We start from the raw sequence: 82,765 nt of genomic DNA on the forward strand, positions 1-82,765 counted from the left end.
ACTTCTAGGCGGCCGCACGCCGCCCCGGGCACGANGGACCGCGTCGATCAGGGCACGTAGGTCTCGACCGCGGTGACCGCGACCGTGATCTCCTTGCCGTTCGGGGCGGTGTAGCTGGTCGTCGTGCCGACCTTGACCCCGTTGATGGCCTGGCCGAGCGGGCTCGTCTCGCTGTAGACCGAGAGGTCGCTGCCGGGCGCGATGATCTCGCGGTTGCCGAGCAGGAACGTGCTGGGGTCGCCGGCGATCGTCGCGGTCACGACGGTGCCGGGGCCGACGATGCCGTCGGCGGCGGTGGACTCGCCGACCGTCGCGTGCTTGAGCAGGTTGATGAGGGTGCGGATGCGCGCCTCGATCTTGCCCTGCTCGTCCTTCGCGGCGTGGTAACCGCCGTTCTCCTTGAGGTCGCCCTCCTCGCGGGCGGCCTCGATGCGGCCCACGATCTCGGCTCGGCCCTCGCCGCTCAGCGTCTCGAGCTCGGCCTGGAGGCGGTCGCGGGCGTCGGGCGTCAGCCAGGTGGTGGCGTCGTTGTCTTGGCTCATGGTGTCTCCGTCCGTGCGGCGGCCTGCTGGTGCGGCGGCCCTGTCCGCGGGAGCGGGAGCCGCGCGCCCGGTCGGGGCACGCCCACCGAAAAAAGGAGACCGGCCGAGTGGCCGGTCTCGTGGGTGTCCGCGCAGTCTACGGAAGCCAGCACTCGTAGATCAAGCCTGTCACGGCGCGTTCGCTGGTCGCGAGGGAGGTCGTGTAGGTGGTGGAGTACGTGCTCGAGGCCGGCAGGTGCACGACCTTCCAGCCCACGATGCTGAACTTCTGGTTCTGCGCCTGGACGGCGCAGCTGACCTCGGCGCCCGGCGGCGTGCTGATCGTGTACTGCACGTCGACCGCTCGGTCGTCGAGCACGGTGTAGCCCACGTCGGTGCTCTCGAGCTTCGCGCCGTCGCCGTCGAAGGCGGCGAAGACGACCCACGCGGCGAAGACCACGACGAAGGAGGCGGCGACCGCGACGGCGATCCAGCGCCCGCGACGACGCGTGCCGCTGCTGCGCCCGTAGCGGGCGTCGAGCCTGGCCTTCTCGCCGTCGGGCAGGCCGTCGGAGGCGCCGCCGACGGGCTGCTCGGGCGCAGCGGCCGGCGATGGTGCGGGGGGCATGGGCGCCACGGGGGCTCCGTCCGATTATCCTTGTCCCGAGGGTAGCAACGTCTGCCCTGCACGAATTGCGAGGAACCCGTGACCCTGCGCCTCTTGGCCGTCCACGCCCATCCCGACGACGAGTCCAGCAAGGGCTCGGCGACCTACGCCTACTACCGCAGCCTCGGCGCCGAGGTGCTCGTCGTCAGCTGCACCGGGGGCGAGCAGGGCTCGATCCTCAACGAGCAGCTCGAGGCGCGGGCGCACGCCGAGCGCGACATCGCGGGCCTCCGGGTGCACGAGATGCGAGCCGCCCAGGAGGCGATGGGCATCGACCACGTCTGGCTCGGCTACGCCGACTCCGGGCTGCCCGCCGAGGGCGAGCCCGTCGCGGTCAACTCGTTCGCGACCATCCCGCTCGAGATCAGCGCCGAGCCCCTCGTCGCGGTGATCCGCCGGTTCCGGCCCCAGGTGCTCGTGACGTACGACGAGATCGGCGGCTACCCGCACCCGGACCACATCCGCACCCACGAGATCTCGATGGAGGCGTTCCGGGCCGCCTCCGACGCCTCGCGCTACCCGGCCGCGGGCGAGCCCTGGCAGATCGACAAGGTCTACTACGACCGCATGTTCAGCGCCGGCCGCGTCGGTGCGATGATCACGCACCTGAAGGCGGAAGACCCGGAGTCGCCGTTGATCGAGCGCCTCACCGAGATGCTCGAGCGCTTCAGCGACCGGCCCGACCTCGCCACGACGCACGTGCCGGTGTCGGAGTTCTTCCCCGTCCGCGACGCGGCCCTCCGCGCGCACGCCAGCCAGGTGCCGCTCGACAGCGCCTTCTTCTTCTGGCCGCACGACCTCCAGGTCGCCGCCTGGCCCACCGAGGACTTCCAGCTGGTCGAGTCGCGCGTCGACTCGCCGGTGCCCGAGACCGACCTCTTCGCCGGCGTCGCCGACCCGGACACCGGCCTCGTGGGGGTGCAGGCCCGATGAGCGCCGCAAACGACCTCGTGCTGACGGCGGCTGTGCGCCTCCTCGCGCAGCCGTCGACCCCCGACGCGACGCTGCCGCCGTCGACGGTGCCCGACGTCGACGTCACGCCCGGCGTGTGGGGCTTCGTCGCCATCGCGTTCGTCGCGATCGCGACGGTGCTGATCATCGTCGACATGACCAGGCGCGTGCGCCGCACCCGGTACCGCGGCGAGGTCCGCGAGCAGATCGAGGCCGAGCGGGCCGAGGCGGACGCCGCGGCGGCGGGGCTCGACGACGAGCCGCGCCCGCAGCTCGGCGACGAGCCGCGTGGCGGTCTCGACGACGACGGCCGCGACGTCCCCGGGCGGAGCTAGGCGCCTGCGCCCGCGATGGCGCCGTCGGCAGCTGTCGCGGCGGCCTCGCGGGCCTCGAGCTCGTGACGGCGCTCGCGCAGCAGGTGGCCGGCCAGCGCGACGAGCAGCGTCAGCCCGCCCGCGACGCCCATGCCGACGCCGATGTGCACCTGCAGCAGCAGGGCCCCGACGCCGGCACCGGCCAGGATCAGCAGGACGGCGAGCACGCGGCGCGGGAAGTTCTTGCCCGTGCCGCCCGCGAGCTTCGACTCGGACGCCAGCCCGACGATCGTCGACGTGACGACCACGGTCGTGACGTCGGCCACGGCGATCTTGCGGGCGGCCGCGGCCTGGAGTCCCATGGCGGCGCCGAGCAGGCCGGTGATCGTGAACGCCCACGGGGTGTTCTCCTCGGGCACGACGGCGAAGGTCGAGATGCCGAGCCCGAGCAGCACGCCGCCCGTCACGCCGAACGAGACGGTGCTGCGGCCCGACCAGCCGGCCCGGCCGCCGCGCAGCACCCGGCCGCCGATCGCGGCACCGAGCAGGAAGGCGGCGAGGGCGACGATCGGCCCGACGATCGGCAGGCCGTCGGCCTGCGCGATCGCCATGCCGAGGATCACGACGTTGCCGGTCATGTTGGCCGTGAAGACGCGGTCGAGGCCCAGGTAGCCGACGGCGTCGATGATGCCCGTCGTGAACGTCAGGGTCAGCATCATCACGAGGTGCATGCGGGCCTGGTTGCGGCGGAATCGCTTCACGGGTGTCCTCCGGGGCGTCGCGCCGGGCGTGGCCGGGCGGGGCGGGGCGGGCGATCGCGGCGTCGTCGGCGCGGTGGTCTGCCGTCGATCGTATCGACGCGGCGGCGCCGGCGGGAACGACGCGGCGGCGCCCACGAGAACGACGCGCCGACGCCCCGGCGAAGACCGGGCGGCGCCTAGGGGAACGTCGGGGCGTTCAGCGCCAGGATCAAGATGCCCGTCCAGTGGCAGAGGTACGCGAGCACGGTGCAGGCGTGGAACAGCTCGTGGAACCCGAAGCGGCCGGGTGCCGGGTTCGGGCGCTTCAGCGCGTAGAAGACCGCGCCGACGATGTAGAGCAGCCCGCCGACGAGCACGAGGACCGTCATCGGCACGGAGGCGGCGAACAGGTCGGGCAGGAACCCCAGCGCGCCGACCCCCATGAGGATGTAGAGCGGCACGTAGAGCCAGCGCGGCGCGTGGATGAAGAACACCCGGAACGCGATGCCGAAGGCCGCCGCCGTCCAGACGAGCGTCAGCAGCAGGGCCGACTTGCCGGGCGGCAGGGCGATCGCCGCGATGGGCGTGTACGTGCCGGCGATCAGCAGGAAGATGTTCGAGTGGTCCAGCCGCTTGAGGAACATCTTCGCGCGCGGGCTCCACGGGAACCGGTGGTACGTCGCCGAGATGCCGAAGAGCAGCAGCGACGTCGTCATGAACACCGCGCAGGCCCAGGTCGCGGCGGCGCCGTCGGCGAGCACGACCAGCACGATGCCCGTCGCGATCGCCACCGGGAACGTCCCCGCGTGGATCCAGCCGCGCCAGGTCGGCTTGCGCTCGATCGACGAGTAGTCGAGGGCGTCGTCGAGCAGGGGGATGTTCGGCAGCTCCGCACCGCCGTCGTCGGCGACCGGAGAGGGCGAGGAGGTGCTCATGGGGCGAGCGTAGGGGAGGCGACCCGGCGACCGCTGGGACCGCGCGGGTGGGTTAACCTGGGCACGTGAAGAGTCCCGGACGGCCTCCCGTGGCCGGCGGCCTGCTGTACGGCCTGTACCAGCGCCGTCTGCGCCGCGAGCTCGACGGGGCCGAGCTGCCCCACCACGTCGCCATGATCGTCGACGGCAACCGCCGCTGGGCCAAGGCCCGCATGCTCGAGACCGCCGCCCACGGGCACCGCGCCGGCGCCGCGAAGATCAGCGAGTTCCTCACCTGGTGCGACGACCTCGGCATCCGCGTCGTCACCCTCTACCTGCTGTCGGCCGACAACCTCGGCAACCGTGCTTCCGACGAGCTGACTGAGCTGTTCGGCATCATCGGCGACGTCGCCGACGAGCTCTCGCACCAGCGCGACTGGAAGGTGCAGCACGTCGGCGCGACCGACGACCTGCCCGCCGGGCTCTGCGCCTCCCTCACCGCCGCCGAGGAGCGCACGCGCGACCACGCCGGCCTGCACGTCAACCTCGCCGTCGGGTACGGCGGCCGGCGCGAGATCGCGGACGCCATGCGCAGCATCGTCCGGGCCCACGACGCGGCGGGCGGCACCCTCGACGCGCTCGCCGAGGTCCTCACGCCCGAGCTGATCGCCGAGCACCTCTACACCGGCGGCCAGCCCGACCCCGACCTCGTCATCCGCACGTCGGGCGAGCAGCGGCTCAGCGACTTCATGCTGTGGCAGAGCGCCCACAGCGAGTTCTACTTCGTCGAGGCGCTCTACCCCGACCTCCGCGAGGTCGACTTCCTCCGTGCCGTCCGCGACTTCGCCCTGCGGCACCGCCGCTTCGGCAGCTGACCCCGGCGCCTGTCGCCTCGTCGCCCGGCGTCCGGCGTCCGGCGCCCCTCGGCCGCTCGGCCCCTCGACGCCCGGGGCCGGGTACGGTGGAGGACCCTGATCCGAGGAGCACCACCGTGACCACCATCGACGACTTCGCCGCCGGCTTCGCCGACGAGGCGGGCTGGTTCGACTTCGCCTCCTTCGGCCCGATGGGCACGGGCGTCGTGCAGGAGGCGCGGGCCCTGACCGAGCTCCAGTCGCGCTCCCGGCACGGCTCGGTCGTCGCCCTCGACGAGCAGGCAGGGCGCGCCCGGCGGGCCGTGGCCGCGCTCACCGGGTTCCCGACCGACCACGTCGTGTTCCAGCCGAGCACGAGCCAAGGCATGCTGCACACGCTGTTCGGGCTGACGGGCGCCCTCGCGCTGTCGCCGCGGGAGTACCCGACCACTCCGCTCACCGCGACCCGCGCCTCCTCGGCCCTGCGCGTGCTCGACACCGTCTGGCTCGACGTGCCGGACGACGCGGTGACGCCCGCGGTGCTCCGCGAGCACCTGACGCCGTCGGTGACCGCGGTCGCCGTCAGCGTCGTCGACTACCGCACGGGCTACCTCGCCGACCTCGAGGGCATCCGCCAGGTGATCGGCGACCGGCTGCTGATCGTCGACGGCATCCAGGGCTTCGGCGTCGTCGACGCGCCCTGGGCCGTCGCGGACGTGCTCGTCACCGGCGGGCAGAAGTGGCTGCGCGCGGGCTGGGGCACCGGCTTCATGGCGCTGAGCGACCGCGCGCTGACCGATGTCACGCCCGTGTTCAGCGGCGTGCACGGCTCGGAGATCACGCTCGGCGGCTCGTACGAGCGCGGCGCCGAGCCGGCCCCGGGTGCCGCCGCGTTCCAGCTCTCCCGCCCCGACCCCATCGCGGAGGCGCGGCTCGCGACCTCGCTGGAAGAGATCGCGGCCGTCGGCATCCGTCCCGTCGCCGGGGCCGTCGCCGAGCGGACGACCCGGCTCATCGACCTCGCCGACGAGTTCGCCGTGCCGGTGGCCTCGTCGCGCGTCGAGTCGGAGCGGGCCGGCATCGTCGTGCTCGAGCCGGAGCCGCAGCACCTGACGGCGCTGACCGCCTCGCTGCTGAACCACGGGGTCAGCGCGACGGTGCGGAGCACCAGCGTGCGCCTCAGCACCCACGTGTCGAACGGCGAGGACTCCTTCGGGCTGCTGCGTGAGGCGCTGATGTCGTACGGGAGCGCGATCTCGTACTGAGGGCCGGACTCGGCCTGGCCTGGCCTGGCCCACGACCCTCGACCAGCACCTGAGGGTCGTTCACCTGATCGTCACACGACACGGCGTGCCGTGCTGGACCCGTGTCGGAGGCACGACGTAGGTTCGGCTCATCGGGCAAGTAGCCCGGTCGAGACGGCCACGAAAGTTCGCCTCGCGACTGCTCCGCGGCCGTCCTGCCGAAGGTACCGAGTGCCTCGTCGCTCGGAGATGGAGTCGTCGTGACCGTCAACACCCGGGCCGACCAGCAGAGCACCTCAGCAGACCGTCGTGCGGGCACGCCCCGCACCGCGGTCGACCAGCGCACCTACGTCCTCGACACGTCCGTCCTGCTGAGCGATCCGCAGGCGATCTTCCGGTTCGCCGAGCACGACGTGGTGCTGCCCGTCGTCGTCGTCAGCGAGCTCGAGGGCAAGCGCCACGATCCTGAGCTGGGCTACTTCGCACGACAGGCGCTGCGCCTCCTCGACGGTCTGCGCGTGGCGCACGACCGTCTCGACTTCCCGGTCGAGGTCGGCTCGGGCGGCTCGTTCCGGGTCGAGCTCAACCACTCGAACATGTCGGTGCTGCCGTCGGGCCTCCAGCTCGGCGACAACGACTCGCGCATCCTCGCGGTGGCGTCGAACCTGGCGAACGACGGGCTGGCCGTGACGGTCGTGTCGAAAGACCTGCCGCTGCGCGTCAAGGCGGCCTCCATCGGGCTCGCGGCGGAGGAGTACCGCGCCGAGCAGGTCGTCGACAGTGGCTACACCGGGCTCAGCGAGCTCGACGTCTCGAGCGACCAGATGGCGTCGTTCTGGGAGAAGGAGACGATCAGCTCTCGTGCCCTCGCCGACGTCCCCGTGAACACCGGGCTCGTCGTGCACTCCGACCGCGGCTCGGCCCTCGGCCGGGTCACCGCGCGGGGCGAGGCGCGGCTGGTGCGGGGCGACCGCGACGTGTTCGGGGTGCACGGCCGCTCGGCGGAGCAGCGGCTCGCCATCGACCTGCTGCTCGACCCCGAGGTCGGCATCGTCTCGCTCGGCGGCAGCGCGGGCACGGGCAAGTCGGCGCTCGCCCTCTGTGCCGGGCTAGAGGCCGTGCTCGAGAAGCAGCAGCACAAGAAGATCATGGTGTTCCGGCCGCTGTACGCGGTCGGCGGGCAAGATCTGGGCTTCCTGCCCGGCGACGCCGCCGAGAAGATGAACCCCTGGGGGCAGGCGGTCTTCGACACGCTGGGCGCGATCGTGTCGCAGAACGTGCTCGACGAGGTGGTCGAGCGCGGTCTGCTCGAGGTCCTGCCGCTGACGCACATCCGCGGCCGGTCGCTGCACGACGCGTTCGTGATCGTCGACGAGGCGCAGTCCCTCGAGCGCAACGTGCTGCTCACGGTGCTCAGCCGCATCGGGCAGAACAGCCGCGTCGTCCTCACCCACGACGTGGCCCAGCGCGACAACCTGCGGGTCGGGCGCCACGACGGCGTCGCGTCGGTGATCGAGACGCTCAAGGGGCACCCGCTCTTCGGGCACGTGACCCTGACACGGTCGGAGCGCTCGGCCATCGCGGCGCTCGTGACCGAGCTGCTCGAGTCGAACGAGCTCGCCTAGGGCTCGGCGCGCCCGGCCGCGTCCGGGCTGGCCGCCCTCGGGCGTGTCCGGGCGCGGCACCCGTTGCGTGCCCGACGGACGAGTTGCCCCAGACGGTTGCCTCGGCGTCACTGACGCGACATCCCGGGGCAACTCGCCACCGGTCCGGCGCCTGCTCGGACGATGTGACGCTAGCGGGGCGTGCAACGACGTGGCACCCCTCGTGAGCGTCACAGCGATCGCGATCGCGATCGACGTGAGGTCCCTCCTGCACGGGCGCAGCTCGAGCGAGATTGCCCACAGAGGCGGGCCGTCCCGAGGAGGCGGTGCGGACTCGGGCGTCATGGTCGAAGCATGACGACGACGGAACACGAGCGCAGCCGAGCCGAGCGCAGCAGGGACGAGCCAGACCCGGACGAGCGCGGCGGGGACGGACTCGGCGCGGACGGACTCGGCGCGGATGAGCATCGCTGGGACGAACGTGGCCGAGACGGCGACGACCGAGCCCGGGACGGCGACGACCGAGCCCGGGACGGCGACGACCGAGCCCGGGACGGCGACGACCGCGCCTGGTACGGCGACCATCGCGGCCGGGACTGGGACGACCGCGCCCGGGACGGCGACGACCACGGGGGAGGACAGCCCGCGTCGTGCTCGTCCCGGAGCCGCAGGCCGGCACGGATCGACGTCGTCGTGGGGCTCGCGCTGACAGGCCTCGTGGCAGGGCTGGACCTGTCCTCGCCCGGAACGGTCGCGGCGTCGGCGCTCGCCGTCGTGACCGGTGCCCTCGTGCGGGTCGACATCGCGGAGCAGCGGCTCCCGAACGTGCTCGTCCTCGTGGCGCTGGTCGGCACGGCTGCGGGTGTGGTGCTGGCCGTGGGCACCGGCGACGGGGTCCCGGCGGCGTGGGCGTGCCTCCTCGGCCTGGTCGTGCTCGTCGCGTGCGTCCCGCTCGTGCACGGCGGGGGGCTCGGTGCCGGCGACGCCAAGCTCGCGAGCGTCGGAGTCGTGGCGGCAGCTCTGGCGTCGCCGTCGGCGCCGCTCGTCTGGCTCCTCGCGGTGGCGCTGCTCGGGGGAGTGCACGGGGTCACGGCTGTCGTCGTCCGACGACGGGGCACGTCACCGGCCGGGGTCACCATCCCGCTCGGACCGGTGCTGCTCGCCGGCTGGTGGCTCGCCGTCGTCGCAGCGTCGACGGTCCTCGACGCGTCGTAGACCCCACGACGCCGCGACGCCCCGTCCGCGGTGGATGCAGACGGGGCGTCGTCGGGATCGGCGGCGGCCGACGGTGCGGGAGGGGCGGCTCAGCCGGGGCGGGTCATGCTCAGCACGTCGAGCGCCGAGTCGAGCTGCTCCTCGGTGACCTCGCCGCGCTCGACGAAGCCGAGATCGACGACGGCCTCGCGCACGGTGATCTTCTGCGCCACGGCGTGCTTCGCGACCTTGGCCGCCGCCTCGTAGCCGATCACGCGGTTCAGCGGCGTGACGATGGACGGCGACGACTCGGCCATGGCGCGGGCGCGCTCGACGTCGGCCTCGAGGCCGTCGACGGTCTTGTCGGCGAGCACCCGGGTCGCGTTCGAGAGGAGGCGGATCGACTCGAGCAGCGCGGTGCCCATCACCGGGATGGCGACGTTGAGCTCGAACGAGCCGGAGGCTCCGGCCCAGGCGATCGTGGCGTCGTTGCCGATCACCCGTGCCGAGACCATCAGCACGGCCTCGGGCACGACGGGGTTGACCTTGCCGGGCATGATCGACGACCCGGGCTGCAGGTCGGGGACGTGCAGCTCCCCGAGGCCCGCGTTCGGGCCCGAGCCCATCCAGCGGATGTCGTTGTTGATCTTCGTCAGGCTGACCGCGAGCACGCGGAGCGCGCCCGACGCCTCGACGAGACCGTCGCGGGCGCCCTGCGCCTCGAAGTGGTCGAGCGCCTCGGTCACGGGCAGGCCGCTGTCGTCGGCGAGCACGGAGATGACCTCCTGCGGGAAACCGACGGGCGTGTTGATGCCCGTTCCCGTCGCGGTGCCTCCGAGCGGCACCTCGGCCACGCGGGGGAGGGTCGCCTGGACCCGCTCGACGCCGAGACGGATCTGGCGGGCGTAGCCGCCGAACTCCTGGCCGAGGGTCACCGGGGTCGCGTCCATGAGATGGGTGCGGCCCGCCTTGACGACGCCGGCCCACTCGGCGGCCTTGCGCTCGAGCGACTCGGCGAGGTGCTCGAGGGCCGGCACGAGGTCGTGGAGCAGGGCTCCGGTCACGGCGACGTGCACGGAGGTCGGGAACACGTCGTTCGACGACTGCGAGGCGTTGACGTGGTCATTGGGGTGCACGTCGACGCCGTCGACGGTGCCGGCGAGGGTCGCCAACACCTCGTTCATGTTCATGTTCGACGAGGTCCCGCTGCCGGTCTGGTAGACGTCGACGGGGAACTGGTCGTGGTGCTGGCCGCCGATGATCGTGTCGGCCGCGGCGACGATCGCGTCGGCCACGCCCGCGGGGACGATGCCCCGTCGGCCGTTCACGACGGCGGCCGCCCGCTTGATGCGCGCCAGGGCCACGATCTGGGCGGCCTCGAGCCCGGCTCCCGAGATGGGGAAGTTCTCGACGGCCCGCTGGGTCTGTGCCCGCCACAGGGCCGACGCGGGGACCCGCACCTCGCCCATCGTGTCGTGCTCGATGCGGTACTCGGTAGTGGTCACGACGTCATCGTCCTTCCTTCGGCCCTCGTGGGGCGGTGTCACGGGGGCCGGTCGCCCCCGCGGCGTCAGAGTCGACCGATGATGATCGACGGGTCGACGCGGCCGTCGGCGAGCGCGTAGTTCGCCCCGACCACGGTCAACCTACCCTCGGCCACGGCGGCCGAGATGAGCGCGCTCCGGCCCACCAGGGCCTCGACGGAGGCCTGGATGTGCAGCGCCCCGACCGCGCGCGGGTCGAGCACGGCGCCCGGCTCGAGGGCGATCGTCGCCCGTCGGACGCTGGGCACGATCATGTCGACGAGGTCGCCGAGGAACCGGGACCCGGGAGGCGCGTCGCTCGTGAGCGAGTCGATGGCGGTCGCGACGGCGCCGCAGCTGTCGTGGCCGAGCACGACGATGAGCGGCACGCCGAGCACGGAGACCGCGTACTCGAGCGAGGCGATGACGGTGTCGCCCACGACCTGGCCGGCGTTCCGGACGACGAAGAGGTCGCCGAGGCCGACGTCGAAGATGATCTCGGCGGCGAGACGGGAGTCGGCGCAGCCGAACAGGGCCGCCACGGGCTCCTGCCCGCCGGCCAGCAGGGCGCGCCGGTCGCTGTCCTGGTGGGGGTGCTGAGGCGCCCCGGTCACGAAGCGCTCGTTGCCGGCCTTCATGCGCTCCCACGCGCGCCCCGGGGTCAGCGGGTCGGCCGGAGGCGACGGCACCGCCAGGTCGGCGACGGGCACGGCGGTCGTGCCGGGGACGCCGCCCCCGGTCGAGGTGCCGGTGCCGCTGTCGATGCGAGGGTCGGTCACGACGGGTCTCCTGTCTGGTCGGCCAGCTGCTCGGCCAGCGCGGTCGCGAGCTGCTCGAACTGCACGTCGTCGGCCGTGCCGTGCAGCACGTACGAGCTGCGGTCGACCGTGGTCGTCATCGAGTAGGCGTAGTTGCCGGGGCTCTCGCCGTCGCGGCGGTCGTAGACCTGCCAGTCGAGGCCGGCGATCGTCGTCGCGCCCGTGGCCGGTCGCGCCTGCACCGCGTTGGCGACCCAGGTCGCGTTGGCGTCGACGCCCTGCTCGAGGGCGATGAACTGCTCGGTGGGCGTGATGAGCCCGACGTACCAGGTGGCGACGCCGTCGGCGGTGCCCGTCGAGATGTCGGCACGGTTCGACGTCCAGCCGTCGGACAGGACGGGGGCCGCGAGCGGCACGTCGACGTTGCTCTCGGCGCTCTGCGCCACCGCCCGGTAGTCGATCTCCTGGCGGTTGACCGTGCCGCCCGGGCGCACGACGACCAGCACCAGGAACAGCACGACGGCGAGCGACGCCACGATCGACAGCGTCAGGTTGACGGCCGTCTGGTTGGCGTAGTGCTTGCGGGTGTTCTCCGCCTTGCGGCGCGCGGTCTCGTCCGGCGTTTCGGGCCGGCCGAGCTCGGCGACGATGCGAGGCTGCTTCTCGCGGGGGCCGCGGCCGTTCTCGCGGGGGCCGGGGCCGGTCATTCGGCGGGCACCTGTCGACGGGCGGCCTCGAGGCGCTCACGCGCGCCGAGCAACCACTCTTCGCAGCGGCGGGCGAGGGCCTCGCCTCGCTCCCACAGGGCGAGCGACCGCTCGAGGGTCGACGCCCCCTGCTCGAGCTCGGACACGACCGTCACGAGCTCGTCGCGCGCCTCTTCGTAGCTGAGCGACGCCACGTCGGCCGGGGCGGACGCGGAGGGTGCGGGGGAGGAGGACTGTGCCACGGGTCGATCCTAACGAGAGGTGCTGGCAGGGGAAGCGGCGTCGCTCGACGACGAGGAGGGCGCGGAGGAGGCGGGACCTGGGGAGGAGGCGCCGGTGCTGACGGCCTGCAGCGCGCCTCCCTCGACGGTGAGGACGAGCGGCGTGGACTCGGGGGCGTCGGCCGGGTCGCGGAGCACCCCGCCGCCCGGCAGCTGCACGATCGAGTAGCCGCGCCGCAGGGTGCCCTGGGGCGAGAGCGCGCGCAGCTGGGCGGTCAGCTCGGAGACCCGGGTGTGCGCCCGCTCGACGGCTCGGGCCACGAGCTCTTCGCCGCGGGCGACGGCGCGCACGACCTCGTCGGCGCGCACGTCGACGAGCGTCTGCGGCGCGGCCAGCACGGGGCGGCTGCGCACCTGCTCGAGCCGGTCGATCTCGGTCGAGACGATCTGGTTCAGCCGCACCCCGATGCGCGACCGGGCCTGCTGCACGCGCGACAGCTCTTCGTTGACGTCGGGCACCACGCGCTTCGCAGCGTCGGTCGGTGTGGACGCCCGCAGGTCGGCGACGTCGTCGAGCAGGGGGCGGTCTGCCTCGTGGCCGATCGCGCTGACCACCGGCGTGGTGCAGGCGGCCACCGCACGCACGAGCGACTCGTCGCTGAAGCCGAGCAGGTTCTGGAAGTCGCCGCCGCCCCGGGCCACGATGATGACGTCGACCTCGGGGTCGGCGTCGAGCTGCTGCACGGCGGCGGTGACCTCGCCCACCGAGCGGTCGCCCTGCACGGCCGCGTGCACGACGCGGAACGTGACCGACGGCCACCGGAGCTGCGCGTTGCGCAGCACGTCTTTCTCGGCGTCGCTGTCGCGACCCGTCACGAGACCGATGCACTGCGGCAGGAACGGGAGGCGCTTCTTGCGGTCGGGGGAGAAGAGGCCCTCGGCGGCGAGCTGGGCCCGCAGGCGCTCGAGGCGCTCGAGCAGGTCGCCCAGTCCGACGTGCCGCATCTCGAAGACCTGCATGGTGAGCGAGCCGCCCTTGACCCAGTAGTTCGGCTTGACGGCCGCGATCACGCGGTCGCCCTGCTTCAGGTCGGCGGGGACCCTCGACCGGACGCTCGACCAGATCGAGAACGAGACCGTGACGTCCTGCTCGAGGTCGCGCAGCTTGCCGTAGACGTTGCCGCCCGAGACGTTCCACTGGGTGATCTGCCCCTCGACCCAGGCCGTGCCGAGCCGGTCGATCCAGTCGCGCACCTTGCCCGCGAGCAGGCCGACCGGCCAGGGCGCATCGGCGGTGGGCGGCGGGGTGACGATCGTCATGCAGGCGTGTCCTCTGGTCGGAGCGGACGGGGGAGCGGTCAGGGCAGGAGGCGTGGCAGGGGCGAGGGCGGGGCGCGGAGGACGGGCCCTCCCAGAACGCGACCAGTCGTCACGCCTATCATCGACGGGTGGCACACATCACGAACGGCGCCATCGCCGTCGACCTCCCGACCCCGCGCGTCCCTGCGCTGCGCAACAGGCTACGGGACACCCCCGTCAACGGGACGAAGCGGGTGCTGCTCGCTGCTCCCCGCGGCTACTGCGCCGGCGTCGACCGGGCGGTCATCGCCGTCGAGAAGGCCCTTGAGCACTACGGCTCGCCCGTCTACGTCCGCAAGCAGATCGTCCACAACGTCCACGTCGTGTCGACGCTCGAGCGACAGGGCGCGATCTTCGTCGACGAGGTCGAGGAGGTCCCCGAGGGCTCGCACGTCGTCTTCAGCGCCCACGGCGTCTCGCCTGCCGTCGTGCAGGGCGCCGCCGACCGCGGGCTCCAGGCGATCGACGCGACCTGCCCCCTCGTCACGAAGGTGCACCGCGAGGCCGTCCGCTTCGGGTCGCAGGGCCGGCACATCATCCTCATCGGCCACGCCGGCCACGAGGAGGTCGAGGGCACGATGGGCCACGCCGCCGACCGCACCACCCTCGTGCAGAACCCGGCCGAGGTCGACGACCTCGTCATCGACGACCCCGACAACCTCGTCTGGCTGTCGCAGACGACGCTGAGCGTCGACGAGACCATGGAGACGGTCCGCCGCCTCCGCGAGCGCTTCCCGACCATCCAGAACCCCCCGAGCGACGACATCTGCTACGCCACGCAGAACCGTCAGGTCGCCATCAAGAAGGTCGCCGTCGACTCCGACCTCGTCATCGTCGTGGGCTCGGCCAACAGCTCGAACAGCGTGCGCCTCGTCGAGGTCGCCCTCGAGCACGGCGCGAAGGCGGCCTACCGCGTCGACTACTCGAGCGAGATCAAGCAGGAGTGGCTCGACGGCGTCGAGACCGTGGGCGTCACGTCCGGCGCCTCGGTGCCCGAGGTCCTCGTGAAGGAGGTCCTCGACGACCTGGCCGACGCCGGCTACGGCGACGTGTCCGAGGTCGTCACGGCCGAGGAGGACCTGATGTTCTCCCTCCCCAAGGAGCTCCGCAAGGACGCCCAGGGCCAGACCGACACCCGCGCGCTCGGCGGACGCACCGCCCGATGAGCGACGACCGCGACCCGCACGACGGCCGCGACGGCGACGCGTCGGCAGGGCGCGATCCGCGCCCTCGTCCCCGGTACGGCGAGTACGCGCCCGAGGGCTGGGTCAGTCCCGTCCCGCCCGCCGAGCCCGCGCCTCCTGTGGGCCAGGACGAGACGGCGCCGACCGGGCAGCAGGCAGGGCAGCAGTCCGCGTCGTGGTCGCAGCACCCGCAGCAGGGCCAGGGCGCAGGAGGCGCGCAGCCGTACCCGGGACCGCCTGCCACGCCAGCCGCGCTGAGCACCGGCCGCCGTGTCGACCGTGTCGCCACGTTCGTCCTGCTCGGCCTCGCGGGCTACAACGTCATCTCGAACCTGCTGCTCGTCTCGGGCTTCTCGCGAACGCTGCTGTCGGCGTTCTCGGCGCAGGGCTACCCCGTCGACGACTTCTCCGGAGAGGCCGCGCTGCAGCAGGCCGGTGCGGCGATCGCCATCGTGTCGCTCGTCGTCTTCGTGCCCATGCTCGTGCTCACCCTCCGCCGCCTGCGCGCCGGCAAGCTGACCTTCTGGGTCCCGCTCGTCGCGGGCGCCGTCGTCACGATCGTGCAGATGGTGCTCGTGCTGTCGGTGTTCCTGGGCGATGCGGCGTTCGTGCAGTCGCTCCTCGACAGCGCACGCCCCGCCTCCTAGGCACGTCGTCGTCGTCGTGGCCGGCCCGGTCGTGACGAGAGGCCCCGCAGCTCGGTGCTGCGGGGCCTCTCTCGTCGGACCAGGAGGTGCGGACTAGCTGCCCGACTGTCCGAACGAGCCGAGCTGGCGGGTCGCCTCGACCACGCGGGCAGCCATCGCCGACTCGGCGACCTTGCCCCAGGCACGGGGGTCGTACTGCTTCTTGTTGCCGACCTCGCCGTCGGCCTTGATGAAGCCGTCGTAGTTCTTCAGCACCGTGTCGGCGATCGAGCGGCTGAAGGCGTACTGCGTGTCGGTGTCGAGGTTCATCTTGACGACGCCGTTCGAGACGGCCTCGCGGATCTCGGCGTCGGACGAGCCGGACCCGCCGTGGAACACGAGCTCGAGGGGCTTCTCGGCCGTGCCGAAGCGCTCCTGGATGCCCTGCTGGATCTCGCCGAGCAGCTCGGGGCGGAGCTTGACGTTGCCGGGCTTGTAGACGCCGTGGACGTTGCCGAAGGTGAGGGCGGCGATGTAGCGGCCGTTCTCGCCGAGGCCGAGCGTCTCGACGGCGCGGGTCACGTCGCCGACGGTCGTGTAGAGCGCCTCGTTGGAGCCCTCGTGCTGGACGCCGTCCTCCTCGCCGCCGACGACGCCGATCTCGACCTCGAGGATGGCGTTGATCGCGGCGGTGCGCTTGAGCATCTGCTGGGCGATCTCGAGGTTCTCGTCGAGGGGGATGGCCGAGCCGTCCCACATGTGCGACTGGAAGAGCGGGTTGCGACCGGCCTTGACCTCGTCCTCGCTGGCGGCGATGAGGGGCAGGACGAAGCCGTCGAGGGCGTCCTTGGGGCAGTGGTCGGTGTGCAGCGCGACCGTGACGGGGTAGTTCTTGGCGACCTCGGTCGCGAACTTCGCGAACGCGATGGCGCCCGCGGCACGGTTCTTGACCGTCTGGCCGGCGAAGTAGTCCGCGCCGCCCGTCGTGACCTGGATGATGCCGTCGCTGCCGGCCTCGGTGAGGCCCTGGAGCACGGCGTTGATCGTCTGTGACGACGACACGTTGACCGCGGGGTAGGCGAACCCCTTGTTCTTCGCCTTGTCCAGCATCTCGGCGTACTGCTCGGGGGTTGCGACGGGCATCGGATCTCCTTCGATGATGGCGTGTGGGGTGCTCCTCCACCCTAGTCAGGGGCCCCAGCAGCGGACCGGGCAGCGACGGGCGAGGAGGGGCGGGGGACGGGCGTGCACGTCTGTGCAACGGCCGTTGGGGAGGCGCCTCCCGGGTAGGCTCCGGAGCATGGCTGACTCCGGAACCCTCTACTCGCACCCCGACCGCAACCTGGGCATGGAGCTCGTGAGGGCGACCGAGGCCGCCGCGATCCGCAGCGCGCCGTTCATCGGCAAGGGCGACAAGAACGCCGCCGACGGCGCCGCGGTCGACGCGATGCGCAAGTTCCTCGGCACGGTCGCCTTCGACGGCGTCGTCGTGATCGGCGAGGGCGAGAAGGACGAGGCGCCGATGCTCTTCAACGGCGAGCACGTGGGCAACGGCTTCGGCCCGGCCTGCGACATCGCCGTCGACCCGATCGACGGCACGAGCCTCACCGCCGCGGGCCGCATGAACGCCCTCTCGGTCATCGCGGTCAGCGACCGCGGCAGCATGTTCGACCCCAGCGCCGTCTTCTACATGGACAAGATCGTCACCGGCCCCGAGGGCATCGGCGTGATTGACCTCGACCGCCCGGTCGGCGACAACATCCGCGCCCTGGCCGACGCCAAGGGCCTGGCCGTCGAGGACATCCAGGTCGCCGTGCTCGATCGTCCTCGCCACGCCGACCTGATCCAGCAGATCCACGCCGCCGGCGCGGGCACCCGCCTGCTGCTCGACGGCGACGTCGCCGGCGGCATCAACGCGGCCCGCCCCGACTCGCGCATCGACATGTGCGTCGGCATCGGCGGCACCCCCGAGGGCATCATCACGGCCTGCGCCGTCAAGGCACTCGGCGGCCTCATCCTCACGCGCCTCGCCCCGAAGGACGACGCGGAGCGCCAGAAGGCGATCGACGCCGGTCACGACCTCGACCGCGTGCTCGACCAGGACGACCTCGTCAAGGGCGACAACGCCTACTTCGTCGCCACCGGCGTCACCGACGGCGCGCTCGTCGCGGGCGTCAAGCGCAAGCAGGGCATGATCCGCACGTCGAGCATCGTGCTGCGCTCGCACTCGGGCACCATCCGCCGCGTCGAGGCCGACCACCTCGTCTCGAAGTGGTACGGCGAGACCGCCTAGCTCGTCCAGTTCGCCCTAGCTCGCCCGGTCGGCCCAGCCCGTCTGGCTCGCCGTACGCTCGTCGGCCGCCGCCCTCGACGCCTCGACCTCGCGGTCGGCGTCGAGGGCGGTCGTCAGTTCTGCCGCCGTGAGGTCTCGCGGCAGCTCTTCCACGACCGTCGGCGAGGTGAGCGTCTTCGTCTCGTCGAGCATGCTCAGGCGCCGTGCCGACGGCAGCACCGTGCGCTCGAGTGAGCCCACGAAGCGGTTGTAGTCGTTCACCGAGCCGCGCAGCGACCGGCCCAGCTTGTCGACGTGTCCGGCCATCGTCGCGAGCCTGCCGTAGAGCTCGCGGCTGAGGTCGAAGAGGACCTTGGCCTCGTTCGTGACCACGTCCTGCTGCCAGCTGAAGGCGACGGTCTTGAGCACCGACCAGAGCGTGACCGGGGAGGCGAGGGCGACGCGCTTCTGGAACGCGTAGTCCATCAGCGAGGGGTCGGCCTCGAGAGCGCTCGACACGAGCGACTCGCTGGGGATGAACGCGATGACGAGCTCGGGCGACGACTCGAGCCCCGCCCAGTAGGTCTTGGCCGAGAGGGCATCGACGTGGGCCCGCAGGGCCTTGACGTGCTGCCGGACGAGCACGTCGCGACGAGCCGCCTCTTCTCCCACGGCCGTCGCGGGTATGGCGCTCGCCTCGAGGAACGCCGCGAACGGCACCTTGGCGTCGACGGCGATGTTCTTGCCGCCGGGCAGGTGCACCACCATGTCGGGCCGGCCGGCGCCCGCGTCGCTCGAGATGCTGCTCTGCAGGTCGAAGTCGACCCGCTCGACGAGCCCGGCGGCCTGGACGACGTTGCGCAGCTGCGTCTCGCCCCAGACCCCGCGGGTGCTGTTCGACCGGAGGGCGGAGGCCAGCGACTCGGCCGTGCTGCGGAGCCGTTCTTCTGAGGCCACGGCGCTGCGCAGCTGCTCGCTGAGCGTGCCGTACTGGTGCGCGCGCTGTTCCTCCAGCTCGGCGACCTTGGCCTGGACCGCCGCGAGGCTCTGGGCCACCGGGCTGAGGGCCGTCATGACCTGGCCCTCGGAGCGGACTCGTTCGGCCTCGGCGATGCGGGAGTCGCGCAGCCGGTCCTGGAACTCGCGCAGCCGCTCCTCCTGGCCGGCGGCCTCGCGCCGGTGCTGCTCGTCGAGGTCGATCAGCCGCTCGCGGTAGCCCTCGACGGTCGCGCGGGCCGCGGCGGCGTCGGCGGAGAGCCGTGCGGTGGCCTCGGCGGCCCGGGACCGGGACAGCAGCACGCCGAGGGCCGTGCCGAACCCGAGCGCGACGACGACGAGGGCCACGAGGAGGAGCGATGAGGTCATGCAGGGAGTGTCGCAGCAGCCGCCGACACCGGCCGAGAGCGCGCGCCGCGCGCGCCGTGCCCGGCGGCGGCCGCTAGCGGAAGACGACGCGACGACGCGGGGCCGGGGCTCCCGCGTCGGCGGGCGGCGTGGCGGGCGTGAGCCGCTTCATGCCGACCCGGGTGGTCTCGGCGAGCTGCCGCAGGTCGTCGGCCCCGTGGAACTGCGCCGCGTGCACGACGATCGCCGCGCAGGCCTCGGCGTCGGCGAGGGCATCGTGGTGCGAGAAACCCGTGAACCCCGCGGCGGCGGCAGCGAGCGGCAGCCGGTACGAGTCGAGGGCGTAGGTCTTGCGGGCGACCTGGAGGCTGCAGAGGTAGGCCCACGACGGGGGAGTGACCCCGGTCGCCGCGCACGCGCCCTTGATGACGCCCATGTCGAAGCCGGCGTTGTGGGCGACGAAGACGTCGATGCCCGCGAAGTCGGCGATGAGGTCGAACTGCTCGTGCCACTCGAAGGCGTCGACGACGTCGTCGGCCCGGATGCCGTGGATGCGGGTGTTCCACTCGAGGAACGTGTCGTGCCCCGCCGGCGGCTTGATCAGCCAGCCGACCTTGTCGACGACGACGCCGTCGCGGACCTTGACGAGGCCGACGGAGCAGGCGGAGGCGCTGCTCGAGTTCGCGGTCTCGAAGTCGATCGCGGTGAAGTCGATGGGCATCGCACCATGGTGTCACGCGCCTCGGACACTGCAGGGTCGAGCCGCGCCTCCTGCGCTCGAGGGCCGACCGGAGGTCGCCCCCGTCGCGCGCCGGTACGATGGCTGACCGTGGCTCTCACTATCGCGATCGTCGGACTGCCCAACGTCGGCAAGTCCACCCTGTTCAACGCCCTGACCAAGAACCAGGTGCTGGCGGCGAACTACCCGTTCGCGACCATCGAGCCGAACGTCGGCATCGTCAACCTGCCCGACCCCCGGCTCGACGTGCTCGCCGGGCTGTTCGGCTCGGAGAAGACCCTGCCCGCGCCGGTGTCGTTCGTCGACATCGCCGGCATCGTCAAGGGCGCGAGCGAGGGCGAGGGCCTCGGCAACAAGTTCCTCGCCAACATCCGCGAGGCCGACGCCATCGCCGAGGTCGTCCGCGGCTTCGTCGACCCCGACGTGGTGCACGTCGACGGCAAGGTCGACCCCGAGGGCGACATGGGCACGATCAACACCGAGCTGATCCTCGCCGACCTCGAGACCGTCGAGAAGGCGCTCGTCCGCTACGAGAAAGAACTCCGCCTCAAGCGCGTCGAGCCGCTCACCCACGAGACGGCCGTGGCCGCCAAGGAGGCGCTGCAGCGCGGCGAGGCCCTCTCGGCCTCCGGCATCGACCTCGAGCCCATCCGCGAGCTCGGGCTGCTCACCGCCAAGCCCTTCATCTACGTCTTCAACGTCGACGAGTCGATCCTCACCGACGACGCGAAGAAGGCCGAGCTGGCCGCCCTCGTCGCCCCGGCCGAGGCCGTGTTCCTCGACGCGAAGATCGAGTCCGAGCTGATCGACCTCGACCCGGAGGACGCCGCCGAGCTGCTGTCGTCGACCGGCCAGGACGAGTCCGGCCTCGACCAGCTCGCCCGCATCGGCTTCGAGACCCTGGGCCTCCAGACCTACCTCACGGCAGGCCCGAAGGAGACCCGCGCCTGGACCATCGGCAAGGGCTGGAAGGCCCCCCAGGCCGCGGGCGTCATCCACACCGACTTCGAGAAGGGCTTCATCAAGGCCGAGGTCATCTCGTACGCCGACCTCGTCGAGACCGGCTCCATCGCGGAGGCGCGCTCGGCCGGCAAGGCCCGCATCGAGGGCAAGGAGTACGTCATGCAGGACGGCGACGTCGTGGAGTTCCGCTTCAACAACTAGGTGTTCTTCGCGGTGTGGACGAGCGCTCTCTGGGCACCTGTGAACTCTTTGTCCGCGGTGCTTCACTGGGTCATGGCCGTCTCACCGATGTTCCCGCTCGGATCAGTGCTGTTCCCATTCGTGCCCATCCAGCTGCGTATCTTCGAGCCTCGGTATCTCACGTTGGTCGGCCGCTTGCTCGACGAGGATGAACCCGAGTTCGGCGTCGTCCTCATCGAGCGGGGATCAGAAGCCGGGGGTGGCGACCAGCGCGCCTCGGTCGGGACGATGGCACGTCTCGTGAGCGCCGCCGCTGGCGCCGACGACCTGTTCATCGTCGGCCTGGGGACCCGGCGGTTCACGGTCGAACGTTGGGTCGACGAAGATCCGTTCCCGCGGGCCGAGCTCTCGATCCTGCCGGATCTCGAGTGGTCCGAGAAGCTCGCACCCCTGCGGGACCAGGCCGAAGCAGCTGTCCGCCGCTTGATCGCTCGCGCCGCGGGGCCCCAGTCGGATGACGACATCGAGCTGTCGGACGATCTGGTCGCAGCCGTCTGGCAACTGGCGGCGATCGCCCCGCTGGGTGATTACGACAAATACACCCTGTTGAGGTCGACCACCTTGGGGGGGCTCCTGCGTCAACTGATCGATCTGGTCCTCGAGGCCGAGGAGCTCTGGTCCGCCGAGTGAGGCTTCTCACCACCGTTCACCACCCCTGGGGTCGAGCGACGGCGTCCACGTGCGAGGGGGAGGAGAGCCGAGGGTGGGCACCGGCTGAGCGCCGTGCCTGCCCTCGGTCGTAGCGTGGGCCGGTTCCCACCACGCTCACCAGGAGGTCCCATGACCGACACCGCCCCCACCACCTCACCGGCCCCGGCCGGCCCCCGCACCGCCGTCGTCCTCGGCGGCGGCGGCATCACCGGCATCGCGTGGGAGCTCGGCGTGCTCGCCCGACTGCTCGAGGCAGGCATCCCGCTGGGCGACGCCGACCTCGTGGTCGGCACCTCCGCGGGCTCCGTCGTCGGCACCACCCTGCGGCTCGGCGCGAGCGGCATCGCCGGCGCGTACGCCGAGCAGCTCGAACCCGCCGCCGCGACCCCCGAGGCAGCCCTCGACGGCGAGGACTTCATGCAGCGCATCGGCCAGGCGGTCCAGGGCGCGACGAACGCCGAGGAGGCGCGGGCCCGCCTGGGCGCGCTCGCCCGGCAGGTGCCCGTCACCGGCGACGAGCCCGAGCTCGTCACGACCATGCGCGAGCGCTTCGGCGCCGGCGCCGCCTGGCCCGAGGGGCAGCTCGCGATCTGCACAATTGACGCGACCGACGGCGAGTTCCGGGTGCTGACCGCCGCCTCCGGCGTGCCCCTGCACGTGGCCGTCGCGGCCAGCTGCTCGGTCCCGCTCGTCTGGCCGACCGTCGAGGTCGACGGACGGCCGACCATGGACGGCGGCATCCGCTCGGGCACCAACGCCGACGTGGCCGACGCCGCCGAGCGCGTGCTGGTGCTCTCGTGCGGGCCGGAGCTCGCACAGTCGCCCCTCGGACCGACCCTGCCCGGCGTCGTCTCGACCCGGATGGGCGCCGACCGGCCCGTGTTCGTCATCGAGGCCGACGCCGAGAGTCTCTCCGCCTTCGGCGCGAACTCCCTCTCGAGCGCCAACCGCGGTCCCGCCGCCGAGGCCGGGCGCCGTCAGGCCGAGGGCGTCGTCGAGGCCGTGCGCGAGTTCTGGGCCGGCACCGCCGCCGGCGCCTGAGCGGCCTGCACCCGGCCGCCGCGCACCCCGCAGTGGACCATCAACCTCGTCGTTGCGGGGTGTTCGGTCCACTCCGGGGTGCTTCGCGCTGACTGGGAGACGCCTCCGAGCGGGCTGCTGCCCGGCTGGACCAGTGCCAGGCTGAGGTCGATCCCGCACCCGAACCGAGGAGGCCCCGTGGCCAGCACGAAGAAGCTCCAGAAGGCCGCGACTGCGGCACTCGACTCCGCCCTCGACGCCGTCGTCGACGCGCGCAAGGGCGTCAAGGCGCTGGCCAAGGCCGACGGCGCCAAGAAGACCAAGAAGGCGCGCGGCACGGCCGAGGATGCCCTCGACACCGCGGCGAAGAAGATCACGGACGCTGACAAGGCGACGAAGAAGGCCGTCAAGAGCGCGACGAAGAGCGCGTCGGGGGGCTCCTCGAAGGAGGCGCCCACCGCCTCCCCGGAGGCACCCGCCGCCCCTGCCCCGAAGCCCACGAAGTCGCACGAGCAGGTCGAGGCGGAGGTCGCGCAGAAGTCCGTCGTCCCCACGACGAGCGCGCCGAAGGGCCCGAGCGCTGCCTACACGCCGCCGCTGCCGCACGCCGACGAGACCACGGTCACGGCGCACGACGGCTCCGAGGCGCACGTCGACCTGCACGCCCAGACGCTCGTCTCGCTGCGTCAGCTCGCCACCGACAAGGGCGTCACCGGCGTCTCGCGCCTCACCAAGGCCCAGCTGATCGAGAAGCTCCAGGCCTAGCCGCCCAGCCTCCCGCCCGGCCGACGGGCGCTGAACCGGCGCGAACTGCTGACGGGCTCTGACCACAGGGCAGTTCGTGCCGGTTCGCCGTCGCAGGCGCGGCTCAGGCTGCGACGAACTCCTCGATGCCGGCGACGAGCCGGTCGACGTCGGCCTGGTCCGTGTACGGCGCGAGGCCGATGCGGAGCCCGGTCGTGGCGTCGTCGAGGCCCATGGCCTGCCACGCCTCGATCGCGTAGAAGTGCCCGGCCGGCGCGAGCACGTCGCGCGTCGCGAGGTGCGCGGCGAGCTCCCGCATGCTCCGCCCCTCGATCGTCACGTAGAGCGTCGGCGTCCGTCGGGCCGCCCGCGAGCGGACCGTGAGGCCGGGCACCTGCGCGAGCCGCTCCTCCAGGGCCGTGCGCAACGCGGTCTCGTGCTCGTGCACCGCCGCGAAGGAGGCGACCAGCGCCTCCCTGCGCGTCGTCGCGTCCCCGGGAGCGATCGCGGCGAGGAAGTCGACGGCGGCCGTCGCCCCCGCGAGCTGCTCGTAGGGGAGCGTGCCGAACTCGAAGCGCTCGGGCACCACGTCGGTCGACGGCAGCAGCTTCGCGGGGCGGATGCCCTCGAGCAGCTCGGGATCGGCGCCGAGGACGCCGCAGTGCGGCCCGGCGAACTTGTAGGGGGAGCAGACGACGAAGTCGGCGCCGAGCGCGGCGCGGTCGACGACCTCGTGGGCGGCGAAGTGCACGGCGTCGACCCAGACCAGCGCGCCGACGGCATGCGCGCGGTCGGCCAGGGCCGCCACGGGCGGCTGCGTGCCGAGCAGGTTGGAGGCGGCGGTCACGGCGACGAGGCGGGTGCGGCCGGTGATCGCCGCGGCGACCGACTCGAGGTCGAGCTCACCCGTCGCGGGGTCGAGCTCGATCCAGTTCACGGTCGCGCCGACGGCCTCGGCCGCCTGGACCCACGGCCGGATGTTGGCGTCGTGGTCGAGCCGGCTGACGACGACCTCGTCGCCGGGGCCCCACGTCGCGGAGAGGTGGCGCGCGAAGTCGTAGGTCAGCTGGGTGGCGCTGCGCCCGTGGACCACTCCCGCCGCGGGGACGCCGAGGAAGTCGGCGTAGGCGGCGCGGAAGGCCTGCACGGTCGCCTCGCTGTTGCGCTCGGAGGCGGTGCTCGTCCCGCGGATCGACGTGGGGCCCGTCATCGCGGCGAGGATCGCCTCGCCGACGACGCGCGGCGTCTGGGTGCCGCCCGGTCCGTCGAAGTGGGCGATGCCTGAGGAGAGGGACGGGTAGGCAGAGCGGAGGGCGGCGACGTCGAGGGGCATGCACCCTGCTTACCAGGTGCCGGTGCCCTCGACCTCGCCGCCCTCCTGTGCGGCGCCGCGGCCTAGCCTCGCGGGCGGCCCCGCCTCGACGAGCGGACGCGCAGCAGCGTGCCCAGCGCGCCGAGCAGCACCCCGCCGGCCACGGCGGCCAGCGCGTCGTCGTCGCCGGTCGTCGCGAGGGCTCGACGCGACGCGGTCGGCGCGGGTGCGAGCCCGGCACCAGCCGGGACGGCGGACGCAGGGCCGGTGACAGCCCCGGGGAGTCCGCCGGCGGCGGGCAGTCCGCCGAGGCCGGGCCGATCTGCGACCGGCTCCACGACGGGGTCGATGCGGACGGAGACGCTCACCGGCGCGATGGTGGTGCCGGCCCCGTCGAGCACCGCCACCAGGTGGTGCTCGCCGGCCTCCGCCTCCTCGGGGATGCGCCCCTCGAGACGGATCGTGCCGTCGGAGCCGACGACGCCGGCGGCGAGCACGCGGACCACCGAGTGCAGCTCGAGCGAGACCGCGGCACCGACCGGGAGGTGGTCGGCCGTGAACACGATCGGGTCGCCCGCCGAGACGGTGCGCCCCTCGAGGCTGGTGCCGTCGGGCCGCGAGATCGTCGGGGCGAAGACGAACGGCGTGGTGGTGACGACGGCGCTCCAGGCGCCGGCACCGGCCGCGTTGACGGCGCGGACGCGGACGTCGACGGGGGCGCCGTTCCGGAGGCCGTCCAGCACGGCGGCGAGGCGCGTCGAGCCGGTCGTCACGAGGGCGCCGTCCGGCGCCGCGGCCTCGACCTCGTACCGGGCGACGGCCGCGCCGCCGTCCCACGCCGGGGCGGACCAGGTCGCGTCGACCGTGCCGTCGCCGGGCGAGAGCGCGAGGCCGGTGGGGGCCTCCGGCACGGTCCGGGGCGTCGCCGCGACGACGGTCGACGCGGCTCCCGGGCCCGCCGCGTTCACGGCCCGCACGCGGAGCTCCTGCTCGGTGCCGTTGCGCAGCCCCGTGAGGGTCGTCGCCGTCGTGCCCGCGTCCGTGCCGCGGACGGTCGCCCAGCCGCCGTCGACGAGCTGCTCGACGAGGTAGCCCGTGACGGCGTCGCCGCCGTCGTCGAGCGGGGCGCTCCACGTCAGCGTGACGACCTCGTCGCCGGCGGTCGCCGCCGGGCTCGCCGGTGCGCCGGGCGTCGTCCGGGGAGTGGTCGACACGACGTCCGAGGCGCTGCCCGGTCCAGCCTCGGTGACCGCGGTGACCCTGAAGGAGGCGGCCGTGCCGTTGACGAGACCTGAGACCGTCCGCCTGGTGCCCGTCCCCGAGACCTCCGCCGGGGCCCATTCGCCGTCGCCCGTCGAGGTCTCGACGAGCCACGACGTGACGGGCGAGCCGCCGTCGTCGACCGGGGCGGCCCAGCTCAGCAGCGCACCGCGATCCTGCGGGAGCGCCGTCAGGGCCAGCGGGGCGGAGGGCGCGGACCGCGGGGTGGCCGCGACGGTCTCGCTGACCTCGGAGTCGCCGGCGGCGTTCACCGCGGTCACGCGGAAGGAGGTGCGTACTCCGTCGACGAGGTCGTGGACGACGGTGCCGGGCACCAGCGACGTGCCGACGGGGGCCCAGCTCAGGCCGGTGGACGCCTCGACCACCCATTCCTGGACGGGGGAGCCGCCGTCGGAGGGGACGGTCCACGTGAGCGCGACCGAGTGCGGTCCGGGCTTCGCCGTCAGGTCGGCGGGAGCCGACGGGACGGTGCGCGGCGTCGTCGTGACGGCGGCGGACGCGGCCGACCGGCCGCGCTCGTTCCGCGCGGTGACCGTCACGTCGTACGCCGTGCCGTTGGCCAGGCCCGTGATCGTCGTCCGGGTCGACGACGCCGGGAAGACCGAGCGGGTCCCGTCGGCGCCGGTCACGACGACCTCGTAGCCGAGGAGGGTCGAGCCGCCGTCGGCCGGTGCGCTCCAGCGGAGGGCGACGCTCCGGTCGAGGGGCAGGACGACCACCTCGTCGGGCGCCGCGGGCACGCCGAACGGCACGACGGCGACGGTCGCGCTCGTGGCCCCGTCGCCTGCAGCGTTGCGGGCCGTGACCCGCACGAGGACCTGCTCTCCGTTGACGAGTCCGGTGATGGCCGACGTCGTGACGGAGGCGCCGAGCTGCTGCTGCGTCCAGCTCGTGCCGCCGTCGGTGCTGTGCTCGAGCAGCCAGCCGGTCAGCGGCGAGCCGCCGTCGGAGTCCGGGGCCGTCCACGAGGCCGTCGCCGTGCGGTCCCCGGCCGTCGCGACGACCGATCGGGGCGCGTCCGGGGCGCGCCGAGGCGTCTCGGCGGCCGAGGACCGCGGGCCCTCGCCCGCGAGGTTCTCGGCGGAGACCGCGAGCCGGTACGGACTGCCGTTGCGCAGCCCGTCGAGCATGACGGAGGTGCCGGTCACGACGACCGTCCGCTCCTGTCCGCCGTCGGACCAGCCCACGAGGTAGCGGGTCACCGCCGAGCCGTTGTCCGCCGCCGGCGCCCAGGAGAGGGAGAGGGTCCCGTCCCCGGGGACGACCTCGGGTACCCCGGGGGCCGAGGGGAGCGTGTACGGGACCGCCGTGGCGGTGCCCGGCGCGCTCAGTCCGAGGGCGTTGCGCGCCCGGACCAGGAACGAGTATGAGGTGCCCGGCCGGAGCCCGGCGACGGTGCTCGTCGTCCCCTGGACGTCCTCCTGGTGCTGGACGACCGCGCCGGACGCGGTCTCGGACACCACGAGCTGCCACGAGACCACGGGCGAGCCGCCGTCTGAAGCAGGAGCCGCCCACTCCACGACGACGTCCGACGTGGGCCGAGGGGTCGCCGTCACCGTCGGGGCTCCCGGCACCGAGACGGGCCGCGCACTGGCGGTGCCGCTGGCCGGGCTCGTGCCGGCCGCGGAGGTCGCCGAGACTCGGAACGCGTACGTCGTGCCGTCGGTCAGCCCCGTGACTGCTGCCGTCGTGCCCGTGACGCCGGCGGGCGACGCGGGGCCCCAGGCGCCTCCCGCGGGCTGCTGCTCGACGAGGTAGCCGGTGACGGGGGTGCCGTTCGTGGTCGACGGCGCCCACGAGAGCGAGGCGGACGACGCGCCGGCCGAGGCCGTGAGGCCCGTCGGGGCAGCCGGAGGAGCGGCGGGCGTCGTCGGCGCGGACGAGGCCGACGGGCCGGTGCCGGCCGCACTGAGGGCAGCGACGGCGAAGACGTAGCTGCGGCCCGTGGTCAGGCCCGTCACGTCGAGTTCGGTGCCCGGTGCGGCGACGTCGGCGCTGCCGCCGTCCCAGGTGACCCGGTAGGAGGTGAGCGCCGGGCCGCCGAGGTCGGCCGGCGGCGACCACGTGACGCTGATGCTCCCGGCGCCCGTGGCCGTCGCGACGACGGACCGGGGGGCGCTCGCGGGGCGGGCGGCGAAGTCGAACGAGATGAGGTACTGGATGACCCCGCCGTAGGTCGGGTCCGCGGCGGTGGCGGAGAACTGCGCGTAGCCGACGTTCAGCGGGACGCCCGTGATGCGGCCCGTCGACGAGAGGCTCAGGCCCGCGGGCGGGGCGTCCACCGCCGCCCAGGTGGAGTTCGCGCTGGCGGCCGAGGCCGGGAGCTGGTGATCGTACGGCTGCCCCACCGTGCCTGGCGCGGCCGTCAGGTAGCCGTAGTTGGCGCCTCCGCCTCCGCCTCCGCCGCCACAGGCACAACTCGGGTCGGAGATGCCGAGGGCGACGCTCGGCACCACGAGACCGCTGAAGACCGTCAGGGCCACGACGGCGAGGGCCAGACGGTGCAGCCTGCCGCGTCGATGACCGCGGTGCGAGGTGCTCAGGGGGGCAGGCGTGGGCAGATCGTTCATCCGTCGGTCTCCGTCGTGAGGGTGCCCGCCGCTCAGGGAGGCGGCGGGCACCCTCACGATAGATCGCAGGATACCTGCGGGTATGCACCCCCTTCGGGGCTGCGCCTGCTAGCTCGCGACGGACTCCTGCTCGCGCTTCGGCAGGACCCAGCCCGGGCGCACGAAGTGGCAGGTGTAGCCGTTGGGGAGCTTCTCGAGGTAGTCCTGGTGCTCCTCCTCCGCCTCCCAGAAGTCGCCGACGGCCTCGACCTCGGTGACGACCTTGCCGGGCCACAGGCCGGAGGCGTCGACGTCGGAGATGGTGTCGAGCGCGGTCGCGCGCTGATCGTCGGACGTGTAGAAGATCGCCGAGCGGTAGCTGTCGCCGATGTCGTTGCCCTGGCGGTCCTTCGTCGACGGGTCGTGGATCTGGAAGAAGAACTCGAGCAGCTCGCGGTAGCTGATCACCGAGGGGTCGAAGACGATCTCGACGGCCTCGGCGTGGCCGGCGTGGTTGCGGTAGGTGGCGTTCGGGGTGTGGCCGCCCGAGTAGCCGACGCGGCTCGAGACGATGCCGGGTCGACGACGGAGCAGCTGCTGCGCGCCCCAGAAGCAGCCGCCGGCGAGGACCGCTCGCTCGGTGGTGCCGGTGGAGGGGGAGGCGTCGGGTGCGATGTCGTTCATGCGGGGGAATCTACGCCCGACGTCCGACAGTGCCGTGTGGCCGGGCCGAGTGCTGGCTGTGCACGGCGTGCAGTCTGTGCCCCGGAGCTTGCGTCGCTGCCTCGCCCCGGGGAGGATCGGGACATGGAGTCCTTCATCATCGCCCTGATCGTCCTCGGATCCGTGGTGGTGATCGTCGGCATCGTCATCGCCCTCGTCACGCCCGTGCTCTCGGGCCTCCTCGAGCGTCGCGCCGCGTCGAAGGGCCGCCTCGCGGCCGAGTCGCCGTACCGCACGCCCCGCGCACCCCGCCGCTGAGGGCAGCGCGGCCGCGCGGCTCCCCTGCGCCGCCGCCGTCGACCGGGTGGACGGGGGAGTGGTGCCTCGGGAGCGCAGCCCTGCCGTGAAGCTCATCGACGCTCCGCGAGGCACCTGACCGGGGGTTCACGACGTCCCGGCCTGGGATCACGGTACGACGGCCCCTGTGAGATCACCAATCGCAAAACCCCTGGTCAGAGCCTTGAAAATTCCTAGACACCCTAGCGATGCGCTGCGACCAGGCATTTCCCGTCGACACGCCCGGGTCGGGCTCTGTCCGTTTCGCGCAGTCCCGGACGATCCTGGTCGACGCGACGGGCGCCTCCTCGGCTCGTCGGCCCCGTCCCGCCCTGGGATGATCGTCGGATGAGCCTCATCCGACTGCACGACGTGTCCGTCCGCTTCGAGAACGCCCCCGTGCTGCGCGAGGCCTTCTTCCGTCTCGAGCAGGGCGACCGAGTAGGCCTGATCGGACGCAACGGCTCGGGCAAGTCGACCCTGCTCAAGCTCGTGCTCGAGCAGGTGCAGCCCGACACCGGCACCGTCACGGTCGAGCCGGGCACCCGCATCGGGTACTTCTCGCAGTTCAGCGAGCTCGACGGCACGTCGACGGTGACGGAGGTGCTGCAGGGCCTCTTCGAGGGCGTGCGTGCCATGGAGGCCGAGCTGGCCGAGATCGACTCCGCCATCGCGGTCGCGGCGGTCGACCCCGACCAGGGCGACGAGCTGACCCGGCTGATCGACCGCCAGGCCGAGCTCTTCGCCGAGATGGACCGCCAGGACGGCTGGGACTACCCGCGCCACATCGACACGGCCCTCACCACGCTCGGCTTCACCGAGGAGCACCGCTCGCTGCCCATCGACGACCTGTCCGGCGGCTGGCGCAACCGGGCGGCGCTCGCGAAGATCCTGCTCGAGCAGCCCGACGTCCTCCTGCTCGACGAGCCCACGAACTTCCTCGACGTGGCCGGCGTGGAGTGGCTCGAGCAGTGGTTCCGCGACTTCCGCGGCGCCGCCGTCGTCGTGTCGCACGACCGGCAGTTCCTCGACGCGGTCGTCACGCGCATCGTCGAGGTCGAGGCGTTCCACCTGCACGAGTACCCCGGCGACTTCGGCGAGTACGTCGTGCAGAAGCAGTTCCGGCTGAAGACGATCGAGCAGCAGTTCGCGCACGAGTCCGAGCTGCTCGCCTTCGAGTCCGAGGGGATCGCCGACCGGCGCGAGGCGGTCAAGGTCGCCAAGGCCGCGAAGGCAGGAGGCGCGGGCGGCCTCACGAAGGAGCTCGCGAAGATCAAGAAGCAGCGGGCCCCGCGCCCGGTCGACCAGATCATCACCGAGATCTACGGCGGGCTGCACGTCAAGGACGTGCTCTGCCGCGTCGAGGGGCTCGGCAAGTCGTACGGCGACCGCGTGCTCTTCGACGACGTCTCGTTCGAGCTCCGTCGCCGCGACCGGATGGTCGTCTCGGGCTCGAACGGCAGCGGCAAGAGCACGTTGCTCCGCGTGCTGGCCGGGGAGGAGCGGGCCGACCGGGGGCGCGTCGACTGGGCAGGCGGGGCGAGGGTCGTCTCGTACGACCAGGTGCTCGCCGACCTCGACGACCAGGACACGGTGACCCACGCGGTCAACGCCATGCCGGACAGCCTCGCCCTCACGGCGACGCGCAAGTCGGTCGGGCGGTTCCTCACGATGTTCCAGTTCTCGGAGGCCGACGTGAAGCAGCGGATCGGCGCGCTGAGCGGCGGCCAGCGGGCCCGGGTGGCGATGGCGCAGTGCCTGTTGTCGGGTGCCTCCGTCCTGCTGCTCGACGAGCCGACGAACCACCTCGACCTCGCGAGCACACAGGTCATGGAGCGGGCGCTCGTGCACTTCCCGGGCGCGGTCGTCGTCGTCAGCCACGACCGCTTCTTCAGCGAGAAGGTCGGCAACCGCCGGGTCGTCTTCGGGGCGGAGGGCGCCGCGGTCGGCGAGCTCGAGGTCGGCGCCGCCTGAGCCCGGCCTCCGGCTGTCCGCGCGCGCAGCGCCGGGGGTGTTGACTGGGGGTGCTGCGCCAGTCAGGTCTGTCGTGGAGACTCTCCTCCCGCGAGCACCGACACCCAGAAGCGAGGCCGTCATGGCCACCCCCGCACCGCACGCCGCCGACACCCTCCCGCCCCAGACCCCGGACGTGCAGGAGGGGCCGGTCGACTCCCAGCCCGCCCTGCGGAACGCGCAGGTGGTCGGCACCGGCATGCCGCTGCTCGAGGAGCGGGCGCCCACCGACGCCGCGAGCGAGATCCTGGCCCGGATGCGCCGCGTCCGCGACGCGGACATCGCGTTCGCGCTCCAGCTCCGTCAGCAGCTCGGCCTGAGCGGCAACGACCTGGCCGCGGTGACGCTCATCCAGCACTGCGAGGCGAAGGGCACGAACGCCCACGCGAAGGACATCGCCCACCAGCTGGGCGTCACGAGCGCGGCGGCCACGATCATCGTCGACCGGCTCGTCGCCCTCGGGCACGTCGCCCGCGCCGCCGACCCGGCCGACGGGCGTCAGCGCATCCTCAGCCTCACCCCGAGCACGTGCGCGCTGCTCGAGCGCGCCACCCAGGAGGCGGACCGGGCGCTCGCCGAGCTGGCCGCGACCCTCTCGACCAGGGAGCGGACGCGGCTGACGACGCTGCTCGACGCCGTCGCGGAGATCCTCGACGCCGGGCCGGCCGCCTCCTAGCGTCGGTCCGCGGGGGGTCGGTCGCGATCTATCCGCTTTGCGAAGTCCCTCGCACGATTAGCTTCGTGCATTAGGTAGAGCCCTCGCCGGGGCATAGCTTCGGGGTACCGGATCTTCCCCTCCGGCGCCCTCCGCCGATACGCCGCCAACATCCTGGTGGTCCTTCGCGGGGCGCTGTGCACCCGGTTGACGCGAGGCCAGCTACGCCTCAGATCACGGCCGTGTCCCATGACGACGATCGATCCTGTCCGAACTGCCGCCCGCCCGCTCCTCCACGTCCGTGAGGTGCCCGCGCCGGCCACCCGCCCCCCGCTCGCACCCCGTGGTGCGAGCAGCTACACCACCGCTCCCGGCGCCGTGCCCGTGCGCATCGGCTCCTACCGACGCGGCGCTCGTGCGTCACGCCCTGCAGCCCCGGTCGTCGCGGCCGAGCTGACCTACGGCGACTTCTTCGCCACGCCCGGCGCCTAGCGCCGCGGCGTCGCCCTCCCGCGACGCCTCCTCCTCCGGCACCGTCCGGCAGTCGGCACCCCGACGCACTCGCCCTGTCCCGCACCCCGGTGCAGGGCGACCTCCTCAGCTCCCTTCACCCGAGAGGCACCACCGTGACCCAGACCCCGTTCACTCCCGCCCCCGTCGTCGACCACCTGTCCGTCGCGACCGAGGCCATCGACGTCATCTCGCTGATCTCCGCCCAGGACGCCGCGTGACCGCCGCCGAGCTGGCCGCCCTGCCGCCCGAGGCGCTCGTCGACCTCGTCCGTCGCGTGCTGCGCGAGCCCGCCGCGCGCTAGGGCGCTGCCCCGCGGGCGGTCGCGTCACGTCGCGACCCCCGAGAACCGCCGAGACCCTCCTGCGCGCAGGAGGGTCTCGGCGGTTCCGCAGGGTGTCGACGCCGACGCCGACGCCGACGCAGGCGCCGACGTCAGTCGGCGAAGAGCGCGCCGACGGGCTCGCGCTTCTCGGCCTGGAACGCGTCCTCGACGCGGCCGAGCGCCCAGTAGGCGCTGAGCGACAGCGACGACCGCTCGAGGCCCCAGGTGTCGTGCAGGACGACCCGCGCCTCCTTCATGGCACCTCGCTCGCCGTGGGCGAAGACGCGGAGCGGCGACGTGGGCGGCTCGAGGCCGCGGAGCGCCGTCAGCAGTGCGCTGCCCGGACGCGCGCCGGCACGGTGCAGCCAGCGGAGCTCGACCCCGTCGGGTCGGGCGAGCACGAGCTCGTCGTCGGCCCCCTCGACCTCGATCAGCGCCAGCCCGCGGGCGTCGGGCGCCATCGACTCGAGCGCGGAGGCGATCGCCGGCACCGCCGAGTCGTCGCCGAGCAGCAGGTCGGGCACGGCGGGGTCGTCGGACGGCGACCACAGCCCACCCGGGCTCGACATCTGCAGCCGGTCGCCGGGCCGGGCCGCGAGCGCCCACGGCCCTGCGACGCCCTCGTCGCCGTGCACGACGAAGTCGACGGCGATCGTCCGCGCGGCGGGGTCCACCGAGCGGATCGTGTACGTCCGCCGCACAGGCAGCTCGTCCGGCTCGAGGCGGCCGCGCAGCTCGTCGAGGTCGAACGGCGGCTGCAGCCCCCGGTCGGGTCGCGGGGGGAGCAGCAGCTTGACGTAGCGGTCGGTGGCCGCCAGCTGCTCGGCCCCGGCCTCGACGAACCCGTCGAACGCCTCGCCGCCGAGGTGCACCCGCACGAGGTGCGGCGACAGGCGCTCGGTCCGCTCGACCACGAAGACGTGCTGGGCACGCACCGGCCGGGCGGACCGGACGGCAGGTGCGACGGGCGCGGTGGCAGCGACGGGCGCGGCGGCGGGGGCGGAGGAGGCGGCGGCGTCGGTCACGCGGGACTCCCCGGTCAGCTCTGGGTCGCCGTCTCGAGCAGCGGCACGAGCTGGTCGAGGGCGTACTGACGCGAGAGCGCACTGCTCAGGGAGTACGCGGCCGAGACGTCGCCGTCGATGACGAGGTCGTGACCGGCCTGCACGGCCGGCACGGCCTTCCACTGCGGGTCGTCGGTGATCTCGGTCGTGTCGATGTAGATCGGGAACGCGACGATCACGTCCGCGTCGATCACGTCGAGCTGCTCGGACGAGATCGTCACCGAGAACCCGCCCGAGTTCGGCGTGAGGGCCGCGATGGCGGGGTTCTGCTCGAAGCCGAGCTCCTCGAGCAGGTCGACGCGCTCGCTGCCCTCGACGTAGGCGCCCCAGCCCTCGCTGGTCTTCGTGGCGGCGGTCACGGTGAGGCCCTCCCACTCGGGGTGCGCCTGGGCGATGGCCTCGACGGCCGACTCGCTCTCGTCGACGAGGCGGTCGCCCTCGTCCTCGAGGCCGAGGGCGGTCGAGACGAGGTCGAGCTGGTCCTCGAAGTCGGTGAGGTAGTTGTCGCCGCCCTCGGGCACGCCCACGGTCGGGGCGATGCTCGAGAGGCGGTCGTACCGGTCCTGGTCGCCCGAGCCCTTGGTGTCGAGGATGAGGTCGGGCTCGAGGGCCGCGATCGCCTCGTAGGAGGGCTCGAGCGTGCCGATGATCTCGGGCGACTGGTCGTAGAGGCCCTGGGCCCAGGGGCCGACGCCGTCGGCCTCGTCGCCGAAGGCCAGCCAGTCGGAGGCGCCGACCGGCTGCACGCCGAGGGCGAGCGCGGTCTCGGCGTCGCCCCAGCCGAGGGCGACGACGCGCTTCGGCTGCTGGTCGATCGTGACCTCGCCGAACTTGGTGTCGACGCTCACGGGGAACGTGCCGGCCGCGACGCTCGGGCCGCTGGTGGCGGCGTCGTCGGAGGCGCCGGCGGAGCAGCCGACGAGGGCGAGGGAGGTGGCGGCCAGGACGGCGACCAGGGTGACGGGGGAGCGCATGGGGGTGTCCTCGGGACTCGGGGGCGGGGTGCTGGCTCGCGTCGGGGCGAGACCCAGGTGAGGTTAGCCTAAGCTCATCTGCATGGCGACCACCACCCCGCCCGGAGCCGTCCGGGCCCCGCGGGCCGCCGCCCGGACCCGCCGGAGGGTCACGGGCCTCGTCGTGGCGGTCGTCCTGCTCGCGGTCGCCCTCCTCCTCAGCCTCGCCGTCGGGGCCCGGCCCGTCGCGCTCGTCGACGTCGTCCAGGTCCTGCGCGGGCTGCTGCCCGGTGCCGCCGTCCCGGCAGGCGTCGAGCCCGCCGACGTCGCCGCCGTGCTCGACCTCCGGCTGCCGCGCACCGCCGCCGCGCTCGTGGCCGGGGCCGGCCTCGGGGTCGCGGGCGCCGTCGTGCAGGCCGTCACGCGCAACCCCCTCGCCGACCCCGGCATCCTCGGCGTCACGGCGGGCAGCGCGTTCGCGGTGTCGATCGCCGTCGGCTTCGCAGGGGTCACGGCCGCGAGCGGCTGGATCTGGTTCTCCTTCGTCGGCGCGGCCCTCGCCGCGGTCACGGTCTCGCTGGTCGGGGGAGCCGGCAGGTCCGGCGGCAGCCCCGCGCGGCTGACGCTCTCGGGCATCGCCCTGGGGGCCGTGCTGAGCGGGATCACCTCCTCCATCGTCCTCGCCGACCCGCGTCGCTTCGACGCCGTCCGCGCCTGGGAGGTCGGCTCGCTGGCCGACCGCGGCTGGGGGCCGGTCGCGACCGTCGCCCCCTTCGTCGTGGTCGGCGTCGTCCTCGCGCTGCTGGTCTCGCGTCCGCTCGACGCGGTGGCCCTCGGCGACGACCACGCCTCGTCCGTGGGCGTCTCGGTGCCCCTCGTGCGCGTGGCCGCCCTCGTCGTCGTGACCCTCCTGGCAGGAGGCGCGACGGCCGTGGTCGGGCCGATCGCGTTCCTGGGGCTGATGGTCGCGCACGCCGCCCGCGGCGTCGTCGGCGCCAGCCAGCCGTGGACGATCGGGCTCAGCGCCCTGCTGGGGCCCGTGCTGCTGCTGCTCGCCGACGTGCTGGGGCGGGTCGTCGCGCCTCCGGGCGAGCTCGCCGCCGGCCTCGTGACCGCGGCGATCGGCGCACCCGTGCTGATCGTCGTCGCCCGCCGCCTCACCGGCGGTGCGCGATGAGGGGCCTGGACCCGCGCGGCCCCGGTCTCGACCCGCGCGCGGACCCCGGCTCCGGAGCGCGTCGACCCGGCGTCGGGGCATCTCGACCTGCCCTCGGTCGCCTCCGGCCCCGCAGCCGTCGCGCGGTCGCCACCGCCTCCCTCGCGATCGTCGCGGTCGTCGTCGCCGTGGTCGCCCTCGGCCTCGGCGACTACCCGCTCAGCCCGCCGGAGGTGCTCCGCGCCCTGCTCGGCGGCGACGGCTTCGCGTCGACGATCGTGCTGCAGTGGCGGCTGCCCCGCGTGCTGGCCGCGCTCGTGTTCGGGGCCGCGCTGGGCGCCTCCGGGGCCGTGTTCCAGTCGCTGACCCGCAACCCCCTCGGGTCGCCCGACGTGATCGGCTTCTCGACCGGGGCGTACACGGGCGCGATCGTCGTCATCGTCTCGGGTGCCGCCTCCGCCGTGGGCACGGCTCTCGGCGCGCTCGTCGGCGGCCTCGCGACGGCACTCGTCGTGTACCTGCTCGCGTGGCGCAAGGGGGTCCACGGGCTGCGGCTGATCATCGTCGGCATCGCCGTCACCGCCCTGCTGCACTCCGTCAACAGCTGGCTGCTGCTGCGGGCCCAGGCCGAGGTGGCCCTGTCCGCGTCGTTCTGGGGCGCCGGGTCGCTGGCCCTGGTCGGCTGGTCCGAGCTGCTGCCGGCTGCCGTGCTGATCGCGGTGCTGGCGGTGCTCGTCGCGGGCCTGGCACGGCCCCTCCGCCAGTTGGAGCTCGGCGACGACGCGGCCCGCGCCCACGGCCTGCGCGCCGAGGGCACGCGTCTCGCCCTCGTGGTGGTCGCCGTCGCGCTGACCGCGGTCGTCACCGCCAGCACCGGGCCGATCATCTTCGTCGCGCTCGCCGCGCCCCAGCTCGCCCGTCGGGTGGTGCGCTCGGCCGGGGTCCCCCTGCTCGGCTCGGCCTTGGTCGGCGGGCTGCTGCTGCTCGTCGCCGACGTCGTCGCCCAGCACGTCACCACCACGCCCGTGCCCGTCGGCCTCGTCACGCTCGTGATCGGCGGCGCCTACCTGATCAGCCTGCTCGTCGCAGAATCCCGGAGGACCCGGTGACCGACCCCGTCACGCCCGACCCGCTCGTGCCCGGCCCCGTCCTGCGCGCCGGGGCCATGCCCGCCGGCGCCAGACCCGGCGGCGCCACGCCGCGCCTCGCAGCCCGCGGCGCGCACCTCGCGTACGACCGCCGCACCGTCTCGTCGTCGATCGACGCCGAGGTCCGCGACGGCTCCTTCACCGTGATCGTCGGGCCGAACGCCTGCGGCAAGTCGACCCTCCTGCGGGCGTTCTCGCGCCTCCTCGCCCCTCGCTCCGGAGCGGTGCTGCTCGACGGCCGCGACCTCGCGACGGTGCCCGCGAAGGAGGCGGCGCGCACGGTCGGCCTGCTGCCCCAGTCGTCGACCGCCCCCGAGGGCATCACCGTGGGCGAGCTCGTGTCCCGGGGCCGGTACCCGCACCAGGGCATGTTCCGGCAGTGGTCGGACGCCGACCGCGCCGCCGTCGCGACCGCGCTCGCCGAGACCGACCTCGTCGACCTGGCCGAGGTGCCGGTCGACGAGCTCTCGGGCGGGCAGCGGCAGCGCGTCTGGGTCGCGATGGCGCTCGCGCAGCAGACCTCGGTGCTGCTGCTCGACGAGCCCACCACGTACCTCGACATGGCCCACCAGTACGACCTGCTCGATCTCTTCGCGCGGCTGCACGAGCAGGGCACGACCGTCGTCGCCGTGCTGCACGACCTCGCGCAGGCCGCGCGCTACGCCACGGACCTGATCGTGATGAGCGACGGCGAGGTGGTCGCGACCGGCGCCCCGGCCGACGTGCTCACGGCCGAGCTCGTCGAGGACGTCTTCGACCTGCCGTGCCTCGTGGTGCCCGATCCCGTGACGGGGACGCCCCTCGTCGTGCCGCGCCGGCGGCGCTGAGGCGGGGCCGGCGGGGCTGGGGCGGCGCCGGGCGCGGGCGGGTGCTCGGGCGCCGCGCGTACGCTCCGGGCATGACCGATCTGCAGGGAGCCGTCGTGCTCGTCGCCGGGGCGTCGGGCGGCCTCGGCTCCCGGATCGCCGCGCAGCTGTCCGACCAGGGGGCCGTCGTCGTGCGGGCCGGACGCGCCGGGGGAGCCCTGACCGGGCCCGACGCCTACGTCGCCGACCTCCGCGAGCCGGGCGGCGGGGCGTCGCTCGTCGCCGCGGCGCTCCAGGCCCACGGGCGTCTCGACGGTGTCGTCGTGGCGGCCGGAGTCGTCGGGTTCGGACCTGCCGACGCCGTCAGCGACGAGGCTCTCGACGAGTTGGTCCAGACCAACCTGCTGGCTCCCGTCCGGCTGCTGCGCGACGCGTCGGAGGCGCTCGCCGCGTCCGCAGCCGCCGGGCGTGACCCGTTCGCCGTCACGATCAGCGGCGTCGTCGCGGAGTCGCCGACCGCGGGCATGGCCGCGTACTCCGCGGCCAAGGCGGGCCTGGCCGCGTGGGTGAGCGCCGCCTCCCGCGAGTTCAGGAGGCGCGGCGTCCGTCTCGTGGACGCGCGACCCGGGCACACGGAGACCGGACTCGCGACGCGGCCGATCACCGGCGAGGCGCCGAGCTTCCCGACCGGGCTCGACCCCGACGCGGTCGCGGCCCGCATCGTCCGGGCGATCGTCGACGGCGAGAAGGACCTGCCCAGCACCAGCTTCTGACCTGGCGCGTCCGGGCTGGTCCGTCGGGGATCAGGCGAAGCCGGTGCCCAGTTCGCGCAGCAGGTCGGCCAGCTGGTCGCGCTGCTGGCGGGTCAGCGACCCGAGCGGGGAGTGCTCGGCCTCGAGCAGGTCGAGCATGGCCCGGTCGACGAGATCGACGCCCTCCTCCGTGATGCGGATGAGCGCGGCGCGGCCGTCGCGCGGGTCGGCGCGGCGCTCGACGAGGCTGCGCTCGACGAGCCGGTCGAGCCGGTTCGTCATCGTGCCGCTCGTGACCATGGTGGCCGTGACGAGGTCCTTGGGGCTGAGCTCGAAGGGGTCGCCGGCCCGCCGCAGGGTCGACAGCACGTCGAACTCCCAGATCTCGAGGCCCGAGCGCCGGAACGCCTCGGCGCGCACCCGGTCGAGCCGTCGGGAGATGCGGCGCAGCCGCGAGAAGACGTCGAGCGCTGCGAAGTCGATGTCGGGCCGCACGCGCGCCCAGGCGTCGATGATCAGGTCGACCTCGTCGTTGGTGTTCACGCAGCAGTCCTCTCGGGCGGGGGGCACCCCCGATCATGCCCCTCGAAGGTGCGGGTCGCCTCGACGCCGCCCCGCGCGCGCCCCGGCGGCGTGCGCTGCCTGCCCCGTGAGCGTCGACTCGACCCGCGTCGCCCACCCTCGTCCGGGGCACGTTTTACACGTCCGTAACAAGTTGTATACAAGAGTGCGCCATCGGGACTGATTGCATTCAATCCACTCCCTCCCGCACCCGAGCATCGGACCACACATGCCTCTGACCTCGCTCTCCTCGCGATCCGCCGCTCGGCGTCGCGCGCTCACGCTGCCGGCCGCAGCCCTCGGCATCGCCCTCGTGGCGACCGGGTGCCAGCAGGTCCAGACCGCCGCCACGAGCAGCCGGGAGGACGTCTCGACCGCCCCGATCGGCGACGCGACGATCGTCGAGGGCGGCGACCTCGTCATGGCGCTCTCGGCCGAGCCCGACCGGCTCGACCCCACCACGTCCTCGTCCCTCTACACGCGCTACGTGATGGAGACGATGTGCCAGAAGCTGTACGACATCGACGCCGAGGGCGAAATCGTGCCGATGCTCGCCACCGAGCTGCCCGACGTCAGCGACGACGGCCTCACCGTCACGTTCCCCGTGCGCACCGACGCCGTCTTCGCCGACGGCACCCCGCTCGACGCGGAGGCGGTCGTCGGCACCCTGCAGCGCGGCCTCGACAAGGACGACTCGTCGCGCCGCAGCGAGCTCGGGCCGATCACCGGCATCTCGGCGGTCGACGACGCGACCGTCGAGGTCACCTACTCCGAGCCGTTCGCCCCGCTGACGGCGGCCCTCGCCGACCGTGCGGGCATGGTCATGTCGCCCACGGCGCTGGCCTCGGCCGGCGACGCGTTCGGCGACGCCCCCGTCTGCGTCGGCCCGTACAAGTTCGTCGAGCGCGTGCCGCAGACCTCGATCACCGTCGAGCGCGACCCGCTCTACTACGACGCCGAGTCGGCCCACTTCGACACGATCACGTACCGCATCATCACCGACGCGAGCATCCGTGCGGCGAACCTGCAGTCGGGCGACGTGCAGGTCGCCGACTCGATGTCGACGCAGGACGTCGGCACGCTGAAGGAGGACGACTCCCTCACCGTGCTCGAGGTCGGCTCCCTCGGCTACCAGGGCCTGACGGTCAACATCGGCAACCAGGACGGCATCGGCACCGACCCCGTGCAGCTCGACGGCCCGCTCGCGAGCAACGCGGTCGTGCGCCAGGCCCTGTCGATGTCGATCGACCGCGAGGCGCTCGTCAAGACCGTCTTCGGCGGCCTCTACGACCCTGCCTGCTCGCCGATCTCGCCGAGCAGCCCCTTCGCCACCGACGCGAGCGACGCCTGCCCCGACTACGACCCGGAGGCGGCGGTGCAGATGCTCGAGGACGAGGGCGTGGAGACCCCCCTCGCGATCGACATGCAGGTGAGCAACAACCCGGACACCGTGCGCTTCGCCCAGGCGCTGCAGGCCCAGGTCGCCGAGGGCGGCTTCGAGCTGACCATCACCCCCGTCGAGTACTCGACGCTGCTCGACGTGCAGACCGAGGGCGACTTCGAGGCGCTGCAGCTCGGCTGGTCGGGCCGCATCGACCCGAACGGCAACATGGTCAACTTCCTGTCGACCGGCGCCGGCAACAACTACAGCGGCTACAGCGACGACGAGGTGGACGAGCTGCTCAGCGACGCCGCCTCGACGACCGACGTCGACGAGCGGGCCGAGCTCTACGGCCAGGTCGTCGAGAAGGTGCAGGAGGACTCGCCGATCATCTACCTGTACCGCGTGCGCAGCCTCACCGCGCTGTCGAACGACATCGCCGGGGTGTCCACCTTCGCCGACGGCGTCGTGCGCCTCAGCACCGCCGCCTTCGTCGAGGCCGACTGAGCCATGGCGCGCTACCTCCTCACCCGCCTGTGGCAGTCGGCGGTGACGCTCGTGCTCGCCTCCGTCGTGGTCTTCGTCGGCGTCCGGCAGCTGCCGGGCGACCCTGCCCTCGCCCTGGCGGGTGAGGAGGCCAGCCCGCAGCAGGTCGCGGCCATCCGCGCCGACCTCGGGCTCGACGACCCGCTCGTCGTGCAGTACCTCCGCTTCGTCGGGGCGTTCCTCCGGGGCGACCTCGGCCAGTCCACCCGGACCGGCACCCCCGTGGCCGACCTGATCGGCGCGACGCTGCCGGTCACCCTGTGGCTCGCGCTGTACGCCATCGTCGTGGCCGTGCTCGTCGGCGTCGCCCTGGGCGTCGTCGCCGAGCGCTGGCGCGGACGCTGGCCCGAGTGGATGGCCAACGCCGCCGCCCTCGTCGGCCTGAGCGTGCCGAACTTCTGGCTCGGCATCCTGGCCATCCTCTGGCTGGCCGTCGGGCTGGGGATCTTCCCCGCCTCCGGGTACGTCCCCGTCACCGAGGACCCGTGGCAGGCCCTCGTGCACCTGACCCTGCCGGCGCTCATCCTCGGCACCTCCCTCGCCGCCGTGATCATGCGGCAGACGCGGGCCTCGATGATCGAGACGATGACGACGGACTACGTCCGCACGGCCCGCGCCAAGGGCCTCGGACGGGGCCGGGTGCTGCTCCGCTACGGGCTCCGCAACTCGATGATCGTCGTCGTGACGATCGTCGGACTGCAGCTCGGCGGGCTGATCTCGGGCGCCGTCGTGACCGAGCGCATCTTCGCCCTGCCGGGCTTCGGCAAGCTCACCCTCGACGCGGTCTTCACGCGCGACTACCCGGTCGTGCAGGCCGTCGTGCTCGTCATCACGCTCGGCTACATCCTGATCAACCTCGTCGTCGACGTGCTCTACAGCGTCCTCAACCCGCGCATCCGAGTCGGAGGAGCCTCCTGATGACCGTCCTCGTGCCCACCTCCCACGAGCTCGGCTCCGACCGGGGCCGCGTCTGGGGCCAGCTGCGCCGCAACAAGCTCGGCCTGACCGGCGGCGTGATGCTGCTCGTCGTCCTCGTCGCGGGGATCGCCGCCCCGCTCATCGCACCGTACGGCCCGGCCGAGGTGCACTTCGACGCCCCGTTCCAGCTGCCCGGCACGATCGGGTACCTGCTCGGCACCGACGACCTCGGCCGCGACATCCTCTCGCGCACGGTCTACGGCATCCGCGTCTCGCTCGTCGTCGGCGTGCTCAGCGTCGTGCTGGCCGTCGTCGTCGGCACCCCGCTCGGGCTGATCGCCGGCTACTGGCGCTGGCTCGACGCCATCGTGTCGCGCCTGACCGACGTGATGCTCGCGTTCCCGTTCCTCATCATCGCCGTGGCGCTCGCCGCCATCAGCGGGCCGAGCCTCGGCAACGCGGTGGTGGCCCTCGGCATCGCGCAGATCCCCACCATGATCCGCGTGGTGCGCGGCGAGACCATGCGGATCCGCTCTACCGACTTCGTGCTGAGCGCCCGGACGATGGACGCGACCGGCCTGCGGGTGATCTTCGCCCACGTGCTGCCGAACTGCGTCTCGGCGATCATCGTCCAGGCGACGGTCATCATGCCGGTCGCGGTGATCGGGGAGGCGCTGCTCTCGTTCCTGGGGCTCGGCATCCAGCCGCCGACGGCCAGTCTGGGCATCATGCTCTCCGACGCGCAGCAGTACCTGTCGAACGCCCCGTTCGCGGCCGTCGTCCCGGGCCTCGCCATCGCCGTCATCTGCCTCGGCTTCAACCTCGTCGGCGACGCGCTCCGCGACGCCCTCGACCCGACCTCCCGCGAACGGACCTGATCCTCGTGACCTACACCGCACCTCCTGCGTTCACCACCCGGCCCGACCTCCGCGGCACCTTCGGCATGACCGCCTCGACGCACTGGCTCGCGACGGCCTCGGCCCAGTCGGTGCTCGAGCGCGGCGGCAACGCCTTCGACGCGGCGGTCGCCGGCGCGTTCGTGCTGCACGTCGTCGAGCCGCACCTCAACGGGCCGGGCGGCGACATGACGGCGGTGTTCGCGACGGCCGACGAGCCGGGCCGGCCCGTCGTGCTGATGGGGCAGGGGCCGGCGCCCGCCGGCGCGACGGTCGAGCACTACCGCGCCGAGGGACTCGACCTCGTCCCGGGGTCGGGCGCCCTCGCCGCGGCCGTGCCCGGCGCGGTCGACGCGTGGCTGCTCCTGCTCCGCGACCACGGCACGTGGGAGCTCGCCGACGTGCTCGCCTACGCGATCGGCTACGCCCGCGACGGGCACCCGATCACCGCGCGGGTGACCGAGACGATCGGTGCCGTCGCCGGGCTGTTCGCCGATCACTGGCCCACGTCGGCCGACCGGTGGCTCGTCGACGGGGCGCCGCCGGCCCCTGGCGAGATGGTCGTGAACGAGGCCTACGCCCGGGTGCTCGACGGGCTGGTGGCCGCAGGAGGCGCGCTGCCGGCCGCCGACGCCGGTCCCGCACCGCGGACGCCCGGCACCGACGGCCCCGGCTCCTCGCGCGCCGAGGCGGCCCGCCGTGCCCGCGTCGACGCCGCGCGCACCGAGTGGGCCGAGGGCCTCGTCGCGACCTCGATCGACGCCTTCGTGCGGACGCCGCACCGGCACTCGACGGGAGGCGACCACGCGGGGGTGATGCGCGCCTCCGACCTGGCGGCCTTCCGCGCCTCGACCGAGGAGGCGACGACCGTCGAGTTCCGAGGCCACGTCGTCGCGAAGACCGGCGCCTGGGGGCAGGGCCCGGCCCTGCTGCAGGTGCTGGCGATGCTCGACCCGCTGCCCGACGAGCTGCTCGACCCCTCGACCGTCGAGGGCGCGCACACGATCGTCGAGGCGCTCAAGCTCGCGATGGCCGACCGCGAGGCCTGGTACGGCGACCGCGACGTGCCGCTCGACCGCCTGCTGTCGGCGGAGTACGCCGCCGAGCGTCGCGCCCTGATCGGCCGGACCGCGTCGCACGAGCTGCGTCCGGGCGACGCCGGGGGCGCAGGAGGCGCGGGCCGCCTCCCGACGCTCCGCACCGACGACGAGGTGGCCGGCCCCGGCGCCGGCGTGGGGGAGCCCACCGTCGGCTCGTTCTCCGCCGCCGCCCCCGGCGCCGTCCCGCCCGCGGTCCCGGCCGACGACGCCCGTCAGCCGGGTGCCGAGCCCGACGTCGCGCCGACCGGCGAGACCCGCGGCGACACCTGCCACATCGACGTGGTCGACCGCTGGGGCAACGTCGTCTCGGCGACGCCCTCGGGCGGCTGGCTGCAGTCGTCGCCGACGATCCCCGAGCTCGGCTTCTGCCTCGGCAGCCGCCTCCAGATGAGCTGGCTCGAGGAGGGCACCGCCTCGACGCTCGAGCCCGGCCGCCGGCCCCGCACCACCCTGACGCCGACGCTGGTGCTGCGCGACGGCCAGCCGCTGGTCGCCCTCGGCTCGCCCGGCGGGGACCAGCAGGACCAGTGGCAGCTCCTCTACCTGCTGCGCACGATCGTCGGCGGCTGGACCCCGCAGCAGGCGATCGACGCCCCGGCCCTGCACACGACGTCGTTCCCCGGCTCGTTCTGGCCGCGCACCTGGACGCCGGGCGGCGTCGTCGTCGAGGACCGCCTCGGCGACGAGCTGATCGCCGGCCTCGAGGCCCGCGGCCACGTCGTCACCCGCTCGGGAGACTGGTCGCTCGGCCGGCTGTCGAGCGTCACCCGAGACCCCGAGACCGGCGTGCTGGGCGCCGCCGCCAACCCCCGAGGAGCACAGGCCTATGCCGCAGGACGCTGAGACGCCGACCACGACCACAGACGTGACCACCAGCACCAGCTCGGGCACGGCCGCTGCGCCCCTGCTCGCCGTCCGCGGCCTGCGGGTCGCGTTCGGCGACCGCGACGTCGTGCACGGCGTCGACCTCGACGTCGCACGCGGCGAGCGGGTCGCCATCGTCGGCCAGTCCGGCTCGGGCAAGTCGACCGTCGTGGCGGCCGTGCTGCAGCTGCTCCCCGGTGCCGGGCACGTCACGGGCGGCACCGTGCACCTCGGTGGCGACGAGCTGACCGGGGCGGGCGAGGCGCGGATGCGGTCGGTCCGCGGCGCCCGCATCGGCCTCGTGCCGCAGGACCCGTCGACGAACCTCAACCCCTCGATGACCGTCGGGGCGCAGATCGCGGACGCCCTGCGCGCGGGCGGTGCCCGCGGCCGGGCCGCCGTCGGCCGACGCGTCGTCGAGCTGATGACCGAGGCCGGCATCCCCGAGGCCGAGCGGCGGGCGGGCCAGTACCCGCACGAGTTCTCCGGCGGCATGCGCCAGCGCGTGCTGATCGCCGTGGCCCTCGCCCGCGACCCCGAGCTGCTCATCGCCGACGAGCCGACGAGCGCGCTCGACGTGACGGTGCAGCGGCAGATCCTCGACCACCTGCAGACGCTGGTCGACGCGCACGGCACGTCGCTGCTCTTCATCACGCACGACCTCGGCGTCGCGGCCGACCGGACCGACCGCATCGTCGTCATGCTCGACGGCCGCGTCGTCGAGCAGGGCACGCCGCGGCAGATCCTGCTCGACCCGCAGCACGAGTACACGAAGCGCCTGGTGGCCGCGGCGCCGACGGTGGCCGCCGCCGCGGCGCTCCGGGCCGAGGAGCCCGTCGGCGACGGGCAGCAGGAGGCCGAGGAGGCGCGGGCCGACCCGATCCTGGTCGTGACGGACCTCGTCAAGGAGTACCGCCTCCGGGGTCGTCGGGGCGAGACCGTGCGGGCCGTCGACGGCATCTCGTTCGAGGTCCCGCGGGGCACGACCACCGCGGTCGTCGGCGAGTCGGGCTCAGGCAAGACGACGCTGTCGCGGATCGTGCTGGGGATCGAGCCGGCCACGTCGGGCTCCGCCCTCATCGACGGCGAGGGCATCACCGCCAGTCGGGGCGCCGCGCGACGGGCCCTGCGCCGTCGCGTGCAGCCCGTCTTCCAGGACCCGTACGGCTCGCTCGACCCCACCTACAGCGTCGAGCGGCTGGTCGACGAGCCGCTGCGCATCTTCGGGGTCGGCGACCGTGCCGGCCGCCGGGCGCGCGTGGCCGAGCTGCTCGACCAGGTGGCGCTGCCGCGCTCGGTCGGGCAGAGCCGGCCGAACGAGCTGTCGGGCGGCCAGCGACAGCGCGTCGCGATCGCCCGGGCCCTCGCGCTCGAGCCCGAGCTGCTGATCTGCGACGAGGCCGTCTCGGCCCTCGACGTGCTCGTGCAGGAGCAGATCCTCGAGCTGCTCGCCGAGCTGCAGGGCCGCCTCGGGCTCAGCTACCTGTTCATCACGCACGACCTCGCCGTGGTGCGCCAGATCGCCCATAGTGTGGTGGTGATGCGACGCGGTCGCATCGTCGAGCGGGGCAGCGTCGACGACGTGTTCCTCGCCCCGACGGACGAGTACACCCACCACCTCCTAGGAGCGATCCCCGGTGCCAGCCTCGCTGTCTGACCGACCCGGACGGGCGGGTCGCGCCCTGTCCCGTCCCGGCGTGCCCTGCGGAGCACGACCGTGCTGAGCGTCGTCGACGCCGTGCGGGCGGACATCGTGCAGGGGGTGCTGCAGCCGGGCACGCGGATCACGGAGGCGGCGCTCGCCGAGCGCTACGGCGTCTCCCGGGTGCCCGTGCGCGAGGCGCTCCGCGGGCTCGAGGCGGAGGGCTTCGTCGAGTCCCGGCCGAACGTCGGGTCGCGCGTGGCCGAGATCCCGTTCGACGAGGCCGACGACCTCTTCGCGGTCCGGGAGGCGCTCGAGATCTCGACCGCGCGCCGCGCCGCGGGCAGGGCGCGGGCGCGGTTCAGCGGCGGGGACGACGAGGCGGCCGGAGGTGGCAGCAGCGACGCGGACGACGACTGGCGGCGCGTGAGGCGGTCGCTGGAGCAGCTGCTCGACGAGGGCGACGCCGCCGTCGCCCGGGGCGACCTCGACCGCCTGGTCGACCTCAACGAGCGCTTCCACATCGGCATCGCCGAGCTCAGCCGCAGCAGCACCCTCGCGACGCTGCTGCGCCAGCTGTCCCGCAAGATCGAGTGGCTCTACGCCCTCGACGAGTTCTCCCGCGGCAAGCGGCTCTGGCCCGACCACCGGGTCATCCTCGCCGCCATCGACGCGGGCGACGCCGACCGGGCGGCGGAGCTGATGGGGCGGCACGTCCGCGAGTCCCGCGTCGGGTACCTCGGCCGGACGGCACCCGCCGAGGTCGTCGAGCAGCTGCGCGCGGCACCCGTCCCCGTCGCGGGCGGCGTCGCGTGACGCGCCCCGTGACCCGACACCGGCTCGATCCGACGCCCGCGACGACGAACGACGTCTACTCCCGCGACCACGCCCCCGTCCTCACCGTCGACCCCGGGGACGAGGTCGTCGTCGGGTCGCTCGACGCCTCCGGGCACCTCGAGCGTCAGCGGACGCCCGGCGAGGTGCGGCCGCGCCTGTTCCCGCAGGCGCGGGGCCACGCGCTCACCGGTCCCGTCGCCGTCCGCGGCGCGCGTCCCGGGCAGATGCTCGGCGTCACCTTCGTCGACCTGCGGCCGGGGGAGTGGGGCTGGACGGTCGCGGGCGGCCGCGAGACGCCGGTCACGACGCGGCTCGGCCTGGCCGACGTCCCGCCCGCCTGGCTGCTCTGGGAGATCGACGCCGACGCCGGCGTCGCCACCGAGAGCCGGGGGCTCAGCGTGCCGACCGCGCCGTTCCTCGGGGTGACGGGCGTGGCGCCCGCCGAGCCGGGCGAGCACTCGACGACGCCGCCGCGCACGACGGCGGGCGGCAACGTCGACTGCCGCGAGCTCGTGGCGGGGTCGACCCTGTGGCTGCCGGTTCAGGTCGACGACGCGCTCCTGTACCTCGGCGACGGCCACGCCGCCCAGGGCGACGGCGAGGTCGGCGGCACCGCCGTCGAGTGCCCGATGACGACGGAGGTGTGGATCGACCTGGTCGACCGCCGCCCGCTCCCGAGCGTGCACGCCGAGACCCCCGCGGGGCGGATCACCTTCGGCTTCGACGCCGACCTCGACGTCGCGACGGGCGACGCCCTCGACGCGATGGTGACGTGGCTGACGGCCCTGCTCGACGTCGACCGCGCGACCGCCCTCGCCTTCGCCAGCGCCGTCGTCGACCTGCGCGTGACGCAGGTGGCGAACCAGACGTGGGGCGTGCACGCCCTGCTGCCGACGGGCGCGCTGGGCCTCTGAGACCGACCGGCGCGCTCGGCCTCTGAGACCGGCCGCCGCCTCCTGCCGGGAGGGGCCGACCGCCTCCTACTGGTAGGTGACGAGGTCCGGCACCGGCGACACCTCGGTCATCGTCTGCTCGGGCGTGAGCATGGGCTCGTCCTCGTCGAAGAAGTTCTTCCAGCCCCACGCGACCTCGGGGGCGCCGTCGTGCAGCGCCCGCCAGGTGGCCTGCTTGTCGGGCTGGGAGCCCTGCCCGTCGACGTGCACGAGGGTCGTGAGCTCGGGGCGGCTCAGGTCGATCGCCGCCCGGTCGCGCAGCATGCTCGACCGGAACTGGTGCAGCACGAACAACTTGGGCGGCAGCGAGCGCGCGTCGACGAGGTCGGCCAGCCAGGCGGAGACCCCGTTCACCTCGGCGGCGTCCACGCCGCCGATCTGCCGGAGCGGCACCTGGTCCGGGGCGAGGCGCCACTCGGGGTCGAGCGCGAGGCCGACGTTGGGCTCGGTGAGCAGCGACTCGTACCGGCGGGCCTGGGTCAGGAAGTCGGTCCGTCCCGGCTGCAGGTCGAGCACGACGTACTGCCCGGCGGCGGCCGCGGCCTCGACGTACGGGCGCAGGCGCTCGGGGTCGAGCTCGTTCGAGTAGTCGCCGTCGGGGCCGGCGTCGCCCGCCGCCACGGTCGCGATCAGCTCGAGCATCGGCACGACGGGCCGGTCGGACGAGGCCTGGTAGCTCGCCGCCGTGTCGGCGGCGCGCTCCACGGTCGCCGCGACGTCCTGCTCGCCCAGCACGCCGAGAGCCGAGGTGCCCGGGGCGCCGTAGAGGGCGACGAACCGTCGGTCGGGGAAGAACCGCTGGCCGCCGCCCGGCAGCTCGGCACCCGAACGCGCCGCGGCGACCGACCACTCGAGGTGGGGCCGGTCGGCGAACGCGGAGCCGACGACGAGGGTGGAGTCCGCCCCGGAGGCGCCCATCGCGCCGACGACGGAGGCGTCCTGCTGCAGGTCGGTGACGCCCTCGGGCAGCGCGAGGAGCTCGGCTCCCGCGGCCCGGGCGGTCGCCGACGCCGCGGCGTCGTCCGGTCCCGACACGACGACGAGCGTCGAGGAGTCGGCGTCCCGGGCGGCGGGAGCCTCGACGTCGGCGGCCGGCACGGCGTCCACGTCGCCGAGCCCGAGGTCGTCCGTCGACGGGCTCTCGCCCACCGTCGCCACCGTCGCCGCACCCAGGCGATCGACCTCCGTCGCGACGTCGATGCCCTCCGCGGCGATCAGCACGGGCGCGCCGATCCGCTCGCCCTGCTCCGCCGCCTCGGCGACGGCGTCCGGGTCGTCGGCCGTGGCGAGCACGACGACCGGCGAGCTGCCCCACAGCGCGCGGCTGGTCTCGACGGCCCTCTCGGCGGCGGTGCCCGACGCGGCGGTGGTGACCGCCGCCTCCGGCGTGGCCACCGTGAACTCGACGGTCTCGGGCTCGGGGGCCGACGTCGTGCAGGCCGTGACGGTCAGCAGAGCGGCGGCGGCCAGCGCCTCGGCGGGGAGGAGGCGGTGTCGGGAAGTCACCGATCCACGGTAGACCGGTGTGGAGCCCTGCTCAGCTCAGGACGTCCTTCGTCGTGAAGCGTCCGAGCGCCAGAGCGCCGAAGACGGCGATGTATCCCGCCTGGAGCAGGGCGTTGTCCGCGAAGTTGCTCCACGAGATCGGATCGCGCAGCAGATCCGCGAAGCCGAGCCAGTAGTGGGTGAACAGCCACGGGTCGAGGAAGTCCAGCTGCGGCAGCGCGTCGACGATCTGCGCGACGGTCGAGAGGACGATCGTCGCCGCCATCGCGCCCACGGGCACGCTGGTGAGGGTCGAGGCGAAGAGGCCGATCGCGCTGAGCCCCAGCAGCGAGATGGTGACGTAGAGGGCCATCAGCAGCATGCGGCCCGCGTAGTCGCCCAGGCCGATCGTCTGTCCCGAGAGCAACGTGACCGGCCCGACGGGGAACAGGGCCGCGCCCGCGATCGCCCCCACGACGACCACGACGAGCGTGCCGACGAGGCAGAACAGGGCGGCGCCGGCGTACTTCACGAGCAGGAGGCGCACCCGGCCCACCGGGGTGACGAGCAGGTACCGCAGGGTGCCGAGGCTCGCCTCGCCCGCGATCGTGTCGCCCGCGACGACGCCCACCGTGAGGGGGAGGAAGAGCGGGATGGCCACCGTGAGCGCGGTGAGCGAGACGAAGAGTCCGTTCTGCGTGATGTCCCCGAGGAAGGCGGGGCCACGCCCGCCCGAGCCGTCGTCGTCGGTCGTCACCCGGACCGCGACGGCGAGCAGGATCGGGATGAGCGCGAGCGCCGCCAGCAGGGCGATCGTGCGGACGCGGCGGAACAGGACGACGACCTCGCTGCCGAACAGCGCGAGCCCGGAGCCTCGGCGGACCTCCGCCTCGGGCAGGACGGCGGGCGAGCCGGCCGCGGCCCCGTCGGCGGGCGAGGAGGCGGCGGTCCCGTCGGACGGGATCGGATCAGCCGGCGACATCGAAGCCCTCCCCGGTCAGGTCGACGAAGCGGTCCTCGAGGCTCGCGCCCGACACCTCGAAGCCGCGCACCCGCACGTCGGCGGCGACGAGTGCCGCGACGATCGCCTCGGGCGCCAGCCCCTCGACCGTCAGGTCGGCCTTGACGTGCGCTCCCTCGGACGGGGCAGGGCCGGCCGAGCCCGAGTCGTCCGGCGCGAGGCCCAGCCGCACGAGCACGTCGCGGGCGAGGTCGGGGTCGGGCGTGAACAGGCGCACGCGGTGCGTGCCGAGCGCGCGGAGGTCGCCGAGGGTGCCCTGCGTGAGCAGCCGTCCCGCGCTCATCACGCCGATGTGCGTGCACATCTGCTCGACCTCGGCCAGCAGGTGGCTCGACACCAGCACCGTCGTGCCGTCGTCGGCGAGGGAGCGGATCAGGCCGCGCACCTCCCGGGTGCCCTGCGGGTCGAGGCCGTTGCTCGGCTCGTCCAGCACGAGCAGGTCGCGCGGCATGAGGAGCGCGTTCGCGATGCCGAGGCGCTGCTTCATGCCCAGGGAGTAGGCGTGTGCCTTCTTGTCGGCGGCGTGGCCGAGGCCGACGCGGTCGAGGGCGGCCGCGACCCTGGCCTTGCGGGTGCCGCCCGGAGCCCGACGGTCGCCCGAGTCGAGGCGCATCAGGTTGGCTCGCCCCGACAGGAACGGGTAGAACGCGGGCCCCTCGACGAGCGCGCCGACACGGGGCAGCACGTCGCGGGCGCGGTCGGGCATCGCGCCGCCGAGCACCCGGATCGAGCCGCTCGTCGAGCTCGTGAGGCCCAGCAGCATGCGGATGGTGGTCGTCTTCCCCGAGCCGTTCGGGCCGAGGAAGCCGTAGACGCTGCCCCGCGGCACCGCGAGGTCGAGGTCGGCGACGGCCTGCTGGCGACCGAAGGTCTTGCCGAGGCCGACGGTCTGGACGGCGAGGTCGACGTCCGACCCCGGGTCAGCCCCGTCGCTCACGGCATCTGCTGTCGCTCACGGCGCCTGCCGCCCACGTCGCCGGTCGATCACTGCGCGGCGACGACTGCCTGGAGGGCGTCCGCGTCGACGGCGCCCGCCCACACGTGGCCGTCGTCGCCGACGAACACGGAGACGAGCGAGGTCTGGAGCACCTTGCCGCCGTCGACCGGGGTGAGCACCTGGTCGAGCAGCGCGGAGCTGTCGTCGGCGGCGTCACCGGTCGGCGCGGAGGCACCAGCGTCGGCAGCGGAGGGGGCGATGCCGACGATCGTGCTCCAGCCGGAGCCGAGAACGGTCTTCTCCGGCGCCTCACCGTCCGCGTCGTGCGCACGAGCGTCATCGCCCGTGGGCGCGGGGACCTCGGTCACGTCGGCCCCCGCGGGCGGCGTGAAGGCGAAGACGTCGGAGGAGGGGGCGCTGAAGTCGACGGAGGTGAAGCCGACCGAGACGGCCGGGTCGGCCTGGCCCTTCGCGGCGACGACGACCTTGAGGGGCACGCCCGTCTCGGAGTCGACGGTCAGCGTCGCGCTGCCGACGAGCGTCGCGGGGTCGTCGGGCGTGAGGACGACCTGGTAGGCGGTGCGGCCGGCGACCTTCACGTTGTCGGTCGCGGTGACGGTCGTGGTGGGCTCGACGGCGGAGAGCAGGGCCGAGGCGAGCTCGGCCGGCGTCTGGGGCACGGCGGTGCCGTCGGGCAGGGCGGTGGGCACCTCGGTGCCGCTCGTGTCGGGCAGCGTCAGGTGCGACGCCTCCTTCGACTCGGAGTCCCAGGTCCAGACGCTGTCGCCGTCGCGGACGACGTCGCGCTCGGCCAGGTCCTCCATGACCTGCACGCGCTGCTTGTCCGTGCCGTCGACGAAGACCTCGGCGGTGTGGCTGCCGGTCAGGAGCTCGAGGGCGTCGCTCGTCGCGTCGCCGGCTCCGCCCTGGCCCTGGAAGCTCGACACGTCGGGCAGGCCCAGGTCGCTCGTCTGCTCGACCGTGCCCGAGAACGAGGCACCCGCGCTCGACGCGGCGAGCTCGAGCACCTGCTGGGGAGTCTTGTCGGGCAGCACGACCTCGGCGTTCGCCGCCATCGACGGCACGACGATGCCGGCGGCCACGACCGCGGCCGGGACGACGACGGCGGGGATCCAGCGGGCGGACCTCGATCGTGCCGACGGGGTGCGTGCTGCGTTGTCCATGGTGTCCTGTGCCTCTCGTGGCGGCTCGGGGCGGGTCGCGACTGGTCGGCAGGCTACGCGCCGACCCTGGAGTCCCCTGGGGATCGCGAGCGACGTCGCTCGACGTCGAGCGACAGCCCTGCGGCTGCTCGGTGGCGTGGTGCGCCTGCGCGACCGGCCGCGGCATCGGGCCGCCTCACGTGACACCCCGACGTGGACGATGCACCCCGTCATGTCGGGGTGCATCGTCCACTCGAGGGTGCGGGGCGAGCGCCGCGGCTAGAGCTCGACGACCTCGAACTCGAGCAGGTCGGCTCCGGTGGCGACCGGACGGCGAGGTGCCTCGGCGCCCTCGCTGCCCTGGTCGGCCGGTGCGCCGTGGCCCGCCGGTGCGCCCTGGCCCGCGGGAGGACCGGCGTGCGCCGCGGCGGCGCCGTCCGCCTGCCAGGCCTGGAACGACTGCTCGTCCGCCCAGGTCGTCACGACGAAGTACCGGGTGTCGCCCGACACGGGGCGGAGCAGCTGGAAGCCCTCGAAGCCGGGAGCGCCGTCGACCGAGTGCTTGCGGGCGGCGAAGCGGGACTCGAGCTCGGAGCCCGAGCCCTCGGGCACGTGGATGGCGTTGATCTTGACGACGGACATGGTGCGACTCGCTCTCGTTCGGCCCGGCGGGATGCCCGGCGAGGGATGACGGAAGGGGTTCGGGGCTAGGCGGTCTTCATGACGTTCGCTGTGAAGCCCTGAACGCGCTCGGCAAGGCCCGACGCGCGGCGCTCGATCTGCTCGGGCGGGTTCAGGTGCGGAGGTGCGACCCGGATCAAGAGGGAGCACGCCAGGTCCTCGCAGATGTACGTGCCGATCGTGTCGCCGTTGGCGCCGGCGTCGCCGGCCTTGGGCGCGGTGAACAGGCGCACCTGCGTCGCGGGCTGAGGCGAGTGGCAGAGCGAGCACATGGCGGCGATGCCGGGTCGCAGCGACGAGCCCGACGACCGGACGACGAGCCCGACCGGCCGGTCGTCCATCCAGTGCACGATGTAGCCGCGCTGGTGGGCCTGCGGGTCGCGCCAGCCCAGGAACTCGCGCTCGCCCCACAGCATCTCGTGCAGGCCGGGGATGGGGAGCCGGTCGAGGTCGCCGGGGAGGGCGTTCACGAACGACTCACGGATGTCGGTCTCGGTCAGCGGCTTCATGATCGAGCCGAGCCTACGCGTCGCCGCCGACAGCGCGTCGGGACGGGCTCGTCGGTCTGATCGGCCCCTACGCTGGCCCCGTGGTCGACACGGCGGCGGGGCACGGGGCACAGGGGCTCGACGAGGAGGCGGTCGTCGCGCGGCTCAGGGCGGCCGGCTGCGTCTTCGCGGAGGACGAGGCGCGCCTCCTGCTCGAGGCGGCGGTCGGGTCCGAGCTCGAGGTCCTCGTCGCCCGGCGCGCATCGGGCGAGCCGCTCGAGCAGGTGCTCGGCTGGGCGGCCTTCGACGGGCTCCGCCTCGTCGTCGAGCCGGGCGTCTTCGTGCCGCGACGCCGCACCGAGCTGCTCGTGCGGCTGGCCGACGCGGCGCTCGCCGCAGTGCCGGGGCCGCGGTCGGCGCCGGGACGGGGACAGGTCCCGCTCGGCGGGACGACCGCCTCCGGCACGGCCCCCGTCGTCGTCGAGCTGTGCTGCGGCGTGGGCGCCGTCTCCGCGGCGCTGCTGCGCCGCCGCCCCCGGCTCGACGTGGTCGCCGCCGACCTCGATCCCGTCGCCGTGCGCTGCGCCCGCCGCAACCTCGGCGAGCGGGCGACGGTCGTCGGGGGCGACCTCTTCGCCGAGCTCCCCGCTCGGCTGCGCGGCCGGGTGGACGTGCTGATCGCGAACGCGCCGTACGTGCCGACGGCCGCCATCGCGACGATGCCCCCGGAGGCCCGCCTGCACGAGCCCGTCCTCGCCCTCGACGGCGGGGCGGACGGCCTCGACCTGCATCGGCGGATCGCGGCGGGCGCAGCGGCGTGGCTCTCGCCGACGGGCACCCTGGTGATCGAGACAAGCGAGGCGCAGGCCGAGGGCACGGCCGCCCTGTTCGCGGCGGCGGACCTCGTCACGGCCGTCGAGCGCGACGACGACCTCGACGCGACCGCCGTCAGCGCGACCCGCCTGCCGGCCTGACCGGCCGAGCAGTCCTAGACGTCGACCGGCGAGACGAGGTCGACCACGGGCGACTCGGGCGTCCCCGAGATCTGGCAGGTGAACGCCGCCTCGACCCGGCCGTCGGCGAGGTGCCCGAAGCGCACCTCGGCGACCGCGCCCGAGTCCGAGTCGCGGACGTCCGCCTCCTCGTAGGCCCAGACGTCGTCGAGCGGGGGCAGGTCCGGGTACTCGGCCCTGACCGCGGCGACGCAGGCGTCCCAGGCGGGCGGCGCCTCGTGCGCCTCGGCCGTCGACGGCGCCGGGGGAGTCGTGGTCGGCAGCGGCGTCGCGGTCGCGTCGGGCCCGGTCGTCGTGACGATCCCCGGCGTGGCCGCGGCGCCGGGCTCGGCGTCCGTCCCGGCGCAGCCCGCGAGCAGCAGCGTGACGGCGAGGGCGGCGGTGACCAGCGAGACGGTCTTGGTGGGCACGGCGCGCTCCAGGAGACGGGACGGGCGTCGGCGGGCGCCGACGGAGGTCGAGGAGGCTCAGACTAACCGCACGGAGGCGCCACGGAGGTCGAGGGTGCAAGCTGGCCGGATGACCGCTACAGAGAACCGCGAACCGACCGCCCTCGAGCAGGCCATCAGCAAGGGACAGGCAGGAGAGGGCGACATGAACGCCGTCCTCGCCGAGTTCGTCAACGCGCAGGTCGTCGTGGCCACCGCCGTCGACGCCCAGGACAGCCTGACCGACCTGCAGCCGGTGCTCTTCGACCGCGAGGGCACGCCCATGCTCGCCGCCTTCACGCACGCCGACATGATCGGCGAGCAGGTCAAGGGCGTCGCCGAGTACCAGGCCACGATCCCCGCCGCCGAGCTCGTGCAGGCGATCCCCGCGCAGACGGGTCTCGTCGTGAACCCCGGCAACCGCGAGGGCTTCGAGATGCTCCCCGAGGGCGTCGCGCAGCTGGCGAACGACGTCCGCGAGCTCGTCGCCGCGCACCAGGCCGCCGGCTCGCCCGAGCCCGGCCAGCCCGCACAGCCCGCCTCCTAGGTCCCGCCGTCTCGACCTGGCCTGAACGCCCCGACCCTCCCGGTCGGGGCGTTCGTCGTCCCTCCCGAAACACCGCTGTCACATGCCCGCTGTAGGGTGAGCGGCACAACAGAACACCGGGCCACGAACACGTCGCGGGAGAGCCCCGGAGCGCACGCCGATGCGCCGCCGGGCACCGAAGGAGCAAGCTCCCCGCCAATCTCTCAGGTACCGCGTACCGCGACGGACTGGCCACTCTGAAAAGCAGGGGGCACCTGCAGGAGGCGCGCGAGCGTCGCCGGCCCCGCCTCCTCGCCCACGGTGAAAGTCGGCCCTCGTGGCCGGCGAAGCTCTCAGGCCCATGACAGAGGGGGTGCACGACCGCGGCTCTGCCGTGCCGTGCGCGTCCCCGTCGTGCAGGTGCTGCACGACGCCGATCCCGGCCGAGTCACCTGGTGCCGGGCCGTTCCCCCAGGAGTCCGCAGATGTCCGACGCATCCTCGAACCTGCCCGCCGCGCCCGGCCCCGACGACGCCGACCTGCCCGACGACGCCGACCTGCGCGACGCTGTCGGCCCCGACACCACGACCGGCGACCTGCCCCTCGCCGCCGACGGCACCGAGGGCGTCGCGACCGCCGACGGCGCGCCCCTCGACCTGGTCGACGCGGTCGACGCCGAGGCCGTCGCCGACGAGCAGGAGGAGCGCCTCAGCCCCCTGCACGACGTCCACGTCGCCGCCGGTGCCAGCTTCACGGACTTCGCCGGCTGGCAGATGCCGGTCCGCTACAGCTCCGACCTGGCCGAGCACCACGCGGTGCGCACCGCCGCCGGGCTGTTCGACCTGTCGCACATGGCCGAGATCGCCGTCGTCGGGCCCGACGCCGGGGCGTTCCTCGACGCGGCGCTCGCGGGCACCCTCTCGACCATCGCGGTCGGCCGGGCCAAGTACTCGTTGCTGCTCAGCCCGGAGGGCGGGATCGTCGACGACCTCGTCGTCTACCGCCTCGACGAGCACGACTACCTCGTCGTCGCCAACGCCTCGAACCGCGACGCCGCCTTCGGCGCCCTCGCGAGCCGGGCGCACGGCTTCGACGTCACGGTCGACGACGAGAGCGACGACACCGCGCTCATCGCGATCCAGGGCCCCGAGGCCGAGGGCGTGCTCGACGAGCTGGTCACCGCCGACCGGCTGCAGCCCGACGCGCCCCTGTCGACCCTGCGCTACTACCGCGTGCTCCAGGGCACCTTCGACGACGCCCCCGTGCTGATCGCCCGCACCGGCTACACCGGCGAGGACGGCTTCGAGCTCTACCTCGCGCCCGAGCTCGCCCCCGAGCTCTGGGGTGCCCTCGCCGAGGCAGGCGGCCCGCGCGGCCTCGTCCCCGCCGGGCTCGCCAGCCGCGACACGCTCCGCCTCGAGGCGGGCATGCCGCTCTACGGCCACGAGCTGGGCCTCGACGTGCGCCCCGCGCAGGCCGGCCTCGGCCGCGTCGTCGACACCTCGAAGGAGTTCGTGGGCAAGGCGGGCGTCGAGCCTGCCCCCGCGGCCCGCGTGCTCGTCGGCCTGACGCTCGAGGGCCGCCGTGCCGCACGGGCCGGCTACGCGGTCGTCACCGACGACGGCACCGTCGTCGGCGAGGTCACGAGCGGCGCCCTCTCGCCCACGCTCGGCCACCCCGTCGCCATGGCGTTCGTCGACCCCGACGTCGTCGACCGCGGCCCCGCGCTGGCCGTCGACGTCCGCGGCACCGCGATCCCCGCTGCCGTCGTGTCGCTGCCGTTCTACAAGCGCGGCTGACCTGCTCCCGCACGCCCGCCTCCTCGACTCTCTCCCCAGACCCAGACCCAGACCCAGCCCCAGCCCCCGCCGCCTCGGCGCCCCTGCCTCCTCGAAAGGACCGGCCATGACCGATCTCACCGCCCTGCAGTACACCTCCGAGCACGAGTGGCTGCTCATCGACGGCGACACCGCCACCGTCGGCATCACCGACTACGCCGCCGAGAAGCTCGGCGACGTCGTCTACGTCGACCTGCCCGCCGAGGGCACCGAGGTCGAGACCGGCAAGGTCGTCGGCGAGATCGAGTCGACCAAGTCGGTCGGCGAGCTCTACGCCCCCGCCCTCGGCACCGTGCTCGAGGCCAACCAGGCCGTCGTCGACAGTCCCGACCTCGTCAACAGCGACCCGTTCGGCGAGGGCTGGCTGATCAAGATCACCCTGTCGAGCACCGACGGCCTGTCCCTCCTCTCGCGCGACGAGTACGTCGCCCTCACCGCCGAATGAGCGACGCGCAGGGGTCCGTCTTCGGCGACTGGTCCGACCGGGCCGCCACCGGCTTCGTCGACCGCCACGTCGGCACCACGGCCGCCGACCAGGCGGCCATGCTCGAGCTGCTCGGCCACGACAGCGTCGAGTCGCTCGTCCGTGCCGCCGTGCCGGACAGCATCCACGCCGAGCCCGTCGACGCCTCGGTGCTGCCGGCGCCGATCGGCGAGAAGGAGGCGCTGGCCGAGCTCCGCGCGCTCGCCGACCGCGGCCGCCCCTCGCGCAGCATGATCGGCCTCGGCTACTACGACACCGTCACGCCCGCCGTGATCCAGCGCAACGTGCTCGAGAACCCGAGCTGGTACACGGCCTACACGCCGTACCAGCCCGAGATCTCGCAGGGCCGGCTCGAGGCGCTCATCAACTTCCAGACGATGGTCTCCGAGCTGACGGGGCTCACGACCGCCAACGCGTCGATGCTCGACGAGGGCACCGCCGTCGTCGAGGGCATGCTCCTCGCCCGTCGTGCCTCGAAGGCGCGCACCGACGTCTTCGTCGTCGACTCCGACGCCCTGCCGCAGACGAAGGCCCTGCTCGCGGGGCGCGCCGAGGCCGTCGGCATCGAGCTCGTCGAGCTCGAGCTCTCGAGCGTCGACCCGGCCGAGATCCCCGACGCCTTCGGCGTCTTCGTGCAGTACCCCGGCGCCTCCGGCTGCGTCTGGGACCCGGAGGCGGTCGTCGCCGCCGTCCACGCCGCCGGCGGCCTCGCGGTCGTCGCCGCCGACCTGCTCGCGATGACCCTGCTCCGCCCGCCCGGCGAGTTCGGGGCCGACGTCGCCGTCGGCACGAGCCAGCGCTTCGGCGTCCCGATGGGCTTCGGCGGGCCGCACGCCGGCTACATGGCCGTCCGCACCGGGCTCGAGCGTCAGCTGCCCGGTCGTCTCGTCGGCGTCTCGCAGGACGTCGAGGGCCACCCGGCGTACCGGCTCAGCCTGCAGACCCGCGAGCAGCACATCCGCCGCGAGAAGGCGACGTCGAACATCTGCACCGCCCAGGTGCTGCTCGCCGTGATGGCCTCGATGTACGCCGTCTACCACGGCCCGTGGGGGCTCCTGCACATCGCGTCGCGCGTCCACGCGCACGCCGCCGACCTCGCGGCCGCCGTGCGCGCGAGCGACCTCGAGCTCGAGAGCGACGTGTTCTTCGACACCCTCCAGGTCTTCGTGCCCGGCCGGGCGGACGAGATCGTCGCCGCCGCGCACGCTCGCGGCTACCTGCTCTGGGCCGTCGACTCCGACTGCGTCCGTCTGTCGCTCGACGAGACGACGACGCGCGACGACCTCGAGGTCGTCGCCGACGTGCTCGGCGTCTCCCTGCCCGCGGCGTCGCCCGCAGGCGGCGGCGAGGCGCGTGACGAGCGCGACGAGGTGCTGCCGGAAGGCCTCCGCCGAACCTCCGACTTCCTGACGCACCCGGTCTTCCGCACGCACCGCAGCGAGACCAGCATGATGCGCTACCTCAAGCACCTCGCCGACAAGGACTACGCGCTCGATCGCGGCATGATCCCGCTCGGCAGCTGCACGATGAAGCTCAACGCGGCGACCGAGATGGCGGCCGTGACGTGGCCCGAGTTCGCGGCCGTGCACCCGTTCGCACCGGCCTCCGACGTCGAGGGCTACCTCGAGATGATCGGCCAGCTCGAGGGCTGGCTGGCCGAGGTCACCGGCTACGACACGGTCTCGCTGCAGCCGAACGCCGGCAGCCAGGGCGAGCTCGCCGGCCTGCTCGCGATCCGCGGCTTCCACCTCGCCGCCGGCGACACGGCCCGCACCGTGTGCCTCATCCCGCAGAGCGCGCACGGCACGAACGCGGCCAGCGCCGTGCTCGCGGGGCTCCGCGTGGTCGTCGTGGCCTGCAACGAGCAGGGCGACGTCGACCTCGGCGACCTGCGTGCCAAGGTCGAGCAGCACCGTGACGAGCTGGCGGCGCTGATGATCACGTACCCGTCGACGCACGGCGTCTACGAGCACGACATCCGCGAGGTCACCGACGCGGTGCACGCGGCCGGCGGCCAGGTGTACGTCGACGGCGCGAACCTCAACGCGCTGCTCGGCTTCGCCCGGTTCGGCGACTTCGGCGGCGACGTCTCGCACCTGAACCTGCACAAGACGTTCTGCATCCCGCACGGGGGCGGCGGTCCTGGTGTCGGGCCCGTGGCGGCCAAGGCCCACCTCGCCCCGTACCTGCCCGGCCACCCCCTGGCACAGCAGGCCGACCGTCGCACGGGCGCCGAGCCCGCTGCGGCCGGCGAGCGGCTCGTCCACGCGGGCGTCCCCGTGTCGAGCGCCCCCTACGGGTCGCCGAGCATCCTGCCGATCAGCTGGGCCTACGTCCGCATGATGGGCACCGAGGGGCTCGCCGCGGCGACCGGCGCCGCGGTGCTCTCGGCGAACTACGTGGCGGCGCGGCTGCGCGACCACTTCCCGGTGCTCTACGCCGGCGAGAACGGCCTGGTCGCACACGAGTGCATCCTCGACCTGCGACCGCTCCGCGACGCCACGGGCGTGACCGTCGACGACGTGGCCAAGCGCCTCATCGACTACGGGTTCCACTCGCCGACGATGTCGTTCCCGGTCGCCGGGACGCTGATGGTCGAGCCGACCGAGAGCGAGGACCTCGCCGAGATCGACCGCTTCGTCGACGCGATGATCGCCATCGCGGGCGAGGCCGCCGACGTGGCGTCGGGCCGCTTCACCGCCGAGTCGAGCCCCCTGCGGGGCGCGCCCCACACGGCCGAGTCCGTCATCTCCGGCGAGTGGACCCGCGAGTACAGCCGCGACGAGGCCGTGTACCCGGTCCGCACCCTGGTTCGCGGCAAGTACTGGCCGCCGGTGCGTCGCATCGACCAGGCCTGGGGCGACCGCAACCTGTTCTGCGCGTGCCCGCCGGTCGAGGCCTTCGCCTGAGCACGCCTGCTCCGCACGTCGTGCCGTGACGCAGGGAGCCGCCCGGTCGCTGATCCCGTCGGCGACGCGGGCGGCTCCCTCCTGGTCCCCGCGGGTGCCGGCCCCTGAGCGGCGCGGACGGCGCCGGCGTGACGGGGGCCGTCCCGGATGACACCCGGGGGGACGGTCGAGGAGGTGCGTGTGGAGTTGTCGAGTCCGTTCGACCCTCGAGACAATGACACGCTCCCCCCGAACGGGTGTCAAGGGGCGCCGAGAGGTGACGAGGCAAGTCGGCGCAGATCGGCGTCGGCGTGGCCGGGGGAGGCCACGCCCCTCGTCCGGCCCGCCGCCTCCTCGGGTCAGCTGGGCAGGCCGAAGGCCGCCGGGAACGTCGTCGCCGCCCACGGGTAGCCGACGAACACGGCCGCGTCCATCAGGAGGTGCGCGACGACCAGGGGCAGCACCCGGCCCGTCCGCGTGTAGAGCCAACCGAAGACGAGCCCCATCACGACGTTGCCGACGAAGGCCCCGAAGCCCTGGTACAGGTGGTAGCTGCCGCGCAGCAGCGCGGCGGCGACGATGATCGGCCAGGTGCGCCAGCCGAGGTCGCGGAGCCGGGCGAAGAGGTACGCGACGACGATGACTTCCTCGGTCACGCCTGCCCGCAGCGCCGAGAGCAGCAGCACGGGCACCGTCCACCACTCGGCCGCGAGGTCGGTCGGGACGACGGTCACGGTCAGGTCGAGGGCCTTGCCGACGAGGTAGAGCCCGATGCCCGGGATGCCGATGGCGAGGGCGAGCCCGGCGCCGCCGAGCACGTCGCGGCCGGCGCGCGAGAAGTCGACGCCCAGGCGGCCGAGGTGCGGGCGGGCCTCGTTCCAGAGCAGGTAGGCCACGAGCGCGACGGGCACGAGGTCGACGGCGATGCCGACCAGCTGGTAGATCAGGTCGAAGACGGGTCGGTCGCTGAGCGACGAGTTGAGCGTCGCCGTCTGCTGCGACAGCGCCTCGTCGCGGGTCAGCCGGTTGGCGATCGACAGCACCGAGTACACCGCCGAGGCGCCGAGCGACAGCCCGAGCACGATCGCGATCTCGACCCGGAGGCGCGCCCTGCCAGGTCGACCCGGCCCCGTCTCGAGGGGGCCGGCCATCCCGTCGCGCGGCCTCGGCCCCGGCGTTGCCGGTAGCGTGTCGTCTCTGTCGCTCACGCGCCGATCGTACGGGACGCTCCGGTCGGCAGCGGATGATACCCGGCAGCTGTCTGATTTCTCGCAGCGGATCCTTGCGCTCTTCGCAGCCGCGGCGCAACAGATCGCCCACGGACGCAAAGATCCGGCGAGTTGGTTTCCGTCGTGTAACCGTTCCCCCAGGGGTTTGGAGATGGCTGAGCCCGGTGCTTAGGGTGACTGCATCCAACGCGGCGAGGCTCATGGGGGTCCCGCTGCGTCCTTTCCCGCATCAGGAGGAACATTGAAGAAGACGCGCATGGGCCTCGGGGCCATCGCCGTCGTGGGGACGGCAGCACTCGTCCTCACGGGCTGCGCCAGCGGTGGGGACTCGGGCGACAGCGGCTCGGGCGACTCCAGCGCCATCATCACCACCAACGGCAACGAGCCTCAGAACCCGCTCGTCCCCTCGAACACCACCGAGGTCGGCGGCGGCAAGATCATCGACTCCGTGTTCGCGGGCCTCGTCTCGTACAACGCGAAGGGCGAGTCCGAGATGGACGCGGCCGAGTCGATCGAGTCGGACGACAACCAGCTCTGGACCATCACGCTCAAGGACGGCCAGACCTTCACCGACGGCACCCCGGTCACGTCCGAGTCGTTCACGAAGGCCTGGAACTGGGCCGCTCAGGTCTCCAACGCCCAGAGCGCCTCGTACTTCTTCGACAACATCGCCGGCTACGACGCCGAGGCCGACAGCGACCTCCAGCTCGAGGTCGTCAGCGACACCGAGTTCACGGTCGAGCTGTCCGCGCCCGCCGCCGACTGGCCCCTCCGCCTCGGCTACTCGGCCTTCTCGCCGCTGCCCGAGTCGTTCTACGACGACGTCGACGCGTTCGGCGAGAACCCCGTCGGCAACGGCCCGTACAAGCTCGAGAGCGAAGGCGCCTGGACCCACAACCAGGACATCAAGCTCGTCACGAACCCCGACTACGACGGCCCGCGCAAGCCCGTCAACGGCGGCCTGACGATCACGTTCTACACGACTCAGGACGCGGCCTACGCCGACGCGCTGTCGGGCAACCTCGACATCCTCGACCAGGTCCCGGACGCCCAGTTCGCCTCCTACCAGAGCGACTTCGCGGACCGCTACGTCAACCAGCCCGCAGCGATCTTCCAGTCGTTCACCATCCCGCAGTACCTCGAGCACTTCGACGGCACGACGGAGGAGGGCAAGCTGCGCCGCCAGGCCATCTCGCTCTCGATCAACCGCGACGACATCACCGACGTCATCTTCCAGGGCACCCGCACGCCGGCCAAGGACTTCACGTCCCCGGTCATCGACGGCTACTCGGACGACCTCGAGGGCTCTGACGTGCTCTCGTACGACGCCGACAAGGCAAAGGAGCTGTGGGCCGAGGCCGACGCCATCTCGCCCTACGGCGACACGACGTTCACCCTCGCCTACAACGCCGACGGCGGTCACCAGAACTGGGTCGACGCCGCGACGAACAGCATCTCCGACACGCTGGGCATCAAGGCCGAGGGCCAGTCCTACCCGACCTTCGCCGAGCTGCTCGACGACGAGGACAACGACGCCATGACCGGCGCCTTCCGTTCCGGATGGCAGGCCGACTACCCGTCGCTGTACAACTTCCTCTCGCCGCTGTACCAGACCGGTGCCGGATCGAACTACGGCCGCTACACCAGCACCGAGTTCGACGGCCTGCTCGCCGAGGGCGCCGCAGCGTCGTCGCCCGAGGACGCGACCGCCGACTTCCAGAAGGCACAGGAGGTCCTCTTCACGGACCTGCCCGTCGTCCCGCTGTGGTACTCGAACGTCACGGGCGTCTGGGCCGACACGGTCAGCAACGTGGAGTTCGGCTGGAACTCGGTGCCCCTCTTCTACGAGGTCACCAAGAACTAGTCGCACCGAGAGCGGCCCCGCCGCTCTCATCGTCCCCCGGGGGGTCCGGGCAGGTCATCCTGTCCCGGGCCCCCCGAAGGGCGTCCACTCCTCCCTCCACACGATTGCGACAACCATGCACGCGCAGAAATCCGAGGCGGCCTGATGCTCTGGTACACCGGCCGGCGCCTCCTCCAGCTGATCCCCGTCTTCTTCGGGGCGACGTTCCTCATCTACTTCATGGTCTTCGCCCTGCCGGGCGACCCCGTGGCGGCGCTCTTCGGCGAGAAGCAGCCGAGCCCGGCGGTCATCGAGGCCATCCGCGCCCAGTACAACCTCGACAAGCCCTTCATCGTGCAGTACCTGCTCTACGTCGGCGGGCTGTTCACGGGTGACCTCGGCACGACCTTCTCCGGTCGACCGGTCATCGACGAGCTCGTCCGGGCGTTCCCGATCACCTTCCGCCTGGCGATGCTGGCCCTCCTCTTCGAGGCCGTCGCCGGCATCCTGGTCGGCCTCGTCGCCGGCCTGCGCAAGGGCAAGATCTTCGACAACAGCGCCCTCGTCGTCTCGCTGCTGCTCATCTCGGTCCCGACCTTCGTCATCGGCTTCGTGCTGCAGTACGTCTTCGGCATCCAACTCGGCCTGTTCCGCACGACCGTCAGCTCGCAGGCCCCGTGGAACGAGCTCGTCCTGCCCGCGATCGTGCTGGCGTCCGTGTCGTTCGCCTACATCGTGAGGCTGACCCGCGCCTCCGTGTCCGAGAACATGAGCGCCGACTTCGTCCGCACGGCCACCGCCAAGGGCCTCACCCGTCGACGCGTCGTCGGGGTGCACATCCTGCGCAACTCGCTCGTCCCGGTCGTCACCTACCTGGGCGTCGACATCGGCTCGCTCATGGTGGGCGCGATCGTCACCGAGGGCATCTTCAACATCCAGGGCGTGGGAGGCACGGTCTACCGCGCCATCCAGCTCGGCGAGGGCCCGACCGTCGTGTCGTTCGTGGCCGTGATGGTCATCATCTTCATGCTGGCCAACCTCCTCGTCGACCTGCTCTACGCCGTTCTCGACCCGAGGATCCGCTATGCCAAGTAACTCGACCCCCGGCCTCTCGCCCGACCACTACGTCGCGCCGATCGAGGAGACCCCGCTCAAGGCGGTCGACGCCGTCGACGAGTCGGAGAAGCCCCGCTCGAGCTGGAACGACGCGTGGGACGCGATGAAGACCCGCCCGCTGTTCTGGATCTCCGCGGTCCTGATCCTGCTCGTCATCGTCGTCGCGGTCTTCCCGCAGCTCTTCACGTCGACGTCGCCGACCGCGGGGGCGAACCTCCGCTCCAGCAACGGCGGTCCCGAGGCGGGCCACCCGATGGGCTTCACGCTGCAGGGCCTCGACGTCTACGCGCGCGTCATCTACGGCACGCGCGCCTCCCTGACGGTGGGGCTGCTGGCCACGGTGATCGTCACGATCGTCGGCATCGTCATCGGCTCGTTGGCCGGCTACTACGGCGGCTGGCTCGACGCGGTCGTCTCGCGGATCGGCGACATCTTCTTCGCCATCCCGACGGTGCTCGGGGCGATCGTGCTCATGTCGGTGCTGCCGTCGCGCACGCCGTTGACCGTGGCCCTCGTGCTGTCGCTCTTCGCGTGGCCCCAGATCGCGCGCATCATGCGCGGCTCGGTGCTCGGCGCGAAGAGCAGCGACTACGTGATGGCCTCGACGGCGCTCGGCGTCTCGCGGTTCCGCATCCTCCTGCGCCACGTCGTGCCGAACGCCATCACCCCGGTGATCGTCGTCGCGACCGTGTCGCTCGGCACGTTCATCGTGGCCGAGGCCACGCTGTCGTTCCTCGGCATCGGCCTGCCCAGCGGCGTCATGTCCTGGGGCAACGACATCGACGCCGCCCGGTCGTCGCTGCGCGTCGCGCCCATGCCGCTGATCTGGCCGGCCGCCGCGCTGAGCCTGACCGTGCTGTCGTTCCTGATGATGGGCGACGTCGTGCGCGACGCCCTCGACCCGAAGGCGAGGGCCCGTCGATGAGCGACACCTCCACCCGACCCGCCCAGGCGACCACCGCCTCCGGCGCGACCCCCCTGCTCGAGATCAAGGGCCTGAAGATCGGGTTCCGCACCCAGTCGGGCTACGTCGACGCCGTCCGCGGCGTGGACTTCACCATGATGCCGGGCGAGCGCCTCGCCATCGTGGGCGAGTCCGGCTCGGGCAAGTCGACCACCGCGACCTCGATCATCGACCTGCTGCCCGGCACCGGAGAGGTCACGGGCGGTCAGATCCTCTTCGAGGGCAAGGACCTCACGAAGGCCTCCGCCGCCGAGATGCAGGCGATCCGCGGTCGCGACATCGGCTACGTCCCGCAGGACCCGATGTCGAACCTCAACCCCGTGTGGAGCATCGGCTTCCAGGTCGAGGAGGCGATCCGTGCGAACGGCGTCGCCACCGGCAAGCAGGCGGTGCGGCAGCGAGCGATCGAGGTGCTGCAGGAGGCAGGGCTCGGCGACGCCGACCAGCGCCTCAAGCAGTTCCCCCACCAGTTCTCGGGCGGCATGCGCCAGCGCGTGCTGATCGGGATCGGCCTCTCATCGCGGCCCAAGCTGCTCATCGCCGACGAGCCGACCTCGGCCCTCGACGTGACCGTGCAGCGGCGCATCCTCGACCACCTCGAGACGCTGACGCGCGACTACGGCACCTCGGTGCTCTTCATCACGCACGACCTCGGCCTCGCGGCCGAGCGCGCCGAGAAGCTCGTGGTCATGTACAAGGGCCGCGTGGTCGAGTCCGGTCCCTCGAAGGAGATCCTGGCCAACCCCCAGCACCCCTACACGAAGCGCCTCGTGGCGGCGGCGCCGAGCCTCGCCAGCCGTCGGATCCAGTCGACGATCGAGCCCACGCACAGCCACGCGGGCGAGGTCAGCGACGAGGGCGCCGACGACGCCGACCTGATCGCCCGTGCCCGTCAGCGCGAGGAGCTCGGCCGCACGAACGCCGAGTTCATCAAGGTCGAGAACCTCTCGAAGGTCTACGCGATCCGCCAGGGCGGCTTCAAGACCACCGAGCTGCGGGCCGTCGACGACGTCTCGTTCTCGATCCCGCGCGGCACGACGACGGCCCTCGTCGGCGAGTCGGGCTCGGGCAAGTCGACCGTGGCCAAGCTGGTGCTGCAGCTCGAGGGCATCACCTCGGGCACCGTGGCGATCGACGGCCAGAGCGTGGGGGCGCTGAAGGGCTCGGAGCTCTTCGGGTTCCGTCGCCGGGTGCAGCCGGTCTTCCAGGACCCGTACGGCTCGCTCGACCCGATGTACAGCGTCGGCAACACGATCGCCGAGCCGCTCGTCACTCACGGCATCGGCGACCACAAGAGCCGCCAGGCCCGCGTGCACGAGCTGCTGAACCAGGTCTCGCTGCCGGTGTCGATGGTCAACCGCTACCCGGGCGAGCTCTCGGGCGGTCAGCGTCAGCGCATCGCGGTGGCGCGGGCGCTCGCGCTCAAGCCCGACGTGATCGTGCTCGACGAGGCCGTCTCGGCCCTCGACGTGCTCGTGCAGGGGCAGGTGCTCGACCTGCTCACCGACCTGCAGACCGAGCTGGGCCTGACGTACCTCTTCATCACGCACGACCTCGCGGTCGTCCGGCTCATCGCCGACAACGTCTGCGTCATGCAGAAGGGCCGCATCGTCGAGTCGGGCACCACCGACGAGATCTTCGCGAACCCGTCGCAGCAGTACACCCGCGAGCTGCTCGAGGCCATCCCGGGCGCGCAGTTCGAGTTCGGCCGCTGAGCGGCTGACACCCGGGCAACCTGCCTGTGAAGGGGCCCTCCGACCGTGCCGAGAGCACGGGGGAGGGCCCCTTTACCACGTGCCGTAGACTGTTCCCGCCGGGCCCCGTCCCGACCACTTCCCCCTGACTCTTCTCGTAAGGAATACATCCATGGCGACTGCCATCCGCAGCGACCTGCGCAACGTGGCGATCGTGGCCCACGTCGACCACGGCAAGACGACCCTCGTCGACGCCATGCTCAAGCAGACGAACTCGTTCGACGCGCACTTCGACACCGAAGACCGCATGATGGACTCGAACGAGCTCGAGCGCGAGAAGGGCATCACGATCCTCGCGAAGAACACCGCGGTGCTCTACAACGGTGCCCACGCGACCGACGGCCCGATCACCATCAACGTGATCGACACCCCCGGCCACGCCGACTTCGGCGGCGAGGTCGAGCGCGGCCTGTCCATGGTCGACGGCGTCGTCCTGCTGGTCGACGCGTCCGAGGGCCCCCTGCCCCAGACGCGCTTCGTGCTCCGCAAGGCCCTCGCGGCCAAGCTCCCCGTCATCCTGCTGGTCAACAAGACCGACCGTCCCGACGCGCGCATCGACGAGGTCGTCGCCGAGAGCCAGGACCTGCTCCTCGGCCTCGCCAGCGACCTCAGCGAAGAGGTCGACGACCTCGACCTCGACGCCATCCTCAACGTGCCCGTCGTCTACGCGTCCGGCCGCAACGGCGCCGCGTCCGTCAACAAGCCCGCCGACGGCTCGCTGCCCGACAACGACGACCTCGAGCCGCTGTTCGACGCGATCCTCACGCACGTGCCCGCGCCGACCTACGACGACGAGCACCCGCTGCAGGCCCACGTCACCAACCTCGACGCCTCGCCGTTCCTCGGTCGCCTCGCGCTCCTCCGCGTGTTCCACGGCACCCTGAAGAAGGGCCAGACGGTCGCCTGGGTCAAGGCCGACGGCACCGTCGCGAACGCCCGCATCACCGAGCTGCTCATCACGAAGGCCCTCAGCCGCTACCCGGCCGAGAGCGCGGGCCCCGGCGACATCGTCGCCGTCGCCGGCTTCGACACCATCACCATCGGCGAGACCTTGTCCGACCCCGACGACGTGCGGCCGCTCCCGACCATCACGGTCGACGACCCCGCCATCTCGATGACGATCGGCACCAACACCTCGCCCATCATCGGCAAGGTCAAGGGGCACAAGCTGACCGCCCGCATGGTCAAGGACCGCCTCGACCGCGAGCTGATCGGAAACGTCTCGCTCAAGGTCGTCGACATCGGACGCCCCGACGCGTGGGAGGTCCAGGGCCGCGGCGAGCTCGCGCTGGCCATCCTGGTCGAGCAGATGCGTCGCGAGGGCTTCGAGCTCACCGTCGGCAAGCCCCAGGTCGTCACCCGTCGTGACGAGAACGGCAAGCTCCAGGAGCCGTTCGAGCACATGACGATCGACGTGCCCGACGAGTGGCTCGGCGCGATCACGCAGCTGATGGCCGCCCGCAAGGGCCGCATGGAGAACATGGCGAACCACGGCTCGGGCTGGGTCCGCATGGAGTTCATCGTCCCGTCGCGCGGCCTGATCGGCTTCCGCACGCAGTTCCTCACCGACACGCGCGGCACCGGCATCGCCAACGGCATCAGCCACGGCTACGGCCCCTGGGCCGGCGAGATCTCGACCCGCACCAACGGCTCGATCATCGCCGACCGCTCCGGTGTCGTCACGCCCTTCGCGATCATCAACCTGCAGGAGCGCATGACCTTCTTCGTGCAGCCGACCGAAGAGGTCTACGAGGGCATGGTCGTGGGCGAGAACTCGCGCGCCGACGACATGGACGTCAACATCACCAAGGAGAAGAAGCTGACCAACATGCGTCAGTCGACGGCCGACAACTTCGAGTCGATGACGCCCTCCAAGGTGCTCTCGCTCGAGGAGGCCCTCGAGTTCGCCGGTGACGACGAGTGCGTCGAGGTCACCCCCGACGCCATCCGCATCCGCAAGGTCGAGCTCGACGCCAGCGCGCGTCAGCGCAGCACGGCTCGCCTCAAGAAGCAGAACGCGTAACGAGCGACACCCGATCAGGCCGGCCCGGCCAGGTCACGGAGGAGGCGCCCCGCAGCAGTGCGGGGCGCCTCCTTCGTCGTGTGGCCAGCCGTCGTCCTCAGCACCCGTGTCCGGCCCCGATGCCGAGCCCGCTCCGGGTGGTGGTGCAGCGGCCGCACGTTCCACGGCTCCGCACAGCGGCGGGCGCTACGGTCGTCGCCGTGACCACGCTGACCCGCACTCCCCGCACCCGCCTCGTCCGCTCCGCCTCCGCCCTGCTGCTGGCCGGTGGGGTCGTCGTCGGCCTGACCGCCTGCGGCGACGGCTCGATGGTCGACAACATCGTGGGCAGCGCCGTCGACCAGGGCGTCGAGAGCGTGCGCGGCACCGTCGAGGACGCGGTGGGCGACGTGCTCGGCGGCGCGAGCGTGTCGACCGACGGCACCCTGCCCGAGTCGTTCCCGGCCGACGTGCCCCTGCTCGACGGCACGGTCCGCGGCGGGGGAGCGGGCCCCGAGGGCACCGGCTGGGTCGCCCAGCTCACCGTCGGCAGCCTCGACGACTTCGCCACGGCTCAGACCCAGCTCGAGGGCGCCGGCTACACGGCCAGCGGGGTGAACGTCGACGGCGACACCGCGCTCGGCACGTTCACCGGGGCCACGTACCGCGTGCTGCTCACGCTCACGACGCAGTCCTCGGACGGCGCCGTCGTCGCGACCTACGTCGTCACGCCCGTCTAGCCCGTCGCGCCCGTCCGGTCGAGGCGTCGACCAGGCCCTGCGAAGCGGCCCGCCGAGCCCTCCCGCAGGAGGCGCGCCTCAGCCCAGCAGGGTCTCGCCGACCCAGCCGCCCTGGCTCGCCCCCGGCGGCACGGCGAAGATGCCCGAGCCGACGTGCTTCAGGTACTCGTTCATCCGGTCGTCCCGCGCGAGCGCCGTCTGGATGGGCACGAACTGGCGTCGAGGGTCCCGCTGGAACGCGATGAAGAAGAGCCCGGCGTCGAGCCGGCCGAGCGAGTCGTTGCCGTCGACGAAGTTGTAGCCGCGGCGCAGCAGGGTCGCCCCGTCGTTCTGGTCGGGGTGGGCGAGCGCCACGTGCGAGTCCACGGCGATGGCCGGTCCCGAGCCGTCGGCGGACACGGCCGAGAAGTCGGGGGCCGTGAACTCCGAGCCGCCCGACAGGGGCGCGCCCTCGCCCTTGTCGCGCCCGACGACCGTCTGCTGCTCGGTGAGCGAGGCGTGGTCCCAGGTCTCGATGGTCATGCGGATCTTGCGCGCGACGAGGTAGGAGCCGCCGTCCATCCAGTCGGCGCCGTCGCTGCCGGCAGCCCAGACGCCCTGCTCGACGGCGGCGCCGTCCTCGGCGCGCACGTTCGCCGTGCCGTCCTTGAACCCGAACAGGTTGCGCGGCGTCGACTGGCCCCGCGTCGTCGACGAGGTGCGGCCGAAGCCGAGCTGGGACCAGCGCAGCGAGGCCCGGCCGAAGGCGATGCGCGACAGGTTGCGCACGGCGTGGACGGCGACCTGCGGGTCGTCGCTGCAGGCCTGGACGCACAGGTCCCCGCCGGTCAGTGCCTCCTCGAGCTGGTCGCCCGAGAAGTGCGGCAGGTCGACGAGCACGGCGGGCCGCTGTGAGGAGATGCCGTAGCGGTCGGCGCCGGTCGCGTCCGTGAAGAGCGTCGGGCCGAAGCCGATGGTGACCGTGAGCCCGGCGGCGGGCAGTCCCGTCGCCTCCCCGGTGTCGTCCGGCGGCGCGAGGGGCGAGCCTCCGGTCGCGCCCGTCTCGCTGACGTCGAGCCCCTGGGTCAGGCGGGCGGCGGCGGCGCTCCAGTCCTGCAGCAGCTCGACGAGGTCGCGCCGGGTGGTGCCGGCGGCCATGTCGAACGAGGCGAAGTGCAGCCGGTCCTGGGCCGCGGTCGTGATGCCCGACTGGTGGCGGCCGGCGAAGGGGTAGCGGGCCGCGGCGCCGGAGGTGCCCTGCGCGTGCGCCTGCAGGGCCCGGTCGCTGCCGACCCCGACCCCGACGCCCAGGGCGCCCGCCCCGACACCGGTGCCGATCAGGCCCAGCAGTCCGCGGCGGGAGAGCCCGCGCGACGCGCCGCCTGGACCCGTGGGCTCACCGGCCGCAGCCGTCTCGCTCGTCGCGCGCCGCGCCTCCTCGTCCGTCATCGTCCGCCCTCGCGCACCCGTCAGCCGACCAGGGTCGAGGTGAGCTCGCTGAGGGGCTCGCTCAGGGCGTTGACAGCGTCGCTGAGCTTCTTCTTGTCGGCGTCGGTCAGCTCCGTGTACGAGGGGTAGCCGGCCTCGAGGCTGCCGTACGACGAGAGCAGGTCCTCGAGGGCCGTGAGGCGCGAGTCGATGCGGTCCACGAGCTCCGGGTCCTTGTCGGCGACGATGTCGCGCCCGCCCTCGTAGGCGACGCGGGCGCCCTCGAGGTTGCCCTGGAAGTCCCAGAGGTCGGTGTGCGACCAGATCTCCTCCTCGCCGGTGATCTTGCCGGTGGCGACCTCGTCCATCAGGCCGACGGCGCCGTTGCTGATCGTGTCGATGCTGATCGAGAACCCGCTCGCCGTCACGGCCGACTGCAGCTCGGCCGTGTCCGCGGTGAGCAGGCCGGCGAAGCGGGTGCGCTCGTCAGCGGTCAGGGGCGTGTAGGCCTCGCCGCCGTTCTCGTCCGCGGTCGGCTGCCAGAGGTCCTTCTCGATCCGGTGCCAGCCGGTCCACTCGGTGCCGGGCTCGACGTCCGCCTCGCGGAAGTCGATCTTCGGATCGAGGTCGCCGAACGACTCGGCGACGGGCTCGATGCGTTCGTAGTACGCGCGGGCCGTCGGGTAGAGGCTGCGTGCCAGGTCGTCGTCGCCGGTCGTGTACGCGTCGAGGAACGCCTGGGTCGCGGGGACGAGCTGCCCGACCTGGTCCTTCACGTACCCGAGGTACGCGGCGGCCGCGGCGTCGACCTGCTCCTTCTCGGTCCCCACGGGGGTCACGTCGGCGCCCGAGTCGGTCACGGTGAACGGCGCGCGGACGCCCTCGCCGACGAGGCCGGGGATGCAGGCCGTGACGTAGTCGCCGGGCTGCACCGCGACGGTCATCGAGGCGCTGGTGCCCGGCCCGATGTTCTCCTTCTCGCTGATGATGCGCAGGCCGTCGGAGGCGAGCAGCTCGAACTCGGTGTTGTCGTCGCCCGTGTTCGTCACGGTGAACGTGACGGGGCCGCTCGGCGCCGTGGTGGCCGAGAGCGAGCACGCGTCGGCGTTCCCGTCGACCGTGACGACGGTGGCTCCGGCCGTGGCGGCACCGCCGGGGGAGTTCGCGACGCAGCCGGTCAGGGCGAGCGCGACGAGCGCGGCGCCGGAGACGAGGGCGAGGGGGCGAGGGGTCATCGGGGTGCTCCTGCGGTCGTGCGGGCGGTGGGGCGGTCGGTGGGGGAGGAGTCGGAGGAGGCGGTGGAGGCCTCCGCCGGGCGGGGCGCACGGCCACGGGTGGCGCGCGCGAAGAGCGGGACGACGACGGCGAGGTAGGCGAGCCAGGCGCCCGCCTGCAGCCAGGTCGGCGTCGGGGTGAAGTTGACGAGGCCCTGCAGCAGGGTGCCCCACCAGCTCGTCGGGGGCACGGCGGCGCTGACGTCGAAGGCGAGGGAGGTGCGGCCCGGCAGCACGCCCGCCTCCTGCAGGTCTCCCACCCCGTAGGCGAGCACCCCGGCCGCGACGAGCACGAGCAGGTACCCGGTGACCGTGAAGAAGCGGCGCAGGTCGAGGCGGACGACCCCGCGGTAGATCGCGACCTCGATCGCGACGGCCGTGAGGATGCCGAGCAGGGCGCCCACGACGGGCGCGTCGCCGCCTCCGGTCGACTGCACCGTCGCCCAGACGAACAGGGCGGTCTCGATGCCCTCGCGCCCGACCGACAGGAAGGCGAGCGCGACGACCGCCCAGGCCCCGCCGGCGATCGCGCGGTCGAGGCTCGACTCGAGCTCGCCGCGCATGCTGCGCGCCGTCCGGGCCATCCAGAAGACCATCCAGGTGACGAACCCGACGGCGACGACCGAGAGGCCGCCGCCGATGATCTCCTGGGCCTGGAACGTCAGGCCGTACGCGCCGAAGGTGAGCACGGCGCCGAGGCCGAGCGAGAGGACGACGGCGGCGGCGACGCCGAGCCAGAGACGGGGGAGGACGTCCCGGCGGCCGAGCTTGACGACGGCGGCGACGAGGATGCCCACGACGAGGGCGGCCTCGAGGCCCTCGCGGAGTCCGATGAGGTAGTTGGCGAGCACGGGCGACGGCTTTCGAGAGGAGGGCGTGCGGCGGTGGGGTGACCGCGACCGGTCCGGGTAGTTTGGTTAGGCTAACCTCACCAGCTTCCCGGGCCGGACCGACCATAGTGCGGGGCGGCATATCCTGTCCAGTGATGACGTACTTCGGCTCCGCCCCCGATGCCCGCCAGGGCGATGCCCGCCCCGGCCAGCCCTCCGCCCTGCGGGCCGAGCGGGTCCTCTTCGTGCACGCGCACCCGGACGACGAGACGATCGCGACGGGCGGCACGATCGCCGCCCTCGTCGACGCCGGCGCCGAGGTGACGATCGTCACCTGCACCCGCGGCGAGCTCGGCGAGGTCATGCCCGACGACCTGGCCCGGCTCCGCGGTGACGAAGCCGCCCTCGCCGCGCACCGCGAGGGCGAGATCGCGGAGGCGATGCGCGACCTCGGCGTCCGCGACCACCGGTTCCTCGGCGACCCCGAGGCGCGCACCCACGGGCTGCCGGCGCGGGTGTACCGCGACAGCGGCATGGTGTGGCGGTCGGACGGCGTGGCCGGCCCGACCCCCGACCTGCACGGCGCCGCCTTCTGCGCGGCCGAGTTCGGCGAGATCGTGTCCGACCTGCAGGCCGTGGTCGAGTCCGTCCGGCCGACGGCGATCGTCAGCTACGACGAGGACGGCGGCTACCACCACCCCGACCACGTCCGGGCCAACCGGGCCGCCGTGCGCGTCGCGCGCCTGGCCGAGGTGCCCTTCTTCGCCGTCGTCGCGGGTGCCGAACAGGCCACGGGCGCCGAGGCCGAGGCGCTCGCCGCCGACGACTCGGTCCGCACGGTCGACGTCCGTGCCTCGACCGCACGCCGCCTGGCCGCCCTGCGCCGCTACCGGACGCAGGTCGAGGTCGTCGACCTGCCCCGGGGCGCGGCGGGGATCCTCTTCCCCCACGGCGCGGTCCAGCCCGTGGGCACGAGCGAGTCGTTCCGCTTCGTGCCGGAGCCCGACTCCCGGGCGGCCGGCCCCGCCGGCGCCTCCGAGTTCGCCGACATGAGCACCGGCGGCCGGGTGGCGACCACGGTGCTCGCCCTCGCCGCGGGGGCCGTCTTCGGAGCCCTCGGCACGGTCGCCCACCAGGGCACCGTCACCGTCGCCGGCGCGCCGATCTGGTCCGGCCTCGTGCTGTCGCTGGTGATGGCCGCGGCGCTGCTGGCCGGCATGCGCCTCCTCTTCGGCTCCCGCGTCGTCGCGGTCGCGGTCGCGCTCGGCCTGCTCGGCGCCGCCGCGCTGCTGTCCCAGCCGGGTGCGGGCGGCTCGGCGCTCGTGCCGGCGAACGGCCCCGGCTACGCGTGGACCTTCGGACCCCTGCTGATCGCGATGGTCGTGATCGCTTGGCCGACCCTGCCGCCGCGGGGCGCCGGGCCCGACGACGGGTCGACCGCCTCTTCGTCGACCGCGTCCGACTCCGCGCCCACCGCCTCCTCCGCCGGCACCCAGCCGACGGCGCGCTAGGCTGGACCCTCTGCCCGAGGTGAAGGGAACCCCCCGAACGTGACGTATGTGATCGCACTGCCCTGTGTGGATGTCAAAGACCGTGCCTGCATCGACGAGTGCCCCGTCGACTGCATCTACGAGGGCGAACGCTCGCTCTACATCCACCCCGACGAATGCGTCGACTGCGGTGCCTGCGAGCCCGTGTGCCCCGTCGAGGCGATCTACTACGAGGACGACCTGCCGGACAAGTGGGCCGAGTACTACAAGGCCAACGTCGAGTTCTTCGACGAGATCGGCTCGCCCGGCGGCGCGGCGAAGGTCGGGGTCATCGCGGGCGACCACCCCGTGATCTCCGCCCTGCCCCCGCAGGGCGCGCAGGCCTAGGCCCCGGTCGATCGTGGCGCTGTCGCTGCCCGACTTCCCCTGGGACTCGCTCGCGGCGGCGGCCGCCGTCGCCCGCCGGCACGAGGGCGGCATCGTCGACCTCTCGGTCGGCTCGCCCGTCGACCCGACCCCCGAGGTCGTCGCCAGGGCCCTCTCGGCCGCGACCGACGCCCACGCCTACCCCCAGGTCGCCGGCACCCCCGCACTGCGGGCGGCCGTCGCCGAGTGGTACGAGCGCAGGAGGGGCGTGTCCGGCCTTCAGGACGCGAACGTCCTGCCCACCATCGGCTCCAAGGAGCTCATCGCGGGCATGGCGCTCTGGCTCGGCCTCGGCCCGGGCGACACCGTCGTGCACCCGGTCGCCGCCTACCCGACCTACGCGCTCGGCGCGGCGCTCGTGGGCGCCGACGTGCTGGCCAGCGACGACCCCGCCGAGTGGCCGGAGTCGACTCGGCTGATCTGGGTGAACAGCCCCGGCAACCCGGACGGCGCCGTCCTCGACCACGAGCACCTGCGGGCGGTCGTGGCGCGCGGCCGCGAGCTCGGCGCCGTCGTCGCCGGCGACGAGTGCTACGCCGAGCTCGGCTGGGAGGGCGAGTGGGCCGACAGGCCGACGCCCTGCATCCTCGACCGGAGGGTCGTCGGCGACGACCTGCGCGGCGTCGTCAGCGTCTACTCCCTCAGCAAGCAGTCGAACCTCGCGGGCTACCGGGCCGGCTTCGTGGCTGGCTGTGACCACGTGATCGGCCAGCTCCTGGCCGTACGCAAGCACGCCGGCCTCATGCCGCCCGCCCCGGTGCAGGAGGCCATGCGCGCAGCCCTCGGCGACGAGGCGCACGTGCGTGAGCAGAAGGAGCGCTACCGGGCCCGTCGCGCGGCCCTGGCCCCTGCCCTCGGGGCCGCGGGCTTCCGCATCGACCACAGCGAGGCCGGGCTCTACCTCTGGGCGACCCGCGACGAGGACTGCTGGACGAGCGTCGACTGGTTCGCCGAGCGCGGCGTGCTCGTCGCGCCCGGCAGCTTCTACGGCGTCGACGGCGGGCGCCACGTGCGGGTCGCCCTCACGACGACGGACGAGCGGATCGCCGCGGCCGTGGAGCGCCTCCAGGGCTGACCGCTAGGGTGACAGGGTGACTGATCCTGCCAACGACGCCCAGAAGGCCACGCTGCAGTTCCCGGGGGGGACGGCCGAGTTCCCGATCGTGCCGAGCACCCAGGGTGCCTCGTCGATCGACATCTCGAGCTTCACCAAGCAGACCGGCTACACGACCCTCGACACGGGGTTCGTGAACACGTCCGCGACCCGCTCGAAGATCACCTACATCGACGGTGACGAGGGGATCCTGCGCTACCGCGGCTACCCGATCGAGCAGGTGGCCGAGAACTCGACCTACCTCGAGACCGCGTGGCTGCTCATCTACGGCGAGCTGCCCACCGCCGACGAGCTGGCCGACTTCGACGCCCGCATCCGCCGCCACACCCTGCTGCACGAAGACCTCCGCCGCTTCTTCGACGCGCTGCCGCACAACGCGCACCCCATGTCCGTGCTCTCGAGCGCCGTGGGCGCGCTCGGCACCTTCTACGAGGGGTCGATGAGCGTCAGCGACCCTGCCCAGGTCGAGCTGCAGACCATCCGCCTGCTCGCGAAGCTGCCGGTCATCGCGGCGTACGCGCACAAGAAGAGCCTCGGCCAGGCGTTCCTCTACCCCGACAACTCGCTCAGCTTCGTCGACAACTTCCTCAAGCTGAACTTCGGCACGATGGCCGAGCCGTACGAGGTGAACCCGGTCCTGTCGAAGGCGCTGGAACGCCTCCTCATCCTGCACGAGGACCACGAGCAGAACGCCTCGACGTCGACCGTCCGCCTCGTCGGCTCGACGCAGGCGAACATGTTCTCGTCGATCTCGGCCGGCATCAGCGCGCTCTACGGCCCGCTGCACGGCGGCGCGAACGAGGCCGTGCTCACGATGCTCGCCGAGATCCGCGACAGCGGCCAGGGCGTCGAGCGCTTCGTCGAGCGCGTCAAGAACAAGGAAGACGGCGTCAAGCTCATGGGCTTCGGCCACCGGGTCTACAAGAACTTCGACCCCCGTGCCCGACTCGTGAAGGAGAGCGCGACCGAGGTGCTCGCCGCCCTCGGCGTCAAGGACGACCTGCTCGACATCGCGATGGAGCTCGAGGACATCGCCCTCGCCGACGACTACTTCGTCGAGCGCAAGCTCTACCCCAACGTCGACTTCTACACCGGCGTGATCTACAAGGCGATGGGCTTCCCGCCGCGCATGTTCACCGTGCTCTTCGCCATCGGTCGTCTGCCGGGCTGGATCGCCCACTGGCGCGAGATGAACCAGGACCCCGCGACCAAGATCGGCCGCCCGCAGCAGCTGTACCTGGGCGAGACCCAGCGCGACTGGCCGCAGCGCTAGCCGCGGCACCGGCAGCGCAGACGGGCGGGTCCGTCGTGACCGGGCGTCGACGACGACCCGGGGACGACGGACCCGCCCGTCCTGTCGTCGCGGCTACGCGTGCAGCTGCGAGTTGAGCGTGATGCCGTGGCCCTTGCGCGGCAGCACCTCGACGGCGCCGGTCACCGAGTTGCGGCGGAACAGCAGCCCCGGGCGGCCCGAGAGCTCGACGGCCTTGACCGTCTGCTGCTTGCCGTCGTTCGTCGGGGTGCCGCCCACGACGACGACCTTGGTGCCCGCCGTGACGTAGAGGCCGGCCTCGACGACGGTGTCGTCGCCGATCGCGATGCCGATGCCGGCATTGGCGCCGAGCAGCGCGCGCTCGCCGATGGTGATGCGCTGGGTGCCGCCTCCCGACAGGGTCCCCATGATGGAGGCGCCGCCTCCGATGTCCGACCCGTCGCCGACGACGACGCCCTGCGAGATGCGGCCCTCGACCATCGACGCGCCGAGCGTGCCCGCGTTGAAGTTGACGAAGCCCTCGTGCATCACGGTGGTGCCGGGCGAGAGGTGGGCGCCGAGGCGCACCCGCGAGGCGTCGGCGATGCGCACGCGGTCGGGGGTGACGTAGTCGAGCATCCGCGGGAACTTGTCGATGCCCGTCGTCGCGACGCCGGCGCGCTGCAGCGACGGGCGGAGGCGGGTGAAGTCGTCGGGGTGCACCGGTCCGGCGTTGGTCCAGACGACGATGGGCAGGTGGCCGAAGACGCCGTCGAGGTCGATGGTGTTCGGCGCGACGAGCAGGTGGCTCAGGAGGTGCAGCCGCAGGTAGGCGTCGGGCGTGGACGCCGGAGGCGTGGCGAGCTCGATCTCGACGGTCACGGGGACGAGGTCGACGCCCCGGCGGGCGTCGGGCCCGGCGGCGTCCGCGATCTCGGCGGGCACGAGGGCCGGGTCGCGGTCGGCGGGCAGCCGGCCGAGCGACGGCGCGGGGAACCAGGTGTCGAGCGTGCTGCCGTCGCGGGCGACGGTGGCGAGCCCGTACCCGTGGGCGTGGGTGGCGGCGGGGGTGTCCGTGGTCATGCCCTCGATCGTAGGGCGGCGGGGAGGCGCCGCCCGGCGACCTGCCGGGCACCGGCCCTACACTCGGGTCCATGCCGCCCTTCGACCTGAGCGTGTCCGCCGTCGACGTCACCCGCCAGCTCTGCGACGTCGAGTCCGTCTCCGGCAACGAGCAGGCGGTGGCCGACTCGATCTGGCAGACCCTCGAGGGGCACGACCACCTCACGCTGTTCCGCGACGGCGACGCGATCGTCGCCCGGACGGAGCTCGGCCGCGACAGTCGCGTGGTCATCGCCGGGCACATCGACACCGTGCCGCTGAACGACAACCTGCCCACCCGCTTCGAGACCGACGACGACGGGGTCGAGCACCTGTGGGGCCGCGGCACCGTCGACATGAAGGCGGGCAGCGCCGTCCACCTCCGCCTCGCGGTCGAGCTCACGGAGCCCGTGGTCGACGTCACCTGGGTCTGGTACGACCACGAAGAGGTGTCGGACGCCCTCAACGGCCTGGGGCGGCTCGCACGGCTGCACCCGCACCTCCTCGAGGCCGACTTCGCCATCCTCGGCGAGCCGACCCGCAGCGAGGTCGAGGGCGGCTGCAACGGCAACCTGCGGGCAGAGATCCGGACCTTCGGCGCCCGGTCGCACAGCGCGCGCTCGTGGGTCGGCTCGAACGCCATCCACGCGGCCGCCCCGATCCTGGACGTCCTGGCCGCGTACGAGGCGCGCGAGGTCGAGGTCGACGGGCTCGTCTACCGTGAGGGGCTCAACGCCGTCGGGATCACGGGGGGCGTGGCCGGCAACGTCATCCCCGACGAGTGCATGGTGCACGTCAACTACCGCTTCGCGCCGAGCCGCAGCGCGGACGAGGCCGTCGCTCACGTCCGCGAGCTGTTCGCCGGCTTCGACGTGACGATCGTCGACCTCGCCCCGGGCGCCCGCCCCGGCCTCGACGCCCCGCTGGCCCGGCAGTTCCTCGAGGCCGTCGGCGGCGAGGCGAAGCCGAAGTACGGCTGGACCGACGTCGCCCGCTTCTCGGCCCTCGGCGTGCCCGCGGTCAACTACGGCCCCGGCGACCCGCTGCTGGCCCATCACGACGACGAGCGGGTGCCGGTCCAGCAGATCCTCGACAACGAGCGCGGACTGCGGGCGTGGCTGACGGCCTGACCACGCGGCCGTCCCCGGCGTCGTCGACCCGGTCGTCGTCGACCCGTCCGGTGTCGTCGACCCGTCCGGCGTCGCGTGCCTCCGACGCGCGCCGCTGGCTGACCGTCCGCGGGCGGCTGCTGCCGTGGTGGGCCCGCGTGCTCGGCGTCTTCGTCCTGTCGCGCGTCGTCAGCACGGTGTTGCTCGTCAGCTTCGCGCAGCGCCAGGGCGCCAACGCCTGGACGCTCGCGAGCCCGGACTACGCGAGCTTCGCCAGCATCTGGGACGGCCACTGGTACTACATCATCGCGGCCGTGGGGTACCCGTCGACGCTGCCGCTCACCGAGACCGGCCACGTCGCCGAGAACGCGTGGGCGTTCATGCCGGCCTACCCGTTCCTGGTGCGCGGTCTGATGGAGCTGACCGGCGCCTCCTTCGCGACCCTCGCCGTGGTCGTGTCGACCGTCTTCGCGGGCGGCACGGCGCTGCTCTTCTACAAGCTCCTCCGACGGGTGCTGCCCGAGGGCACCGCGCTCTTCGCCGTGGTGCTGTTCTGCGCCTCGCCGTTGTCGCCGCTGCTGCAGGTCGCCTACGCCGAGTCGATGTTCCTGTTCCTGCTCTGTGCGGCCCTGCTGCTGCTCCTGCAGCGGCGCTACGTGGCGATGCTGCCGGTGGTGCTGGTCATGTCGTTCACGCGGCCGGGCGCCCTGCCGCTGGCCCTCGCGCTCGGCCTGCACACGCTCTACCGCTGGTGGCGCCGACGCGACGATCCGTTCCCCGGCCGCGAGATGCTCGCCGCGGGGACGGCCACGGTGGCGTCGGCGGTCTTCGGGGTCGGCTGGCTGCTCGTCGCCGGACTCGTCACCGGCAGGCTCGACGCGTACACCGAGACGGAGCTCGCCTGGCGGTCGGCGTACATCGGCTACGGCCCGCTGGTGCCGTTCACGCCCTGGATCGAGGGTGCGAACTGGTGGTTCCCGGGTGGTCTGGGGGTGGCTCTGCTGGTGATCTCGCTGATCGCCCTCGCGGTGCTCCTGCTGGGCCCGTGGGGACGTCGACTCGGCGTCGACCTCCGGCTGTGGAGCCTCGCCTACGCGCTCTACCTGCTCGCCGTGTTCTTCCCGCAGTCGAGCACCTGGCGCCTGCTGATGCCGCTGTTCCCGCTGCTCGGCGTGCTCGCCCTGCCGCGCTCGAGGGCCTGGCGAGTCGGGATCGTGCTGCTCGCCGTGGCGGGCCAGTGGCTCTGGATCGACTGGTGCTGGTGGGTGGACGGGTACGACTGGACGCCCCCGTGAGCCGGGTGACGCCTCCTCTTGTTTAGGTGTCAGCCGCAGAATCACAGATAATGGGATCTGAATCTTCGCGAAAGGGGACTATCTGATGGCAGCCATGAAGCCGAGGACCGGCGACGGGCCTATGGAGGCCGTGAAGGAGGGCCGTCTCATCATCGTGCGCGTTCCGCTCGAAGGTGGCGGCCGCCTCGTGGTGTCGGTCAACGACGACGAAGCACGAGAGCTCCACGACGCGCTGGCGAACGTCGTCGGCGACTAGGCACGACCTCCCGCATCACCCTCGACGCCCCGTCGG

The 82,765-nt window shown here is 73.1% G+C and carries 77 protein-coding genes and 1 riboswitch (1 of these 78 only partly in view); of the genes, 47 read left to right on the plus strand and 30 right to left on the minus strand.

All coding sequences use genetic code 11. The annotated features are described in order from the left end of the window. Window positions 1–8 carry the 3' end of a threonine ammonia-lyase gene (ilvA, locus tag IFT77_RS08540; RefSeq protein WP_192169740.1) on the plus strand. It extends 1,231 nt beyond the left edge of the window, so 8 of the gene's 1,239 nt are visible here — the last part of the coding sequence; its start codon lies off the left edge, out of view; its stop codon occupies window positions 6–8. Between the two features lie 39 nt (window positions 9–47). Here ilvA and greA read toward each other — a convergent pair whose 3' ends face one another. Both greA and IFT77_RS08550 read right to left on the minus strand, forming a co-directional pair. Next, a complete protein-coding gene (greA, locus tag IFT77_RS08545) occupies window positions 48–542 on the minus strand; it encodes a transcription elongation factor GreA (RefSeq protein WP_133738483.1) in 495 nt (164 codons plus the stop codon). Between the two features lie 136 nt (window positions 543–678). Beyond that, window positions 679–1,149 carry a DUF4307 domain-containing protein gene (locus IFT77_RS08550; protein WP_192169741.1) on the minus strand — a complete coding sequence of 157 codons (471 nt, stop codon included), beginning with the start codon at window positions 1,147–1,149 and terminating at the stop codon, window positions 679–681. Window positions 1,150–1,227: 78 nt separating this feature from the next. Between IFT77_RS08550 and mca the strand changes: the two genes are divergently transcribed. Further along, window positions 1,228–2,121, plus strand: coding sequence for a mycothiol conjugate amidase Mca (gene mca, locus IFT77_RS08555; protein WP_192169742.1), 894 nt, complete (start codon window positions 1,228–1,230; stop codon window positions 2,119–2,121). After that, a complete protein-coding gene (locus IFT77_RS08560) occupies window positions 2,118–2,474 on the plus strand; it encodes a hypothetical protein (RefSeq protein ID WP_192169743.1) in 357 nt (118 codons plus the stop codon). The genes mca and IFT77_RS08560 overlap by 4 nt, the downstream gene beginning before the upstream one ends. Here the strand turns inward: IFT77_RS08560 and IFT77_RS08565 are convergent. Next, a complete protein-coding gene (locus tag IFT77_RS08565; protein ID WP_371740991.1) occupies window positions 2,471–3,214 on the minus strand; it encodes a DUF1275 family protein in 744 nt (247 codons plus the stop codon). The genes IFT77_RS08560 and IFT77_RS08565 overlap by 4 nt on opposite strands. Before the next feature lie 176 nt (window positions 3,215–3,390). Further along, window positions 3,391–4,128, minus strand: a complete 738-nt coding sequence (locus IFT77_RS08570) for a hemolysin III family protein (RefSeq protein WP_192169744.1) — start codon at window positions 4,126–4,128, stop codon at window positions 3,391–3,393. 65 nt (window positions 4,129–4,193) lie between these two features. Here IFT77_RS08570 and IFT77_RS08575 point away from each other — a divergent pair, with 65 nt between their 5' ends. The 4 genes from IFT77_RS08575 (at window position 4,194) to IFT77_RS08590 (ending at window position 9,024) form a co-directional block, all read left to right on the plus strand. Further along, the gene (locus tag IFT77_RS08575) at window positions 4,194–4,982 is read left to right on the plus strand and encodes an isoprenyl transferase (RefSeq protein ID WP_233569121.1); all 789 of its coding nucleotides are present in this window, start codon (window positions 4,194–4,196) and stop codon (window positions 4,980–4,982) included. Window positions 4,983–5,098: 116 nt separating this feature from the next. Beyond that, a complete protein-coding gene (locus tag IFT77_RS08580) occupies window positions 5,099–6,226 on the plus strand; it encodes an aminotransferase class V-fold PLP-dependent enzyme (protein ID WP_192169745.1) in 1,128 nt (375 codons plus the stop codon). A gap of 239 nt (window positions 6,227–6,465) precedes the next feature. Further along, complete coding sequence (locus tag IFT77_RS08585; RefSeq protein WP_192169746.1) at window positions 6,466–7,830, plus strand: PhoH family protein; 1,365 nt, start codon at window positions 6,466–6,468, stop codon at window positions 7,828–7,830. Window positions 7,831–8,163: 333 nt separating this feature from the next. Next, window positions 8,164–9,024, plus strand: coding sequence for an A24 family peptidase (locus IFT77_RS08590; RefSeq protein WP_192169747.1), 861 nt, complete (start codon window positions 8,164–8,166; stop codon window positions 9,022–9,024). A gap of 89 nt (window positions 9,025–9,113) precedes the next feature. On the opposite strand, the gene IFT77_RS08595 is transcribed toward IFT77_RS08590, so the two are convergent. The 5 genes from IFT77_RS08595 to xseA all read right to left on the minus strand — a co-directional run bounded on the left by IFT77_RS08595 (window position 9,114) and on the right by xseA (window position 13,532). Beyond that, window positions 9,114–10,508 carry an aspartate ammonia-lyase gene (locus tag IFT77_RS08595; protein ID WP_192169748.1) on the minus strand — a complete coding sequence of 465 codons (1,395 nt, stop codon included), beginning with the start codon at window positions 10,506–10,508 and terminating at the stop codon, window positions 9,114–9,116. Window positions 10,509–10,573: 65 nt separating this feature from the next. Continuing rightward, the gene (locus IFT77_RS08600) at window positions 10,574–11,164 is read right to left on the minus strand and encodes a carbonic anhydrase (protein WP_133738733.1); all 591 of its coding nucleotides are present in this window, start codon (window positions 11,162–11,164) and stop codon (window positions 10,574–10,576) included. A 137-nt stretch (window positions 11,165–11,301) separates the two neighbouring features. Continuing rightward, on the minus strand, window positions 11,302–11,991 hold the full coding sequence (locus IFT77_RS08605; protein ID WP_192169749.1) for a DUF4245 domain-containing protein: 690 nt from the start codon (window positions 11,989–11,991) through the stop codon (window positions 11,302–11,304). After that, complete coding sequence (locus IFT77_RS08610; protein WP_123548076.1) at window positions 11,988–12,233, minus strand: exodeoxyribonuclease VII small subunit; 246 nt, start codon at window positions 12,231–12,233, stop codon at window positions 11,988–11,990. Before IFT77_RS08610 ends, IFT77_RS08605 begins: the two co-directional genes overlap by 4 nt. A 9-nt stretch (window positions 12,234–12,242) precedes the next feature. Continuing rightward, a complete protein-coding gene (xseA, locus tag IFT77_RS08615) occupies window positions 12,243–13,532 on the minus strand; it encodes an exodeoxyribonuclease VII large subunit (protein ID WP_192169750.1) in 1,290 nt (429 codons plus the stop codon). Window positions 13,533–13,660: 128 nt separating this feature from the next. Here xseA and IFT77_RS08620 point away from each other — a divergent pair, with 128 nt between their 5' ends. Both IFT77_RS08620 and IFT77_RS08625 read left to right on the plus strand, forming a co-directional pair. Beyond that, complete coding sequence (locus IFT77_RS08620; RefSeq protein ID WP_192041097.1) at window positions 13,661–14,737, plus strand: 4-hydroxy-3-methylbut-2-enyl diphosphate reductase; 1,077 nt, start codon at window positions 13,661–13,663, stop codon at window positions 14,735–14,737. After that, entirely contained in the window at window positions 14,734–15,402 is a 669-nt protein-coding gene (locus IFT77_RS08625; protein ID WP_192169751.1) for a DUF6264 family protein, read from the plus strand. Before IFT77_RS08620 ends, IFT77_RS08625 begins: the two co-directional genes overlap by 4 nt. Window positions 15,403–15,495: 93 nt before the next feature. Here the strand turns inward: IFT77_RS08625 and fbaA are convergent, their stop codons facing one another. Further along, window positions 15,496–16,524, minus strand: a complete 1,029-nt coding sequence (gene fbaA, locus IFT77_RS08630; protein ID WP_192169752.1) for a class II fructose-bisphosphate aldolase — start codon at window positions 16,522–16,524, stop codon at window positions 15,496–15,498. Window positions 16,525–16,681: 157 nt separating this feature from the next. Here fbaA and glpX point away from each other — a divergent pair, with 157 nt between their 5' ends. Further along, window positions 16,682–17,674 (plus strand): class II fructose-bisphosphatase, encoded by a 993-nt coding sequence (gene glpX / locus IFT77_RS08635; protein ID WP_192041100.1) that lies wholly within the window; start codon window positions 16,682–16,684, stop codon window positions 17,672–17,674. Window positions 17,675–17,689: 15 nt separating this feature from the next. Here glpX and IFT77_RS08640 read toward each other — a convergent pair whose 3' ends face one another. Continuing rightward, on the minus strand, window positions 17,690–19,018 hold the full coding sequence (locus tag IFT77_RS08640; RefSeq protein WP_192169753.1) for a DNA recombination protein RmuC: 1,329 nt from the start codon (window positions 19,016–19,018) through the stop codon (window positions 17,690–17,692). A gap of 73 nt (window positions 19,019–19,091) precedes the next feature. Continuing rightward, window positions 19,092–19,718, minus strand: coding sequence for an exonuclease domain-containing protein (locus IFT77_RS08645; protein WP_192041102.1), 627 nt, complete (start codon window positions 19,716–19,718; stop codon window positions 19,092–19,094). Window positions 19,719–19,826: 108 nt separating this feature from the next. On the opposite strand from IFT77_RS08645, the gene ychF reads away from it, so the two are divergent. From ychF to IFT77_RS17450, 4 genes are all read left to right on the plus strand, one after another. Beyond that, the gene (ychF, locus tag IFT77_RS08650) at window positions 19,827–20,900 is read left to right on the plus strand and encodes a redox-regulated ATPase YchF (RefSeq protein ID WP_192041103.1); all 1,074 of its coding nucleotides are present in this window, start codon (window positions 19,827–19,829) and stop codon (window positions 20,898–20,900) included. A 72-nt stretch (window positions 20,901–20,972) separates the two neighbouring features. Next, the gene (locus IFT77_RS08655; protein WP_244638609.1) at window positions 20,973–21,569 is read left to right on the plus strand and encodes an LON peptidase substrate-binding domain-containing protein; all 597 of its coding nucleotides are present in this window, start codon (window positions 20,973–20,975) and stop codon (window positions 21,567–21,569) included. Window positions 21,570–21,719: 150 nt separating this feature from the next. Beyond that, window positions 21,720–22,631, plus strand: coding sequence for a patatin-like phospholipase family protein (locus tag IFT77_RS08660; protein WP_192169754.1), 912 nt, complete (start codon window positions 21,720–21,722; stop codon window positions 22,629–22,631). A gap of 177 nt (window positions 22,632–22,808) precedes the next feature. Beyond that, a complete protein-coding gene (locus tag IFT77_RS17450; RefSeq protein ID WP_192169755.1) occupies window positions 22,809–23,375 on the plus strand; it encodes a Rho termination factor N-terminal domain-containing protein in 567 nt (188 codons plus the stop codon). A 103-nt stretch (window positions 23,376–23,478) separates the two neighbouring features. On the opposite strand, the gene IFT77_RS08670 is transcribed toward IFT77_RS17450, so the two are convergent. The 3 genes from IFT77_RS08670 to msrA all read right to left on the minus strand — a co-directional run bounded on the left by IFT77_RS08670 (window position 23,479) and on the right by msrA (window position 29,180). After that, a complete protein-coding gene (locus IFT77_RS08670) occupies window positions 23,479–24,687 on the minus strand; it encodes a cysteine desulfurase-like protein (RefSeq protein WP_192041113.1) in 1,209 nt (402 codons plus the stop codon). Window positions 24,688–24,749: 62 nt separating this feature from the next. Further along, entirely contained in the window at window positions 24,750–28,517 is a 3,768-nt protein-coding gene (locus tag IFT77_RS08675) for a fibronectin type III domain-containing protein (protein WP_192169756.1), read from the minus strand. A 108-nt stretch (window positions 28,518–28,625) separates the two neighbouring features. Further along, window positions 28,626–29,180 carry a peptide-methionine (S)-S-oxide reductase MsrA gene (gene msrA, locus IFT77_RS08680; RefSeq protein ID WP_192169757.1) on the minus strand — a complete coding sequence of 185 codons (555 nt, stop codon included), beginning with the start codon at window positions 29,178–29,180 and terminating at the stop codon, window positions 28,626–28,628. A gap of 123 nt (window positions 29,181–29,303) precedes the next feature. Here msrA and IFT77_RS08685 point away from each other — a divergent pair, with 123 nt between their 5' ends. The 4 genes from IFT77_RS08685 (at window position 29,304) to IFT77_RS08700 (ending at window position 32,655) form a co-directional block, all read left to right on the plus strand. Further along, entirely contained in the window at window positions 29,304–29,477 is a 174-nt protein-coding gene (locus IFT77_RS08685) for a hypothetical protein (protein ID WP_192169758.1), read from the plus strand. A gap of 366 nt (window positions 29,478–29,843) precedes the next feature. After that, window positions 29,844–31,469, plus strand: a complete 1,626-nt coding sequence (locus IFT77_RS08690) for an ABC-F family ATP-binding cassette domain-containing protein (RefSeq protein WP_192169759.1) — start codon at window positions 29,844–29,846, stop codon at window positions 31,467–31,469. Window positions 31,470–31,590: 121 nt separating this feature from the next. Beyond that, window positions 31,591–32,184, plus strand: a complete 594-nt coding sequence (locus IFT77_RS08695; RefSeq protein WP_192169760.1) for a MarR family winged helix-turn-helix transcriptional regulator — start codon at window positions 31,591–31,593, stop codon at window positions 32,182–32,184. A 228-nt stretch (window positions 32,185–32,412) separates the two neighbouring features. Further along, entirely contained in the window at window positions 32,413–32,655 is a 243-nt protein-coding gene (locus tag IFT77_RS08700) for a hypothetical protein (protein ID WP_192041119.1), read from the plus strand. A gap of 453 nt (window positions 32,656–33,108) precedes the next feature. Here the strand turns inward: IFT77_RS08700 and IFT77_RS08705 are convergent, their stop codons facing one another. Both IFT77_RS08705 and IFT77_RS08710 read right to left on the minus strand, forming a co-directional pair. Continuing rightward, the gene (locus IFT77_RS08705) at window positions 33,109–34,023 is read right to left on the minus strand and encodes a siderophore-interacting protein (RefSeq protein ID WP_192041120.1); all 915 of its coding nucleotides are present in this window, start codon (window positions 34,021–34,023) and stop codon (window positions 33,109–33,111) included. A 14-nt stretch (window positions 34,024–34,037) separates the two neighbouring features. Then, on the minus strand, window positions 34,038–35,036 hold the full coding sequence (locus IFT77_RS08710) for an iron-siderophore ABC transporter substrate-binding protein (RefSeq protein ID WP_192169761.1): 999 nt from the start codon (window positions 35,034–35,036) through the stop codon (window positions 34,038–34,040). An 82-nt stretch (window positions 35,037–35,118) separates the two neighbouring features. Here IFT77_RS08710 and IFT77_RS08715 point away from each other — a divergent pair, with 82 nt between their 5' ends. The 4 genes from IFT77_RS08715 to IFT77_RS08730 all read left to right on the plus strand — a co-directional run bounded on the left by IFT77_RS08715 (window position 35,119) and on the right by IFT77_RS08730 (window position 38,898). Then, window positions 35,119–36,192, plus strand: coding sequence for an iron ABC transporter permease (locus IFT77_RS08715; RefSeq protein ID WP_192041122.1), 1,074 nt, complete (start codon window positions 35,119–35,121; stop codon window positions 36,190–36,192). Next, on the plus strand, window positions 36,189–37,280 hold the full coding sequence (locus IFT77_RS08720; protein WP_192041123.1) for an iron chelate uptake ABC transporter family permease subunit: 1,092 nt from the start codon (window positions 36,189–36,191) through the stop codon (window positions 37,278–37,280). Before IFT77_RS08715 ends, IFT77_RS08720 begins: the two co-directional genes overlap by 4 nt. Window positions 37,281–37,336: 56 nt before the next feature. After that, window positions 37,337–38,146, plus strand: a complete 810-nt coding sequence (locus IFT77_RS08725) for an ABC transporter ATP-binding protein (RefSeq protein ID WP_192169934.1) — start codon at window positions 37,337–37,339, stop codon at window positions 38,144–38,146. Between the two features lie 71 nt (window positions 38,147–38,217). Continuing rightward, window positions 38,218–38,898: an SDR family oxidoreductase gene (locus IFT77_RS08730; protein ID WP_192041124.1), complete on the plus strand. Its 681-nt coding sequence runs from the start codon at window positions 38,218–38,220 to the stop codon at window positions 38,896–38,898. A 30-nt stretch (window positions 38,899–38,928) separates the two neighbouring features. On the opposite strand, the gene IFT77_RS08735 is transcribed toward IFT77_RS08730, so the two are convergent. Further along, window positions 38,929–39,420: a MarR family winged helix-turn-helix transcriptional regulator gene (locus tag IFT77_RS08735; protein ID WP_123548099.1), complete on the minus strand. Its 492-nt coding sequence runs from the start codon at window positions 39,418–39,420 to the stop codon at window positions 38,929–38,931. Window positions 39,421–39,667: 247 nt separating this feature from the next. Here IFT77_RS08735 and IFT77_RS08740 point away from each other — a divergent pair, with 247 nt between their 5' ends. The 7 genes from IFT77_RS08740 to IFT77_RS08770 are packed head-to-tail and all read left to right on the plus strand — an operon-like array spanning window position 39,668 to window position 48,536. Continuing rightward, window positions 39,668–41,326 (plus strand): ABC transporter substrate-binding protein, encoded by a 1,659-nt coding sequence (locus IFT77_RS08740; RefSeq protein ID WP_192169762.1) that lies wholly within the window; start codon window positions 39,668–39,670, stop codon window positions 41,324–41,326. A 3-nt stretch (window positions 41,327–41,329) separates the two neighbouring features. Beyond that, window positions 41,330–42,283, plus strand: coding sequence for an ABC transporter permease (locus IFT77_RS08745; protein ID WP_123548101.1), 954 nt, complete (start codon window positions 41,330–41,332; stop codon window positions 42,281–42,283). Continuing rightward, window positions 42,283–43,161: an ABC transporter permease gene (locus IFT77_RS08750; protein WP_192169763.1), complete on the plus strand. Its 879-nt coding sequence runs from the start codon at window positions 42,283–42,285 to the stop codon at window positions 43,159–43,161. Before IFT77_RS08745 ends, IFT77_RS08750 begins: the two co-directional genes overlap by 1 nt. 5 nt (window positions 43,162–43,166) lie before the next feature. After that, window positions 43,167–45,122, plus strand: a complete 1,956-nt coding sequence (locus IFT77_RS08755) for a gamma-glutamyltransferase family protein (RefSeq protein WP_371740992.1) — start codon at window positions 43,167–43,169, stop codon at window positions 45,120–45,122. After that, a complete protein-coding gene (locus IFT77_RS08760) occupies window positions 45,106–46,800 on the plus strand; it encodes an ABC transporter ATP-binding protein (protein ID WP_192169764.1) in 1,695 nt (564 codons plus the stop codon). The genes IFT77_RS08755 and IFT77_RS08760 overlap by 17 nt, the downstream gene beginning before the upstream one ends. 60 nt (window positions 46,801–46,860) lie before the next feature. Next, window positions 46,861–47,601, plus strand: coding sequence for a GntR family transcriptional regulator (locus tag IFT77_RS08765; protein ID WP_371740993.1), 741 nt, complete (start codon window positions 46,861–46,863; stop codon window positions 47,599–47,601). An 8-nt stretch (window positions 47,602–47,609) separates the two neighbouring features. Continuing rightward, the gene (locus tag IFT77_RS08770; protein ID WP_192169765.1) at window positions 47,610–48,536 is read left to right on the plus strand and encodes an acetamidase/formamidase family protein; all 927 of its coding nucleotides are present in this window, start codon (window positions 47,610–47,612) and stop codon (window positions 48,534–48,536) included. A 66-nt stretch (window positions 48,537–48,602) separates the two neighbouring features. Here the strand turns inward: IFT77_RS08770 and IFT77_RS08775 are convergent, their stop codons facing one another. The 6 genes from IFT77_RS08775 to IFT77_RS08800 all read right to left on the minus strand — a co-directional run bounded on the left by IFT77_RS08775 (window position 48,603) and on the right by IFT77_RS08800 (window position 54,371). After that, window positions 48,603–50,081: a hypothetical protein gene (locus IFT77_RS08775; protein WP_192169766.1), complete on the minus strand. Its 1,479-nt coding sequence runs from the start codon at window positions 50,079–50,081 to the stop codon at window positions 48,603–48,605. 31 nt (window positions 50,082–50,112) lie between these two features. Beyond that, window positions 50,113–51,042: an ABC transporter permease gene (locus tag IFT77_RS08780; protein WP_192169767.1), complete on the minus strand. Its 930-nt coding sequence runs from the start codon at window positions 51,040–51,042 to the stop codon at window positions 50,113–50,115. After that, window positions 51,029–52,018: an ATP-binding cassette domain-containing protein gene (locus IFT77_RS08785; protein WP_192169768.1), complete on the minus strand. Its 990-nt coding sequence runs from the start codon at window positions 52,016–52,018 to the stop codon at window positions 51,029–51,031. The genes IFT77_RS08780 and IFT77_RS08785 overlap by 14 nt, the downstream gene beginning before the upstream one ends. Before the next feature lie 47 nt (window positions 52,019–52,065). Beyond that, window positions 52,066–53,202, minus strand: coding sequence for an outer membrane lipoprotein carrier protein LolA (locus IFT77_RS08790; protein ID WP_192169769.1), 1,137 nt, complete (start codon window positions 53,200–53,202; stop codon window positions 52,066–52,068). Between the two features lie 258 nt (window positions 53,203–53,460). Next, window positions 53,461–53,823, minus strand: coding sequence for an antibiotic biosynthesis monooxygenase (locus IFT77_RS08795; RefSeq protein WP_192169770.1), 363 nt, complete (start codon window positions 53,821–53,823; stop codon window positions 53,461–53,463). Window positions 53,824–53,888: 65 nt separating this feature from the next. After that, window positions 53,889–54,371, minus strand: coding sequence for an FBP domain-containing protein (locus IFT77_RS08800; protein WP_192041133.1), 483 nt, complete (start codon window positions 54,369–54,371; stop codon window positions 53,889–53,891). An 80-nt stretch (window positions 54,372–54,451) separates the two neighbouring features. On the opposite strand from IFT77_RS08800, the gene IFT77_RS08805 reads away from it, so the two are divergent. After that, on the plus strand, window positions 54,452–55,324 hold the full coding sequence (locus IFT77_RS08805) for a methyltransferase (protein WP_192169771.1): 873 nt from the start codon (window positions 54,452–54,454) through the stop codon (window positions 55,322–55,324). Between the two features lie 14 nt (window positions 55,325–55,338). Here the strand turns inward: IFT77_RS08805 and IFT77_RS08810 are convergent, their stop codons facing one another. Then, window positions 55,339–55,773, minus strand: a complete 435-nt coding sequence (locus IFT77_RS08810) for a hypothetical protein (RefSeq protein WP_192041135.1) — start codon at window positions 55,771–55,773, stop codon at window positions 55,339–55,341. 109 nt (window positions 55,774–55,882) lie between these two features. On the opposite strand from IFT77_RS08810, the gene IFT77_RS08815 reads away from it, so the two are divergent. The 4 genes from IFT77_RS08815 to gcvP all read left to right on the plus strand — a co-directional run bounded on the left by IFT77_RS08815 (window position 55,883) and on the right by gcvP (window position 61,548). After that, entirely contained in the window at window positions 55,883–56,338 is a 456-nt protein-coding gene (locus IFT77_RS08815; protein ID WP_192041136.1) for an SseB family protein, read from the plus strand. A gap of 125 nt (window positions 56,339–56,463) precedes the next feature. Next, a riboswitch (glycine riboswitch) is annotated at window positions 56,464–56,568 on the plus strand. A 234-nt stretch (window positions 56,569–56,802) separates the two neighbouring features. Beyond that, window positions 56,803–58,116: a glycine cleavage system aminomethyltransferase GcvT gene (gene gcvT / locus IFT77_RS08820; RefSeq protein ID WP_192169772.1), complete on the plus strand. Its 1,314-nt coding sequence runs from the start codon at window positions 56,803–56,805 to the stop codon at window positions 58,114–58,116. A 106-nt stretch (window positions 58,117–58,222) separates the two neighbouring features. Beyond that, complete coding sequence (gcvH, locus tag IFT77_RS08825) at window positions 58,223–58,600, plus strand: glycine cleavage system protein GcvH (protein WP_123548114.1); 378 nt, start codon at window positions 58,223–58,225, stop codon at window positions 58,598–58,600. Continuing rightward, the gene (gene gcvP, locus IFT77_RS08830; RefSeq protein ID WP_192169773.1) at window positions 58,597–61,548 is read left to right on the plus strand and encodes an aminomethyl-transferring glycine dehydrogenase; all 2,952 of its coding nucleotides are present in this window, start codon (window positions 58,597–58,599) and stop codon (window positions 61,546–61,548) included. Before gcvH ends, gcvP begins: the two co-directional genes overlap by 4 nt. Window positions 61,549–61,886: 338 nt before the next feature. Here gcvP and IFT77_RS08835 read toward each other — a convergent pair whose 3' ends face one another. Continuing rightward, entirely contained in the window at window positions 61,887–62,678 is a 792-nt protein-coding gene (locus IFT77_RS08835) for a CPBP family intramembrane glutamic endopeptidase (RefSeq protein WP_192041436.1), read from the minus strand. A gap of 319 nt (window positions 62,679–62,997) precedes the next feature. On the opposite strand from IFT77_RS08835, the gene IFT77_RS08840 reads away from it, so the two are divergent. The 6 genes from IFT77_RS08840 to IFT77_RS08865 all read left to right on the plus strand — a co-directional run bounded on the left by IFT77_RS08840 (window position 62,998) and on the right by IFT77_RS08865 (window position 71,175). Then, a complete protein-coding gene (locus IFT77_RS08840) occupies window positions 62,998–64,620 on the plus strand; it encodes an ABC transporter substrate-binding protein (RefSeq protein ID WP_192041139.1) in 1,623 nt (540 codons plus the stop codon). A 144-nt stretch (window positions 64,621–64,764) separates the two neighbouring features. Continuing rightward, a complete protein-coding gene (locus IFT77_RS08845; RefSeq protein WP_192041140.1) occupies window positions 64,765–65,694 on the plus strand; it encodes an ABC transporter permease in 930 nt (309 codons plus the stop codon). Beyond that, window positions 65,684–66,640 carry an ABC transporter permease gene (locus IFT77_RS08850; protein WP_192041141.1) on the plus strand — a complete coding sequence of 319 codons (957 nt, stop codon included), beginning with the start codon at window positions 65,684–65,686 and terminating at the stop codon, window positions 66,638–66,640. Before IFT77_RS08845 ends, IFT77_RS08850 begins: the two co-directional genes overlap by 11 nt. Next, on the plus strand, window positions 66,637–68,394 hold the full coding sequence (locus IFT77_RS08855) for an ABC transporter ATP-binding protein (protein ID WP_192169774.1): 1,758 nt from the start codon (window positions 66,637–66,639) through the stop codon (window positions 68,392–68,394). The genes IFT77_RS08850 and IFT77_RS08855 overlap by 4 nt, the downstream gene beginning before the upstream one ends. Before the next feature lie 151 nt (window positions 68,395–68,545). After that, window positions 68,546–70,456: a translational GTPase TypA gene (gene typA, locus IFT77_RS08860; RefSeq protein ID WP_123548121.1), complete on the plus strand. Its 1,911-nt coding sequence runs from the start codon at window positions 68,546–68,548 to the stop codon at window positions 70,454–70,456. Between the two features lie 200 nt (window positions 70,457–70,656). Beyond that, the gene (locus IFT77_RS08865; RefSeq protein WP_192041143.1) at window positions 70,657–71,175 is read left to right on the plus strand and encodes a hypothetical protein; all 519 of its coding nucleotides are present in this window, start codon (window positions 70,657–70,659) and stop codon (window positions 71,173–71,175) included. 78 nt (window positions 71,176–71,253) lie between these two features. On the opposite strand, the gene efeB is transcribed toward IFT77_RS08865, so the two are convergent. The 3 genes from efeB to efeU are packed head-to-tail and all read right to left on the minus strand — an operon-like array spanning window position 71,254 to window position 74,707. After that, window positions 71,254–72,603: an iron uptake transporter deferrochelatase/peroxidase subunit gene (efeB, locus tag IFT77_RS08870; protein ID WP_192169775.1), complete on the minus strand. Its 1,350-nt coding sequence runs from the start codon at window positions 72,601–72,603 to the stop codon at window positions 71,254–71,256. 20 nt (window positions 72,604–72,623) lie between these two features. Further along, complete coding sequence (efeO, locus tag IFT77_RS08875) at window positions 72,624–73,817, minus strand: iron uptake system protein EfeO (RefSeq protein WP_192169776.1); 1,194 nt, start codon at window positions 73,815–73,817, stop codon at window positions 72,624–72,626. Then, a complete protein-coding gene (gene efeU / locus IFT77_RS08880; protein ID WP_192169777.1) occupies window positions 73,814–74,707 on the minus strand; it encodes an iron uptake transporter permease EfeU in 894 nt (297 codons plus the stop codon). Before efeU ends, efeO begins: the two co-directional genes overlap by 4 nt. A 134-nt stretch (window positions 74,708–74,841) precedes the next feature. Here efeU and IFT77_RS08885 point away from each other — a divergent pair, with 134 nt between their 5' ends. Genes IFT77_RS08885 through IFT77_RS08900 form a run of 4 tightly spaced genes read left to right on the plus strand, consistent with a single transcriptional unit; the run spans window position 74,842 to window position 78,989 of the window. Then, on the plus strand, window positions 74,842–76,197 hold the full coding sequence (locus IFT77_RS08885; protein WP_192169778.1) for a PIG-L family deacetylase: 1,356 nt from the start codon (window positions 74,842–74,844) through the stop codon (window positions 76,195–76,197). A 39-nt stretch (window positions 76,198–76,236) separates the two neighbouring features. Next, entirely contained in the window at window positions 76,237–76,563 is a 327-nt protein-coding gene (gene fdxA, locus IFT77_RS08890; protein ID WP_123548127.1) for a ferredoxin, read from the plus strand. A 10-nt stretch (window positions 76,564–76,573) separates the two neighbouring features. Then, entirely contained in the window at window positions 76,574–77,677 is a 1,104-nt protein-coding gene (gene dapC, locus IFT77_RS08895) for a succinyldiaminopimelate transaminase (RefSeq protein ID WP_371741011.1), read from the plus strand. 16 nt (window positions 77,678–77,693) lie between these two features. Then, window positions 77,694–78,989 (plus strand): citrate synthase, encoded by a 1,296-nt coding sequence (locus IFT77_RS08900; protein WP_123548129.1) that lies wholly within the window; start codon window positions 77,694–77,696, stop codon window positions 78,987–78,989. A gap of 93 nt (window positions 78,990–79,082) precedes the next feature. Here IFT77_RS08900 and dapD read toward each other — a convergent pair whose 3' ends face one another. Further along, window positions 79,083–80,051, minus strand: coding sequence for a 2,3,4,5-tetrahydropyridine-2,6-dicarboxylate N-succinyltransferase (gene dapD / locus IFT77_RS08905; RefSeq protein WP_192041149.1), 969 nt, complete (start codon window positions 80,049–80,051; stop codon window positions 79,083–79,085). Window positions 80,052–80,122: 71 nt separating this feature from the next. Between dapD and dapE the strand changes: the two genes are divergently transcribed. The 3 genes from dapE (at window position 80,123) to IFT77_RS08920 (ending at window position 82,729) form a co-directional block, all read left to right on the plus strand. Continuing rightward, the gene (dapE, locus tag IFT77_RS08910; RefSeq protein WP_192041150.1) at window positions 80,123–81,199 is read left to right on the plus strand and encodes a succinyl-diaminopimelate desuccinylase; all 1,077 of its coding nucleotides are present in this window, start codon (window positions 80,123–80,125) and stop codon (window positions 81,197–81,199) included. After that, window positions 81,184–82,473 carry a hypothetical protein gene (locus IFT77_RS08915; protein WP_371740994.1) on the plus strand — a complete coding sequence of 430 codons (1,290 nt, stop codon included), beginning with the start codon at window positions 81,184–81,186 and terminating at the stop codon, window positions 82,471–82,473. The genes dapE and IFT77_RS08915 overlap by 16 nt, the downstream gene beginning before the upstream one ends. 85 nt (window positions 82,474–82,558) lie before the next feature. Continuing rightward, entirely contained in the window at window positions 82,559–82,729 is a 171-nt protein-coding gene (locus tag IFT77_RS08920) for a DUF3117 domain-containing protein (RefSeq protein WP_123548132.1), read from the plus strand. Window positions 82,730–82,765: the final 36 nt, after the last annotated feature.

Source organism: Frigoribacterium sp. CFBP 13729 (assembly GCF_014841875.1).
Lineage (GTDB): Bacteria > Actinomycetota > Actinomycetes > Actinomycetales > Microbacteriaceae > Frigoribacterium.

Coding starts and splice junctions, on each gene's coding strand:
- greA (WP_133738483.1), bottom strand. CDS start 542: ATGAGCCAAGACAACGACGCCACCACCTGGCTGACGCCCGACGCCCGC.
- IFT77_RS08550 (WP_192169741.1), bottom strand. CDS start 1,149: ATGCCCCCCGCACCATCGCCGGCCGCTGCGCCCGAGCAGCCCGTCGGC.
- IFT77_RS08560 (WP_192169743.1), top strand. CDS start 2,118: ATGAGCGCCGCAAACGACCTCGTGCTGACGGCGGCTGTGCGCCTCCTC.
- IFT77_RS08570 (WP_192169744.1), bottom strand. CDS start 4,128: ATGAGCACCTCCTCGCCCTCTCCGGTCGCCGACGACGGCGGTGCGGAG.
- IFT77_RS08590 (WP_192169747.1), top strand. CDS start 8,164: ATGACGACGACGGAACACGAGCGCAGCCGAGCCGAGCGCAGCAGGGAC.
- IFT77_RS08600 (WP_133738733.1), bottom strand. CDS start 11,164: ATGAAGGCCGGCAACGAGCGCTTCGTGACCGGGGCGCCTCAGCACCCC.
- IFT77_RS08605 (WP_192169749.1), bottom strand. CDS start 11,991: ATGACCGGCCCCGGCCCCCGCGAGAACGGCCGCGGCCCCCGCGAGAAG.
- xseA (WP_192169750.1), bottom strand. CDS start 13,532: ATGACGATCGTCACCCCGCCGCCCACCGCCGATGCGCCCTGGCCGGTC.
- IFT77_RS08625 (WP_192169751.1), top strand. CDS start 14,734: ATGAGCGACGACCGCGACCCGCACGACGGCCGCGACGGCGACGCGTCG.
- fbaA (WP_192169752.1), bottom strand. CDS start 16,524: ATGCCCGTCGCAACCCCCGAGCAGTACGCCGAGATGCTGGACAAGGCG.
- glpX (WP_192041100.1), top strand. CDS start 16,682: ATGGCTGACTCCGGAACCCTCTACTCGCACCCCGACCGCAACCTGGGC.
- IFT77_RS08640 (WP_192169753.1), bottom strand. CDS start 19,018: ATGACCTCATCGCTCCTCCTCGTGGCCCTCGTCGTCGTCGCGCTCGGG.
- IFT77_RS08645 (WP_192041102.1), bottom strand. CDS start 19,718: ATGCCCATCGACTTCACCGCGATCGACTTCGAGACCGCGAACTCGAGC.
- IFT77_RS08655 (WP_244638609.1), top strand. CDS start 20,973: ATGGCCGTCTCACCGATGTTCCCGCTCGGATCAGTGCTGTTCCCATTC.
- IFT77_RS08660 (WP_192169754.1), top strand. CDS start 21,720: ATGACCGACACCGCCCCCACCACCTCACCGGCCCCGGCCGGCCCCCGC.
- IFT77_RS08670 (WP_192041113.1), bottom strand. CDS start 24,687: ATGCCCCTCGACGTCGCCGCCCTCCGCTCTGCCTACCCGTCCCTCTCC.
- IFT77_RS08675 (WP_192169756.1), bottom strand. CDS start 28,517: ATGAACGATCTGCCCACGCCTGCCCCCCTGAGCACCTCGCACCGCGGT.
- msrA (WP_192169757.1), bottom strand. CDS start 29,180: ATGAACGACATCGCACCCGACGCCTCCCCCTCCACCGGCACCACCGAG.
- IFT77_RS08685 (WP_192169758.1), top strand. CDS start 29,304: ATGGAGTCCTTCATCATCGCCCTGATCGTCCTCGGATCCGTGGTGGTG.
- IFT77_RS08690 (WP_192169759.1), top strand. CDS start 29,844: ATGAGCCTCATCCGACTGCACGACGTGTCCGTCCGCTTCGAGAACGCC.
- IFT77_RS08695 (WP_192169760.1), top strand. CDS start 31,591: ATGGCCACCCCCGCACCGCACGCCGCCGACACCCTCCCGCCCCAGACC.
- IFT77_RS08700 (WP_192041119.1), top strand. CDS start 32,413: ATGACGACGATCGATCCTGTCCGAACTGCCGCCCGCCCGCTCCTCCAC.
- IFT77_RS08710 (WP_192169761.1), bottom strand. CDS start 35,036: ATGCGCTCCCCCGTCACCCTGGTCGCCGTCCTGGCCGCCACCTCCCTC.
- IFT77_RS08715 (WP_192041122.1), top strand. CDS start 35,119: ATGGCGACCACCACCCCGCCCGGAGCCGTCCGGGCCCCGCGGGCCGCC.
- IFT77_RS08720 (WP_192041123.1), top strand. CDS start 36,189: ATGAGGGGCCTGGACCCGCGCGGCCCCGGTCTCGACCCGCGCGCGGAC.
- IFT77_RS08725 (WP_192169934.1), top strand. CDS start 37,337: ATGCCCGCCGGCGCCAGACCCGGCGGCGCCACGCCGCGCCTCGCAGCC.
- IFT77_RS08730 (WP_192041124.1), top strand. CDS start 38,218: ATGACCGATCTGCAGGGAGCCGTCGTGCTCGTCGCCGGGGCGTCGGGC.
- IFT77_RS08740 (WP_192169762.1), top strand. CDS start 39,668: ATGCCTCTGACCTCGCTCTCCTCGCGATCCGCCGCTCGGCGTCGCGCG.
- IFT77_RS08745 (WP_123548101.1), top strand. CDS start 41,330: ATGGCGCGCTACCTCCTCACCCGCCTGTGGCAGTCGGCGGTGACGCTC.
- IFT77_RS08750 (WP_192169763.1), top strand. CDS start 42,283: ATGACCGTCCTCGTGCCCACCTCCCACGAGCTCGGCTCCGACCGGGGC.
- IFT77_RS08760 (WP_192169764.1), top strand. CDS start 45,106: ATGCCGCAGGACGCTGAGACGCCGACCACGACCACAGACGTGACCACC.
- IFT77_RS08780 (WP_192169767.1), bottom strand. CDS start 51,042: ATGTCGCCGGCTGATCCGATCCCGTCCGACGGGACCGCCGCCTCCTCG.
- IFT77_RS08790 (WP_192169769.1), bottom strand. CDS start 53,202: ATGGACAACGCAGCACGCACCCCGTCGGCACGATCGAGGTCCGCCCGC.
- IFT77_RS08795 (WP_192169770.1), bottom strand. CDS start 53,823: ATGTCCGTCGTCAAGATCAACGCCATCCACGTGCCCGAGGGCTCGGGC.
- IFT77_RS08800 (WP_192041133.1), bottom strand. CDS start 54,371: ATGAAGCCGCTGACCGAGACCGACATCCGTGAGTCGTTCGTGAACGCC.
- IFT77_RS08815 (WP_192041136.1), top strand. CDS start 55,883: ATGACCGCTACAGAGAACCGCGAACCGACCGCCCTCGAGCAGGCCATC.
- gcvT (WP_192169772.1), top strand. CDS start 56,803: ATGTCCGACGCATCCTCGAACCTGCCCGCCGCGCCCGGCCCCGACGAC.
- gcvH (WP_123548114.1), top strand. CDS start 58,223: ATGACCGATCTCACCGCCCTGCAGTACACCTCCGAGCACGAGTGGCTG.
- gcvP (WP_192169773.1), top strand. CDS start 58,597: ATGAGCGACGCGCAGGGGTCCGTCTTCGGCGACTGGTCCGACCGGGCC.
- IFT77_RS08835 (WP_192041436.1), bottom strand. CDS start 62,678: ATGGCCGGCCCCCTCGAGACGGGGCCGGGTCGACCTGGCAGGGCGCGC.
- IFT77_RS08845 (WP_192041140.1), top strand. CDS start 64,765: ATGCTCTGGTACACCGGCCGGCGCCTCCTCCAGCTGATCCCCGTCTTC.
- IFT77_RS08850 (WP_192041141.1), top strand. CDS start 65,684: ATGCCAAGTAACTCGACCCCCGGCCTCTCGCCCGACCACTACGTCGCG.
- IFT77_RS08855 (WP_192169774.1), top strand. CDS start 66,637: ATGAGCGACACCTCCACCCGACCCGCCCAGGCGACCACCGCCTCCGGC.
- typA (WP_123548121.1), top strand. CDS start 68,546: ATGGCGACTGCCATCCGCAGCGACCTGCGCAACGTGGCGATCGTGGCC.
- efeB (WP_192169775.1), bottom strand. CDS start 72,603: ATGACGGACGAGGAGGCGCGGCGCGCGACGAGCGAGACGGCTGCGGCC.
- efeO (WP_192169776.1), bottom strand. CDS start 73,817: ATGACCCCTCGCCCCCTCGCCCTCGTCTCCGGCGCCGCGCTCGTCGCG.
- IFT77_RS08885 (WP_192169778.1), top strand. CDS start 74,842: ATGACGTACTTCGGCTCCGCCCCCGATGCCCGCCAGGGCGATGCCCGC.
- dapD (WP_192041149.1), bottom strand. CDS start 80,051: ATGACCACGGACACCCCCGCCGCCACCCACGCCCACGGGTACGGGCTC.
- dapE (WP_192041150.1), top strand. CDS start 80,123: ATGCCGCCCTTCGACCTGAGCGTGTCCGCCGTCGACGTCACCCGCCAG.
- IFT77_RS08920 (WP_123548132.1), top strand. CDS start 82,559: ATGGCAGCCATGAAGCCGAGGACCGGCGACGGGCCTATGGAGGCCGTG.